Source organism: Streptomyces sp. NPDC107517, from assembly GCF_055582645.1.
Genome location: NZ_JBVJPM010000016.1, coordinates 56,979 through 170,984, shown reverse-complemented (window position 1 = coordinate 170,984; position 114,006 = coordinate 56,979). Strand labels below are relative to the sequence as shown.

Annotated in this window: 96 protein-coding genes and 3 pseudogenes (1 of these 99 cut by a window edge); 54 read left to right on the top strand and 45 right to left on the bottom strand. The window is 70.0% G+C overall.

Annotated features, from left to right (window positions below; translation table 11 throughout):
* The first annotated feature begins 228 nt into the window (after positions 1-228).
* The 3 genes from ACZ67T_RS31265 (at position 229) to ACZ67T_RS31255 (ending at position 2,403) form a co-directional block, all read left to right on the top strand.
* Positions 229-375 (top strand): hypothetical protein, encoded by a 147-nt coding sequence (locus ACZ67T_RS31265; RefSeq protein ID WP_469988378.1) that lies wholly within the window; start codon positions 229-231, stop codon positions 373-375.
* Complete coding sequence (locus ACZ67T_RS31260; protein ID WP_469988347.1) at positions 372-845, top strand: hypothetical protein; 474 nt, start codon at positions 372-374, stop codon at positions 843-845. The genes ACZ67T_RS31265 and ACZ67T_RS31260 overlap by 4 nt, the downstream gene beginning before the upstream one ends.
* 133 nt (positions 846-978) lie before the next feature.
* Positions 979-2,403, top strand: a complete 1,425-nt coding sequence (locus ACZ67T_RS31255; RefSeq protein ID WP_469988346.1) for an MFS transporter — start codon at positions 979-981, stop codon at positions 2,401-2,403.
* A gap of 137 nt (positions 2,404-2,540) precedes the next feature.
* Here the strand turns inward: ACZ67T_RS31255 and ACZ67T_RS31250 are convergent, their stop codons facing one another.
* The 3 genes from ACZ67T_RS31250 to ACZ67T_RS31240 all read right to left on the bottom strand — a co-directional run bounded on the left by ACZ67T_RS31250 (position 2,541) and on the right by ACZ67T_RS31240 (position 5,097).
* Positions 2,541-3,032, bottom strand: coding sequence for a nucleotidyltransferase domain-containing protein (locus ACZ67T_RS31250; protein ID WP_469988345.1), 492 nt, complete (start codon positions 3,030-3,032; stop codon positions 2,541-2,543).
* A 216-nt stretch (positions 3,033-3,248) separates the two neighbouring features.
* A complete protein-coding gene (locus tag ACZ67T_RS31245) occupies positions 3,249-3,722 on the bottom strand; it encodes a hypothetical protein (protein ID WP_469988344.1) in 474 nt (157 codons plus the stop codon).
* Positions 3,723-4,485: 763 nt separating this feature from the next.
* The gene (locus ACZ67T_RS31240; RefSeq protein WP_469988343.1) at positions 4,486-5,097 is read right to left on the bottom strand and encodes a helix-turn-helix domain-containing protein; all 612 of its coding nucleotides are present in this window, start codon (positions 5,095-5,097) and stop codon (positions 4,486-4,488) included.
* A 492-nt stretch (positions 5,098-5,589) separates the two neighbouring features.
* Between ACZ67T_RS31240 and ACZ67T_RS31235 the strand changes: the two genes are divergently transcribed.
* A complete protein-coding gene (locus ACZ67T_RS31235; protein WP_469988342.1) occupies positions 5,590-6,075 on the top strand; it encodes a nucleoside deaminase in 486 nt (161 codons plus the stop codon).
* A gap of 142 nt (positions 6,076-6,217) precedes the next feature.
* On the opposite strand, the gene ACZ67T_RS31230 is transcribed toward ACZ67T_RS31235, so the two are convergent.
* Positions 6,218-7,117: a bifunctional helix-turn-helix transcriptional regulator/GNAT family N-acetyltransferase gene (locus ACZ67T_RS31230; protein WP_469988341.1), complete on the bottom strand. Its 900-nt coding sequence runs from the start codon at positions 7,115-7,117 to the stop codon at positions 6,218-6,220.
* A gap of 184 nt (positions 7,118-7,301) precedes the next feature.
* On the opposite strand from ACZ67T_RS31230, the pseudogene ACZ67T_RS31225 reads away from it, so the two are divergent.
* Positions 7,302-7,520, top strand: a pseudogene (locus ACZ67T_RS31225) (maleylpyruvate isomerase family mycothiol-dependent enzyme); the annotation flags it as partial.
* Positions 7,521-7,666: 146 nt separating this feature from the next.
* On the opposite strand, the gene ACZ67T_RS31220 reads toward ACZ67T_RS31225, so the two are convergent.
* The 3 genes from ACZ67T_RS31220 to ACZ67T_RS31210 all read right to left on the bottom strand — a co-directional run bounded on the left by ACZ67T_RS31220 (position 7,667) and on the right by ACZ67T_RS31210 (position 13,659).
* Positions 7,667-8,050: a hypothetical protein gene (locus tag ACZ67T_RS31220; protein ID WP_469988377.1), complete on the bottom strand. Its 384-nt coding sequence runs from the start codon at positions 8,048-8,050 to the stop codon at positions 7,667-7,669.
* A gap of 110 nt (positions 8,051-8,160) precedes the next feature.
* Complete coding sequence (locus ACZ67T_RS31215) at positions 8,161-12,435, bottom strand: S8 family serine peptidase (RefSeq protein ID WP_469988340.1); 4,275 nt, start codon at positions 12,433-12,435, stop codon at positions 8,161-8,163.
* Positions 12,436-12,801: 366 nt separating this feature from the next.
* Positions 12,802-13,659 (bottom strand): AraC family transcriptional regulator, encoded by an 858-nt coding sequence (locus tag ACZ67T_RS31210; protein ID WP_469988339.1) that lies wholly within the window; start codon positions 13,657-13,659, stop codon positions 12,802-12,804.
* 170 nt (positions 13,660-13,829) lie between these two features.
* On the opposite strand from ACZ67T_RS31210, the gene ACZ67T_RS31205 reads away from it, so the two are divergent.
* From ACZ67T_RS31205 to ACZ67T_RS31165, 9 genes are all read left to right on the top strand, one after another.
* Positions 13,830-14,672, top strand: coding sequence for a phytanoyl-CoA dioxygenase family protein (locus ACZ67T_RS31205; RefSeq protein WP_469988338.1), 843 nt, complete (start codon positions 13,830-13,832; stop codon positions 14,670-14,672).
* 166 nt (positions 14,673-14,838) lie between these two features.
* Positions 14,839-15,894, top strand: a complete 1,056-nt coding sequence (locus tag ACZ67T_RS31200; RefSeq protein WP_469988337.1) for a LacI family DNA-binding transcriptional regulator — start codon at positions 14,839-14,841, stop codon at positions 15,892-15,894.
* A 154-nt stretch (positions 15,895-16,048) separates the two neighbouring features.
* The gene (locus ACZ67T_RS31195) at positions 16,049-17,290 is read left to right on the top strand and encodes an extracellular solute-binding protein (protein ID WP_469988336.1); all 1,242 of its coding nucleotides are present in this window, start codon (positions 16,049-16,051) and stop codon (positions 17,288-17,290) included.
* A gap of 4 nt (positions 17,291-17,294) precedes the next feature.
* Complete coding sequence (locus ACZ67T_RS31190) at positions 17,295-18,281, top strand: carbohydrate ABC transporter permease (RefSeq protein ID WP_469988335.1); 987 nt, start codon at positions 17,295-17,297, stop codon at positions 18,279-18,281.
* Positions 18,278-19,165: a carbohydrate ABC transporter permease gene (locus ACZ67T_RS31185; protein ID WP_469988334.1), complete on the top strand. Its 888-nt coding sequence runs from the start codon at positions 18,278-18,280 to the stop codon at positions 19,163-19,165. Before ACZ67T_RS31190 ends, ACZ67T_RS31185 begins: the two co-directional genes overlap by 4 nt.
* Before the next feature lie 100 nt (positions 19,166-19,265).
* The gene (locus ACZ67T_RS31180) at positions 19,266-20,021 is read left to right on the top strand and encodes a hypothetical protein (protein WP_469988333.1); all 756 of its coding nucleotides are present in this window, start codon (positions 19,266-19,268) and stop codon (positions 20,019-20,021) included.
* A 29-nt stretch (positions 20,022-20,050) separates the two neighbouring features.
* Positions 20,051-21,439: a glucoamylase family protein gene (locus ACZ67T_RS31175; protein WP_469988332.1), complete on the top strand. Its 1,389-nt coding sequence runs from the start codon at positions 20,051-20,053 to the stop codon at positions 21,437-21,439.
* Positions 21,436-22,890 (top strand): sulfatase family protein, encoded by a 1,455-nt coding sequence (locus ACZ67T_RS31170; protein WP_469988331.1) that lies wholly within the window; start codon positions 21,436-21,438, stop codon positions 22,888-22,890. The genes ACZ67T_RS31175 and ACZ67T_RS31170 overlap by 4 nt, the downstream gene beginning before the upstream one ends.
* Positions 22,887-25,439, top strand: a complete 2,553-nt coding sequence (locus ACZ67T_RS31165) for a beta-galactosidase (RefSeq protein ID WP_469988330.1) — start codon at positions 22,887-22,889, stop codon at positions 25,437-25,439. Before ACZ67T_RS31170 ends, ACZ67T_RS31165 begins: the two co-directional genes overlap by 4 nt.
* Before the next feature lie 59 nt (positions 25,440-25,498).
* Here the strand turns inward: ACZ67T_RS31165 and ACZ67T_RS31160 are convergent, their stop codons facing one another.
* Positions 25,499-27,082 carry an alpha-amylase family glycosyl hydrolase gene (locus tag ACZ67T_RS31160; protein WP_469988329.1) on the bottom strand — a complete coding sequence of 528 codons (1,584 nt, stop codon included), beginning with the start codon at positions 27,080-27,082 and terminating at the stop codon, positions 25,499-25,501.
* On the bottom strand, positions 27,079-27,933 hold the full coding sequence (locus ACZ67T_RS31155; RefSeq protein ID WP_469988328.1) for an endonuclease/exonuclease/phosphatase family protein: 855 nt from the start codon (positions 27,931-27,933) through the stop codon (positions 27,079-27,081). The genes ACZ67T_RS31160 and ACZ67T_RS31155 overlap by 4 nt, the downstream gene beginning before the upstream one ends.
* A gap of 107 nt (positions 27,934-28,040) precedes the next feature.
* On the opposite strand from ACZ67T_RS31155, the gene ACZ67T_RS31150 reads away from it, so the two are divergent.
* Complete coding sequence (locus ACZ67T_RS31150) at positions 28,041-30,197, top strand: glycoside hydrolase family 3 N-terminal domain-containing protein (protein ID WP_469988327.1); 2,157 nt, start codon at positions 28,041-28,043, stop codon at positions 30,195-30,197.
* Between the two features lie 102 nt (positions 30,198-30,299).
* Here ACZ67T_RS31150 and ACZ67T_RS31145 read toward each other — a convergent pair whose 3' ends face one another.
* From ACZ67T_RS31145 to ACZ67T_RS31135, 3 genes are all read right to left on the bottom strand, one after another.
* Positions 30,300-31,529, bottom strand: coding sequence for a MalY/PatB family protein (locus ACZ67T_RS31145; RefSeq protein WP_469988326.1), 1,230 nt, complete (start codon positions 31,527-31,529; stop codon positions 30,300-30,302).
* Between the two features lie 114 nt (positions 31,530-31,643).
* On the bottom strand, positions 31,644-33,167 hold the full coding sequence (locus tag ACZ67T_RS31140) for a glycoside hydrolase family 3 protein (protein ID WP_469988325.1): 1,524 nt from the start codon (positions 33,165-33,167) through the stop codon (positions 31,644-31,646).
* Positions 33,168-33,197: 30 nt separating this feature from the next.
* A complete protein-coding gene (locus ACZ67T_RS31135) occupies positions 33,198-34,016 on the bottom strand; it encodes a GNAT family N-acetyltransferase (protein ID WP_469988324.1) in 819 nt (272 codons plus the stop codon).
* A gap of 236 nt (positions 34,017-34,252) precedes the next feature.
* Between ACZ67T_RS31135 and ACZ67T_RS31130 the strand changes: the two genes are divergently transcribed.
* Together ACZ67T_RS31130 and ACZ67T_RS31125 are read left to right on the top strand one after the other, a co-directional pair.
* On the top strand, positions 34,253-35,335 hold the full coding sequence (locus tag ACZ67T_RS31130) for a serine hydrolase domain-containing protein (protein WP_469988323.1): 1,083 nt from the start codon (positions 34,253-34,255) through the stop codon (positions 35,333-35,335).
* A gap of 112 nt (positions 35,336-35,447) precedes the next feature.
* Positions 35,448-36,389, top strand: a complete 942-nt coding sequence (locus ACZ67T_RS31125) for a MurR/RpiR family transcriptional regulator (RefSeq protein WP_469988322.1) — start codon at positions 35,448-35,450, stop codon at positions 36,387-36,389.
* Between the two features lie 56 nt (positions 36,390-36,445).
* On the opposite strand, the gene ACZ67T_RS31120 is transcribed toward ACZ67T_RS31125, so the two are convergent.
* On the bottom strand, positions 36,446-37,354 hold the full coding sequence (locus ACZ67T_RS31120; protein ID WP_469988321.1) for an N-acetylmuramic acid 6-phosphate etherase: 909 nt from the start codon (positions 37,352-37,354) through the stop codon (positions 36,446-36,448).
* Between the two features lie 283 nt (positions 37,355-37,637).
* Here ACZ67T_RS31120 and ACZ67T_RS31115 point away from each other — a divergent pair, with 283 nt between their 5' ends.
* The 5 genes from ACZ67T_RS31115 (at position 37,638) to ACZ67T_RS31095 (ending at position 43,523) form a co-directional block, all read left to right on the top strand.
* Positions 37,638-39,464 (top strand): ABC transporter substrate-binding protein, encoded by a 1,827-nt coding sequence (locus ACZ67T_RS31115; protein ID WP_469988320.1) that lies wholly within the window; start codon positions 37,638-37,640, stop codon positions 39,462-39,464.
* A 97-nt stretch (positions 39,465-39,561) separates the two neighbouring features.
* Positions 39,562-40,560, top strand: coding sequence for an ABC transporter permease (locus tag ACZ67T_RS31110; protein WP_469988319.1), 999 nt, complete (start codon positions 39,562-39,564; stop codon positions 40,558-40,560).
* Between the two features lie 4 nt (positions 40,561-40,564).
* On the top strand, positions 40,565-41,473 hold the full coding sequence (locus ACZ67T_RS31105; protein ID WP_469988318.1) for an ABC transporter permease: 909 nt from the start codon (positions 40,565-40,567) through the stop codon (positions 41,471-41,473).
* Positions 41,473-42,510 carry an ABC transporter ATP-binding protein gene (locus tag ACZ67T_RS31100; RefSeq protein WP_469988317.1) on the top strand — a complete coding sequence of 346 codons (1,038 nt, stop codon included), beginning with the start codon at positions 41,473-41,475 and terminating at the stop codon, positions 42,508-42,510. Before ACZ67T_RS31105 ends, ACZ67T_RS31100 begins: the two co-directional genes overlap by 1 nt.
* Entirely contained in the window at positions 42,507-43,523 is a 1,017-nt protein-coding gene (locus ACZ67T_RS31095; RefSeq protein ID WP_469988316.1) for an ABC transporter ATP-binding protein, read from the top strand. The genes ACZ67T_RS31100 and ACZ67T_RS31095 overlap by 4 nt, the downstream gene beginning before the upstream one ends.
* Positions 43,524-43,609: 86 nt before the next feature.
* Here the strand turns inward: ACZ67T_RS31095 and ACZ67T_RS31090 are convergent, their stop codons facing one another.
* The 5 genes from ACZ67T_RS31090 to vdcB all read right to left on the bottom strand — a co-directional run bounded on the left by ACZ67T_RS31090 (position 43,610) and on the right by vdcB (position 49,113).
* Entirely contained in the window at positions 43,610-44,737 is a 1,128-nt protein-coding gene (locus ACZ67T_RS31090) for a C40 family peptidase (RefSeq protein WP_469988315.1), read from the bottom strand.
* Between the two features lie 37 nt (positions 44,738-44,774).
* The gene (locus ACZ67T_RS31085; protein ID WP_469988314.1) at positions 44,775-46,532 is read right to left on the bottom strand and encodes a glycoside hydrolase domain-containing protein; all 1,758 of its coding nucleotides are present in this window, start codon (positions 46,530-46,532) and stop codon (positions 44,775-44,777) included.
* 227 nt (positions 46,533-46,759) lie between these two features.
* A complete protein-coding gene (locus tag ACZ67T_RS31080; protein ID WP_469988313.1) occupies positions 46,760-46,999 on the bottom strand; it encodes a non-oxidative hydroxyarylic acid decarboxylases subunit D in 240 nt (79 codons plus the stop codon).
* A gap of 31 nt (positions 47,000-47,030) precedes the next feature.
* On the bottom strand, positions 47,031-48,458 hold the full coding sequence (gene vdcC / locus ACZ67T_RS31075; RefSeq protein ID WP_469988312.1) for a non-oxidative vanillic acid decarboxylases subunit C: 1,428 nt from the start codon (positions 48,456-48,458) through the stop codon (positions 47,031-47,033).
* Positions 48,459-48,507: 49 nt separating this feature from the next.
* Positions 48,508-49,113, bottom strand: a complete 606-nt coding sequence (vdcB, locus tag ACZ67T_RS31070) for a non-oxidative vanillic acid decarboxylases subunit B (RefSeq protein WP_469988311.1) — start codon at positions 49,111-49,113, stop codon at positions 48,508-48,510.
* 84 nt (positions 49,114-49,197) lie between these two features.
* Here vdcB and ACZ67T_RS31065 point away from each other — a divergent pair, with 84 nt between their 5' ends.
* The 9 genes and pseudogenes from ACZ67T_RS31065 (at position 49,198) to ACZ67T_RS31025 (ending at position 59,845) form a co-directional block, all read left to right on the top strand.
* On the top strand, positions 49,198-50,082 hold the full coding sequence (locus tag ACZ67T_RS31065) for a helix-turn-helix domain-containing protein (RefSeq protein WP_469988310.1): 885 nt from the start codon (positions 49,198-49,200) through the stop codon (positions 50,080-50,082).
* A 249-nt stretch (positions 50,083-50,331) separates the two neighbouring features.
* Positions 50,332-51,351, top strand: coding sequence for a LacI family DNA-binding transcriptional regulator (locus ACZ67T_RS31060; RefSeq protein ID WP_469988309.1), 1,020 nt, complete (start codon positions 50,332-50,334; stop codon positions 51,349-51,351).
* 107 nt (positions 51,352-51,458) lie between these two features.
* Positions 51,459-52,751, top strand: a complete 1,293-nt coding sequence (locus tag ACZ67T_RS31055; protein ID WP_469988308.1) for an extracellular solute-binding protein — start codon at positions 51,459-51,461, stop codon at positions 52,749-52,751.
* Positions 52,748-53,692 (top strand): carbohydrate ABC transporter permease, encoded by a 945-nt coding sequence (locus ACZ67T_RS31050; RefSeq protein ID WP_469988307.1) that lies wholly within the window; start codon positions 52,748-52,750, stop codon positions 53,690-53,692. The genes ACZ67T_RS31055 and ACZ67T_RS31050 overlap by 4 nt, the downstream gene beginning before the upstream one ends.
* A gap of 1 nt (position 53,693) precedes the next feature.
* Positions 53,694-54,548, top strand: a complete 855-nt coding sequence (locus ACZ67T_RS31045) for a carbohydrate ABC transporter permease (protein ID WP_469988306.1) — start codon at positions 53,694-53,696, stop codon at positions 54,546-54,548.
* A 7-nt stretch (positions 54,549-54,555) separates the two neighbouring features.
* Positions 54,556-55,626, top strand: a complete 1,071-nt coding sequence (locus tag ACZ67T_RS31040; protein WP_469988305.1) for a glycoside hydrolase family 130 protein — start codon at positions 54,556-54,558, stop codon at positions 55,624-55,626.
* The gene (locus ACZ67T_RS31035) at positions 55,623-56,852 is read left to right on the top strand and encodes a Gfo/Idh/MocA family protein (protein WP_469988304.1); all 1,230 of its coding nucleotides are present in this window, start codon (positions 55,623-55,625) and stop codon (positions 56,850-56,852) included. The genes ACZ67T_RS31040 and ACZ67T_RS31035 overlap by 4 nt, the downstream gene beginning before the upstream one ends.
* Positions 56,849-58,147: pseudogene (locus ACZ67T_RS31030) on the top strand (glycoside hydrolase family 13 protein); the annotation flags it as partial. The gene ACZ67T_RS31035 and the pseudogene ACZ67T_RS31030, both read left to right, overlap by 4 nt.
* Before the next feature lie 306 nt (positions 58,148-58,453).
* Entirely contained in the window at positions 58,454-59,845 is a 1,392-nt protein-coding gene (locus ACZ67T_RS31025) for a phosphomannomutase/phosphoglucomutase (protein ID WP_469988374.1), read from the top strand.
* Between the two features lie 122 nt (positions 59,846-59,967).
* Here ACZ67T_RS31025 and ACZ67T_RS31020 read toward each other — a convergent pair whose 3' ends face one another.
* The 8 genes from ACZ67T_RS31020 to benA form a co-directional block, all read right to left on the bottom strand.
* Positions 59,968-60,321 (bottom strand): VOC family protein, encoded by a 354-nt coding sequence (locus ACZ67T_RS31020; RefSeq protein WP_469988303.1) that lies wholly within the window; start codon positions 60,319-60,321, stop codon positions 59,968-59,970.
* A gap of 462 nt (positions 60,322-60,783) precedes the next feature.
* On the bottom strand, positions 60,784-61,851 hold the full coding sequence (locus ACZ67T_RS31015) for a maleylacetate reductase (RefSeq protein ID WP_469988302.1): 1,068 nt from the start codon (positions 61,849-61,851) through the stop codon (positions 60,784-60,786).
* Between the two features lie 56 nt (positions 61,852-61,907).
* Positions 61,908-62,780, bottom strand: a complete 873-nt coding sequence (locus ACZ67T_RS31010; RefSeq protein WP_469988301.1) for a dioxygenase family protein — start codon at positions 62,778-62,780, stop codon at positions 61,908-61,910.
* Positions 62,781-63,141: 361 nt separating this feature from the next.
* Positions 63,142-66,108: a helix-turn-helix transcriptional regulator gene (locus ACZ67T_RS31005; RefSeq protein WP_469988300.1), complete on the bottom strand. Its 2,967-nt coding sequence runs from the start codon at positions 66,106-66,108 to the stop codon at positions 63,142-63,144.
* A gap of 50 nt (positions 66,109-66,158) precedes the next feature.
* The gene (locus ACZ67T_RS31000; RefSeq protein WP_469988299.1) at positions 66,159-66,953 is read right to left on the bottom strand and encodes a 1,6-dihydroxycyclohexa-2,4-diene-1-carboxylate dehydrogenase; all 795 of its coding nucleotides are present in this window, start codon (positions 66,951-66,953) and stop codon (positions 66,159-66,161) included.
* Entirely contained in the window at positions 66,950-67,996 is a 1,047-nt protein-coding gene (gene benC / locus ACZ67T_RS30995; RefSeq protein WP_469988298.1) for a benzoate 1,2-dioxygenase electron transfer component BenC, read from the bottom strand. Before benC ends, ACZ67T_RS31000 begins: the two co-directional genes overlap by 4 nt.
* Before the next feature lie 61 nt (positions 67,997-68,057).
* Positions 68,058-68,606, bottom strand: coding sequence for a benzoate 1,2-dioxygenase small subunit (benB, locus tag ACZ67T_RS30990; protein WP_469988297.1), 549 nt, complete (start codon positions 68,604-68,606; stop codon positions 68,058-68,060).
* Positions 68,603-69,994, bottom strand: coding sequence for a benzoate 1,2-dioxygenase large subunit (gene benA, locus ACZ67T_RS30985; protein ID WP_469988296.1), 1,392 nt, complete (start codon positions 69,992-69,994; stop codon positions 68,603-68,605). Before benA ends, benB begins: the two co-directional genes overlap by 4 nt.
* A 333-nt stretch (positions 69,995-70,327) precedes the next feature.
* Between benA and ACZ67T_RS30980 the strand changes: the two genes are divergently transcribed.
* From ACZ67T_RS30980 to ACZ67T_RS30940, 9 genes are all read left to right on the top strand, one after another.
* The gene (locus ACZ67T_RS30980) at positions 70,328-71,284 is read left to right on the top strand and encodes a LysR family transcriptional regulator (RefSeq protein WP_469988295.1); all 957 of its coding nucleotides are present in this window, start codon (positions 70,328-70,330) and stop codon (positions 71,282-71,284) included.
* Positions 71,281-72,384: a mandelate racemase/muconate lactonizing enzyme family protein gene (locus tag ACZ67T_RS30975; protein ID WP_469988294.1), complete on the top strand. Its 1,104-nt coding sequence runs from the start codon at positions 71,281-71,283 to the stop codon at positions 72,382-72,384. Before ACZ67T_RS30980 ends, ACZ67T_RS30975 begins: the two co-directional genes overlap by 4 nt.
* Before the next feature lie 53 nt (positions 72,385-72,437).
* Positions 72,438-73,298, top strand: coding sequence for a catechol 1,2-dioxygenase (gene catA / locus ACZ67T_RS30970; RefSeq protein WP_469988293.1), 861 nt, complete (start codon positions 72,438-72,440; stop codon positions 73,296-73,298).
* A gap of 68 nt (positions 73,299-73,366) precedes the next feature.
* On the top strand, positions 73,367-73,663 hold the full coding sequence (gene catC, locus ACZ67T_RS30965) for a muconolactone Delta-isomerase (protein WP_376612187.1): 297 nt from the start codon (positions 73,367-73,369) through the stop codon (positions 73,661-73,663).
* Complete coding sequence (locus tag ACZ67T_RS30960) at positions 73,663-74,445, top strand: CoA transferase subunit A (protein WP_469988292.1); 783 nt, start codon at positions 73,663-73,665, stop codon at positions 74,443-74,445. The genes catC and ACZ67T_RS30960 overlap by 1 nt, the downstream gene beginning before the upstream one ends.
* A gap of 1 nt (position 74,446) precedes the next feature.
* Positions 74,447-75,091 (top strand): CoA transferase subunit B, encoded by a 645-nt coding sequence (locus tag ACZ67T_RS30955; protein ID WP_469988291.1) that lies wholly within the window; start codon positions 74,447-74,449, stop codon positions 75,089-75,091.
* 111 nt (positions 75,092-75,202) lie between these two features.
* Entirely contained in the window at positions 75,203-76,057 is an 855-nt protein-coding gene (locus ACZ67T_RS30950; protein ID WP_469988290.1) for an alpha/beta fold hydrolase, read from the top strand.
* A gap of 394 nt (positions 76,058-76,451) precedes the next feature.
* Positions 76,452-78,242 (top strand): multicopper oxidase family protein, encoded by a 1,791-nt coding sequence (locus ACZ67T_RS30945; RefSeq protein WP_469988289.1) that lies wholly within the window; start codon positions 76,452-76,454, stop codon positions 78,240-78,242.
* A gap of 189 nt (positions 78,243-78,431) precedes the next feature.
* Positions 78,432-79,544 carry an ABC transporter substrate-binding protein gene (locus ACZ67T_RS30940; RefSeq protein WP_469988288.1) on the top strand — a complete coding sequence of 371 codons (1,113 nt, stop codon included), beginning with the start codon at positions 78,432-78,434 and terminating at the stop codon, positions 79,542-79,544.
* A 421-nt stretch (positions 79,545-79,965) separates the two neighbouring features.
* On the opposite strand, the gene ACZ67T_RS30935 is transcribed toward ACZ67T_RS30940, so the two are convergent.
* Positions 79,966-80,745 carry a DUF72 domain-containing protein gene (locus tag ACZ67T_RS30935; RefSeq protein WP_469988287.1) on the bottom strand — a complete coding sequence of 260 codons (780 nt, stop codon included), beginning with the start codon at positions 80,743-80,745 and terminating at the stop codon, positions 79,966-79,968.
* A gap of 128 nt (positions 80,746-80,873) precedes the next feature.
* Here ACZ67T_RS30935 and ACZ67T_RS30930 point away from each other — a divergent pair, with 128 nt between their 5' ends.
* Positions 80,874-81,176, top strand: a complete 303-nt coding sequence (locus ACZ67T_RS30930) for a DUF1876 domain-containing protein (protein ID WP_469988286.1) — start codon at positions 80,874-80,876, stop codon at positions 81,174-81,176.
* 488 nt (positions 81,177-81,664) lie between these two features.
* Here the strand turns inward: ACZ67T_RS30930 and ACZ67T_RS30925 are convergent, their stop codons facing one another.
* Complete coding sequence (locus ACZ67T_RS30925; RefSeq protein ID WP_469988285.1) at positions 81,665-82,714, bottom strand: Lrp/AsnC family transcriptional regulator; 1,050 nt, start codon at positions 82,712-82,714, stop codon at positions 81,665-81,667.
* Between the two features lie 117 nt (positions 82,715-82,831).
* Here ACZ67T_RS30925 and ACZ67T_RS30920 point away from each other — a divergent pair, with 117 nt between their 5' ends.
* A complete protein-coding gene (locus ACZ67T_RS30920; protein WP_469988284.1) occupies positions 82,832-84,124 on the top strand; it encodes an MFS transporter in 1,293 nt (430 codons plus the stop codon).
* The gene (locus tag ACZ67T_RS30915; RefSeq protein ID WP_469988283.1) at positions 84,121-85,407 is read left to right on the top strand and encodes an amidohydrolase; all 1,287 of its coding nucleotides are present in this window, start codon (positions 84,121-84,123) and stop codon (positions 85,405-85,407) included. Before ACZ67T_RS30920 ends, ACZ67T_RS30915 begins: the two co-directional genes overlap by 4 nt.
* 231 nt (positions 85,408-85,638) lie before the next feature.
* Here ACZ67T_RS30915 and ACZ67T_RS30910 read toward each other — a convergent pair whose 3' ends face one another.
* The 3 genes from ACZ67T_RS30910 to ACZ67T_RS30900 form a co-directional block, all read right to left on the bottom strand.
* A complete protein-coding gene (locus tag ACZ67T_RS30910) occupies positions 85,639-86,889 on the bottom strand; it encodes an MFS transporter (protein WP_469988282.1) in 1,251 nt (416 codons plus the stop codon).
* Positions 86,890-87,022: 133 nt separating this feature from the next.
* Positions 87,023-88,306, bottom strand: coding sequence for a low temperature requirement protein A (locus tag ACZ67T_RS30905; RefSeq protein ID WP_469988281.1), 1,284 nt, complete (start codon positions 88,304-88,306; stop codon positions 87,023-87,025).
* Positions 88,307-88,432: 126 nt separating this feature from the next.
* Positions 88,433-89,458, bottom strand: a complete 1,026-nt coding sequence (locus ACZ67T_RS30900) for a chitinase (RefSeq protein WP_469988280.1) — start codon at positions 89,456-89,458, stop codon at positions 88,433-88,435.
* A gap of 594 nt (positions 89,459-90,052) precedes the next feature.
* Here ACZ67T_RS30900 and ACZ67T_RS30895 point away from each other — a divergent pair.
* From ACZ67T_RS30895 to ACZ67T_RS30885, 3 genes are all read left to right on the top strand, one after another.
* Positions 90,053-92,419, top strand: coding sequence for a glycosyltransferase (locus tag ACZ67T_RS30895; protein ID WP_469988279.1), 2,367 nt, complete (start codon positions 90,053-90,055; stop codon positions 92,417-92,419).
* Between the two features lie 122 nt (positions 92,420-92,541).
* A complete protein-coding gene (locus ACZ67T_RS30890; RefSeq protein ID WP_469988278.1) occupies positions 92,542-93,630 on the top strand; it encodes an acyltransferase family protein in 1,089 nt (362 codons plus the stop codon).
* Between the two features lie 281 nt (positions 93,631-93,911).
* Positions 93,912-94,736, top strand: coding sequence for a class I SAM-dependent methyltransferase (locus tag ACZ67T_RS30885; protein WP_469988277.1), 825 nt, complete (start codon positions 93,912-93,914; stop codon positions 94,734-94,736).
* A gap of 214 nt (positions 94,737-94,950) precedes the next feature.
* On the opposite strand, the gene ACZ67T_RS30880 is transcribed toward ACZ67T_RS30885, so the two are convergent.
* On the bottom strand, positions 94,951-95,526 hold the full coding sequence (locus ACZ67T_RS30880) for a TetR/AcrR family transcriptional regulator (protein ID WP_469988276.1): 576 nt from the start codon (positions 95,524-95,526) through the stop codon (positions 94,951-94,953).
* Positions 95,527-95,747: 221 nt separating this feature from the next.
* Between ACZ67T_RS30880 and ACZ67T_RS30875 the strand changes: the two genes are divergently transcribed.
* Positions 95,748-96,896, top strand: coding sequence for an FAD-dependent oxidoreductase (locus ACZ67T_RS30875; protein WP_469988275.1), 1,149 nt, complete (start codon positions 95,748-95,750; stop codon positions 96,894-96,896).
* Positions 96,897-96,982: 86 nt separating this feature from the next.
* Here ACZ67T_RS30875 and merB read toward each other — a convergent pair whose 3' ends face one another.
* Positions 96,983-97,960 carry an organomercurial lyase gene (gene merB, locus ACZ67T_RS30870; protein ID WP_469988274.1) on the bottom strand — a complete coding sequence of 326 codons (978 nt, stop codon included), beginning with the start codon at positions 97,958-97,960 and terminating at the stop codon, positions 96,983-96,985.
* Positions 97,961-98,047: 87 nt separating this feature from the next.
* Between merB and ACZ67T_RS30865 the strand changes: the two are divergent.
* Positions 98,048-98,116: pseudogene (locus ACZ67T_RS30865) on the top strand (hypothetical protein); the annotation flags it as partial.
* A gap of 35 nt (positions 98,117-98,151) precedes the next feature.
* Here the strand turns inward: ACZ67T_RS30865 and ACZ67T_RS30860 are convergent.
* Together ACZ67T_RS30860 and ACZ67T_RS30855 are read right to left on the bottom strand one after the other, a co-directional pair.
* Positions 98,152-99,024 (bottom strand): alpha/beta hydrolase, encoded by an 873-nt coding sequence (locus tag ACZ67T_RS30860; protein WP_469988273.1) that lies wholly within the window; start codon positions 99,022-99,024, stop codon positions 98,152-98,154.
* A gap of 112 nt (positions 99,025-99,136) precedes the next feature.
* Positions 99,137-100,207, bottom strand: a complete 1,071-nt coding sequence (locus ACZ67T_RS30855) for an ArsR/SmtB family transcription factor (RefSeq protein ID WP_469988272.1) — start codon at positions 100,205-100,207, stop codon at positions 99,137-99,139.
* A 118-nt stretch (positions 100,208-100,325) separates the two neighbouring features.
* Between ACZ67T_RS30855 and ACZ67T_RS30850 the strand changes: the two genes are divergently transcribed.
* The 3 genes from ACZ67T_RS30850 to ACZ67T_RS30840 are packed head-to-tail and all read left to right on the top strand — an operon-like array spanning position 100,326 to position 103,444.
* Positions 100,326-101,372, top strand: coding sequence for a Bug family tripartite tricarboxylate transporter substrate binding protein (locus ACZ67T_RS30850; RefSeq protein ID WP_469988271.1), 1,047 nt, complete (start codon positions 100,326-100,328; stop codon positions 101,370-101,372).
* Positions 101,369-101,881 carry a tripartite tricarboxylate transporter TctB family protein gene (locus ACZ67T_RS30845; protein ID WP_469988270.1) on the top strand — a complete coding sequence of 171 codons (513 nt, stop codon included), beginning with the start codon at positions 101,369-101,371 and terminating at the stop codon, positions 101,879-101,881. The genes ACZ67T_RS30850 and ACZ67T_RS30845 overlap by 4 nt, the downstream gene beginning before the upstream one ends.
* Before the next feature lie 3 nt (positions 101,882-101,884).
* The gene (locus ACZ67T_RS30840; RefSeq protein WP_469988269.1) at positions 101,885-103,444 is read left to right on the top strand and encodes a tripartite tricarboxylate transporter permease; all 1,560 of its coding nucleotides are present in this window, start codon (positions 101,885-101,887) and stop codon (positions 103,442-103,444) included.
* Positions 103,445-103,675: 231 nt separating this feature from the next.
* Here ACZ67T_RS30840 and ACZ67T_RS30835 read toward each other — a convergent pair whose 3' ends face one another.
* Together ACZ67T_RS30835 and ACZ67T_RS30830 are read right to left on the bottom strand one after the other, a co-directional pair.
* Positions 103,676-104,005 (bottom strand): branched-chain amino acid transporter permease, encoded by a 330-nt coding sequence (locus tag ACZ67T_RS30835; RefSeq protein WP_469988268.1) that lies wholly within the window; start codon positions 104,003-104,005, stop codon positions 103,676-103,678.
* A complete protein-coding gene (locus ACZ67T_RS30830) occupies positions 103,998-104,642 on the bottom strand; it encodes an AzlC family ABC transporter permease (protein ID WP_469988373.1) in 645 nt (214 codons plus the stop codon). The genes ACZ67T_RS30835 and ACZ67T_RS30830 overlap by 8 nt, the downstream gene beginning before the upstream one ends.
* 218 nt (positions 104,643-104,860) lie before the next feature.
* Between ACZ67T_RS30830 and ACZ67T_RS30825 the strand changes: the two genes are divergently transcribed.
* Positions 104,861-105,307 carry an Lrp/AsnC family transcriptional regulator gene (locus tag ACZ67T_RS30825; protein WP_469988267.1) on the top strand — a complete coding sequence of 149 codons (447 nt, stop codon included), beginning with the start codon at positions 104,861-104,863 and terminating at the stop codon, positions 105,305-105,307.
* Here the strand turns inward: ACZ67T_RS30825 and ACZ67T_RS30820 are convergent.
* Positions 105,291-105,806 (bottom strand): GNAT family N-acetyltransferase, encoded by a 516-nt coding sequence (locus ACZ67T_RS30820; RefSeq protein WP_469988266.1) that lies wholly within the window; start codon positions 105,804-105,806, stop codon positions 105,291-105,293. The two genes, ACZ67T_RS30825 and ACZ67T_RS30820, sit on opposite strands and share 17 nt — an antisense overlap.
* Before the next feature lie 59 nt (positions 105,807-105,865).
* On the opposite strand from ACZ67T_RS30820, the gene ACZ67T_RS30815 reads away from it, so the two are divergent.
* Positions 105,866-106,444 carry a TetR/AcrR family transcriptional regulator gene (locus ACZ67T_RS30815; RefSeq protein ID WP_469988265.1) on the top strand — a complete coding sequence of 193 codons (579 nt, stop codon included), beginning with the start codon at positions 105,866-105,868 and terminating at the stop codon, positions 106,442-106,444.
* Between the two features lie 176 nt (positions 106,445-106,620).
* Here ACZ67T_RS30815 and ACZ67T_RS30810 read toward each other — a convergent pair whose 3' ends face one another.
* Complete coding sequence (locus ACZ67T_RS30810) at positions 106,621-107,823, bottom strand: erythromycin esterase family protein (RefSeq protein ID WP_469988264.1); 1,203 nt, start codon at positions 107,821-107,823, stop codon at positions 106,621-106,623.
* Positions 107,824-107,891: 68 nt separating this feature from the next.
* On the opposite strand from ACZ67T_RS30810, the gene ACZ67T_RS30805 reads away from it, so the two are divergent.
* A complete protein-coding gene (locus ACZ67T_RS30805; RefSeq protein ID WP_469988263.1) occupies positions 107,892-108,641 on the top strand; it encodes a TioE family transcriptional regulator in 750 nt (249 codons plus the stop codon).
* Positions 108,642-108,808: 167 nt separating this feature from the next.
* Here ACZ67T_RS30805 and ACZ67T_RS30800 read toward each other — a convergent pair whose 3' ends face one another.
* From ACZ67T_RS30800 to hutU, 6 genes are all read right to left on the bottom strand, one after another.
* Positions 108,809-109,174 carry an iron chaperone gene (locus ACZ67T_RS30800; protein ID WP_469988262.1) on the bottom strand — a complete coding sequence of 122 codons (366 nt, stop codon included), beginning with the start codon at positions 109,172-109,174 and terminating at the stop codon, positions 108,809-108,811.
* A 110-nt stretch (positions 109,175-109,284) separates the two neighbouring features.
* On the bottom strand, positions 109,285-110,181 hold the full coding sequence (locus ACZ67T_RS30795) for a hypothetical protein (RefSeq protein WP_469988261.1): 897 nt from the start codon (positions 110,179-110,181) through the stop codon (positions 109,285-109,287).
* 73 nt (positions 110,182-110,254) lie between these two features.
* A complete protein-coding gene (locus ACZ67T_RS30790; RefSeq protein WP_469988260.1) occupies positions 110,255-110,449 on the bottom strand; it encodes a hypothetical protein in 195 nt (64 codons plus the stop codon).
* A 269-nt stretch (positions 110,450-110,718) separates the two neighbouring features.
* On the bottom strand, positions 110,719-111,603 hold the full coding sequence (locus ACZ67T_RS30785) for an alpha/beta fold hydrolase (protein WP_469988259.1): 885 nt from the start codon (positions 111,601-111,603) through the stop codon (positions 110,719-110,721).
* 156 nt (positions 111,604-111,759) lie between these two features.
* Positions 111,760-112,755 (bottom strand): formimidoylglutamase, encoded by a 996-nt coding sequence (gene hutG / locus ACZ67T_RS30780; protein WP_469988258.1) that lies wholly within the window; start codon positions 112,753-112,755, stop codon positions 111,760-111,762.
* Positions 112,752-114,006: the 3' portion of a urocanate hydratase gene (gene hutU, locus ACZ67T_RS30775; protein ID WP_469988257.1), read on the bottom strand. 425 nt of this gene lie beyond the right edge of the window; only the last 1,255 of its 1,680 coding nucleotides appear in the window; its start codon lies off the right edge, out of view; the stop codon is at positions 112,752-112,754. Before hutU ends, hutG begins: the two co-directional genes overlap by 4 nt.

Here is a 114,006-nt window from a genome sequence, read left to right as displayed (position 1 = left end):
CACATCGCCTACGGATCGCCGACCGCCGCGACGGATGCCGACACCCCGCCGACAGACGGCCGGTCCGCCGACCGAGGGTTGCGTACTGCCGACTCGGATTCAGATGCGGAGTCGGACCTACCCACCGTGAAGACGCAGGTGTGTCGTGGCACGGTCGTTGTCACTGACACGCATCGCGACTTCGAAATCGGCTGGCCCAGTTACCCATCGGCGAGCCAGAATCATCCCGTGACGCGCCAAGCCCACGAGGAAGTCGAACTCCACCAGTCCGTAACCGAGTTGGCGGCCGAGACCGGCGGGATGCGGCGGTTCTCCTCGAAGATCCTGCCACCGTGGTGCCGCAAGTCGCCGAAGGGGGCCGAGGTACTGCCATGAGTCATCACGACGCCCGGCAGGAGGAGGAACCCCCGGAGCACCTGCGCTTCTGGACTTATCTGAGGGAGTTTGAGCAGGTCACGGAGGCCGACGAGGTCGGACTGGTCAGCGAGGTACTCACCGACCCGGACGAGACGATGGCCCAGTCCGCCGTCCTGCGACATCTGGACAGCCGAGCCGCCGACCTTCACTCCGGACCCGCCTACGAGTCCTGGGCCGCGAAGATGACCCGGGCCACGGCCCGCTACCCGTTCCTGACCGGGCGCCTTCACGAATGGTCTCTCTTCCGGGCCGTCACGCTCAGGCAGCCGTGGCGTCCGGATGCTTTGCTCGACTCATCTGACTGGCTCCAGCGCAAAACGGCCGAAGCGTCGAACGCCGCCGCCCTGGAAGTCCTCGCCGACCGAGGTCGCACCAAGCGCATCCGCAACGCCGCCCGCGCCAATCTGAAGCAGCAGAGTCAAGGCTGATCGCAGTCCCCAGGTGTGTGACACACCCAAGGTCTGGAACATTACTCGCCGTTCGATGCGGGCGGCGGTCCGCAAGAGCGTGACACGGCGCGGGTCTGCCGAGGGAAGCGTGTTCCTGATCTACGGTGCTGGCATGGTGCGTGCCGGTGGTTCCCAGCCCCATGGACCGGACAGGTCTGCGGCTTCGGCCCGCTCCCTGGCCCCGCTGCTCGCTGTCTGCACGGGCTACTTCATGGTCATCCTGGACGTGACCGTCATCAACGTCGCCGTTCCGGTGATGGGGCGGGAACTGTCGGCATCGCTGACAGGCATTCAGTGGATCACCAACAGCTACACCCTGATCTTCGCCGGCCTCCTGCTCACCGGCGGCGCGCTGGGAGACCGGTTGGGCAACCGCCAGATCTTCTGCACCGGTGTACTGGTGTTCACCGTCGCCTCTGCCGGCTGCGGACTGGCCCCGAGCACTGGGACTCTGATCGCCGCCCGCCTGCTGGAAGGCTCAGGCGCGGCACTGATCGTGCCCGCCTCCCTCGCTCTCCTCCAACAGGCGTATCCCTCCCCCGTCGAGCGTTCCCGGGCCTTCGGCCTGTGGGGCTCCATGGCAGGTATCGCCGCCTCGGCCGGGCCCCTCCTGGGCGGCCTCCTCGTCACGACCGTGGGCTGGCGCTGGGTGTTCTTCATCAATCTTCCCGTCGGATGCGTCTGCCTGCTGCTCACGCTGCGCCGCGTGCCCCCTTCGGCCCGACGCGCGGACCGCCCCGTGGACTGGCCGGCCCAGTGCGCGATCATCGCGATGGTGGCTCTGCTGACCGCCGTACTCAACGAGGCCGGACGACGCGGCTGGACGGACCCACTGATCCTGACCGGGGCCGGCCTGTGCCTGCTGGCAGCAGCCGCTTTCGTGCTGCGGGAGCACCTGGCCCGCACCCCCGTGCTGCCCCTGCGGCTGCTGCGCTCCCGCGCGATGAGCGGAGGAGCGATGATCGGCCTGCTGTTCAACTTCGCCTTCTACGGGATGATCTTCACCGCCAGCCTGTACTTCCAGCATCAGCGCGGCCTGACCGCGCTGCGCACCGGGTTCGCCCTTTTCCCGGCAGTGGCCATGACGATGTTCGCCTCTGTCCTGTCCGGACGGCTGGCACGCCGTACCGGACACCGCCCCCTTGTGGTCACCGGCTTGCTTCTTGGAGCGGCCGGCCTGGCCGGCTGGGCCGCGGCCGGAGCGAACCCGGCCTACGCACTGCTCGTGGCGCCGATGATGGCCGCGGGCTTCGGTACGTCCTTCGCCCTCACCGGGTCAACGGCCACCGTGATGGCGGCCGCCCCTGACAAGTACTCCGGCACCGCCTCCGCCCTGTTCAACACCACCCGGCAGGTCGGCAGTGCCACAGGCGTCGCGCTGGGAGGCTCCCTGCTGGCCGCCACGGCCAACTTCACCACCGGGCTGCGGACCAGCATGGCCGTCGGTGCGGCCGCTTACCTGACGGCCGCCGCCCTTGCGCTCTTCTGCATCCCGCGGAAAGCACCCGGCCACGAACCCGGCCACGCCACCGACTGAATGGCGGCGGGGCGACGAGCCAAGGCATGGCAGGTACGCCGATGGGCCGGCCGGAGTGGAAAAGCCACCCCGCGCGTCAAACACCCGCCGGCCCCGCCGCAAAGCGACGCCACACGGCCCCGACCCGACGCGCCGCATCAGAAGTGCGTGGTGATTCCGAAGGCGCGGCGCAGTTGTGCCATGTCGTGCCGATCGCGTTCCGACGGTTCGTATCCCTGGTGGAAGTAGACCTGCTGCTCGGCGGACAAGCACGGGACGGACATTCCCTTGATGGTGCCGGTCACGAAACACGAGAAGGGATAGGTGAAAGGGCGCTGCGGTTCAGGTGATGCCTGCACTGCCGAGCCGTCGTCGGAAAAGGCCAGCGGGTGAAGGTCGATCTCCCGTCCGTCCGCAGCTGTCATGACGAATCGGATGGGCCTCCCATCCACACTCTCCACGAAGCCCGCCTCAGCAAGTGCCCCCAGGGCGGCGGCTTCCTGGTCTCGCCGGTGCATCAAGTCCAGGTCGCGGTGCTCTCGGGTCTGCTCGCCGAGCAGGGCATCGATTCCCCACCCTCCACCGATCCAGGCGTCAACGTTCGCCCGTCGCAAAAGAGTTAGAACGCACAGCACGTCCTCAGCTGTCATCACCCGACGCAGATTAGAAGCATCCGCCTGTGGCAGCGAATGAATTCCATGTCCCCTGCTGCGTTGTGGACAGCACACCAAGGGCTCACCCGGCGTGTGCGACCGTTACCCCCGCGGATGCCGCACTCGCGCTGTGTGGGCGGGTTCGGAAGTGAGGCGGTGTGCGGCCCCGGCACTGGACCGGGGCCGCACACCGCTCTCTCGGAAGGCAGACGGTCACCGTCCGCCGCCACCGCCTCCGCCGTAGCCGCCGCCACCGCCACCGCCGTAGCCGCCGCCACCGCCGCCGCCGTAGCCACCGCCACCGCCGCCGTAGCCACCGCCGCCGTAACCACCGTGGTCACCGCCGCCGTAACCACCGCCGCCGTAACCGCCGTAGCCGCCGTAGCCGCCATAGCCGCCGTAGCCGCCGTAGCCGTAGTTGTTGTAACCACGACCGTAGCCGTAGTTGTTGTAACCGCGGCCGTAGCCGTAGTTGTTGTAGTAGCCGCGGTTATAGCGGCAGTCGTTGTGCCGCCAGCTCCAGTTCCAGCCCCAGCCACGGTTGTAGCAGTCGTTGTAGCGGGAGTGGGTTTGGATCGTCCCCGTGTTGGCCGAGGCCGTCCCCGCTGTGCCGATCGCGGCGCCACCCGCCATCAGAACTCCGGTGGCGGTCACCGCGAAGAGGCGCTTCACGCGAAGTGCTCGCATGAGAATTTTCTCCCTTCCATCGTCTCGCGCACCCGAACGCGAGATGGATGGCCGCGCACGCCAGAAGGATCCGGGCGCACGGTCGAAATGTCACCGCTCTGGAAATTGAAAGACACGCCGTGGCCATTCACCAGCCGTGCCGGCCGTGTACGGCTCCACGCACGAACCCCGCAGCAACAGTCGTGCTGTCCACCGCGAGAAGACTTCGCCGAAGTGGCGCGTCCCGGGTTGCGGTCTCAGTCATAAACGCTACTCCGTATCCGCTCCACGTCATCTTGAGCGGGCATTCATCTCGGCGCCGGACTCGGTCGACCGGCTCGACCGAGCGCCTCACGGCGGGCAAATCTGCTGGTGACACAGCCTTCGGACCACCCACCTGATGTTCCGGCCGCAACCGCGGCACAACCTCACGCGGGCGGGCCTGAAGCGAACGGACTGCCCCGACCGGGGCAACCGTTGCCGTCCTCGCGGAGCCCGGGGGCACCGCTTCCCCGCCAACCCTGACCTGCAGCAGTGACCCAGGAAATGCGCGCGCTTCCAGTCGGTCACCGAACCCCGCGTCAAGGGTCGCCGTGCTCGTCGCCGCCGTGGCGACGCCGGCTGCCGCGCGGCCGGCCACGGCGGTGAACCGAGCGCGGTGAGCACTTCCGCGTCCAGGTCAGAGGCGCCGTCCTGATCACCGGTGTCGGCGGCATTCTGCTGGGCGGGTGTGTGGGCGGCCGTGTGCGCGGGTGTACAGCGCAACTTCTGCCGAGGCACGAGCTCAGGAGCAGGGGCCACCCGGTTCGAAGTCGCCGCCGGCGCCTTTGCTGCCGCTGTCACGCTGGTGGCCGCGGCGGGCGTCGCGGTCGAAGATGCCCAGGATTTCGCAGGGGCCGCCCTCGGCGCCGATGGCGTGCGGGAGCATGGTGGGAAACTCGGCGGCCTGGTTGGTCTCGACGCGGAACCTGCGGTGGCCCAGCATGAGGATCGCGGTGCCGGACAGGACGACGAGCCATTCCCGGCCGGGGTGCGCGCGCATGCGTGAGGGGTTGTCCGGCGGTGGTTCGGTCATGCGCTGGCGCACGACGCTCATGCCCGGATCGCCCTTGACGGGCCAGCGCATCATGCCGTGGGCCGCGTCGATCACGGGACTCGTGATGACGTCGTCGGAGGCGTTCTCCACGAGCTGGTCGAGAGATGTGTCCAGAGCGCGGGCGAGGGTGACCAGCTGATCCAGGGCGAGGCGGCGCTGGCCGTTCTCGATGCGGGAGAGCGTTGACTGGCTGACGTTGGCGCGGGTGGCCAGTTCCTCCAGGGACCAGCCCTGTGCCACGCGCAGGGCGCGGATCCGTTTGCGTACGAGACTGTCCAGCTCGCCGTCGCTTTGCGTCATAGGCAAAATTCTATGCTCTTCATGCAAGTGAGGTTTACGTTCTCTCACGAGGTGCCCCGGAAAGCCCGGCGGCACGCCCGAGCGAAGGGGTGCGAGGACATGGCCGTGAAGGCTTCCGTGTACGCAACCGACGCACCGCCCCAGGGACTGTCGACATCGCGGCATCGGCTGCGGTGCCGCCGGCTCGAACGGTGCCCAGTGCAGCGACCGCGCATCGGAAGCGGACCGCCTCGGAGGCTTCCCCCGCGGGTTGCCCGCGCCCAACCATGCCCAGAATTACCCTTGATGACAGAACGTCAGGGGTCGTCACCCGACGGGACCTGACGTCTTCGACCGGCTCTGCCCACGTCGCCGGCGACTGGCAGCGGGCCTGCCGCTCGGTGGCCCATCGCACCGCCGCAGACCCGCCGAGTACCGCACCGGTGCGGGACTCCGCCCGAGGCCTGTGTGAGCATGGCGTGCGCATCTGTTTCGAGCGCCGGAGGGGCTTTGATGGACACCCACGACATGGACCATTTGCGCCGGTGCGTCGAGTTGGCCGCCGAAGCGCTGGAAGCCGGGGACGAGCCGTTCGGCTCGGTGCTTGTGGACGGCGCCGGAGCCGTCCGCGCCGAGGACCGCAACCGGGTGGCCGACGGCGACGCCACCCTCCACCCCGAGTTCGAACTCGCCCGCTGGGCGGCAGCGAACCTCTCACCCCAGGAGCGGGCCGCCGCCACCGTCTACACCTCCGGTGAGCACTGCCCGATGTGCTCGGCCGCACACGCCTGGGTCGGGCTGGGCCGCATCGTGTACGTGGCCTCTGCGGCCCAGTTGTCCGGGTGGCTCGCCGACTGGGGCCGCCCCCAGGCGCCCGTGCGCAGCCTGACCATCCAGGAGGTCGCTCCCTCGGTCGAGGTCGAGGGGCCGGTCGACGAACTCGTACCCGCGGTCAACGAGTTGCACCGGCGCCTCGCACTACGGGCATCCAACGCCTGACCGACCGCCTCTGCCGTCTCGGCGGCCCGGCACGCGCCGGGGCCCACCCGCACCAGCCGGTGTAACCCGGAGGCGCCGTTGCGACGAGCACCCCCCGCTCCGGGCCGAGCTCTCCGAGTGGTCAACCGGTCCGTCGAAGCACTCATCCCGACCGTGCTGTCGTGATCCGCTTCTCGAACCAATGGTGCGCGTACGGCTCGTCGTTGAAGGCCGCGACTTCCTGGAATCCACAGGAGTGGTACAGGCCGATCGCGGCCGTGAGCGCCTTGTTGGTGTCCAGGCGCAGTACGTCGCAGCCGTTCCGGGCGGCCCGCGCCTCCAGCTCCGCCAGGAACCGGCGGCCGAGACCGAGGCCGCGGGTGCGGGGATCGACCCACATGCGTTTGATCTCGGCCGGGGCGCCGGGCGGCAGCTTCAGACCGGCGCAGCCGACAGGCTCGCCGTGGAGCCGGGCCACCAGGAACAGGCCGTGCGGTGGGCGGAGTTCACCCGCGTCGGGCAGCAGGCTCCGCGCGGGATCGAATCCGGTCTCGAAGCGTTCCCGCATCTCCGCGAAGTAGGACCGCAGGCAGTGCTGGGCGTCCGGGCGTTCCGGATCAACCACGTCCAGCGTGACCGTCGCGGCCGTCAGGAGCCGGTCGACCTCGGCCATCGCGGCGACGAGCCGGGCGCGCTGGTCGGCATTGAGCGGCTCCAGGAGAGAGCCGGCCAACTCGTCGCTACGCCGGTCGAGCACGGCGAATTCCGCGCGGCCCGCATCGGTGAGACGTACGGTGCGCACGCGCCTGTCCCCGGGCTGCGGCTCCACCGTCACGAGGCCGTCCGTCTCCAAGGAGCGCAGCAGCCGGCTGACGTATCCGGAGTCGAGCCCGAGGCGCTCGCGCAGCCACCGTACGTCCCGGCCCTGTACGCCGATCTCCCAGAGCAGCCGCGCCTCGGCGACAGGCCGGTCGAGGCCCAGGTAGTGGTCGTGAAGCACGCCCACACGTTCGGTGACCGTGCGGTTGAACCGCCGCACCCCGTCGATCTGCGTCGCATCCATATCTCTGACTTTAGTCAGCTAATCACGGTCGGGTCAGCCGGAGGTTCCAGGCTTCGTGCGCCGGCCGGGCCGCCCACCAATGGCTGCTCGTCACGGAACGTGTGCCCCGCTCGCCTGACGATGGGTTCCCGTAGTCCCCGAAGTCCTACCTGGCAGATTCCGCGCCTATGTAAGAGGAGAAGCCGTGCCGGACGATGTCTGGGCAAGGGTGCACGCCGAGCGTGAGGCGCTGATCGACGACCTCTCGCACCTCAGTGACGATCAGTGGCGGAAGCCGTCGCTCTGTGACGGGTGGACCGTGCACGACGTGCTCGCCCATCTGATCGACACGGCCCGCACGACTCGCCTCGGCTTCGTGAAAGACCTGGCCCTGGCGGTTGCTCCTTGCCGGGCTGACGGACACGGCGGTCGCCGGGCAGGTGCAGCTGTCGGCGCGGAACGCACAGCGCCGCCTGCAGGCCCTGATGACGCGGGCCGAAGCGACCACGCGCCTTCAACTGGGCTGGTACGCCCGGCATCACGACTGGGTGTGATGCCGGGCGCACGGTCTCACTTCTTCAGTGCGACCGCCCCGATCACCTCCTGCTCGACCGTCAGCCCGCCCGGCGCCCCGGCCGAGGCGCGCAGCGACACCGACCCCGCGGGCCCCGGCACGTCGAGCACCGTCGTCCGGCGGCCGTCGCCGATCCGCTTGAACTTCGCTTCCTGCCACGTCTTCCCGTCGTCGTAGGAGACCTGCAACGCCGCCGACGCGGCGGCAGTCCTGCCGTCGTACGTCGCCGAGCGCAGGCCCAGTTCGAGACGGTGGCCCGCCCTGGCCTGTCCCTGCAGATCGGTGTCGACGTCGAAGGAGACGTTCAGGAGCGGCAGATCGGCACGCCCCGTGCAGTTGGGCCGCGGGCGCAGCGGTGATCGCTGGCGAATTCCCGCCATGACGAGAACCGGATGTTCGGAGACTGTCGGCGGACGTCGAACGGCCCGCCTCTCCGGCACGAATGCCGGAGAGGCGGGCCGCTGTCGGTCGCGGTCGCGTCCGTCCGTCGTCAGACGGCCGGCAGCTTGGCCACCACGATCTTCGTCGAGCCCTGCGCCGTGATGTCGGTCGCGTAGAACGCCACCTCACCGCGGTTGTTGACGGCGATGCCCTCGGTGGGCACCCAGTGGTTGCGGTCCACCATCGCGCCGAGGTCGTACATCCGGCCCTGCGGGTCCCACACCACGGCCGTGGTGGCGTCGGGCTCGAGTTCGGCGGTGCCGACGATCCAGCCGTCGTCGTTCACCTTCAGCGCCTTGGCGCTGAACCCGAAGTCGGGCAGCCGCGTCATGGTGCCGCCCGGCTTCAGGACGAACGCGTCGTCGCCGCTGGTGCCGACGATCTCACCGGAGGAGTTGACCGACTCGGCCGTGCTGTCGACCATGCCGGGCAGTGTTCCCAGGTCACTGATCGTGCCGTCCGCGCTCCACTTGACGGCGCGGCGCCTGCCGTCCTTGGAGGAGTGGCCGACGGCGACACCGGCGTCGTTGATGGCGATCGGCTCGGTCAGCGTGCGGGAGTCGGTCAGGTGCGGCAGCTTGCGGAAGCCGTCCTTCGCGGACCAAGTGAAGGCGTCGTTGACTTGCAGGTTGCCGCCGGTCGCCGGGTTCTTGATGTACCCGGTGGCGTTGCCGACGACCGTGCCCGCGTCGTTGACGGCGAAGCCCCGGTCGTAGCTGTACGTCTCCCAGTCGGGCAGCGGCAGCGTGGTGAGCTTGCCGTCCGCGTCCCACACGCCGGCACGGGTGCCGCCCTCCGTAAGGGTCACCTGGCCGGTGCCCCACGTCCCCGAGCCGCTCTGCCCCAAGACGTATCCGCTGCGCAGGCCGGTGTTGTCGAGGAGGGTGACGCCGTGCTCGGCGTCCCAGCGCATCGGCCGGGTGGCGCCGGACACCTGCTGGGAGCCCACAATGTGACCCTGGTCGTCCATGCCGAACGCGACGGCGGGGCCGAACGACGCCGTGACGTCGGCCGTCGGCTGGGTGACCTTGCCGAGCAGCACGTCCGCGCTGCCCAGCGGTGTACCGGCGTCGCTCGCCAGCGAGAAGCGGCCGACGAGACGCCTGCCCGAAGGGGGCGCGGTCTCGGCGACGAGCCGCCCGGCGACCTTCAGCGACCGGCCGGAGGCCAGCTTCACCGGCTTGTCGTCGTCCACCGTCACCGCGCCCAGCGACTTCGAGAACATCGTGTCCTGGATGTCGAACGCGGTGGAACCGGACGGCACATCGGTGCCCGCGATGTACAGGAAGTAGAAGCCGGGCTTCGGGTCCTTCACGGTCAGCGACTCACGGAAGCCGCCGTTGGTGGAGGAGGCGACGAGCGCGCCGGACTGGGCGATCAGGTACAGGTCGAGGTCGGCGTCCGGGTCGGAGGCGTTGCCCATCGACACCTCGAGACGGGTCGCGTCGCGCGGCACCGTGATCTGCTTGCCCGTCATCGACTGGTCGGTGACGGTCGGGTGGGCCTGTGACAGTGCGCCCAGGGCGCCGCCCGTGGCGTGCGCGGTCACCGGCGCGAACCGGTTGACGGCGGTGAACGCCTTCTCGGTGGGCGCATGGACGGCGGCCTCGTCGATCACCGACGACGCGGGGTCGAACGTGGCCCCCAGCACGGTGGCGGTCAGGCGGTACGGGTTCTCCTGGACCGGCGACGTGCGCCGTGACTCCACCTCGAACTCCCAGACGCCGGGCATCGGTTGCTCGTACGTGCGCGAGTTCGCGTTGCAGTCCGCGGGGTCGGAGAAGTGTGTGTAGCAACGGCTGACCGCGCTGTCCTCCACGGGCATGCCCTGCGGGTCGACAGCGAGGAAGCGGGTCTGGCTGTCGCCCTCGACGCCGCTCAGGTCGACCTTGAGCGCCGCCGCGCCCTCGGGCACCGTGACGAACACCGACCGCGTCGCGTTGCGCGCGACCCGCCCCTGGCCGGAGACCGAGTACGACGGCTTCGCCGGGTCTGCGCCGGCCACGACGGTCACCGGGACGAACCGGTCGACACCGGGTGTTGCCGGGTCGTCGACGCGCAGCAGCGCCGAGTGGGCGCCGGCCGACTTGGCGTGCGCCCGCACGGTGACCGTGGCGGCCTTGCCGTCGTTGAGCCCCACCGACTTGGGCGCACTGAACGTCCCGTCGTTGCCCACCCACGACAGCTCGGCGCGGCCACTGCCCGGGCCGGTGCGGGTCAGCTGGACGTCGTAGTTCTTGACCCGGTCGACCTGCTGGCCGCCGTCGCTCGCCGCGCACCGGTTGTACACACCGGTGCCGGACTTCGGGGTGGCGAGCATCCCGGCGAGCGCACCACAGACGGGGGCCCGCACGGTGTACGCGGTCGGGTCGACGCGCTTCGCGAGCAGCTTCCACGCCGCCGGAACGGAGACGAGACCCGCGCCCTGTGCGTACGCGGGCTGGTCGTCGAGGAACGTCGCCGAGCTCATCAGCGCGGTGCGCACCGCGGCGGGCGTCACCTTCGTGCCGGTGGCGGAGGCGGCCGACAGCAGCAGCGCGACGTCACCCGTCACCTGCGGCGACGCCATCGACGTACCGTTGAACATGCCATATCCCGCAGGAAGTTCGTAGCCTGCCTCCGGGACGCCCTCGCCCGGCATCCACGTCGGTATGGACGACACCGCGGCACCCGGGGCGACGATTTCCGGCTTCATGCCGCCGTCCTCACGCGGTCCGCGCGCCGAGAACGGGAACAGGGACTGACGCGCCGTCACCCGCGAGCCGTAGTCGGCCCACCAGGTGTCCTTGCTGACGGACGCGCCCACCGCGAGCACCTTGTCGGACACGGCAGGGTCGGCGACGGTGTTCATCCCCGGACCGTCGTTGCCCGCCGACGACACGATCTGGACGCCGTAGTCGTCGATGAGCCGGTTGTAGAGCACGGCCCGGACGTTGTTGCCGTCGTTGAGCGCGGGCAGGCCGCCGATCGACAGGTTGACGACGTCGACGTGCTGGTTCACGACGGCGTCGATCATGCCCTCAGCGAGGGCGTAGGACGTACAGCCCGAGGCGAACAGGCAGACACGCTCGGAGACGATCTGCGCGCCCGGCGCGGCACCGTTCATGCGGCCGCCGAACAGGCCGTTGCCGGCCGTGATCCCGGCGACGTGCGTGGCGTGCGAGCCGGCGACGATGCCTATGTTCACGAAGTCGGCGCTCTTGCCGACGCTGGTGCCGCCGCGGGCCGACAGGTCCACGTCGTCCCGGTACTCGACGGTGAACGGCATGGACTCGGCGACGGCTGTGTCCGGATCGTCCTCACCGAAGGAGGCGAACCTTCCGCTCTTCGCGTACGGCTCGACGACGTCGCCGTCACCGAAGGTGCGGTCGAGGTCGGCGTCGACCCAGATCCTGTGATCCGACTTGCGGTACAGGACGCCGAAGCTGTCCTTGTAGTCGCCGTCCCGGTTGATGTCGCCCCGCAGCTCACTGCTGTAGGTGGTGTCCTCGTCGAAGATCTGGAACTCGTAGGTGCCGTCGGCAGCCTTGTAGTCCACACCGCCGTAGCGGAATGTCCCGCCGACCGCGGTGACGTTGTGGCTCATCTGGAGCCACGTCGGGTCCGCGTCGGTCACCGGGTCGGTCGCCGTCACCCAGTTCTTGATCTTCGCGCTGCCGGTCGAGGTCTTCTGCAGCGCAGGATGTGCGCCGTCGACACCGGTGTCGAGGATGCCGACCGTCACCCCTCGGCCGTCCCAGGCGGGGTGCGCGGCGGCGAAGTCGGTGGCGCCGGTCTCGCCGGTGGGCAGATAGGGGTTGTCGGCGGGGGTGTTCTCGCCGGGAGCGGCCGGGGTGATTCCGGTGCTCGCCCGGGACTTCTCGTCGGCTGCGGTGACCGGCGACGGATCGGGAATCCTGAACGTCTCGTTGAGGTCGACGGCGCGCACCGAGGACAGGCCGGCGAGGGCGGTGACCTTGCCCGTCGGCAGGGTGGCGCGTACGTAGCCCAGACGGTCGGAGAACTCACCCACCCGGCCGCCGAGTTGGGTCACCTTCTCACGCAGGGCCTCGGTGTCTCCCTGGGCGGTGGCGACCAGCACGGTGACCGACTTCGCCTTCTTGCTCTCGGCCTTCTGCAACAGCGTGCGGTCGTGCGAACCGAGCTTGTCGTGGCGGGACTTGAGTGCCTTCTTGGGGCTGTCGGCCACACCCGTCCCCAACGGGTGGGGCACGGTGGCCGCTTGGGCCGGCAGTGCCGACAGACCCATCAGGGAACCGGTCATGGCGGCCGCAAGCACTGAGGCGGTCAACCCGCGTCTGCGGCGGGTCAGTTGACGGGGCATACAGATGTCCTTCCCAGGGTGCACATGTGTCCCCCGGGTCTACCAGCCGGACGCACCCGGCGCAGCAATGCGTGGTGACGGCTTCTCGCCACGTCGCTAAGCCGCCACTCCTCGTGGGGCGACGCCGACGGCCGTAGGCCCTGGCACCTGCGACCGGAGGTGTGCCGGACGGGATGGCGGCCCGACTGATCGCCGGCCGGGTATGACCGCAGAAGGGTCCATCACACCAATGGGACCTGGGCCTGTCTGTCGGATGGGAGCGGTACCCAGAACACGACTGGTGTCCCAGCCCGAAAACCGGAGTACCGGCCGGAACCGTGGATCTTGAGGCGCCGGACCACGGCACGCGGGCGGCGCCGCCCCGGCTCACCTGGGCATGTGGGCTGCCCGGTACTCGCTCGGCCGCATGCGTCGGAGCTCCAGGAAGCGGCGGTTGAAGTTGGAGAGGTTCTGATATCCGCTGCGCGCCGCCACCTCCGTGACGGGCAGCTCGGTTGTCGCCAGCAGTCGGCAAGCGGTCTCGGTACGCAGCTGGTTGACGTAGTCGGTGAGGGTGCGGCCCATGGTGCGACGGAAGAAGCGGCTGAACGAGGTCGGCGCCATGTGCGCGATCGCGGCGATCTCGACGAGCTCGACCGGCCGGGTGTGCGCCCGCTGCAGGTGGCGGCAGACGTCGTCGACGCGTCGGCGCGCCTCGGTGTCGGGCGCGGGTGCGTACCCCGGCCTGGTCAACGGGGTGGCTTCGTCGGCCCGGTGGGCGAGACGGCACAGGACATCGAGCAGGGCGACCGTGGCCGCCGCGCTGTCGTGCAGTTCCGGCAGGCCGATGAGCCGCGTGCGCACGACGTCCGGGGTCCGGGTGAACAGGAGGCCGCGAGCGGATCGCTCCAGCAGTGTGCGCACTGCGCGGAATTGCGGCAGGGCGAAGAAGTCGGGACCGAGGAAGTCGTAGCGGAACTGGGCGACGGCGGCCTCGGCGACGCGGTCGGGGTGCGGCCGGGAGACGAAGGTGTGGGGCACGTCGGGGCCGATGAACATCAGGTCCCCGGGTGCGTACGGCTCGACGGTGGTACCCACGTAGCGCGTGCCTGATCCCTCGGTCATCAGCACGAGTTCGTACTCGGCGTGATAGTGCCAGCCGAAGTCGAAGGCGCTCTCGCGCCGGATGAAGCATGTGAAGGTGGTGTCTTCCGGGAGGCTCCATTGTTCCTGGCGCGGTTTCACGGCGGGCAGGCTAGCGCAGGCGGGGGCTCGCCGCTTGCGGGGCAACCGAGTACCGGAACAGGGCATTGGTGGCGTAGCCCCCGCAGGCATCCGCTGCGACCGTGGAGACCTGCCTCCCGCGGGACCAGCCGGGACCAGCACCACATCGATACAGCGAGGAGAAGTCCGCCATGACCGTGAGGACCGTTACGACGACGTCGGCGATGCCGGAGCTCGACCGCCCCTACGACGGCCTGGCCTCGACCGCCGTGGCGGACTTCAACCGGGACGGCTTCGTGCATCTGCGGAACGTGCTCACACCCGAGACGATCGCCGCGTACGAGCCGACGGTCACCTCGGAGGTGATCCGGCTCAACACCCAGAACCTGCCGCTGGCGGAGCGTGACACCTACGGCAAGGCGTTCCTCCAGGTGACAAATCTTTGGGAACACAGCGGGAAGGTGCAGGAGTTGGTGTTCTCCCGGCGTCTCGCACGCATCGCCGCCGAACTGCTCGGTGTGCACGCGGTGCGGCTCTACCACGACCAGGCGCTGTACAAGGAGCCGTCCGGCGGCATCACACCCTGGCACGCCGATCAGTACTACTGGCCGCTGTCCTCCGACCGCTGCCTGACCGTGTGGCTGCCGCTGCAGGAAACCCCCATGGAGATGGGCCCGCTCGCCTTCGCCCGCGGCAGCCACCACTTCGCGTACGGCCGTGACCTGCCCATTTCCGATGAGTCCGAGGCCCGCCTCAAGGAGATCGTCACGGAGCAGAACTTCGAGGACGTCACGGAGCCGTTCGCGCTCGGCGACGCGAGCTTCCACCGCGGATGGACCTTCCACCACGCGGGGCCGAACCGGGCCGACGTCCCGCGCCGTGTCATGACGGTGATCTACATGGACGCCGACATCCGCGTCGCCGAGCCCACGAACGACCATCAGGCCGCCGACCGTGGCTGGATGCCCGGCACCAGGATCGGCCAGGTCCCGGACACCCATCTCAACCCCGTGCTGTACGACGCGCGCCACTGACAGCACCGCGCCCATGCGCCGAGAGATCACCGGCCGCCACCGCCCGACACCTGGTATCTTGCCCCGGCACCCGCCCCGACCGTAGGCTGAATGCGCTTTCAGGAACGATGGCGGGCAGCCGGGCACACGACGCGGTGCGGGGCGAAGGGCGAGGCGAGACAGCAAGATGACCACTCCCACGGTGTATGACGTCGCCGAACAGGCCGGCGTCTCCATCGCGACCGTGTCGCGCGTCTACCGCAGCCCCGACGCGGTCCGGGCGGCGACCCGCGACAAGGTCCTGGCCGCGGCGCGCGCACTCGGTTATGTGCCGAGCGGCAGCGCTCGCGGGCTCGCCAGCCGGGCGACCGGGGTCCTGGGACTCTGCTTCCCCGACTTCCACGACACCGAGGCGGAGCACGCCCCCGGCGCCGAGGACGCCGAGCTGGTTCTCTACTCCGACCAGGTCATCCGCGGCATGGAGCGCGCGGCGCGGCGCCATGGCTACGCGCTGCTGATCTCGGCCGCGCACGCCGACCAGGCCGGCCGGCAACTGGCCGAGGTGGCGGGGCGCGTGGACGGCCTGGCCGTGCTCGCGCAGTCGCTGACCGAGGAGGACCTCGATGTCGTGGGGCGCCGGCAGCCCGTCGTCCTGCTGGCCGGCGAGCGGCACACCGGCTACGACCATGTCGAAGTGGCCAACTTCGACGGCCAGTTGGAGCTGACGCGGCATCTGATCGTCGACCACGGACTGCGCCGTCTGGCCTTTGCCGGCGGCCCGGCGGACTCGCCGGACGGCGAGGCCCGCTTCCGCGGCTACCAGGCCGCCCACCTGGAGGCCGGACTGCCGCTGCCGCAGGCGCCCGACACCAGAGGCGACCTCACCCAGGCCGCGGGCCGCAAGGCGGCGCTGGAGCTACTGGACCGGGACGAGCCCGTACCCGACGGACTGGTCTTCGCCAACGACCAGATGGCGGTGGGCGCGCTGCACGCCCTGGAGGCGCGCGGGGTCTCCGTCCCGGACGACATCGCCGTGACCGGCTTCGACGGGATCCCGCTGAGTCGTCTGGTGCGGCCGACGCTGACGACCGTACGACAGCCCACCGGCCACCTGGGCGAGGTGGCGGTGGAGCTGCTGATCGCCCGGCTCCACGAGCGCGACCGGGCGGCCGAGCTGCGCGTGCTGCCGGTGACGGTGACCCGACGAACGAGCTGCGGTTGCGCACCGGAAAGCACCGTTTGAGGCCGGGTAACAGCCCTTTGTCAGCTCCGCGTTCACTGATGTCCGCACGTTTACGGAAGCGTTACCTCCAGACCTCTTGAGTCGGTCCGCCCAGTACTACAAGGTCATGTATGCGCTTACGTACAGCGCTTACATGAATGTGTTGGAGGGCCCCATGACACGCACCAAGTCCGTCAGCGTCGCCGCGACCGTGATGGTGACAGCGCTCGCCCTGACCTCCTGCGGAAGCGGTGGGGGCGCGCAGGTGGCAGCGGACAAGAAGCAAACGCTCACGGTGTGGGCCATGGGCGAGGAGGGCACCCGCCTCAAGGCGGTCACCGACGAGTTCACCAAGGAGCACCCGAACATCACCGTCAAGGTGACCCCGGTGGGCTGGGACGTCGTGCACCAGAAGCTGGTGTCGGCCATCGCCGGCAAGAAGCTGCCGGACGTGGCACAGATGGGCTCCACGATGATGGGCGAGTTCATCGCCCTGGACGCCCTGGAGCCGGTGGACGCCAAGACGTTCAAGAAGTCCGACTTCTTCCCCGCCACCTGGGACAGCAATGTCAAGGACGGGACCGCGTACGGCGTTCCCTGGTACGCCGACACCCGCGCGCTCTACTACCGCACCGACCTCGCCGAGAAGGCCGGGATCGACAAGGCCCCCACCACGTGGAAGGACCAGCAGGCCCTTGCCACCGCCTACAAGAAGGCGGGCGCCGAGTGGGGCACGGACCTGCAGCCCAGCAGCTCCGGTGCCTGGCAGAGCTGGGTGCAGTACCTGTACTCGGCCGGTGGCGAGCTGATCGGCAAGGACGGCAAGCCGGCCCTCGACTCCCCTGCGGCGATCCGTGCGTTCACCGAGTGGGCCGGCTACTTCAAGAAGGGCCTGGCCAAGAAGACCTTCACGCCCGGGTACGACGTCACCAAGGACTTCGCCTCCGGCAAGCGGCCGATGTTCCAGAACGGTCCATGGATGGTGCGCAACATCTCCGACCAGCAGCCGCAGCTCAAGGACAAGTACAAGGTCGTGCCCGTCCCCGCGGACAAGACCTCGACCTCCTGGGTCGGCGGCGCCTCCCTGGTCACGTTCAAGGACAGCGCGCACAAGGCGGCGGCCGAGGAGCTGACCAAGTTCCTCACCACGCCCAAGACGCAGGCCAAGTGGTACGAGGCGGACAAGGCGCTGCCGGCCGTCAAGGCCGCCTGGGACGAGCCCGCCCTCCAGAACGGCGGCGAGTCGCTCGCCACCTTCAAGTCCTCGCTCGACACGGCGAAGGCCATCCCGCCGCTGGAGAAGTGGAACGAGTTCGCCGCGGCCGTCGAGGGCGCCCTGGCGAAGATCTCGCAGGGTGCGGACCCGGCGGCGACCGCGAAGGCGCTGCAGAAGACGGCCGCGGGGCTGGTGGGCTGACCCCATGAGCACCACCACCGCACAGGCCGGTGCGCCGGGTGCCGGGCAGGACGCAGTGGTGCCGAAGGCCCAGGGGGACGGCGCCGGGCCCGCCCGGCGCCGTCGGGACCGGCTGTCCCGCCACAATCTGGCCGGCTGGCTGTTCTCCACACCGTTCCTGGTGCTGTTCCTCACCTTCATGGCGTTCCCGATCGTGGCCACGCTGTTGATGAGCTTCACCGACTTCGGCCTGCGCAACGTCACTGATCCGCTGTCGGCGCAGTTCGTGGGTCTGGACAACTACACGAAGCTGTTCCAGGACGACAAGTTCGTCACGGCGCTGTTCAACACGGCCTACTTCGTGGTGCTCGGCGTGCCGCTCACCATCGGCAGCGGCCTGGCCGCCGCGGTGCTGCTCAACTCGGGAATCGACCGGCTGCGCACCTTCTTCCGGGTCGGTTTCTACGCACCGGTCGTCACGGCCATCGTGGCGGTCGCCGTGATCTGGCGCTTCGTCCTCGATCCCAGTGAGGGCCTGATCGCGGGCCTCGGTCACCAACTCGGCTTCCAGACACCGGACTTCCTCGGCTCCGAGACCTTCGCGATGCCCTCGCTGATCGTGATGGCCGTGTGGCGGAACATGGGTTCGGCGATGGTGCTATTCCTCGCCGGCCTGCAGGCCATTCCGTCGGAGGTGCGGGAGGCGGCGCGGATCGACGGCGCCGGGATCTTCCAGGAGTTCCGAAGGATCACGGTGCCGCTGCTGCGGCCCACCATGCTCTATGTCGCCGTCATGACCACGATCGGCTTCCTCAACGTCTTCGAGGAGCCGTTCGTGATGACCGACGGCGGCCCGTCGGACAGCACCCTGACGATCTCGCTGCACATGTACCGCGAGGGCTTCGACTTCTTCCACATGGGTTACGCCAGCGCCATGGCGTACGTCCTGTTCGTGATCGTCCTTGCGATCACCACGCTCCAGCTCCGTCTCCTGAAGGACAAGACGTCATGAGCACGACTGAGACCCGGGCTCCGCTCACGGCCCCGGCGACGAAGCCGCGGCGGGATCCGGCCGCCCGGGCCCGTCGGACACTCGTGTACGTCCTGCTCACCCTCGGGCTGATCGTGACGGTCGCGCCGTTCCTGTGGATGGCGCTGTCGTCCTTCAAGACGCAGCGGGAGCTGGGCGCGAGTCCGCCGGTGTGGCTGCCGACCGAGTGGACCCTGGAGAACTTCCGGGAACTGCTCGACCGGATGGACGTGGGGCAGGCGTTCTTCAACTCCCTGCTCGTCGCCGTGTTCGTGACCGTCTGCAATCTGCTGTTCTGCTCGATGCTCGGCTACGCGCTGGCGAAGCTGAACTTCGTCGGGAAGCGGCCGATCTTCGGTGTCGTGCTCGGCGCCCTGATGGTGCCCGGCAACCTCATGCTGCTGCCCATGTTCGTGATGATGAGCGCGATGGGGCTGATCGACAGTTACGCCGCCCTGATCCTGCCGTTCGCGGCCGGTGCCTTCGGTGTCTTCCTGATGCGGCAGTTCATCCAGGCCATCCCGGACGAGCTGCTCGAGGCGGCGCGGATGGACGGGGCCCGCGAGTGGTTCATCTTCTGGCGGATCGTGCTGCCGCTGGTCAAGCCGGCCCTGGCGACGCTGTCGATCTTCGTGTTCCTCGGCTCGTGGAACAACTTCCTGTGGCCGCTGGTCGCCACCAACGACCCGGGCAAGTACACGCTGCCGGTCGCCCTCGCCACCTTCGCCACGGACCCGACCCAGGCCGACGGTTCCAACGGCGTCCTGATGGCAGGCGCCTTCCTCGTGGTGCTGCCGGTGCTGCTCGTCTTCGTCCTGCTCCAGCGCTTCTTCACTCAGGGCATCGCCACCGCCGGGCTGAAGTAGCCCTTCCCTCCGGCCGGTTCCCGTCCCACGCCACGGGGACGGGAACCGGTGAATCCGTACGCCATGAATGTATGCGCATCCATTCGAGAGGCGGACCACCATGCCACCGAGGAACGCCGCACGACACGCCCCGGACCGGCCCACGGCCGTGGCCGTCACCGTGCCACCCCCCACCGGATTGCGTGCCGAGGACGGCACCGGTCATGTGTTCCTGACGTGGGATCCGGTGCCGGGGGCCCGTGGCTACCTCGTGCACCGTTCGCCGTTCGCGGACGGCCCCTACGAGCCCCTGACCGGGCAGCCCCTCCCCCGTCCCCCGTACGCCGACACCCGGGCCGAACCCGGTCGCGGCCACTGGTACAAGGTCGCGGCCCTGACCGACGACGGCCCCGGACCGCTCACCCCGACGCCCGTCCCCGGGTGCGTCAAGGCCCGGGGCATCGCCCTCGCGACCGTGACCGTCACGGTCGACGCCACCGGCGCCGTACCGCCGCACGTCACCGGCGACGGCGCCCAGGCCCTGGTCAACGCCGTGGCGAGGCACACGGAAGACTGCTCGCACGTGTACGTCGTGGTGTGGAACACGGCCGCCGACCGCCCCGGTGTGCCGCCGGGTTCGCCGGCGCTGGACCGCACGGCCGTTGTACGGCTGACCGGCCTCGCCGCAGACACCTCGTACGCCGTCTCACTGCACCGCGCGGACACCACCGAGGCCGAAGCGACTCGCGACGCACTCACCGACACGCTGCCCCACGCGCAACTCCCCCCGCTCACGACAGCACCGGACGGCACCGCCTCCCTCTCACTCGACGTCCCGCTGCCGGGCCTGCGCTCGCTCCATCTGTCCCGTATCTGACCACCCCCACATCAATGGAAAGAGACCGGATGAAACGCCGCACCTTCCTCACCACCGCTGCGGGCGCCTCCACCGCCCTCGCTCTCGGCACCGCCACCACGGCCGCCGGCACCGACACGGACGCCCTGCTGCGCCGCTGGTTCCGCGACACGTATCGCTCCATCGAGGCCCTGACCACGGACTTCGGTCTGGCCGCGGACACCATGGACGTCACCGCGAGCACACTCACGCCGTCCGTCAACACCTCACCGACCAACATCGGTTGCGGCCTGTGGGCGACGGTCGCGGCCGGCGGACTCGGAGTCATCGACGCCACGACGATGCACCGCCGCCTCGCCCGCACCGTGAGCGCCGTGGAGCGGCTGGAGCGCGCCCACGGTTTCTGGTTCAACTGGTACGACGCCTACACCGGCGAGACTCTCACGACATGGCCGGGCAGCGGCGACCCGGTGGACCCGTTCCTGTCGTCCGTCGACAACGCGTGGCTGGTCACGGGCCTGAGGATCGCCGCCGACGCCGAACCGGAGCTGCGCCCGCGCGTGGCACGGCTGCTCGCGGACGCCGACTGGTCGTTCTACTACACGCCGTACGACGCCGCGGACCCGGCATCGGGCCCCGGGCAGCTCCACGGCGGCTACTCCACGGCCACCGAGTCCTTCACCTCCCACTGGTACGGCACGCTCAACACCGAGCCACGCATGGCCAGTTACCTCGGCATCGCCGACGGCTCGCTGCCCGGCGAGCACTACTGGCACACCTTCCGCACCCTGGAGCCCGGCGCCGATCAGGAACAACAGCCCCAAGGCCAGTGGGTGACGGTCGACGGAGTGCGGCTGTGGCGCGGGCACTACACCTACCGGGGCCGCAAGATCGTCCCCTCCTGGGGCGGGTCGATGTTCGAGGCGCTGATGGTGCCGCTGTTCGTACCGGAGGCGGCGTGGTCGCCGGGCGCGTGGGGGCTCAACCACCGGCGCTACGTACGCAGTCAGATCGAGCACGGGATGGTCGAGGAGGCGTACGGCTACTGGGGCTTCTCCCCTGCCGACGTCCCGGCGGGCGGCTATGCCACGTACGGCGTGGACGCCATCGGCATGGCGGTCGACGGCTACGCCTCCGGGGGCGTGGTCACTCCGCACGCATCCTTCCTCGCGATGCCGTTCGCACGCGACGAGGCGGTCACCAACCTGCTGCGCATCGCCCAGGACTTCGGAGCGTACGAGGACGGCCTGGGCTTCCGTGACTCGGTCGACGCGAACACCGGCCGGGTCAGCGACCACGTGCTCACGCTGGACCAGGGAATGATCGCGGCGGCGCTGGCCCAGGTGCTCAAGCCGGGACTGCTGCAAGACCCGTTCCGCACCGGAGGGTTCGCACGGCGCGTGCGGCCGCTGCTGGCGAAGGAGGATTTCGGGATATGACGGAGACGAGACACGGACAGGGCCGCCCTTTCCGGCGCCCCAACATCATCGTGATGATGACCGATGACCACGCAGTGCCCGCCATCGGCGCGTACGGCAGTGTCATCAACCGGACCCCGGCGGTGGACCGGCTCGCGGCCGAAGGCATGCGGTTCGACAACGCCTTCTGTACGAACTCGATCTGCTCGCCCGCCCGCGCGACGCTGCTCACCGGCGCGTACAGCCATGTGCACGGCATGACGACGCTGGAGCAGCGGGGGCAGAAGTTCGATGCGCGTCAGCCGTCGTTCCCCGAGATGCTGCAGGCGGCGGGCTATCAGACGGCGATCATTGGCAAGTGGCATCTGGGGCACGGCGGGGTCAGTGACCCGTGCGGCTTCGACCACTGGGAGGTCCTGCCGGAGCACGGGCAGTACCACGACCCCACGTTCGTCACCGCCGACGGTGAGCGCAAGTACGTCGGCTACGTCACCGACATCATCACCGACCTGGCACTGAACTGGCTGGACAAGCGGGACCCCGACCGGCCGTTCGCGCTGCTGATCCAGCACAAGGCACCGCATCGCGCCTTCGAGTCGGCCGAGCGCCATCGTCACCTGTACGAGCACGAGGAGATTCCGGCCCCGGCCACGCTCCACGACGACTACGCGAACCGGGCGGACGCGGCGGCCGAAGCACGGATGCGGATGTCCGATCTGCTGCCGCAGGACCTCAAGACGCCGGTGCCCGAAGGGCTGTCGGAGCGTGAGGAGCGGGAGTGGCGCTACCAGCGCTACATCAAGGAGTACCTGCGGGTCATCGCGGGGCTCGACGAGAACGTGGGCCGGGTCCTGCACTACCTCGACGTCAGCGGGCTGACCGACGACACCGCGGTCGCGTACACCTCCGACCACGGTTTCTATCTGGGTGAACACGGCTGGTTCGACAAGCGGTTCATGTATGAGCCGTCGCTGCGCATCCCGTTGGTCGTGCGCTGGCCGGGGGTGGTGCGGCCGGGGTCGTCGTGCGACGAGCTGGTGGCGAACGTCGACTACGCGCAGACGATTCTCGACCTCGCCGACGTACCCGCGCACGAGCGGATGCAGGGCAGCAGTCTGCTGCCGCTGCTGCGCGGCGAGCGGCCGGACGACTGGCGTGACGCGGTCTACTACCGCTACTTCGAGCACCTGGACGTGTGCCATGGCGTGCAGGCCAATTACGGGATCCGCACCCGGACGCACAAGCTGATCCATTATCCGGGCCACGGTTCGGGGCAGGTCGGGGCGTCGCCGGAGACCCGGACGCCGCAGTGGGAGCTGTTCGATCTGGAGCGGGATCCGGACGAGCTGCACAACCGGTACGACGACCCCGAGTACGCGCAGGTCGTCGAGGACCTCACGGCGCGGCTCACCGCGCTGCAACTGCGCTACCTGGACACACCGGAGCACGTGAGCACCGAGGAGCCTCGATGACACAGCAGTCGGTGCCGGCCGCCGCCGGCTTCGCTCCACGGCGCCGAACCGTCCTGGGCGGCCTGGGCGCCGGGGCTGCCCTGGCGGCCGCCCCCGGGTCGCTGAACTCCGCGGCGGCGGCCGTGAAGACCCAGTCTCCGGGCGATGGGTCCGCCGCCTCCGTCACCTACCGCGACAAGCAGTTCCTCATCGACGGCGAACCGGCTGTCGTCCTCGCCGGTGAGATCCACTACTTCCGCCTCAAGCGCGCGGACTGGCAGTCCCGGCTCGACAAGGCGAAGGAAGCGGGACTCAACGCGATCGCCACGTACATCCCCTGGATGTGGCACGAGACCGCGGACGGCTCGATCGACGTCACCGGCCGGACGAGGCCCGAGCGCGACCTGGGCGCCTTCCTCGACCTGTGCCGGGAGAACGGCTTCCATGTCATCGCCAGGCCCGGCCCGTTCACCATGGCCGAACTGAAGGGCGAGGGCGTCCCGCAGCGGGTGCGCACGGACCACCCGGAGATCGTGCCGACAGGCTGGAACGGCGACAAGGCCACCACGGCCGCCGTCGACTATCTGGCACCCGCGTACCTCAAGGAGGCCAGGCGCTGGTACGACGCGGTGATGCCGGTCATCGCCGAGCGCCTGCACCGCAAGGGCAGGCCCGGCGTGATCGCCTGCCAGCTCGACAACGAGATCGGCATGCTGCCGTGGGTCAGCAACGGGCCCGTCCTGACCGACCGTTGTCTGCGGAACTTCAACGCCTGGCTGGACGAGACGTACGGGAAGGATCTGGCGGAGCGCTATCCCTTCGCAGGCGGCAGCGCCGCCGAGCGTGACGCCGCGATCCGCTCCCCGAAGGACGGCTACGCACCCGCCCTCATGCACGATCTGGGGACGTACATGCGCGGTGCGATCGCCGACTACGCGGCACGGCTGCGCTCGTACGCGGAGGCGGGCGGGGTTCGCGGCATCCCGTTCCTGATCAACATCCACGGGACGGGCGGCGGCAGCGCCGAGAACTTCCCGATCGGTGTCAGCCAGTTGATGGAGTCCTACGCGGGCAAGCCCGGGATGATCTCCGGCGCTGACTTCTACCTCGGCGATCTGACCCTCGGCAATGTGACGGACCTGTATCTGGTCAATGCGTTCATGGACGCGGTCAACGACAGTGATCAGCCGTTGACGGCCCTGGAGTTCGACGCAGGGCACGCCGACTACGGGGACGACCTGAGCAATGAGACAGGGCGTGGGGCGGTCGGGCTCAAGACGCGGCTCTGTGTCGCCCAGGGCGCGAAGATGATCAACTACTACCTCTTCGCCGGCGGCTTCAACCCGAAGCTCGACAAGCCGGTCGGCGACGGCAACGACCGCATCGGCATCACCGGCGAACGCCATGGCTTCGCCGCGCCCGTCGACCCCGAGGGCAGGCCCGGCGTCAGCTTCGCCCCCACGAAGGAGACAGCGCAGGCCGTCCGCGGGCTGGCCGCGGCGCTGGCGCCGATGAAGGCGGAGTACGACGACGTGGTGCTCGGCTTCGTGCCCGACCACTACCTCACCGAGTACCGGCCGCCGGACAGCGATGCTGTGCGGGCCCTGGTCGACGATGTGACGGGCACCCGTGGCTTCGGGCCGCGTGGCGCCCTGTCGCGGGCCATGCTGCTCGGCGGCTTCCGGTACCGGAGCGTCAGCCTTCAGGCCGGCGACCTGGATCCGGCCGAGCAGCCGGTCCTCGCCCTTGCCACGGGTCAGTACCTGGCGCGCGAGGTGCAGGAGCGTCTCGTGCGGTACTTGCGGGCGGGCGGGCGGTTGCTGTTGTCGGGGCAGGTGCCGGGCAAGGACATGACGGGCGCCCCCTGCACGGTTCTGCGGGACGCGCTGGGCCTGACGCCGGGCAGGACCCTCACGGACGCGAACCAGTTCTGGCTGTCCGTCACCGCACACGGGTGGGCGGCGCCGCGGGCCGAGATCCGGGTGCCCAAGGCCCAGTTGTGCTCGGCGAGCCGGGGCGAGACGGTGCTGCGTGAGGTGTCCACGGGGGACGGCTGCGGCTTCGACATCCCTGTGGGCAAGGGGCGGGCGGTCGTGATCACTACGGCGTACCGTTGCGACCTCGACTTCTGGCTCAGCGCCTTCAAGGTTCTGGGCGCGGTACCCGCGATCAGTCACAGCTCGACCGACGCGGGCGTGTTCATGCTCACCACGAAGGACGAGGGCGGCGGCCGGCTGCTGCATGCCTTCAACGTCACCTCCGGCTACGCCGAGTCCTGCACGGTCTCCGAAAAGGGCAAGGCCCTGTTCGGTGGAGAGCGGCTGCACCTGGAGGGGGCGAGCGCGGCGATGCTGCCGCTGGGCCTCACGGCTGGCGGGCTGCGCATCGCGTACGCGACCGCCGAGATCACCGGGATCGCGGACGGCGGGGTCACCTTCCGCGCACTGGGCGGCGAGGCGGTCGTGGCCGTCGAGGGCCGGGCGCGGTGCGAGGGCGCCAAGTCCTCTTACGAGGGCGGGCGCACGATCCTGCGCGTACGCCGCGCAGAGTTCACGGTCCGCAAGGGCTGACGCCGGTGACGCAGGAGGGGCCGCACCGCCCGAGGGCGGTGCGGCCCCTCTGTTGTGGACTACAGCTCGAAGATCCCGTAGCCGAAGCCCTCCGCGCTGATCCGGCCCCCGCTCACCTTGACGCCGGACACCTCCACCGGGGTGACGGTGTCCTTCGGCGCGGCTGCGTCCGCGTGTTCGCTGCGCGGATTGACGACGACGAGGTAGCGGCCGCCGCGGATGTAGGCCAGCGGGTATCCGTCGTGCAGGACTTCGGTGCTTCCGTCGGGGCCGAGTTCCGGAGTGGCTCGACGCAGGGCGATGAGGCGTCGGACCAGGTTCAGAAGGGACTCGGGGTCGGCCTGTTGGGCAGCGACCGTGGGCCGGTCGGCGTCGGGGTCGACGGGCAGGTAGAGGCGGTCGGCCGGGGCGGTGGAGAAGCCCGCGTTGGAAGTGTCGTCCCACTGCATGGGGGTGCGTGAGCCGGCCCGGTTGTAGCGGGGGCCGAGGCGGCTGCCCTCGTGGTCGGGCAGGCCGGGGACGTAGCGCATGCCGATCTCGTCGCCGTAGTAGATCGCGGGCAGCGTGGGCCACGTGAGCTGGAACGCGAAGGCGGCGGGCAGCTGCTCGGCGGTGCGGGGCCCGCAGGCCAGGCGGGAGAAGTCGTGGTTGGCGGTGGGCAGGGCGATGAAACCGGCGTCGCCGATGGCGTCGCGGGCCGCGCGCCAGCCGTCGAGGAAGGTCCGGGGGGAGCCTTCGCCCGAGGCGTCGAAGTACGGGGCTTGCGGCGCCCAGGGCTCACTGACCGTGCCCGCGAAGTTGTTCCACAGGGAGCGCAGGTACAGGCCGTCGTTCTCGGAGCCGAACTGCAGGAAGAAGTCGGCGTGGAAGCCGGCCGGGACGGAGGTCGCCGGGTCGCCCCATTCGGACAGGAGTGCCGCGTGCGGGTGCGCGGTGTCGAGCCAGCCGCGCAGCTCCCGCCACAGTTTGGCGGTTTCGACGTGGCCGGGGTCGTCCTTGATCAGCGATGCGGCCATGTCCACGCGGAAGCCGGACAGGCCGAGGGAGAGCCAGTGGTCCATGATGTCGCGCAGGGCGCGGCGGTTGGCGCGGGGTCCTTCGGCGTCGACGGGCAGGCGCCAGGGCTCGTCGGCGTTCGTGCGGGCGTGGCCGAAGTTGAGGGCGGGCTGCGACTCGAAGAAGTTGGGCTGGTAGAAGCCGGAACGGGTGCCGGGCGAGGCGACGAAGCCCGGCGGCGCCGTCTCGGTGTCGGCCCAGATGTAGCGCTGGTCGGCGGGGTCGGCGGCCGATGCCTTGAACCAGGCGTGTTCGTCGGAGGTGTGACCGGCGACCAGGTCGAGCAGGACGCGGATACCGCGGCGCCGGGCGGCGTCGACGAGGTTGGCCAGGTCGTCGTTGGTGCCGTAGCGCGGGGCGACGGTGAGGTAGTCGCTGACGTCGTAGCCCGCGTCCCGGAACGGCGAGGCGAAGCACGGGTTGAACCAGACGGTGTTCACGCCGAGCCAGGCGAGGTGGTCCAGTTTGGCCTCGGCACCGGCGAAGTCGCCGATGCCGTCGCCGTCGGAGTCGGCGAAGGACTGCGGATAGATCTGGTACAGGACGGCGTCGGCGAGCCACTCGGTGGCGGGGCGGCGAGAGGTCATGGCGTGGGGTCCTCCGAGGACGGTCGGGGTGGTGCGGTGTGCAGAACTGCCTCGATCGGCAGGTGGTCGCTGGGGAAGCGGCCGCTGGGCGCGAAGGTGTTGGCGTGTGCCGAGCGGACCCGGACGCCTCGCGAGACGAGAATCCAGTCGATGCGCTCGCCGTCAGGGACCGGGGGCGTGTAGTCGTGGAAGGTGCCCAGGTCCGGGCCGCGTTCCTCGGCCGCGTCCCAGGCGTCCACGAGTCCCGCGCCCGCGAGCAGGCGGACGTACGGCGAACTGTCCGGTCCCGCAGGGGTGTTGAAGTCGCCGGTGACGATGGTCGGGATGCCGGGTGCGAGCGCGCTCAGCCGCTCGGCGAGCAGGGCCGCGGAGCGCTCGCGGGCGCGGGCGCTCGCATGGTCGAAGTGGGTGTTGGCGGCGTGCAGCTCGCCGCCCGTGGCCAGGTCTCGGAAGTGGGCCCAGGTGACCATGCGGGGGCAGCCGCCGCCCCAGGTGTTGGAGGCCGGGATGTCCGGTGTGCCGGAGAGCCAGAAGTTCCCGTGTGTCAGGGGGGCCAGGCGCCTACGGTCGTAGAAGATGGCCATGAACTCGCCGCCGTCACCGCCCTCCCGGCCCTCTCCGATCCAGCCGTAGTCGTCACCGTACTCGCCCAGGGCCCCCTCGACATCGTGCACTTGGTGCCGCAGGCCCTCCTGGGTGCCGATGAGGTGGGGACGCCGACGGCGCAGCAGCTCGGCGACCGTCTGTCTGCGCTCGGGCCAGGTGTGGGGCGGGTTGTCCCAGTGGACCTGCAGGTTGAAACTCATGACGTGCAGTCCGTCCCCGGCCGTCGGAATCCCGAGGTCGGCCATCAGAAACCTCCACCCCACTTGTATGCGCTTCCTGAATGCGCTTACATGACTGGCGCACACGTTAACTTCGCATGGGCGATGCGGCAATAGAGCGGTGAGGGGCTCGCATGCTTCGAGGATATGAGGACCAGGTCAAGGGGCTTCTCGACCGGATGACCACCGCGGAGAAACTGGGTCAGCTGCAACAGCTGACCTGGACCGGTGACACGGGTCCCGGCGGCGGCCAGACCGCGCACATCGAAACGGCGGCGCGCGCCGGTCTGCTCGGCTCGGTGCTCAACATCCATGGTGCGGCGCACACCAACGCCCTGCAGCGGATGGCCGTCGAGGAGTCCCGGCTCGGCATCCCGCTGCTGTTCGGCCTCGACGTCATCCACGGCTTCTGGACCACGTTCCCGATCCCGCTGGCCCAGGCGGCCTCCTTCGACCCGGACGTGGCCCGCCGCGACGCCGAGGTGTCGGCGGCGGAGACCCGATCGAACGGTGTGCACTGGACGTTCTCTCCGATGATGGACGTCACCCACGAGCCGCGCTGGGGCCGCATCGCGGAGGGCTGCGGCGAGGATCCGTACGTGAACGCCGCCTTCGCGGTGGCCAAGGTCCGCGGCTACCAGGGGGGCGACGGCGGCGGCGAGTTGGCGGACACGAAGCGCATCGCTGCGTGCGCCAAGCACTTCGTCGCCTACGGCGGGGCGGAGGGCGGTCGCGACTACAACACGGTCGATGTCTCCGAGCAGCGGCTGCGCAACCACTATCTGCCGCCCTTCAAGGCCGCCGTGGACGCGGGCGTGGCCACGGTGATGGCCGCGTTCAACACGGTCGCGGGGGTACCGGCGCACGGCAATCCGCACACGATGAACACGATCCTCAAGGAGGAGTGGGGCTTCGACGGCTTCGTCGTGAGCGACTACACGGGTGTCGAGGAACTCATCGCGCACGGCTTCGCCGAGGACGGTGCCGACGCGGCACGCCTCGCCTTCAACGCCGGGCTCGACATGGAGATGGTCTCCACCAACGTGACCGAGCACGGCGAGCGGCTCGTGGCCGACGGCCTGATCGGCGAGACCCGCCTCGACGACGCGGTCACGCGCATCCTGCGCCTCAAGTTCGCCCTCGGCCTGTTCGACCAGCCGTACACCGACGAGCCCGCCGAGATCACCGGTCCGACGCCGGCCGCACGGGAAGCGGCGCGAGCCGCCGGCGCCCGGTCGATGGTGCTGCTCAAGAACGACGACGGGGTCCTCCCCCTCGCGCGCACCACACCCTCGATCGCGGTTGTCGGCCCGCTCGCGAACTCCACTGATCTGCACGGCACTTGGGCCGGGCCCGGCGGCTACCACCTCCCGTCCGTGAGCATCCTGGACGCGGTGCGCACGGCGGCGCCCGGCGCCCGCGTCACCCACGCCGATGACGACATCACGGCCGCGGTCGCCGCGGCGCGGGAGGCCGAGGTCACGGTCGTCGTGGTCGGCGAACCCCCCGCGCTGAGCGGCGAGGCGTCCGTGCGCAGCGACATCGGGCTGCCCGGCGGGCAGGAGGAACTGATCGCCGCCGTCGCCGCGACGGGCAAGCCGTACGCCGTGGTTCTCCTCAACGGCAGGCCCCTGACGATCGGCGCCTGGCTGGACACCGCACCCGCGGTCCTCGAGGCCTGGCACCCGGGCATCGAGGCGGGGCACGCCGTGGCGGACGTGCTGTTCGGCACGGTCAACCCCGGCGGCAAGCTGCCCGTGTCCTTCCCCCGGGCGGTGGGCCAGATTCCGGTCTACTACAACCACGAGAACACCGGCCGCCCCGCGCATGTCCCCGGCGCCGACCCGAAGTTCGTCTCCAAGTACCTGGACCTGGACGAGACCCCGCAGCTCCCGTTCGGGCACGGCCTGAGCTACACGACGTTCACCACCGGCGCCCCGGAGCTGCGGCGCGCCGAGATCACCCGCGACGAGCTGACGGCGGGCGAGACGCTCGAGGTCACGGTGACGGTCACCAACACCGGCGACCGCGTCGGCGACGAGGTCGTCCAGCTCTACATCCACGACGTCGCGGCGAGCATCGCCCAGCCGGTGCGCCGGCTGCGCGGCTTCGAGCGCGTGACGCTGGAGCCGGGCGAGAGCACCACGGTCCGCTTCCGGCTCGGCGCCGATGACCTCGGCTTCTGGACGAACGACCCGGCAGGGACGTACGTCGTGGAGCGGGGCCGCGTCGACGTCTACGCGGGGACGAGCTCGACGGCGGAGGCACGCGGCACGCTGCGCGTTCTCTGACGGACCGTACGGCCTTCCCGCCGGCGCCGCGGCCGACCTCTCACAGGTGGCCGCGGCGCCGGCCCATGTGGTGACCGCCCCGCGCCGCGAGGCGTCGACGTGTCAGGGGGCCTGGAGGCCGGACACCGCGGCGGCCATGCGGTCCACCGCTTCACGAAGGATCGCCGAAGAGGTGGCGTAGTTGACCCGTACGAACCCGGCACCCCCGCTGCCGAACGCGTGCCCCGAGCTCAACGCGACGCGCGCCTGGTCGAGGAACAGCTTGGCGGGGCCGGCGATGTCACTGACCACCGGAGTGGCAGTGGTCAGCGAGGTCGTAGGGAGGCCGAGGGCGCGGCAGTCGAGCCAGGCGAGATAGGTCGCCTCCGGCCGCATCAGGGCGAGCCCGGGAAGTCGCTCGGCGACGAGTTCGGCGAGCAGCGCCCGGTTCGCATCGAGACCACTCAGCAGCGCGTCCAGCCAGCGCCGTCCCTCCTCGAAGGCAGCGGTGTGGGCGAGGACGCCGACGTGGCTGGGTCCATGGCTGACCTCCTCCGGAAGCCGGTGCAGGTCGTCGACGGCGTTCGGTCCGGCCACCAGCAGTGCTGCCTTCAGGCCGGCGAGATTCCAGGCCTTCGACGCGGAGTGCAGGGCGAACGCGTCCCCGGCGCCGGGGACGGTCAGGTAGGGGACGAACTCGGCACCGGGCAGCACCAGGGGTGCGTGAATCTCGTCGGAGACGACTCGCACTCCGAAGGACTTGGCCAGAGCAGCGACCGCGATGAGCTCGGCCCTGGTGTGCACGGTTCCGGTGGGGTTGTGGGGGTTGGCCAGCAGGAGCACGGTCCGTGCCGAGACGCGCTGGGCCGAGGCGAACGATGACCTGAGCGTCTCCATGTCGAGTCGGCCACCGGGGCCGAGCGGTGCTTCGATCACCCTCCTGCCGGAGTGGGTGACGAAGGCGTAGAACGGCGGGTAGACGGGCGGGCACACCACCACGGCATCGCCCGAGGACGTGATCAGCCGCAGCGCCTCGACGATGCCCATCATCACGTCGGGGACGATCTCGGTCCGCTCGGCCTCCAGGTCCCGCCAGCCCCAGCGGTCCGCGGCGAAGGACTGCAGGGCACGGGCGTAGGCACGGCCACTGGGATAACCGGTGTCGCCCGCCGCGATGGCCTCGTGCAGCCGGGCCGCGACCGGCTGGGCGAGCGGCACGTCCATCTCGGCCACCCAGAGGGGCAGGACGTCGGCCGGAAAAGTGGTCCACTTCATGCTGGTCCGGGCCCGCAGCTGGTCGATCGTCAGCTGTTCGAGCGGGTTCCTGATCGACGGATCCGTGTCGGATGGCATGGTCGCGATGCTAGCCACGACCCGAGGTCGGGTCGATGACGGCGCGATGTCCGCGGATGGCCCCGCTGGAGTGTCAGCTCCCTGACACGTCCCAGTCGCCGTGCCGTCGGCCGATCAGACGCAGGGCAGCGTCCATCCGGCGAGGGCCTCCGCGGCGGCCTGTCCGCAGACCCGGGCGGCTCCGTGTGTGTCGATGCGGACCGCCCCGTCCAAGCCGGGTCGTGGGACGCCGAGTTCCACGACGATCGCGTCAGGACGGCGGGTGAGCAGCGCGCGCAGCCAGTCACCCACGGCGGGGCGGCGGTGTGCGTCGCGAACGGCGATGACCAGGGGCCGGCCGGCGGCCTGGGCCACGATCGACTGGGTCCGGGCCGCGTCGTACGGGGCGGCTGCGGGCAGGGCGACACGCACCGTCCCGGGCAGGAGCGAGGCGAGGGCGGGGCCCAGGCCCCACGGAACGCCGTCTCCTTGGACGACGGTGCCCGGGATGCCGAACTCGACCAGGACCGGGGCTGTCTCCAGGGGCAGTACGGGTGCGTCGGCCGGGGTGAGGCGAAGGGCACGGCGGGCGGCCGCCAGTCCCAGCTCCCGGTCCGGCGGCGCGATGGTGGCGGTCTTGGCCAGGTCGCGTTGCCAGGCGGTGAAGTCGGCCGTGCGGTGGGCGGCTTCGGCCAGCCGGTCCTCCGGGAGTTCGCCGCGCTCCACCGCCTGCGCGACGGCGGTGCGCAGGGCGGTGAACTCGGCCTCTCCCGATGTGTTGCCGAGGCAGACGAGGTCCACGCCCGCGGCCAGCGCGCGGACGGCGGCTCCGGTCAGTCCGTAGCGGGCACGGACGGCCCTCATTTCGACGGCGTCGCTCACGACGAGTCCGTCGAATCCCAGCTCTTCACGGAGCAGTCCCGTGACCAGGCGCGGGCTCACGGTGGCGGGGTGTTCGGCGTCGTGGGCGGGGATGAGGAGGTGAGCGGTCATCACCGCACGGGCGCCGGCGGCCAGGGCGGCGTGGAACGGCGGCAGGGCCAGTTCGGCGATCCTCTCGGCGTCCATGGTGACGACGGGCAGGTCGGTGTGGGAGTCCTTGTCGGTGTCTCCATGGCCCGGGAAGTGCTTCGCGCACGCGGCGGTTCCCGCACTGTGCAGTCCGCGGATCCAGGCGGCGGTGTGCCGGGCGGCCAGTGCCGGGTCCGCGCCGAAGGACCGGGTGCCGATGACCGGGTTGTCGGGGTTGGAGTTGACGTCGGCGTCGGGTGCGTAGTCGAGGTCGATGCCGACGGCGCGCAGCTCGGCGCCGATCGAACGGGCGACGGCAGTGGTCACCGCGGTGTCGTCGATGGTGCCGAGGGCGAGGTTGCCCGGGTAGGAAGAACCGGTCGTCGCTTCGAGGCGGGTGATGTCGCCGCCTTCCTCGTCGACGGCGATCAGTACGTCGGGGTTCTCGGCGCGCAGGGCGTCGGTGAGCGCGGCGGTCTGCGCGCGATCACGGATGTTGGGGCCGAAGAGAAGGAGCGAGCGCAGCCCGTCGCCGAGCCGGCGGCGGATCCAGTCGGGGGCGGCGGTGCCGTGGAAGCCGGGCTGCAGCACCTGGTCGGCGAGGGTCAGCAGCAAGCTGGAGGGCTGGCCGGTGCGGACGGACGGCATGACGGATCCTCTCGGGTCTGGTCGTGGGGCTCAGTTGTCTTTGGAGTACGTCCAAAAGACCCGGCCGAGCCGCGCTTCCACACCGCGTGCGTAGAAGTGGACGGGTCCGGTCCAGCCGATCTCGGCCTCGTCGAGCCCGGACGCGAGCTGGTCGGCGAGGCAGCGCCTCAGCAGTACGGTTCCGACCCCCATGCCGCGCAGGGCGGCGTCGGTGCCCATCGGGCCGAACCAGGAACGGCGGTTGACGCCGTGACAGGCGAACCCCACGTAGGCGACTCCGTCGGCACCCTCGCGGACGGCGACATGACCGCGCGGCGGATCATAGGCGAGGGCGCGTGCGGCCTCACCGTCCCAGGTGCCGCCCCACCGGGTCATCCACGCGAGGAACGGCTTCTCGTCCTGCGCGGTGAGCCGGCGGATCTGCACTCCGGCTGCGGCCAGACGCGCTTCGTCGGCAGCGGTGTCCAGCGGCGCGGTGCGCAGGTCGACGCTCATGTTGAGGCCTTCGCGCCCGCGGGTGTAGCCACTGGACTCGGCGAGGCAGACGGCTCGCGTGTAGCGGATGTCGATGCCGGGCCAGGCGTAGTACGGCGGTCTGCCGCGCAGCATCAACCGGGTGGCACCGGCAGTGGTGATGAGTTCCTCGGCGCCGGAGAGCAGGGTCCGTCCGATGCCCCGGCTCTGCGCTTGGGGGTGCACTGCGATCAGGTCGATGTGGCCGGTGGCGGGGGTGTCTGCGGTAGCCGGTCCCAGCGTGCCGAGGACGAGGCCCACGGGTTGCCCGTCGGCCTCGGCCAGGAGCCGGAACTCGGGGCGGGACGCGGCCTGGGTCCACAGAAGGTCGAGCACGTCCGCGGCGTCCTGATCGTGAACGAGCGCTGCCTGGACAAGCGTTCGCAGCGCCGGAAGGTCGCTCTCGGTTGCGGTTCTGATGGAGTGAGGGGTCGTCATCGCTGCTCACCTCGGAGGTCGGTGGAGACGCGCATGTAAATCAATAACATTTGAGTTCGTTGTTGCGGCGAAAAATTACCAGCGGGATGATCGGCCTGTCAGCCCCCCGTACCCCACCGGAAGGCAGGACCATGATGTCCGTCCCTGAAGACGTCGCAGATCTCACCGCTCCGTCCGACCTCGTACGGCGTGCGGTGGAGGACGGTACGGTGCCCGGCGCCGTCCTGATCACGGGGCGAGGCGCCGCGGGTGAGGTGCACACCTCTTCCTACGGCGTCACCGCCTCTGGACCTTCGGGCCGTCCGGTCACGGCCGACACCGTCTTCGACCTGGCCTCGCTGACGAAGGTGGTGGCCACCCTGCCGGCCGTGCTGCGGCTCGCCGACCGCGGAGACCTGGGCCTGGACGACCCTGTCCGCCGTCACCTGCCCGACTTCCAGGGGAGCGGCAAGGACAAGGTGACGGTTCGCCATCTGCTGTCGCACACCTCGGGGCTGCCCCCGCACCGGGACTTCTGGCAGCTTCCCGGCGACCCGGCCGACCGTCTGGCCGCCGTGCTGCGCGAGCCCCTCGAACATCCGCCGGGCAGGGCCGTGCACTACTCCGACCTGGGGTTCATCCTGCTCGGTGAGATCGTCGCCCGAGTCGCCGACGCGCCGCTCGACAGCGTCGTACGGGACCTGGTGCTCGACCCGCTCGGCATGGGAACCGTCCGCTACCTGCCGCCCTCCGAGTGGCGTGCGCACACAGCCGCGACCGAGGCCGGACCGGACGGCGAGCCCAAGCGGGGCGTCGTCCACGACGAGAACGCCGAGAGTCTGGGAGGTGTCGCCGGACACGCGGGCCTGTTCGGCACCGCACCCGGCCTCGCCCACTACCTGAGAGCCTGCTGGCTCTCCGAGGAATCGGTGCTCTCCCGCCGGATGCGCACCGAGGCGCTGGACCTGCAGACCCGCGGCCTGAACGGCGCCCGGGGACTGGGCTGGACGCTGCCCGGAGACGCCTGGGATCACATGTCCCCCCACTGGCCCTCGTCCGGCGCCGGGCACACCGGTTTCACCGGAACCAGCCTCGCACTCGACCCGGTCAGCGGCATCTGGGTGGTGCTGCTCACCAACGCCGTGCATTACGGGCGCGGCGCGCGGGCGAAGTCATTGCGCCGCGTGGTCCACGCGGCCGTCGCCCGCACCGACTCTGCTCTTTCTCACGGCAGTTGACCGCCATGTCGCCCCCGTCGCACCAGCCGTGCATGCCACGGACGAACCCGACTCCGACAGGCGAATCCCTCGGCCCGCTCCCCGTCCCCCACCGAAACCGTAGGATTCCCACATGACTGCTTCACGTCACCGCAACCACGTACGAGGCGACACCCTTCGTCGTGTCCCGAGCGCGGAACGCACCGCACCGGCACAGTCCGTGCTCGTGCAGATCCGTGCGCTGTTGCCCTCGTTGCCACCGTCGGAGCAGCGTGTCGCCGAGGCGGCGATCGCCGATCCGGTGGGAGTGGCCGGGCGGACCATCAGCGAACTCGCCGCGGAGTGCCGGACGTCCGAGACGACGGTCATCCGGTTCTGCCGGGCCGTGGGCCTCAAGGGGTACCCCGATCTGCGGATCGCGCTGGCCACGGCCGCGGGGAGCAAGGACGGCGCTCGGGTCTGGTCGAGTGCCGGCAGCGAGATCGAGCCCGACGACTCCTTGGCCAACGTGGTGAGCAAGCTGGGGTTCGCCGACGCCCGGGCGGTGGAGGAGACCATCGCCCAGATCGACCTGGACGTCCTGGAGCGGGCCATCGAGGCGGTCGTCAGCGCAAGCGCCCTGGACCTGTACGGGGTCGGTGCGAGCGCGCTGATCGCGCTGGACCTCCAGCAGAAGCTGCACCGCATCGGGCACCGCGCGACCGCGTGGCCGGACCGGGACGGCGCCGTCACGTCGGCGGCCCTGCTCGGCCGGGGCGACCTGGCGATCGGCATCTCGCACACCGGCGAGTCGGCCGACACCGTGACGGCCATGCGGGAGGCATCGGACAACGGTGCCACCACCATCGCGATCACCAACTTCCCGCGCTCCGAGATCGCCCAGGTCGCCGATCACGTGCTCGTCACCGCGGCGCGCGAGACCACCTTCAGGACCGGTGCGATGTCCAGCCGGATCGCCGCGCTGACGCTGGTGGACTGCCTGTTCGTCGGCGTGGCCCAGCACAACAGCAGCCGCACGACGCGCGCGTTGGAGCGCACGTACAGCGCGGTGCACCGGCGGCGCTCGAAGGGGTGAACGGGACATTCCCGCCGGGCCTGCCCGGCGGGAATGTCCGGGGTGACGCGCGGGCCTCAGCCCAGGAGACGCAGCGCCGTACGGACGCGACCGTCACTGTCCGCCAACGCCGCTCGTGCCTGCTGCGGTGAGCACGGGGCGAGCAGGCCGACCAGCGCGGTCTTCAGTTCCCCGCCCGAGGCGGCCAGCGCGGCGGCGCACGTCTCCTCGTCCAGTCCGGTGGCCTCCACCAGGATGGTGATGAGGCGACCGCGCAACTTGCCGTTGGTGGCGGTCACATCGACCATCAGGTTCGAGTACGTCCGGCCCAGGGCGACCATCACCATCGTGGACAGGCTGTTGAGGACCAGCTTGTGGGCGGTGGCCGCCTTGAGCCGGGTGGATCCCGCGATGGCCTCGGGTCCGGTGTCCACGCCCAGGTGAACATCCACCTCGTCGGCGAGTTCCGCCGCGGGGTTGGCACTGACCAGAGCGGTGAAGGCACCCGCCGCCCGGGCGGCGCGCAGGGCCCCGCCGACATAGGGCGTGCGGCCGCTGGCGGCCACGCCGATCGCGACGTCCCCGGAGCCCACCGGCGCCGCATCGCTCGCGCCGGCGTCCGCGCTGTCCTCCACGCCCTCGACGGGTTCGACCAACGCACGGGTCCCGCCCGCGTGATGGGCCACGACGATGCCGGGCAGCATGCCGAACGTCGGGATCAGCTCGGCCGCGTCCATCACGGCGAGCCGGCCCGACGTCCCCGCGCCGAAGTAGTGCAACCGGCCGCCCGCCCGGATCCGCTGTGCCGTCTCGTCGACCAGCCGCGCCAGGTCGGGCAGCACGGCGGCGACGGCCTGGGCCGGGATCCGGTCCTCGGCGTTGAGCAGGCGCAACGCCTCCAGAGTGGGGATGTCGTCGATCTCACGGGTGCGGGGATTGCGGGTCTCTGTAGGAGCGTTGACACGTTCGGCGTGCGGCGGGCGCATCGTGGAGTCCTCTCGGTCAGCGAGCGGGGGATCAGCGCGGCGCAACTTTGCCACAAGGGTTGCCGGTTGTACGTAACTTTTTCACGTAAGCGTCTCGCGTATCACCCATCAGCCTCTGTCACCGCTCCACGCAGCCCGTCAGCCTGGGGCCGATGGCGGGAAGTTACGAACTGGATTCGGCCAACGCAAATTATTGACATGCCCACAGGGTCGCTCCTACGGTCTGCTCACCCTCAGGACCCTTCTTCCGCCGTGTTCTGTCATTCGATCGGAGACCACACGTATGGTCCGGTTCAAGCACTTCGTCGCAGCCTCCGCCGCACTGGCGACGCTCGGATCGCTCGCCGCTTGCGCGCCGGACTCCGGTGCCAAGAACGGCGCCAGGGGCGGTGTCTTCACCACGGTCGACGCCAACAACCCGATCACGCCCGGCGCGCCGATGAACCCGTACAACGCCAACGGCAACAGCTTCGTCAGCTTCAACACGATGCGCCTCGGCTGGGACAAGAAGAACCCGCTCAACCCCAACGACAACTTCCCCGGCCTGGCCAAGAGCTGGGAGATGAAGGGCGACTCACTGATCGTCCACCTCCAGGACGGCGCGAAGTGGTCCGACGGCACCCCGGTGACCCTCGACGACCTCAAGCTGTCGATGGCCCTCGGCTACACCCAGAGCACCGCCGCGGTCGGAGCCCGTGGTCTCACCGAGGGTCTCAACGTGTCCTCGGTGGAGTCGGCCGGTGACGGGGCCTTCGAGTTCAAGCAGGCTCCCGGCACCAAGAACCTGACCTTCACCAAGCAGGTCCTCGGCCAGGTCATCGTCAACGCCAAGGTCTACGGCCACCTGGTCCCCGCCGACATGTGGGACATCATCCACGCGAGCCAGCAGGTCGATCCGGCGAAGGCGAAGGACGCCGATGCCGCGGCCGCCAAGCTGACCGGGGTCGGCAAGCAGGTCTCGGCCTTCGCCCCCCAGAAGGACATCTCGGCGGGCCCGTTCGTGGTGCGCAAGCTCAACCCCGGCTCGGTCATCCTCGACAAGAACAAGAACTTCTACGCCGCCAAGAAGGTAGGCCCCAGCCAGGTCGTCGTCCGCCACTACTCGGGCAACGAGCAGATCTGGGGCTTCATGAAGAACGGCGAGCTGGACGCCGCGCCGTTCACCGCCATCCCCGAGAACGTGCTCAAGCAGATCGAGGGCAAGGGCTACCAGCGCACCGAGAGCGTCAGCTACGTCCAGGCGTCGCTGGCCTTCAACCAGAGCCGTGCCCCGTACGACAAGAAGGAGGTGCGCCAGGGGCTGGCGTACCTCCTGGACCGCGCGGCCGCCACCAAGGTGGGCCAGCCGGTGGGCGGCCAGACCGCCGCCGCGCCGACCGGCATGGTCGACCAGATGACCCAGGCCTGGCTGACCAAGGACCAGTCCTCCGCTCTGGAGCCCTACGCCCACGACGCGGCCAAGGCCGAGGCGCTGTTCAAGAAGGCCGGCCTGACCAAGAAGGGCGGCAAGTGGTACCTGGCCAACGGCAAGCAGTGGAAGATGACGCTGCAGACCGTCAACGGCTTCAGTGACTGGATCTCCGCCTCCACCGTCATCGCCAACCAGCTCACCTCCGCCGGCATCGACACCAAGCCGCAGCTGTCCGCCGACTTCGGCAAGTACCAGGAGGACATGGCCGCGGAGAAGTTCGACGTCGGCTGGTGGCTCACCGCCGTCGGTTCCACCGCGCGCGGCGACTTCCAGCGCCTGTACGGCGAGTCCGACGGGTTCACCGCCAACGGTGACAAGGCCTCCCACACGGACAAGAAGGGCTCGGGCAACTGGATGCACGGCCCGGTCAACGTCACCGTGGGCGGCAAGCGCGTCAACCCCGGGAACCTGACCGCCCAGCTGGCCGGCCTGGACAACGAATCGGCCAAGCCGATCATCAACCAGCTCGCCCAGGTCACCACGCAGGAAGTTCCGGTCATCCCGATCTGGGACTACACCAACGTGAAGTTCTACAACGAGAAGCACTTCACGAACTTCCCCAAGAACGGGCAGGACGACCTGCTGGGCAACTTCCCCGGCGTGTGGATGGCGCAGGGCTACATCCAGCCCAAGAAGTAGGCGATCCCAGCCGATCGGACAGGGCGGCAGCCGCACAGCCGCCGCCCTGTCCGCCTGTGTCATCCCACTACCGCAACACACACCCGGAAAGGAGGTGATGAACGTGAAGGGACTCGTCCGCGCCGTCCTGACCAAGCTGGCCGGTGGCGCGGTGATGGTCTGGGTCGTGGCCTCGTTCACGTTCTTCCTCGTCCACGCGCTGCCGGGCAGCCCCGGCAAAGTGGCCTACGAGGGCTACCTCAGCCAGGGCATGTCCCCCGACGAGGCCATGGCCAAGGTCGCCGTGATCTACGGCTACACCTCGCAGGACCCCCTGGCCACCCAGTACGTGAACTACCTGTCCGACCTGCTGCACGGCAACCTCGGCCTCTCGATCTCCTACAGCGGCGTGCCGGTGTCCCAGGTGATCGGCAACGCCCTGCCGTGGACACTGATCCCCATCCTCAGCGGCCTGGTGATCAGCTTCGCCATCGGCATCACCGCGGGTGTGGTGGCGGCCGTCAAGCGCTCCTCGCGCTGGGGCGGCGCACTCAGCCTGTCCGCCTCGCTGATCGCCGGCATCCCGTCCTTCGTGCTCGCGATCCTGCTCACCACCGTCTTCCACACCCAGCTGGGCTGGCTGCCGTACGGCGAGACCAACGACCCCTGGGTGGACTCCGGCTGGAGCGCCGCGTACATCGGCTCCGTCGCCTACTACGCGATCCTGCCCGTCGCCACCTACGTACTCATCTCCTACGGCGGCTGGATGCTCTCGATGCGCTCCTCGGTCGCCTCCGTACTCGGCGACGACTTCATCCTCGCCTCCGAACTGCGCGGCATCACCCCCCGCACACGGCTGCGCTACATCGGCCGCAACGCCATCCTGCCGCTGTTCACCACCCTGGCGATCGCCTGCGGCTATCTCTTCGGCGGCGCGATTCTGATCGAGAACGCCTTCAACTACCCGGGCCTGGGACGTCTGTTGCTGCAGAGCATCGGATCCCGCGACTACCCGCTGATGACCGGCGCGTTCCTCATCATCACCATCGCCGTCGTACTCGCCAACATCATCGCGGACCTGCTCTACTCCGTGATCGACCCCCGAGTGAGGCGCTGAGACGATGACCACCGCACCTCTCACCGCCGAACCGCGCCCCGCCCACGTCACACCGCGCCGCCGCTACTGGACCGGCATCCGGCGGGTGCTCACCCGTAAACCGGGCCGGGTCGCCGGTCTGGTCATCCTGGTGTTCTTCACCCTGATGGGCATCTTCGGCCCGATGCTCTACTCCGACAACCTCGCCGTCGACCCGAACGCGGTCTACGCGCCGCCGAGCTCCGAGCACTGGCTGGGTACCGACTTCGCCGGGTCCGACGTCTTCCAGGCCCTGGTCGTCGGCTCCCGCTACGTCCTGTTGACCTGCGCGATCGCCGGACTGTTCGCCGTCGGCATCGGTACCGCCGTAGGTCTGCTGGCCGGCTTCCACCGCGGGGTGGCCGACTCGCTGCTGATGCGCGCCACCGACTTCATCCTCACCATCCCGGGCCTCCCGGTACTGGTCGTGCTCTCCAGCGTGTGGGCCTTCGGCAGTCCGCTGGAGATGGGCCTCGTACTCGGCATCGTCGGCTGGGGCGGCATCGCCCGCGCCGTGCGCTCCCAGACGCTCAGTCTGCGCGAGCGCGGCTTCCTCGAAGCCGCACGGAGCCTGGGCCTGCCCAACCGTCACATCCTCGTCAAGGAACTCCTGCCCAACCTCGCCCCGTACGTGGCGATGAACCTGCTGCTGGCCATCGTCAGCTTCGTCGAGGCGCAGGTCGGCCTGTTCTTCCTGGGCATCGTGCCGTTCACGTCCACCAACTGGGGCGTGATGATCAACCAGGCGGTGTTCTCGGGCGGCGCGCTGCAGAGCCCGGAGGCGCTGATGTACCTCCTCGCCCCGCTGGTCTGCATCCTGCTGCTCATCACCGGCGTCGTGCTGTTCCTCGATGCGATCGACGAGCTGTTCAACCCGCGTTTGAGGGAGCGCTGATGACGCACAACACCACCACGGCGACCGCCGAGGCTGAGGTCCGGGTGCGCGACCTGACGGTCCACTACCGCATCGAAGGCACCGAGTACCCGGCCATCGCGGGCGTCACGCTCGACCTGCCCCGCGGCCGGATCACCGGCCTCGTCGGCGAGTCCGGCTCCGGCAAGTCGACGCTCGCCCTCGCCCTGATGAACGCCATCTCCGAGCCGGGCCGGGTGAGCGGCGGCACCGTCCACGTCGACGGAGTGGGCGAGGTCACCGCTCTCTCCGCCAAGCAGCTGCGCGCCGTACGCGGCTCAGCACTCGGCTACGTGTTCCAGGCGTCCCAGAACTCCATGAACCCGCTGCGCACCATCGGCCAGCAGGTCCTGGACCTCGGCCGCTCCCACGACGTCAACGACCTGCCCGCCCTCCTCCACCGCGCTCGCGAACTGGCCGAGCGCATGGGCCTGGACGGCAAGCGCGTCCTCGACTCCTACCAGCACGAGCTCTCCGGCGGCATGCGCCAGCGCCTGGGCATCGTCTTCGCGCTCGTCCTCAACGCGAAGGTCCTCATCCTCGACGAGCCGACCACGGCCCTGGACGTGCTCTCCCAGGCCGCCGTGCTGAAGATCATTCGCGAGGTGCACGAGGAGAACCACCTCAGCACCCTGATCGTCACCCATGACATGGGAGTCGTATCGGAGATCGCGGACAACCTCGCCGTGATGTACGGCGGCCGCATCGTCGAACACGGCCCGGCACTGGAACTGCTGCGCGCTCCCTCCCACCCGTACACGCAAGCGCTCATCCGTGCCACGGCCCGGATCACCGGGGACCTCGCGAGCGCCCGGGCGCTGCCCGGCCGGCCGCCGGACCTCACCACCATCCCGAAGACGGGCTGTGTGTTCCGCGAGCGCTGCGCGTTCGCCACGGACGTGTGCACCGACTCGGAACCGCAGCTGGAAGAGTTCCTGCCCGGCCACCGCCGGGCGTGCCATGCCGACGTGGCTCTCGTCCGCTCATCCCCCGCCACCCCGAAGGGAGACGCGTCGTGATCGAGGCACGCGGGCTCACCCGCACCTACCGCACCCGCGGCGCCTTCACCGGAGAGCGCACCGTCCACGCCCTGCGCGCGGTGGACTTCACCCTGCCCAAGGGCGGAGCCGTCTCCTTCATCGGTGAGTCCGGCTGCGGCAAGACCACACTGGGCAAGATCCTCACCGGGATCGAGACGTTCGACGGCGGCGAACTCCTCATCGACGGAACAGAGGTGTCGAAACTCCCGCCGCGCAAACGGGCCCCGTACTTCCGCCGCATCCAGATGATCCACCAGGATCCGTACTCCGCCCTCAACCCCACCCGCACCATCGACCAGATCCTCGGCGACCCCCTGCGGATGCGCGCGAAATTGACCGGTGCCGCGTCCTCGGAGGTCCGCGGGCGGGCCGCGGAGCTGCTGGAACTGGTCGGCCTGGAACCCGACGGCGTCCTGCCCAAGTACCCTCACCAGCTGTCCGGCGGCCAGCGCCAGCGCGTCGTCATCGCCCGCGCGCTGACCGTGGACCCGGAAGTGCTCATCGCCGACGAAGCCGTGTCGATGATCGATGTGTCCTTGCGGCTCGGCATCCTCGGGCTGCTGCACGATCTGCGCACCCGGCTGGGGATCTCCCTGGTCTTCATCACCCATGACGTGGCCACCGCGCGCTACATAGGCGCCGGGGGCGAACTGCACGTCATCTACCGGGGCCAGGTCATCGAGCGGGGGCCGACCGACGACATCATCCAGGCGCCCGTGCACCCCTACACCCAGTGTCTGCTGTCCGCCGTCCCCATCATGCGCGGACGGGAGGAGCCCGGCCCCGACCGGCTGGAGCCTCTCGCCCCGCTGGACGAGAAGGTACAGACGGACGGCTGCCTCTTCGCTCCTCGCTGCCCCTTCGCCGACGAGCGGTGCACCGCCGCCCGGCCGGTCCTCGAACAGCTCGGGGACGCGGGGCGGCACCACGCCTGCTTCCACCCCACACCACGACGCGTGGTCGGTGTGGAGATCCAGCCGGCGGGCGTCTGACGACGTCCCGGTCGGACGGGCGCCCCATGCGGCTGCCGGAGCCCCCTGTCGGGGCTCCGGCAGCCGTTCCGTTCACGCGCCGGCGGTCAGCCCGCCTTGTGCGGCGCCGGACCGGCCAGTGAGTCGGCAAGGGCCGCCGAGGTGACACCGGTGACGTGGTAGTAGCCGAGCAGGTCGCTGTGCGAGGCGACGGTGTCCTGCCGCACGTAGGTTCCGGTGTGCGAAGCATTGAGCATCAGCCCGTTGCCGATGTAGACGCCGACGTGATGCACCGTCGACGCCGAACCACCGAAGTACACCAGGTCGCCCGGGATCGCGTTGGCCGCGCTGACCTGCGCCAGTTTCGGGTTGACCACCTGGTCGCGTGTGGTCTGGCCGATGTCGCCGGCTCCGGCGCGCCAGTACAGCCACCGCGTGAAGCCCGAGCAGTCCAGGCCCACTTCCTTGTCCGCCGGGCACGGCTGGATCGACCCGCTGTAGTCGTCACAGATGCCGATCGACGGGCCGAACGAGAAGGCGCCGTCCTCATGGCCGCCGCCCCAGACGTACTGGATGTTCTGGCCGGTGGCCTGCTGCGCGTAGTCGACGACCGCGGCGTAGCGTCCCGAGCCCAGGTCGGCCGGCTGCTGCGGCGCCGGATCGCCGTAGAGCTTGGCCTTGGTCGGCGGATCCACCAGGCCGGTGGCCGCCAGCCCGTGCGACGTCTGGTAGTTGGTCACCGCGGTGACGGTGGCGGAGCCCAGATCATGGTCCACGGTCAGACCGGCCCCGTTGGCGTTGAGCTTGTTCTGCAGCTCGGTGACGCAGCCGTCGTTCTCACCCGTCTCCAGCTGCACGGGGCAGCGCAGTGAGCGCAGGTCGATCGGCACGGCCGGGTCCTCGTAGTACAGCGCGGACTTGGTGGCGGGCCCGACAAGGCCGTCCGCGGTGAGCCCCTGAGAGGTCTGGTACGCCTTGACCGCCGTGGTGGTGGCCGCTCCGAAGTCGCCGTCGACCGTCAGCGAGGCGCCGTGGGCGTTCAGCAGCGTCTGGAGCTCCGTCACACATCCGCTCACCTGCCCCTGCTGAACGGTGTTGGGACAGTCGGACGAGACCAGAATGATGCGGGCGGGCGCGGTCGCCGCGGCCGCGGGCACGAGGGTGCCCAGCGCGAGCAGTCCCGCCGCCAGGACAACCCCCAGGCCGCGGACGGCGCGGTGACGTCTGTAGTACACAGGCACGGTTCTCCCTTGGTTCGTCGTGGACCGGGGGCTACTTGCCGGCCTGGAGGGCCGACCAGGTGGCGTTCCCGACGATTCCGTCGGAGGTGAGACCCTGGGCGGTCTGGTACGCCTTGACGGCGGACGTGGTCGCGGCGCCGAAGTCGCCGTCGATGGCGAGGCTCTGTCCGCGGGCCGCGATCAGCGCCCGCTGCAGCCGCTTGACGTCGGTGCCGGTGGACCCGGACTGAAGAGTCGGCTTGGTGCCGGCCGACAGCAGCGCGGTCCAGGTGTGGGAGTCCACCGTGCCGGTGACCGGGAGGGACACGGCGCTCTGGAACGACTGCACCGCGGTCGTGGTGCCCGAGCCGAACGCGCCGTCCACCGCGCCGCTGTAGCGTCCCTGACGCAGCAGCAGACACTGCGCCGCGCTGACCAGGCCGCCGGAGGAGCCGGCCGAGATCGACGTGTACTGCGAGAAGTCGAGGTTCGCGGAGCAGGATCCGGCGAACGGCCCCGTGTCCACGTCCAGGTAGTCCCGGTCGATGTTGATGGTCACGCCGCCCCAGGTCTCGTCGGTGTCCCCGGAGAGCTGGTGGATGCGCTGGTGGTCGGCCCAGTACGCGTCGGGCACATAGGGTGTGGCGTCGGTGTCGGCGGCGCCGTTCCAGCGGGCGAACCAGATGTGGTCGGGCATCGTGTACGTACCGGCCGTGTACTCCCCGGCCAGGTCGACCATCCCGGACGCGGCGGACGAGTAGACGCCGGACAGATAGCCGCCCGCGTGCAGTTCCTCGGTCCACGCGCTGAGGAACGTCATCACCGCGTCACTGCATGCGGTGTTGGTCTGGTCGTAGGCCTCCATGTCGTTGTAGAGCACACTGCCCCCGGGAAGCCCCAGCGCCGCGGCGGCGGCCATGGACTCCTGAGCCTCGCTGCGTCCCTGACCGGCGGCGGTGGACAGGGTGTACGACACCTTGTGGCTGAAGCTGTTGCACGGCGCCTGCAGACCCACGTGGATGGGGATGATGTGCCAGCCCGCCGACGTCTGGGTCTGCACCCACGACGCCGTCAGGTTCGGCTGGTCGCACGCCGCGCTGATACCGCTGATGTACACGCCGACGGCCCGGAAGGGCGAGGCGGACCAGGCGGACATCTGCGAGGAGGAGGGTGCGGCGCAGGGGTCGAAGCCGAGCCCCGTGTACGTACCCGGCTGCGCCGCCACGGCTGCCGCCGCCGAGGTCGTCGCCCGGCCGGCTTCGGCTGTGCCCGGCGTCGCGGCCGTCGCCTTCGCGTCTCCGTCCAGACGGGCACTGTCCAGAATGCCTTGCACGGTGGCCTCGTGAGCGCCTACGGAGGCGGTCACGAGCACTCCTGCGGCGGGTACCGCCTCACGTATGCGCCCGGGGGACTCTCTTTTCGTCCTGTCGGCAGAGGCCGTCGCGGAGCCCTTGGGCGCGATGCGCGTCGAAGTGTCCATCTTCTTACGGCTCTTGGCGTCGAGCGGTTCGATGACCAACGCCTCGGTGCGGCCGACGATGCCGGACGGGCACGTGGCCTGACCGGCGTCGGAGGGATGGCCGACATACACCGCGTGCCGGTCGAGGCGCACGCAGGTGTCGGGGTTCGCGGTCAGGTCCACGACCGGCCAACTTGCGGGCACGCGTACGTGATAGCCGCGGTACGAGACGTCCTTGGCCGCGGCGGGCGACGCGGCGGCGGCCACGGCAGAGGTGCCCAGCGCGGCCAGGACGGCCAGAACGGTGGTTGCGCCGCGCAGTCGGGCACGCGAGGAACGGAGCGGTGTCATGGCACTCCAGATTCAGTCTCTGGGTTGGACAGGACTGTGCGCCTTCGGCCCGGTCAGCGGATGGGCCCAACACCGTTGGTGTGCCTGCCGTGACGGGGCAGGCGAAAGGTAGCGCGTCAATGAGTTCCGTTGCACTACCTACTACCGAATATTTTCTACGTTCCTTGCGCGAGACGGATTGTGCGCGAGAGATCAACTACGGGTATATGAGAAGAAGTTGGGCAACGTCACTTGAGCAGTGGCGGCACCGCAGGCACCTCGATCGCGTTCTCGACGTCCGCCTCCGTCAGCTTGAAGGTGTCGGGATAGGCGTCTCGCCGAGTGCGGCGGGCGGGTTCGATGGTGCGCCAGGTGTAGAGGCAGCGCCCGCACTGGACCACGTCCCACACGCCCGGGACGGGGGACGTGGCAAGCAGGGAGATCTCCTCAAAGGCGCAGCGAGGGCATTCAACAGGCAGGTGATTCACAGGAGTTGTCCTTTCGGCGAGGGTGGGCGGGTCAGCCGCGGGCCGCGATGAGGCGCTGCAGGCGGGCGGCCCACTCGGCCGTCTCGGGCAGGTCCTTGGCCGGGGTGGAGAAGTTGCCGCGGACGTCCGGGGCGACCGGCGTCGTCGCATCGATGATCATCTTGCTGGTGATCCCGGCGGGCTGCGCGGCGGGCGCCAGTTCCAGGACCGACAGGTTGGGGATGACGACGACGTCGTCCTTCGGGTTGACCTTGGCGGACATCGCCCACATGACCTGCGGCAGATTGAACGGGTCCACGTCCTCGTCGACGAGGATCACCTGGGCCACGTAGCCGAGCCCGTGGGGCGTCGTCATGGCACGCATGCCGACGGCCTTGGCGAAGCCGCCGTACCGCTTGGCCGTGGAGATGATCACCATCAGGCCGTGCGTGTACATCGCGTTGACGGCCTGCACCTCGGGGAACTCGGCGCGCAGCTGCTTGAGCAGCGGCACGCACGTGTTGGGTCCGACGAGATAGTCGCACTCGGTCCACGGCATGCCGAGGTAGAGCGACTCGAAGACCGGGTTCGTGCGGTACGAGACGCGGTCCACGCGGATGACGGGCATGCGGCGACCGCCCGAGTAGTGACCGGTGAACTCGCCGAAGGGGCCTTCTATCTGCCGCTTGCGGGACTCGATGACGCCTTCGATGACGACCTCGCTCCCCCAGGGCACGTCGAAGCCGGTTCGCGGCGCGGTGGCGATCGGCGCGGGCGCGCCGCGCAGGGCGCCCGCCATCTCGTACTCACTCTGGTCGTACGCCATCGGCATCCCGGCCACGATCGCCATCACGGGGTCGTTGCCGAGGGTGATGGCGATCGGCAGGTCCTCGCCCTTCTCCTCGGCCTTGCGCAGATGCTGGGCCACGTCGTGCATGGGCACGGGCTGGAAGGCGAGCCGGTTGGTGCCGATGACCTGGATGCGGTACGTGCCGACGTTCTGCTTGCCGAAGTCGTCCGGGTCCTCCGGGTCGCGGGAGACGACCGCGGCCTTGTCGAGATAGAAGCCACCGTCTCCGTCGTTGAGGCGGAAGAGGGGGAGCACCGAGAACAGGTCGACGTCCTCGCCCTCCCGGGTGTTCGCACGCCAGGGGGCGTCCTCGCGGCGCTCGGGCGCGACAGGGAAGGCGTCCCAGCGCCGCGCGAACTCCTCCACCTGCTCCTTGACCGGCGTGTTCTTCGGCAGCCCGAGCGCGAGCGCGTGGTTGGCCCAGGAGCCGTGCACGTTCATGGCGATCCGGGCGTCGGTGAAGCCCTTGACGTTGTCGAAGTGGAGGGCGGGGGCGTTCTCGCCGATGCGGCCCGTCGCGTTGGCGGCGGCCGCGAGATCCGGCTCGGGCAGCACCTCGTCGGTGATGCGCAGCAGCTGCCCCTCCTTCTCCAAGGTGTCGAGGAAGCTGCGCAGGTCGTCAAAGGCCATGGTGAATTCCTTTACGGGGCAGGGGACTTCAGTTACGGGGCAGGGGACTTCAGGCGGCTTCGTCGCCGAAGGACCGGGAAGCGGCACGGGCGGCGCGCATCCCGGCCCAGCGCCGGGCGGCGGGCGCGGGCAGGTCGAACTGGTCGAGGATGCGGGCCACCACGTGGTCGACGATGTCGTCGACGGTCTGCGGGTTGTTGTAGAAGGCGGGCATGGGCGGCACCAGTTGCACACCCATGCGGGCGAGTTCGAGCATGTTCTGGAGGTGGATCTCGCTCAGCGGTGTCTCGCGCGGTACGAGGACGAGCCTGCGTCGCTCCTTGAGAACCACGTCGGCGGCCCGGGCGACGAGGCCCTCGGCGTACCCGGTCCTGATCCCGGCGAGCGTCTTCATGGAGCACGGCACGATCACCATGCCGTCGGTGCGGAACGAGCCGGAGGAGATGGTGGCGCCCTGGTCCTCGGGATGGTGCGTGACGTCCGCGAGGGCGGACACCTCGGCCACGGACAGGCCCGTCTCCAGCTCGATGGTGGTGCGTGCCCAGCGGGACAGGACGAGATGCGTCTCCACGCCCGGCAACGCCTGCAGATTCTCCAGCAGACGGACACCGAACGGGGCACCCGTCGCCCCGGTCATTCCCACGACCAACCGCATAGGACCACCTCAAACACGTCGCTGACCTGTGCTTTCACGCTACGGAGCGATCTGGGCGCGGCAGCGGTACCCTCGGGACCATCGATGGGGAAAAACGGACACCCTGCAGGGCGCCCCGATGTCAGGGACCTGGAGTACACCCCGGCCGTGGGCGCACCGGCCGGAGTCGAGGTGATGGAACTCGCCGACCTGCTCGAACGCTCGCGGCGCCACGGCAATGACCCGTACGCGCCCCTGCGCCCCGCCTTCCACCAGCTGATCGGCGCCCGCGAACGGCCTCTTCGCATGTGGGTCGACTTCGTCGAGCACGAGCTGCGGCCCGGGTCGTGGCTGTGGATCCGGCCGGGTCAGGTGCAGCGGTTCGGCCCCGACCTGGTGGCCGCGGACGGGGTGATCGTGCTGTTCCAGCCCGGCTTCCTGCCGCCGGCGACCGTTTCGGCGGCACACATGGATCCGCCGTACGAGCAGCGCCCGTCGGTCCTCGTGGGCCCGGACGCGGAAGGCGTTCGCCGGGCGCTCGACCATCTCGTGTACGAGTACGGGGCGATGGCCTCGCTCCCCCTCCTCGCACACACCGAAGTGCTCCGCGCGCTGCTGTCCGTGCTCGTGGTGCGGCTCGCCCAGGCGCGCGGCCCGGCGCCGCGGCCGACCGCCGCGTCGAAGACGTTCCGTCGCTTTCACGCGGCCGTCGAGCGTGACCACGCGGTGACCCGGTGCGTCGAGGACTACGCGGCCGCTCTCGGCTACAGCCCGCGCACCCTGACCAGGGCCACGCTCGCCGCGACGGGACGTACGGCCAAGCAGTACGTCGACGACCGGGTCCTTCTGGAGGCCAAACGCCTGCTGTGGCACAGCGGCCTGACCGCGAAGGAGGTCGCCGTCCGGCTCGGGTTCACGGACGCGAGCGACTTCACGAAGTTCTTCCGGCTGCGGACGGGCACGACGCCGGGAACGTTCCGCGGAAAGTAGACCGGCAACGGACGCCCGGGCGACGACGCCCGCCGGAACAGGTCCCGCCCCCGGAGGCGCGAGAGTCCGGAAGAACGACACAGATCACAGCCACTGACCTCTTGACCTCCGACGTTCAAACCGGTTTAGTCGGCGTCGTTCAGCCACTCAAACCGGTTTAAGAACCGGTTGCGGACCGTCGTTCCGTGTCGGCTGGACAGCTCGTCGCGCTCCGGCTCGTCCAAGGCCGCACCCAGGGAGTCCCGCACCATGGCACGCAAGCCCACCATCGCGGATGTCGCACACCGTGCGGGCGTCTCGCGCGCCACCGTCTCCTTCGCGCTCAACGACCGGCCCGGCATCGCGGCGGAAACCAAGGCCCGCGTTCTCGCGGCCGCCGCCGACCTCGGCTGGACGCCGAGTCACCAGGCACGCGGCCTCTCGCTGGGCAAGGCCGGAGCTTTCGGCCTGGTCCTGGCCCGTGAGTCCGAGCAGATCGGGGCGGACCCGTTCTTCCCCGCGTTCATCGCCGGCGTCGAAGCCGTCATAGGGCGGCGTGGCGACGGACTCATGGTGCATGTGACCACTTACGAGCAGGAGCAGGGGGTGTACGAGCGCCTTGCCGCACAGCGGCAGGTGGACGGTGTCTTCCTGACCGACCTGCGCCGCGACGACCCGCGTCCCCCGCTCATGCGCGAACTCGGTCTGCCCGCCGTCGTGGTGGGCCAGCCCGAGTGGGGCGGTGGTCTGACGGCGGTGAGCCTGGACGACGAACCCGCCTACGCCGACGCGATCCGCCGGCTCGCGGACCTCGGACACCGGCGCATCGCCCACGTCGAAGGCCCCCAGGAACTGCGGCACGCCCACCGGCGCCGGACGGCCTGGGAGCAGACCCTGCGCACGCTCGGTCTGCCCGAAGGACCGGTGCTGCCCGGCGGGTTCAGCCCCGAGGGCGGCGCACGGGCCACGCGGGAACTGCTCACGCTCCCCGAACCCCCGACCGCGATCGTCTACGGCAACGATCTTGCCGCGATGGCCGGGCTCTCGGTCGCCCAGGAACTGGGCGTCCGCGTCCCCGACCAGCTGTCGGTGGTCGGCTATGACGACGCCCCCCTGACCCGATACAGCTACCCGCCGCTCGCGTCCGCCCGCGCGGACGCCCGCGGCTGGGGAGAGGCGGCGGCCCGCGCCCTGGACGAAGTGATCGTCCTCGGCACCGCGGCGCACGTAGAGCTGCCGCCCGCCCAGTACGTGCCCCGCGCGTCGATCGGGCCCGCGCCCCGCGGGTGACGCGGGGACCGCAACCCACACGCAGGGACCAAGCACCGGTCGCGCTGGCGCCGACCGGAAATTCCGCTCGGCGACGAGGCCGCGCGTGAACAGTTCGGAGATCAATCATGCTGAGGAGAACGGCGTACGCGCTGCTCGTGCTCGCACTCGCGGGCACGGCGACAGCCTGCGGCCGGTCGGCTCCGGATCCGGCCGCCGCCGCTGACGCGCGCGGTCCGATCACGGTCTGGCTTTCCAACAACGCGCAAGAGGTCCAGTGGGGCAAGGCCATGGTCGCCTCGTGGAACGAGCGCCATCCCGACCAGCACGTGACAGCGCAGCAGATCCCGGCCGGCAAGACGTCCGAGGAGGCCATCAGCGCTTCGATCATCGCGGGGACGACGGCGTGTCTCGCCTTCAACACCTCGCCCGCGGCGGTGCCCACGTTCCAGAAGCAGAACGGGCTCGTGTCCCTCAGTGACTTCCCGGACGGCGAGAAGTACATCACCGACCGCGGTGGCGCCCTCACGGACCAGTACCGGTCGACGGACGGCAAGTTCTACCAGCTGCCCTGGAAGAGCAACCCCGTCATGATCCTCTACAACAAGAAGCTCTTCGCAAAGGCCGGTCTGGATCCGGAGCACCCGAAGCTCGCGACGTACGAGGAGTTCCTGGACACGTCGCGCAAGCTCGTGCACAGCGGAGCCGCGAAGGCGGCGATCTGGCCGTCTCCCAGCAGCGACTTCTTCCAGCCCTGGTACGACTTCTACCCGGCCTTCGCCGCGCAGAGCGGCGGCAAGCAGCTGATCGAGGACGGCAAGCCGCAGTTCGACTCGTCCGCGGGCCGCCAGGTCGCGGCGTTCTGGCGCACGCTCTACGCCGAGAAGCTGGCCCCGCAGGAGGCCTACCCGGGCGATTCGCTCAACGACGGCAAGGCCGCGATGGCCACGGTCGGTCCCTGGGCGATCGCCGCGTACAAGAACAGCGTGGACATCGGAGTCGCGCCGGTGCCGACCGCGGACGGCGGCTCGGACAAGCACTCCTTCAGCGACGAGAAGTCGGCGGCGATGTTCAGCTCCTGCAAGAACCGGGCCACGGCCTGGGACGTGCTCAAGTTCGCGAGCTCCGCCGGCCAGGACGGGAAGTTCCTCGAGACGACCGGGCAGATGCCGATGCGCGAGCACCTGACCGAGAAGTACGCCGGCTACTTCAAGGCGCACCCGACGTACAAGGCCTTCGCCGACCAGGCGGAGCGCGTCGTCGAGGTGCCCAATGTGCCGGGCTCCATCGACATCTGGCAGACCTTCCGCGACGAGTGGACGAAGTCGGTCGTCTTCGGCCGGGAATCCACGCCGGCCGGCCTGCGCAACGCCTCGTCCGAGATCACCGACCTGCTGAACGAGTACGGGGACCCGTCATGAGCGTGAATCTCCAGTCAGCGCCCGCCGCCGTGAGGGACAACGCTCCCACCCGGCGAGAGGGCCCGCGCAAGGCCCGTGGCCTGTCCCGTGTCGGCGCCCTGTTCGTGTCGCCGTACGTGCTGTTCCTCGTGGTGGTCTTCGCCGTCCCGCTCGGCTACACGGTGTGGATCTCCTTCCACCGCTTCTACTTCACGGCTCCGGGCACCGATGTCGACTCGCCCTGGGTGGGCCTGTCGAACTACAAGGACGTCTTCACCGACCCCGTCGTCGGTCAGGCGTTCCTCAACATCCTGATCTTCCTGGTCATCAACGTGCCGCTCACGGTCGGCCTCTCGCTGGTCCTCGCCACGGCACTGAACGCGAAGATACGGGGCCGCGCGTTCTTCCGCGCCGCGTTCTACCTCCCGTACGTGACCGCGAGCGTCGCGCTGGTCGCGGTGTGGCAGTTCCTGTTCGGCTCGGACGGGTTCGTCAACCACCTGCTGGGCTCGCACGCTCCCGACCCGTCGTGGCTGGTGAACTCGCACCTCGCGATGCCGATGATCGCCGTCTTCGTGACCTGGAAACAGCTCGGCTTCTTCGTGATGCTGTACCTGGCTTCGCTGCAGAACGTCGGCAAGGAGCTGTACGAGGCGTCCGCCATGGACGGCGCGGGCCGCGTACGGCAGTTCTTCTCGGTGACCGTGCCCGGTGTGCGCCCGGCGACGACGCTCGTCGTGATCTACGCGATCATCACCGGCGCCAACCTGTTCAGCGAGCCCTACCTGCTGACCGGGGGCGGCGGTCCCGACCACGCCTCCACCTCGCCGGTGCTGCTGATGTACCAGAAGGGCATCGAGCAGGGGCACCCCGACTTCGCGGCCGCGCTCGGCGTCGTCCTCGTCGCGTTCGTCATGGTCGTCTCGCTCACCGCCCGCAAGCTCACCGAGAGGGGCAACTGACATGAGTGCCACCGCTCAGGCACCCGCCCGCCGCTTCGGCGGCAGGGCCGTGCGCTACACGCTGCTGTCGCTCGGCGCCGTCGCCTTCCTGTTCCCCTTCTACTACATGGTCGTCGGCTCGCTGCGCGGGACGACGGTCGGTGATCTGTCCGCCGCGGTCCCGTCCGGGCTGACCGGCGCCAACTACACGGCCGTCAACGGCGCGATCTCCCTGGGCCGATCCCTGCTCAACTCGGGGATCATGACCATCGGCGTCCTGGTCTGCACGCTCGTCTTCGGCGTGCTCGCCGGATACGCGCTCGCCCAACTGCGCTTCCGGGGCAAGGGCGCGGTCTTCGCCGCACTGCTCCTCGTACAGATGATCCCGTTCCAGCTGCTCACCCTGCCGTTGTACGTGCTCGTCGTCCGGGACTACGGGCTCGGCGACAACTACCTCGGCATGATCCTGCCGTTCGCGATCAACTCGACGGCCGTCTTCCTCTTCCGCCAGTTCTTCTCCCAGATGCCGCAGTCCCTCTTCGAGGCGGCGCGGATCGACGGGGCGAGCGAGCTGCGGATCCTGTGGCAGATCGCGCTGCCGATGGCCCGCCCGGCGGTGCTGACCGCGCTGCTGCTGACGTTCATCGGGCCGTGGAACGAGTTCCTGTGGCCGTTCCTCGTCACCAAGAACGCCGACATGCAGCCGCTGGCCGTGTCCCTCGCCAGCTTCCTCTCCAACCTCCAGGGCACGGTCGCCAACCCGGCCGGTGCCCTGCTGGCCGGCGCGTGTGTGCTGGCCGTCCCCGCGGTGGTCCTGTTCCTCCTGTTCCAGCGCCACTTCACCTCTACCGACATCGACTCCGGAGTAAAGGGCTAATCCCGCAATGAGCAACACCACCGCCATCCCCTACCGTCTCGTGCGCAAGGGCGTCGTCATGTCCCCCCTGGCCGGTGAGGCGAACGAGGTCGAGGGCGTACTGAACCCCGCCTCCGGGCGCACCCCGGACGGCAAGCTGCACCTCCTGCCGCGTCTGGTCTCCGAGGGCAACGTCTCCCGCGTCGGCCTCGCCGAGGTCACCTTCGACGAAGCGGGCGTCCCGGCCGGGGTCGAGCGCCGCGGCGTCGTCCTCTCTCCCGACGAGGGCTGGGAGCGCGGCAAGAACAACGCCGGCGTCGAGGACCCCCGCATCACCTGGGTCCCCTCCCTCGGCAAGCACGTCATGAGTTACGTCGCCTACGGCCCGCTCGGCCCGAAGCCGGCACTCGCCGTCTCCGAGAACCTCACCGACTGGACCCGTCTCGGCCCGATCCAGTTCCAGTACCAGGCCGACCTGGACACCGACCTCAACCTGTTCCCGAACAAGGACGTCGTCCACTTCCCCGAGCCCGTCCCGGGCCCGGACGGCGAGATGGCGTACGCGATGCTGCACCGCCCGATGTGGGACCTGGGCTGGTTCCGTCCGGGCGAGGGCGTGCACCTGCCCGCCGGTGTCACCGACGAGCGTCCCGGCATCTGGATCTCGTACGTCCCGGTCGCCGAGGTCGAGGCCGACATCCGCGCCCTGACCCGCCCGCGCGACCACCGTCTGCTGGCCCTGTCCGAGTTCCCGTGGGAGTCCCTGAAGATCGGCGGCGGCCCGGCCCCGATCCGCGTTCCCGAGGGCTGGCTGCTCATCCACCACGGTGTCTCCGGATCCATCGAGGACCCGTGGGCGCAGAACCAGAAGGTGTCGTACGCCGCCGGCGCGATGATCCTCGACCCGGCCGACCCGTCGAAGGTCCTCGCGCGCTCCGACAAGCCGCTGATGGCCCCGGAGACCGAGGAGGAGCTGTCGGGCACCGTCCCGAACGTCGTCTTCCCGACCGCGATCGAGGAGATCGACGGCGAGCTGTACGTCTTCTACGGCATGGCCGACGCGCACATCGGCGTCGCCCTCCTGGAGCGCACGGCATGACCGGCGGCGCCCTCGCACCTCTCGGTATCGGCCTGGTCGGCTGTGGCGGGTTCGCCGAGTTCGTCCTGGACGCGATCGCGGGCCTGCCGGGCCTGCGTCTCGCGGCCGTCGCCGACCCCTCGCGCGAACGCGCCGAGCGGCTCGGCCTGCGGCACGGCGTCCCGGCGCTCGCCTCTCTCGACGAGCTCCTCGAACGCGACGACGTGGCGGCCGTGCTGATCGCCACGCCGCCCGCGACCCATGCCGCGATGGCCATCACCGCGCTGCGTGCGGGGCGCCATGTCTTCTGCGAGAAGCCTCTCGCCACCACGACCGAGGACGCCTCGGCGGTCGCCCGCGCGGCGCGGCGCGCCGGGCGCGTCCTGGTCGTGGACCACGTGCTGCGCTACAACCCGCTGCTGCGGGCCGTGCAGCACCTCACCGAGCGGGGGCTGCTCGCGCCCCCGCGCCGGTTCCTGTTCGAGAACGACGCCTCCGACGAGGACCTCGGCCCCGACCACTGGTTCTGGGACCCGGCGCACAGCGGCGGCATCTTCGTCGAGCACGGCGTCCACTTCTTCGACGCCGCGCGCACACTGCTGGGCTCGGACCCGGTCAGCGTGCGGGCGACCGCCGTGGCCCGGCCCAAAGGCCCTGTCGACATGGTCAGCGCCGACGTCGTCCACCCCGGTGGCGTCCTCGCCTCCCACCTCCACTCCTTCACGCACGCCCACCGCGCCGAGCGCCAGCTCATGCGTCTGGACCACGGGTTCGCCGAGACACGGATCAGCGGCTGGATCCCCGTACGGGCGGAGATATCGGCGTGGACCGACGAGGCGGGCGCCGGGCAGTGGGAGCAACTGCCCGACCAGCTGGGCACGTTGCTGTCCGTCGACGGCTTCCGGCCGCACGGCGAGGAGCGGATCACCGTCCGAGTCGAACGGGGCGCCGGCTCCGCCGCCCCGGCGCGCGGGCGCGGCGAGCAGCGCACGGTCCCGCACCACGTGACCGCCGTCCTCGACCTGGGCGGCGAGGTCCGCAAGCCGTACGTGTACGCGCAGAGCGTGCGTGCCGCGATGGCCGATCTCGTTCGGGCCGTCCGTGAAGACACGTCGCCCGTCGCGGACGCCGTGAGCGGTCTCGCCGCGGTCGCGGTTGCCGAGGCGGCCACCATCGCCGCCTCCACCGGCACCGAACAGCACGTGCCCTCCCCCGACCTGGCCGTCGCCGAGGAAGCCTCCGCATGAGCTGGTGGCAGGACATGGTCTGCTACGAGGTCTACCCACGTGCCTTCGCCGACTCGGACGGCGACGGGATCGGTGACCTGCCGGGCCTGACCGACCGCCTTGAGCACATCAAGGATCTGGGCGCGGACGCCGTGTGGTGCACCCCGTTCTACCCGTCACCGCTGGCCGACGGCGGCTACGACATCGCGGATCACACCGGTGTGGCCGCGGACCTGGGAACGGACGACGACGCCACCCGACTGACCGTCCGCGCACACGAGTTGGGCCTCAAATTCATCATCGACGTGGTGCCCAACCACACCTCCGACCAGCATCCCTGGTTCCAGGAGGCTCTTGACGCGGGGCCCGGTTCGGCGGAGCGGGAGATGTACCTGTTCCGGCCCGGCCGGGGCGCGGACGGCGAACTGCCGCCCAACGACTGGCAGTCGGCGTTCGGCGGCCCCGCCTGGACCCGGGTCACGGACGGCGAGTGGTACTGCCACCTCCACGCCGCCGAGCAGCCCGACCTCAACTGGCGCAACCCCAAGGTGCAGGGCGCCTTCACCGAAGTACTGCGGTACTGGCTGGACCGCGGCGTGGACGGCTTCCGCGTGGACGTCGCCCACGCCCTGTTCAAGGCGGAAGGGCTGCCCGACGCGGGCCCCGGCCAGCACACCGATCCGCTGCACAACCATCTGATGCCGTACTACGACCAGGAGGAGCTGCACCCGCTCTACCGCCAGTGGCGCGCGCTGCTCGACACCCATCCCGCCCCTGCCGGCGCGGTGGCGCCCCAGGACCGGGTGATGGTCGCCGAGTCCGCCGTCTTCGACCCGGCCCGCCTCAGCCGCTACATCCGGCCCGACGAGATGCACCAGGCTTTCAACTTCGCCTTCCTGGAGGCGCCTTGGGAGGCGGCAGAGCTGCGCCGGGTCGTCGACGGCTCCTTCGCCGTGCCGGGCAGCGCGGTCACCTGGCTGCTCTCCAGCCACGACGCGGTCCGCCCGGTCACCCGGTACGGCTCCCTGGCGCGCGCCCGTGCGGCCGCCCTCCTGATGCTGGCCCTGCCCGGCTCCGCGTACCTCTTTCAGGGCGAGGAGCTGGGACTGCCGCAGGCCGACGTGCCCCTCGACCGCATCCTGGACCCGCTGTGGGAACGCTCGGGCCACACGGAGCGCGGGCGTGACGGCGCGCGTGTGCCGCTGCCGTGGACCGATGAGCACGCACCGTACGGATTCAGCACCGCGGCGCCCGAGCGAACCTGGCTGCCTCAGCCGGACGACTGGTCGCGCCTGACCGTCGCCGCACAGCAGCAGGACCCCGAATCGACGCTCGCGCTGTACCGTGCGGCACTGCGGATCCGCCGCACCCATCCGGCACCGGACCCGGCGTCCCCGCCGACCTGGCTGTCCGCACCCGACGCCCCCTACCTCGCCTTCCGCCGCGGCGCACTGGTCTGCCTGGTCAACCTGGGCGCCGAGCCCCTGCGCCTCACCTCTCTTGCTCTGCCCGGCCGACCGGTGCTCGGCAGCGGACCGTTCGACGGCGACACGTTGCCGCCCGACACCGCGCTGTGGCTCCTCGACCCGACCGCCCCGCCCATCTCGCCGAAAGCGACACCGATGACACGCGCGACTGACGCGACGCACCGCACCGACCTGTCCGGACTCGTCAAGGCGTACGACGTGCGGGGCGTGGTCCCCGACCAGTGGGACGAGACGACGGCCGAGCTCTTCGGCGCCGCGTTCGTCCAGGTCACCGGAGCGGACGCGATCGTGACGGGCCATGACATGCGCCCCTCCTCCCCCGGCCTGGCCCGCGCCTTCGCCCGCGGCGCGACCGCGCAGGGCGCCGACGTCACCGAGATCGGCCTGTGCTCGACGGACCAGCTGTACTACGCCTCCGGCTCCTTCGGCCTGCCCGGCGCGATGTTCACGGCCTCGCACAACCCGGCCCAGTACAACGGCATCAAGCTGTGCCGCGCGGGCGCCGAGCCCGTCGGCCAGGACACGGGCCTCGCCGAGATCCGCACCCTGGTCGAACTGTGGACGGACAACGGCGCGCCGGCGACGGCCGATCGGACGGCCACCGTCACCACCAGGGACACGCTCGCCGACTACGCGACGTACCTGCACTCCCTCGTGGACCTGTCGGCGATCCGCCCGCTGAAGGTCGTGGTCGACGCCGGCAACGGCATGGGCGGGCACACCGTGCCGACGGTCCTCGCCGGTCTGCCGCTGGATGTCGTCCCGATGTACTTCGAGCTGGACGGTACGTTCCCCAACCACGAGGCCAATCCGCTGGACCCCGCCAACATCGTCGACCTGCAGGCACGCGTGCGCGCCGAGGGCGCCGACATCGGCCTCGCCTTCGACGGCGACGCGGACCGCTGCTTCGTCGTCGACGAGAACGGCGACCCGGTCTCGCCCTCCGCCGTCACCGCACTGGTCGCCTCGCGGGAACTGGCGCGGCACCCCGGGGCCACCGTCATCCACAACCTCATCACCTCCCGCACGGTGCCGGAGGTGATCCGCGAGGCGGGCGGCACACCGGTCCGCACCCGCGTCGGCCACTCCTTCATCAAACGGGAAATGGCCCGCGCGGGCGCCGTCTTCGGCGGCGAGCACTCCGCCCACTACTACTTCCGCGACTTCTGGAACGCCGACACCGGCATGCTCGCGGCCCTCCACGTCCTCGCCGCCCTGGGCACACAGAGCGCCCCCCTGTCCGACCTGACCAGCAGCTTCGAGCGCTACGCCGCCTCTGGTGAGATCAACTCCGCCGTCGGCGACGCGAGCTCACGCACCGCAGCGGTGCGGGCTGCGTGGGCCAACCGCCCGGGCGTCACGGTCGACGAACTCGACGGCCTGACCGTCAGCGGAACCGACTGGTGGTTCAACGTCCGCCCCGCGAACACGGAACCGCTGCTGCGACTCAACGTCGAGGCCCCGACCGAGCCGGCCATGCGCGCCCTCCGTGACGAGGTGCTGGCGACGATCCGCGCCCAAGGATGAACGGGTGAACGGACAGGGCGGCCCTGGCACGGATACGGGACGGGGCCGGTGGCCTTCCCGGCTGAGCACGCCTCGACAAATCAGTGGTCCACCGGCACGTCACCGCCTGGGTGAGGACGCCGTCAAGCGGGCTGCCACAGCTCCACTCGATTGCCCTCAGGATCGGTGACCCAGCCGAACCGACCGACACCCTCCATGTCCTGCGTTTCCTCGGCCACATCCGCACCCTTGGCGCGCAACTGCGCGAGCATCGCGTCCAGATCGCGGACCCGGAAGTTGAGCATGGTCTGCTGGGCGCGGGACCCGAAATAGTCGGTCCCGGACTCGAACGTCGCGAACACCGTCGGCCCGGCTCCCTGACGCCACAGGCCGTGCTCATCCGCGTCCAGGCCCAGGCAATCGCGATACCACGCGCTCAAGGCCGTCGGGTCGTCGGCCCGCATGAAGTACCCGCCGATTCCAAGCACACGTTCCATGCCGCCATCTTGCCAGGGCGGCGACCGGGCGGGCGTACACCACACCATCGCCCCTTCACCCCCGGACAGGGCTTGCCTCTGATCCCCCGGGCCTTCACGGGGCGTTGTGCACGACCTGTGCCAACTCCCCGGCGGACTCGGGCGTGAGGCGGTAAAACTTGCGCAGAGCGCGGCAGGTGTCATGGGTCCACAGGACGGTGAAGACGTCAGGCATGCGGTGATCCTACGAACGGGGACTGACAAGACCCTCCGGAGCCCCCGGCGGTCGACCCATGACGATCGTCACTCGGTCCGGTGACGTCCGGGGACATGGAAATGCGGAGTAACGGCATAAGAATTTGGCTTTTTTCGGATACGTTCCGGATTGAGTGAGCAGGGGAGATTTTCATCGAAGTGCCCCATCCCCATTCGAGAGTCGGAAACTCACGGACATTCAGGGGCGCCTGTATGTCCTGACCGCGGTCACACACCCACCGTCACGGGATCCGCACCGTCCCACGCCGCGCGCAGCAACCGTCGTACGCCGTCCGGCGTGACCGGACGCGGATTGTCCGCCGGGGCCGCCTCCAGGATCGCGGGCACCGCGTCGTCGATGTCCGGCTCGGCGAGGCCGTAGTCCCGCAATGCCGTCGGCGCGTCCACGGCCCGGCGCAGCCGCTGCAGCCCCTCGAGCGCCGATCCCGTACCGAGGGCCTGCGCAATCCTGCGCTCGGCGTGCGGTGCGGCGGAGGCGTTGAAGGCGAGGACGTACGGCAGGACGACGGCGTGCGTCTGGGCGTGCGGCAGGTCGTAGCGGCCGCCGAGCACATGGCAGATCTTGTGGTGCAGGCCCGACCCCGCCGACGAGAACGCGACCGCCGACAGGTACGCCCCGTACAACATCTGCTCGCGCCCCTCGATGGCGGAGGGGTCGGTGACGACTGGAGGCAGTCCGGCAGCGAGCGCGCGGATACCCTCCCCGGCCAGTGCCTGGTCGACCGGGTCGGTGCGCGGTGCCCACATCGAATCGACGCAGTGGGCAAGGGCGTTGAGGCCGGAGGCGACGCTCATGGGTACGGGAAGCGTGCGGGTGAGCGTCGCGTCGTAGACGATCGCGCGCGGCAGGACGCGGGCGTCCACGCCCGTCGTCTTGCGGCCGCCCTCGGTGAGCCCCCAGACGCTGGTCGCCTCCGACCCCGCATATGTGGTCGGGACGGCCACGATCGGCAGCCCCGACGTGAGCGCGACGGCCTTGGCCAGGCCGGTCGTCGAGCCGCCGCCGACGCAGACCAGCACGTCCGCATCGTGCCGGGCCGCTGCCGCCCGAGCCCGTTCGGCCGTGGCGAGTGGGACGTGCATCGCCACGTCGTCGTGGTGCACGACCACCGGGGTGTCGGCGATGACGGCCTTGGCCCGTTCGGCTTCGCGGGCCGTCGCGATGACCATCACGCGGGCGCCACCGAGCCGTTCGACCTCGGCGCGCACGGCCGCGCGTGCGTCCCCGGAGGCGAAGTGGACGCGCTGCGGAAGTGTCTCGTGCTCGAATCGCATGGGTCGTTCTCCTTCTTGCTCCGACTCCTGCTCCGGTTCCTGCTCCGACGGGCGCGTCACGCGCGCCGCAGCACGATGTCGAAGCGGACGCGGGTCCAGCTCAGGTCGGTGAGGGTGCGGCCGTCGGGTGCCGGGGTGCCGGGTGCCTGCCGGTCGAACCTCTTGACGAGCGAGTCCTTGACGCCGAACACGGCGTCCCGCGCGAGTAGTTGGTCGCCTTCGACGAAGATATGGGTGATCACGGCGCGCTGTCCGGGGGCGGTCGCCTTGAAGTGCAGGTGGGAGGCGCGCAGCGGGGAGCGTCCGGTCTTGTCCAGGAGTTCACCGACCGGCCCGTCGTGCGGAATCGGGTACGGCGTGGGGGTGAGACCCCAGAACGCGAAACGTCCCTGGTCATCGGTGAAGAGATGCCCCCGGCCCGCCGTGCGGTCCGGCCCGTGCTGCACGTCGTAGAGACCGTCCTCGTCGGCTTCCCATACGTCGAGCCGGGCTCCGGCGACCGGCTTCCCGTCCGTGTCGGTGACGGTGCCCTCGACCCAGCAGGGCTCTCCCGGGGCTCCCCCCGCCAGGTCGCCGCCGAGGGGAATCTCCGGGGAGCCGTCCACGAAGAACGGCCCGACCACCGTCGCCTCGGTCGCGCTCCCGGCGGCCTCATGGTTGACGTTGATGGTCTGCATGGAGGCCCCGAGCACATCGGACAGGAGCACGAACTCCTGGCGCCGGTCGGTGGTGATGTGCCCGGCCGCGGTGAGGAAGTCGACGGCCTGCCGCCACTCCTCCTCCGTCAGTCGCACGTCACGGATGAACCCGTGCAGGTGCCTGACCAGTGACTGCATCAGTTCCTTGAGGCGCGGGTCCGGGGTGTCACGGAACGACGCCAGGACCGTATCGATCAACTCGTCCTCCACCTGGCGCTGTTGCTCCGCCACGACGGTGCGGCCTGCGGAACCCCCTTCGGAATGACCTTCGTGTCCGGATGCGGAACGGCCGTAGGGATGACCGTCGGGGTAGCCTGCGGGGTGTCCCGCGGGATCTGCTGCGTTCTGCGGCGCGGACATGGAGCGGCTCCTCCTGCTCGTTCGGCGTTGCTTCGTTCACACGGTGGCAGACTGCTCGGCGTCGGCAGAGAACATTCCACCGGAAGCCGTGGACGCCAACCCGAGCTCAGCCCCTCGGCTTCGGCGGGTCCGAGAGCGGCGTCGGCAATCCGGTGCATTCCATGGGGAGTTGACTGCACTGCAGGGGATTTCCTGTCCTCGGTTGCCTACGACGCGTCGCAGGTGGGTGCCCTCAGGCCTCGTCGCGCCGAAGCGCCGCCAGCTCCCCGCGCGAGCGGATGCCGAGTTTCGTGTAGATGTGCGTCAGGTGGTACTGCACTGTCTTGACGGAGATGAACAGTTCGGCCGCTGCCTCGCGGTTGGTCACGCCGCGGGCGACGAGTTCGGCGACGTGCTGTTCCTGCGGTGTGAGGCGGCTGAAGTCGGCGGTGGTGCGGTCGGTGAGCTGGCCGGTGACGCCGCCCGCCTTGAGTTCGCGGTCGCAGCGCTCGACGTACGCGGCGGCGCCGAGGGCAGCGAACCCGTCCCGGGCCCGCCGCAGCACGGTGTCGGCGTCTCGGCGTTTGCCGACGCGGCGCAGGGTCTGGCCGTAGGCGAAGTTGACGCGGGCCCGGTCGTACGGCATCGGTAGCGGTTCCAGCGCCGCCAGGGCCCGTTCGAAGTGCTCGCGGGCCTCGTCGATGTCGCCCCGGGCCGCCGCGATCCGGCCGCGCGGGTAGCCGAGCCTGCCGCGCGTGGAGCGGTGGCCGCGCTCGGCGGCGCGGGCTTCGAGCGGGGTGAGGAAGGCATCGGCCTCGTCGGTGCGGTGGCACATCACCAGGGCGTTGGCGTAGACGTCGTGCCACGGCCACATGCCGGGCTCGTCGACGGCGTCGCGTGACGCGAGGCGGGTGACGGGGGTGAGCGCCTCCACCACCTGCTCGTAGTCGGCACGGATCTCGGCGAGGTGGGCGCGGGCGAGGCACGCGGGGATGAGCATCATCGCGTAGTGACGGCGGTCGGCCGCGGCATTCCTGACGTGCTGCTCGGCGCGGACCCGGTCGCCGCGCAGGGCGTGGATCTGGGCGCCCGTCCAGTGAATGAGCGGACGCAGCAGTTCCATGCGGGCCGCGGCGGCGCGGCCCGCGGCCCGGTCGACCGTCTCCAGGGCCTCGTCCCAGTCTCCGAGAGTGAAGCGGGTACGGGCGAGCCAGGCCTGCGCCCACAGCGAGATGCGGGTGGAGCCCTTGCGGTACTCGGTGGGCACGGCGCTCTCCAGGTCGTGCCAGGCGCCGTACAGGTCGTCCTGGGACAGGGCCAGCCAGCCGCGGCACATCCGGACGCGCTGACGCTGCGCGCTGTCGGCGACCTCGCCGACCAGCCGGTCGACGCCCTCCAGGGCCTCGGTCACCCGACCCTGGCCGAGATACCCGAGGCCGAGAATGGCACGGGTCTCCACGACGGCAGGCGAGCTCTTCGGGGCGAGTTCGAGGGCGGTCCCCGCCCAGCGCACGAGGTCGTCGGCACGCCAGTCGGCGAGGGCGTGCAGGACCTGGCGCTGGCAGATCAGTGCGGCGGTCTCCGGATCCCGCCCCGCGTCGACCCTGTGCCAGGCAGCGTCCAGGAGGCGCTGGGTCTCGGCCGGGCGTCCGCCCAGCAGGGTCAGGTAGCCGAGCACGGCGTCCCGCAGGGCACCGGACGGGAAGCTCTCCAGGACGGCCGAGAAGCTCTGTGCACGCGGCAGGTCGCCCGCTCCGACCAGGGCGTCGACGGCCCGCAGCAGCCGGGCCTGCCGGCCGCCGGAGGACGGGCTGAGGTCGGCGGCCAGGAGCAGGGCCCGCGCGCAGGACGACCAGGCGCCGACGGCGGCTCGCCCCGCGGCGTGCGCCTCCAGGTCGGAAGCCAGTTCCTCGTTGGCGAGCGGTGGCTCGGCGGCGGCCCGATGGCGCAGCCGCTGCCCCTCGTCCTCGACCAACTCGGCCGCACTGGCGTGGAGTTGGGCGCGTTCGCCCGGGCCGAGCGAGTGGTAGACGGCCGCCGCGGTGAGGTGGTCACGGAAGGCGACGCGGCCCGCGCCCGGGCCCACGGGCGGGCTGAGCAGGCCCGCGCGGCACGCCTTGTCGAGTGCGTCCAGCGGCTCGGTGAGCGCGGCCAGGTGGGCCGCGTCCGCGAAGCGCGCGGGGCTGCCGAGGACGGCGCACGCCTCGGCGAGCCGCCGCGCCTCGTCGGCGCAGGCGCTAAGGCGGCGCTGAACGTCCGCTGCCCGGTCGCGCGGGACGGGCAGCACGGTCGGCGGGTCGGACCAGGTCTCGCGCGGCGCCTCACGCAGCAGGGCGGTGATGTCTCCGGCGACGCCGGCCGTGTGGAGGCACAGCTCCTGCGCGGCGGTGGGTGACAGGTCGACGCCGTGGAACGCGGCCAGGCGTCGCACGTCGTGCGGCTGCAGCGGTTCGAGGTGGACGACGTCGCCCGGGAACTCCGCGAGGAACCGCGCCGTGTCCGCCTCGGCCACCGCGTCGTCGTCGACCAGGTGCACGGCGAGCACGGGCACGTCCGTCATCAGCCGCAGCGCGGACGCGAGGCCCCGCAGGGAGGCGGCGTCGGCCCACTGGGTGTCCTCCACGACGATGAGCGCACAACGTCCACCGGTCCGGCGGCTGACCAGGGCCGACGCCAGCCGCTCGGCGAAGAGCAGGGGATCGGCCGCTCCAGGCGACTCGGCCTGCGGCACTCCCCGAGGGACAGTGTCCGGTTCGCCGCCCTGGAGCTCCGTCGAGCCCTCCCCACCCATCCGAAGCGACCCAGCCACCCCCTCGGCCCCGCCCTCCTCACGGGCGGAGACCGGAGAGTCGGCCCCTTCCGACGGCTCGGCCCGGGCCACGCCCTGCCCACCGGCGTTCGTGGCCCCGTGCGGCCTCGGACGCGACACCGCCCGCTCCACGCTCCGCACCAGCTGACCCGCCACCCCGCCGGCCCGGTCCGCCTCCCAGCGCAGACCGCGCACGCGCACCGTCAGAGCCTCCGGGTGCGCGGCGGCGAAGCGCTCGACCAGCGTCCGCTTGCCGCTGCCCCGGGGGCCACGCAGGAGGAGGGCCGCCGGGCCGCCCTCGGCGACGGCCGTGTACGCGGACTCCAGCTCGGCCCGTTCACGCTCCCGGCCCACCGCGTCGGCGGGTCCGTCCGGGCCTTCGGGGTGTGTCCGGTCGTCGCGGCTGTGCATGTGGCGGACGCTACGCGACGCTCCGGCGCCGCCACCAGCGGGCACCGGCGTCACCCCAGGTCGCCGCCCGCCACCGGGAGGACCGTTCCGGTGATGTACGACGCCTCGTCGGAGGCGAGGAACGTGATCGCCGCCGCCTGCTCGGCCAGCGTGCCGTAGCGCTTCATCAGTGATGATTCGACCGTCTGGTCGACGATCTGCTGGTACCAGTCCCGTTCCTGCTCGTCTCCCGCCGCCGGGCCGCGTGCGACGCGGCGCGGCGGCGCCTCGGTGCCGCCCGGCGCGGTGGCGACGACGCGCACTCCGTAAGGTGCCGCCTCCAGGGCCAGCGCGGCGGTGAGGGCGTTGACGCCGCCCTTGGCCGCCGCGTAGGGCACACGGTTGACGCCTCGGGTGGCGACCGACGAGACGTTCACGATGGTGCCGGAGCGCTGGGCGAACAGATGCGGCAGGACGGCACGGCAGGTCCACAGGGTCGGGAAGAGGGAGCGGCGGATCTCGGTCTCGATCTCCTGCGGGGTGTAGTGCTCGAAGGGTTTGGCCCAGATGGTGCCGCCGACGTTGTTGACGAGGACATCGATCCGGCCGAGCCGGTCGAGTCCCTGGGCGACGGCCGTCTCGGCGCCCGCGTACTCCTCCAGGTCGGCGACGACGGACTCGGCCTCGCCGCCGGCCTCGGTGATCTCGCCCGCCACCTCGTGGACGAGTTCCGCACGGTCGACGAGGACGACGTGGGCGGACTCGGCGGCGAGGCGGCGGGCCACGGCCTCGCCGATGCCCTGGGCCGCGCCGGTCACGACGGCGGTCCGCCCCGCGAACCGGCCCGCGTACACCTGGCCACTCATCGGCCCGCCCCCACCAGGTCGGCCGCCGCGACGGCGGGCGTGAACTTCTCGTAGTGGAAGTGCGCGGGCTCCACGCCGAGTGCGTCGATGTGGGCGCGCACGGCCTCGACCATCGCGGGCGGCCCGCACAGATACACGTCGCAGTCACCGCCATGGAGTTCGTCGGCGCCGAACAGTGCTGTCACGTAGCCCTTGTTGGCGGCCGTGCTCGCCTCGTCGGCGACGCAGTGGTCGAAGGTGAAACCGGGCAGGACGGCCGCGTAGTCGGCAAGGGTTTCGAGGTGGACGAGGTCCTGGTCGGTGGTGACTCCGTACAGCAGGTGCACGGGGTGTGCGGGCGGGGAACCCGCCGCGGCCATCGACTCCAGCATGGACAGGAGCGGGGCGAGGCCGGTTCCGCCCGCCAACAGCAGTGCGGGGCGGCCGAGTTCGCGCAGGAAGAAGCCGCCCATGGGACCCGTGAAGGTCACCCGGTCACCGGCCTGCGCCCGTTCGGTCAGATACGTCGACATGGCACCGCCCTCGACCACGCGCACCAGGAAGGAGACCTGTTCTTGGCCTGGTCCCGTGCTGAAGGAGTACGCGCGGCTCTCGCCGTCCGTGCCGGGCACGCCGACATTGACGTACTGGCCGGGCAGGAAACCGAGGGCGGCCCGGTCGTCGACGGCGAGGGTGATGCCGACGGTCGTCGGCGAGTGCCGGTCGACGGCCGTCACGGTCGCGGTGTGCGTGACCGGACCCGTCTTGCAGGCGGCCGACGTCGTCGGGATGCGCAGCACGAGATCACTGTGCGGGGTCATCTGGCACGGCAGGCAGTAGCCGCGCGCCGCCTCGTCGTCGGTGAGCGCCTCGTCGATGTAGTCGCCGCCGTCGTAACTGCCGGACTCGCAGTACGACTTGCAGGTGCCGCAGGCGCCGTCGCGGCAGTCGAGCGGGATGTTGATGCGGGCCTTGTAGGAGGCGTCGGCGACGGTCTCGGCCGGTTCACAGGCGATGAACCGGGTGGTGCCGTCCTCGAAGCCCAAGGCGACCTGGTAGCCCATGTACGTTCTCGATTCGGGGAGTTGACTGACGGGTTGCGGAGCCGGTTCGGCCGGGTGCCACTCAGAGGTGGTAGATGTCGACCACGTGGTGGATGAAGTCGTTCTTGAGGACGACCTTCTTGCGGCGGATGACCGGCTCGGGGCCCGACAGGTCGAGCGTGTAGTACGAGGTGCCGAAGTACGTGTCGGTGTGCTGGTAGCGGTAGTAGAGCGTGAACCAGTTGAAGCGCAGGTCGAGCAGTTCGCCGTCCGCACCGCCACGGCCGGTGATCTCCACGTTGCTGATGTTGTGGCCGGTGCGCGGCTCGGGCAGGCTCGTGGCGCTGGAGCGGTCGGTGCGGATGCGGAAGACCCGGTCCTCCAGACCGGCCCGGTTCGCGTAGTAGATCAGGGAGATCTCGGTCTGCGGGTCGCGGGTGAGTTCGTCGTCGTCGGCCCAGGCCGGCATCCAGAACTCGGCGTCGGGGTGGTAGCACTCCAGCCATCGCTCGAACTCGCGGTCGTCCAGATACCGGGCCTCCCGGTACAGGAACTGTCGTACGGATTCGAGGAGTTGGACCTCGGCAGCCTGTGTCGCCGCGCTCCCGCCCGGCACGGTGGTCGTCGTCATCGTGCGTCGCCCTCCCGCTCAGTACGCGTCGCCCCGGCCAGCTCGTCCTCGGCGGCGAGCGCCGCGTTCATGGTGTCCAGCCAGTAGCCGTGCTGGACGGGGTAGAGGCCCTCGTCCTCGGTGCGGACTCCGCTCGCGATCGGGTCGATGCCGAGCTTGCGGGCCTCGTCGTCGGGTCCGTCGATCCAGTGGGCGGCGCCACGGCTGAGGTCGTTCCAGGGGGCGGCGGTGGCCTGGTACGTCTTCTGGCAGGAGCGGAACTCCTCCAGGTCGTCGGGGGTGGCCATCCCGGTCGCGTTGAAGAAGTCCTCGTACTGGCGGATGCGGTTCGCGCGGGCCTCGACGCTCTCGCCCTTGGGCGCGATGCAGTAGATGGTGACCTCGGTGCGGTCCACGGACAGCGGCCTCAAGTGCCGGATCTGCGAGCTGAACTGGTCCATCAGGTAGACGTTCGGATACAGGCACAGATTGCGTGACACGCCGATCATCCAGTCGGCGCGGGCCTGGCCGTACTTCTCGACGAGTTCGTCGCGCCGCTCGTTCAGGGGGCGGTTGGCGGGATCGAGCCACTCGGTCCACAACAGCAGGTGCCCATGGTCGAAGGAGTAGAAGCCGCCGCGCTGCTTGGACCAGCCGCCCGCGTCCATGTTCCTGGTGTCGTTCTTCGATTCGCCGGAGGTGCGCCGCGCGGTGGTGGCCGCGTAGTTCCAGTGGGTGGCGGAGACGTGGTAGCCGTCGGCGCCGTTCTCGGCCTGGAGCTTCCAGTTCCCGTCGTAGGTGTACGTCGAGGAGCCGCGCAGCACCTCCAGGCCTTCCGGGGACTGGTCGACGATCATGTCGATGACCTTGGCGGCGTCACCGAGGTGGTCCACGAGCGGCTTGACGTCCGGGTTGAGGCTGCCGAAGAGGAATCCGCGGTAGTTCTCGAAGCGGGCCACCTTCGTCAGGTCGTGCGAGCCGTCCTTGTTGAACTGCTCGGGATAACCGGCGTCCCGCGGGTCCTTGACCTTGAGGAGCTTCCCGGCGTTGTTGAACGTCCAGCCGTGGAAGGGGCAGCTGAAGGTGGTCCGGTTGTCGGTCTTGCGGCGGCACAGCATCGCGCCGCGGTGGCTGCACGCGTTGATCAGCGCGGTGAGTTCGCCGTTCTTGGTGCGGGAGACGACGACCGGCTGGCGGCCCATGTAGGTGGTGAAGTAGTCGCCGATCTCCGGGATCTGGCTCTCGTGCGCGAGATAGATCCAGTTCCCCTCGAAGACGTACTTCATCTCCAGTTCGAAGAGCTGCTCGTCTGTGAAGGCGCTGCGACGCAGGCGGTACACCCCGTTTCCGGGATCCTCCACGAGTGCCTCGCTCAGCACACTGCGGGCCGCTGCCCAGGTTTCGGTCATGGCTCCTCCTGATGCCCGGCGAGGTGCCGCCCGCCGGCACGGCTCATCGGGTGCTCAGCACCATGGCAGGGCCCGGGGCGTGCCACCCCGGACATTTGCCCAGTCCCCACCCAGGGTGCTTTTCATATGCAGCAAATATGGATCATGCTGAATTCGGTATTTGTGCCATCTGAATGACGGCTCCTACGCTGTGCTGCATCGACGAAGGCACGGGCGCCCCAAGACCCCTGGCCTGGTGTCGTCAGCGCTGTCGGCGCACTCCGCGTTGTCTGCGTATCCGCCTTGTCCGCACGTCCGCGTCGCCTGCGTGTCCCTTCGTTTGTGGAGGCCCTCATGGAACTGCGCCATCTCCGGTACTTCGCCGCCGTCGCGGAGACCCGGCACTTCGGGCGGGCCGCCGAGCGGCTGCGCATGGCGCAGCCGCCGCTCTCCCAGGCGATCCGGCAGCTGGAGGCGGAACTGGGGGTCGCGCTGTTCCACCGCACCACCCGCCAGGTCGGCCTGACCGGTGCGGGCGAGGTGTTCCACACCGACGTCGTGCGCATCCTGCGCTCCGTCGACGAGGCGGCCGCCCGGGCCCGGCGGTTCGCGCAGGGCGCCGAGGGCATCCTGCGGATCGGCCTGACCGGCTCGGCCGGCTACCGGCATCTGCCGGAGCTCGCCCGGATCGTCAAGCGCGAGCTGCCCGGAGTGGCCCTGGAGGTCCACACCGAGATGTTCACTCCGGCCCAGGAGGAGGCGCTCTCCGAGTCGCGCCTGGACATCGGGGTGTTGCGGCCGCCGGTCAGGGGCGAGGGCATCACCTGCCGCGACATCGCGCAGGAGCCGCTCGTCCTGGTGCTGCCGGAGGACCACTGGCTCGCCGAGTCACCCGAGGTGCCCCTGGAGCGGCTGCGCGGCGAGGACTTCATCATGTACGCCGCCACGTCCCGCTCCATCGTCAGCGACGCGGTGATCAGCAGCTGTCTGACCGCGGGCTTCCATCCGCACACCGCCCACGAGGTGACGGAGACGTCCACGGCTCTCGCTCTCGTCGCCGCGGGTCTGGGGGTGGCGCTGCTGCCCGACTCGGTGCGGTCCGTCAACCGGGACGGGGTCGTGTTCCGGCCGGTCCCGGACGCCGAGCGGGTCCGCCTCGCCCTCGCCTGGCGCACGGGCGACACCTCACCGCTGCTCGCGGCCGTCCTCGCGGCCCTCACGGCGGCCGACGCCTTCCCCGCCGGCGACGCTGCCCCGGACGTCACCGCCCCCAGCCGGGCCGGTGCACAGAATCACAGAGGAACCACGTGAAGATCACCGCAGTGGAGGCGATCCCCTTCGCCATCCCCTACCGAAAGCCGCTGAAGTTCGCCAGCGGCGAGGTGCACACCGCCGAGCACGTCCTGGTACGGGTGCACACCGACGCCGGCCTCACCGGCACGGCCGAGGCACCGCCCCGGCCCTTCACCTACGGCGAGACCCAGCAGTCCATCGTCGCCGTGATCCGGCAGATCTTCGAGCCGCAGCTGCTCGGTATGGCGCCCACCCGGCGCGAGGCCGTGCACGCCAAGCTGAACCGGACCGTCGGGAACCCGACGGCGAAGGCCGCCGTCGACATGGCACTGTGGGACATCGTCGGCCAGGCCGCCGGCCTGCCCGTCACCGAACTCCTCGGCGGATACGGCGAGTTCATGGCCGTGTCGCACATGCTCGGCTTCGCACCCCCGGCCCAGATGGTCGAAGAGGCGCAGCAGGTCCGCGACACCTACGGCATCACGACGTTCAAGGTGAAGGTCGGCCGGCGCCCCTACCGGCTCGACGTCGAGGTCTGCAGGGCGCTGCGCGAGGCGTTCGGCGACGGCGTCGAGCTGTACGTCGACGGCAACCGCGGCTGGACCGCCTCCGAGTCGGCCCGCGCCCTGCGCGCCATGGACGACCTCGACCTCACCCTGGCCGAGGAACTGTGCCCGGCCGACGACGTGCTCGGCAGGCGCTGGCTCGTCGAACGCTGCCCGGTCCCCTTCGTCGCCGACGAGAGCGCCACCCGCCCCGGCGAGGTCACGCGTGAACTCCTCGGCGGCTCGGCCACCGCCATCAGCATCAAGACGGCCCGCACCGGCTTCAGCCACTCCCAGCGCGTGCTGTTCGAGTGCGAGGGCCTCGGCGTCGAAGTGGTGATGGGCAATCAGATCGACGGTCAGATCGGCTCGTTGTGCTCGGTCGCCTTCGGCGCGGCCTTCGAGGCCACCTCGCGCCGCGCGGGCGAGCTCTCCAACTACCTCGACATGAGCGACGACCTGCTCGCCGAGCCCCTGCAGATCCGCGACGGCACACTGCGGGTGCGCGAGGGCGCGGGCCTGGGCATCGAACTCGACCCCGAGAAGCTGACCCGCTACCGCCAGGACAGCTGAACTCCCGTTCCACACCTGCGACTTGTCACACCCCTACCGATCGGAGCCGCATCATGAGCACGTTCACCGAAGCCGAGCAGGAGCAGGCCACCGCCGCCGCGTCCGGGAACGCCGCCACCGCCGCGTTCGCCCAGAAGGCCCGCTCCGGCGCGTCCAGCAGCCAGGAGCGTGTCGACACCCTCGCCTCGGAACTCATCACGTCCGTCCACGACATCATCCGCCGCCACAAGGTCACCTACGCCGAGTACGACGCCCTCAAGGCATGGCTGATCCAGGTCGGCCAGGACGGCGAGTGGCCGCTCTTCCTCGACGTGTGGATCGAGCACGTCGTCGAGGAGGTCGCCAACGAGAGCCGCGAGGGTTCCAAGGGCACCATCGAGGGCCCCTACTACGTGCCGGACTCCCCGGAGCTGCCGGCCGAGGCGACCCTCCCGATGCGCCCGGACGAGAAGGGCACACCCCTCCTGTTCCAGGGCCAGGTCACCTCGGTCGACGGCACTCCCCTGCCCGGCGCGACGATCGAGATGTGGCACGCCGACGACGACGGCTTCTACTCGCAGTACGCCCCCGGTCTGCCCGAGTGGAACCTGCGCGGCACCGTCGCCGCCGACGACCAGGGCAACTTCAGGATCCACACGATCGAGCCGGCCCCCTACCAGATCCCCACCGACGGCGCCTGCGGCAACCTCATCTCCGCCGCCGGCTGGCACGCCTGGCGCCCGGCCCATCTGCACCTGAAGGTCGCCGCCGAGGGCCACCACCTCATCACCACGCAGCTCTACTTCAAGGGCGGCAACCATGTGGAGGACGACATCGCGCAGGCCGTCAAGCCGGAACTCGTCCTCGACCCCTCCCCGGCCGGGACCGGTAAGGGCAACGAAGTGACGTACGACTTCGTGCTCGACCGCGCCTGACGCGCCCCGCCCCGGGGGCCCGGCCTCCGGGGCGCGCCCGCCCCACCTCGTAACTCAAGGAGCCCGCCGTGCTGTTCGCCGTGAAGATGGACGTCCGCATACCCAACGATCTCGACCCCGACGTCCGCGCGGACACGATCGCCCGCGAGAAGGCGTACTCGCAGGAACTCCAGCGCAAGGGCGTCTGGCCGCACATCTGGCGCTGCGTGGGCCAGTACTCCAACCTCAGCGTCTTCGACGTCCGGGACAACGACGAGCTGCACGACATCCTGTGGGGCCTGCCGCTGTTCCCGTACATGGAGATCGAGGTCACCCCGCTGGCGCTGCACCCGTCGGACATCGCCGCGACGGGCGAGGCCGCCTGATGGACAAGGTGGTCGCGTCGGCCGGGCAGGCCGTCGCCGATGTCGGGGACCGTGCGTCCCTGGCGGTGGGCGGTTTCGGACTGAGCGGAGTGCCGAATGTACTGATCAAGGCGCTGCATGAGCAGCGCACCACCGGTCTGTCCGTGGTGTCCAACAACTGCGGCGCGATGGACTCCGGCCTCGCCGTCCTGCTCGCGGCGGGCCGGATCGCCCGGGTCACCGGCTCCTACATCGGCGCCAACAAGGAGTTCGCCCGCCAGTACCTGGCCGGCGAGATCGAGGTCGAGATGATCCCGCAAGGCACGCTCGCGGAGCGGCTGCGCGCGGGCGGCGCCGGAATCCCGGCGTTCTACACCCCGGCCGGGGTGGGCACCCAGGTCGCGGACGGCGGTCTGCCCTGGCGCTACGACGGCACCGGCGGCGTCGCACTCGCCTCCCCGCCCAAGGAGGTGCGCGTCTTCGACGGTGTCGAGTACGTGCTGGAGCGGGGCATTCGCACCGACTTCGCGCTGGTCCGCGCCGCGAAGGGCGACCGACACGGGAACCTCGTGTTCAACAAGTCCACCCGCAACTTCAACCCCCTCGCCGCGATGGCCGGACGCGTCACGATCGCCGAGGTGGAGGAGCTGGTGGAGCCCGGCGTCCTCGACCCGGACCAGGTGCATCTGCCGGGCATCTTCGTACAGCGCGTGGTCGAGCTGAGCCCGGCGCAGGCCGTCGACAAGGGCATCGAGCGGCGCACGATCTCCGCGCCTGCGGCACGAGGAACGGTGAGCAACTGACATGGCCTGGACACGCGAACAGATGGCCGCACGTGCCGCCCGTGAACTGCGCGACGGGCAGTACGTCAACCTCGGCATCGGCCTGCCGACGCTGATCCCGAACCATCTTCCGGCGGGCGTGGAGGTGATCCTGGAGTCCGAGAACGGCATCCTGGGCACCGGCCCCTACCCGGCCGACGACGAGGTCGACCCCGACCTGATCAACGCCGGCAAGGAGACCGTCACGGTCCTGCCCGGCGCCTCGTACTTCGACTCGGCGCTCTCCTTCGGCATGATCCGCGGTGGCCACATCGACGTCGCCGTCCTCGGCGCGATGCAGGTCTCCGCGACGGGGGACCTGGCCAACTGGGCCGTCCCCGGCAAGATGATCACCGGGATCGGCGGAGCCATGGACCTCGTCCACGGCGCCCGCACCGTGCTGGTCACCATGACCCACACGGCCAAGGACGGCTCGCCGAAGCTGGTCGACGCCTGCACGCTCCCCCTCACCGGCAAGGGCTGCGTCGACCGAATCATCACCGACCTGGCGGTCCTCGACATCACTGAAGACGGGGTGCACCTGGTGGAGTTGGCGCCGGACGTGACGGTGGACGAGGTCGTCGCCAAGACCGGCGCCAGGATCCACATCCCGGAGGTGGTCCGGTGAGCCGCCTGGCGGGCGTCCGCATCGTCGACGGGGTCCGCACCCCGATCGGCTGATGTCCCTCCTGAGAACGTCTCCGCACAGCCCTCCTCGAACAGCACTCAGGGATTCCGCGTGGCTCAGCCTCATCTCCTGCACCATGTACTCGACGGTCCGCCCGGCGCTCCCCCGCTCGTCCTCGGCCCGTCGCTCGGCACGTCCCTGCACGTGTGGAGTCCACAACTGGCCACTCTCGTGCGGTCACACCGCGTTCTGCGCTGGGACCTTCCGGGGCACGGGTGTTCGCGTGCGGACCTCCTTCCACACGACGGCACGGCGAGCGTCGCCGCATTGGCGACACAGGTGTTGCGGCTCGCGGACGCGCAGGGCTGGGAGTCGTTCGCGTACGCCGGTATCTCGCTGGGCGGCGCGGTCGGGGCCCATCTCGCGGTCCACCACCCGGAACGTGTCAGCTCGCTGGGACTGCTCTGCTCCTCCGCCCACTTCGGGCCACCGGAGCCTTGGCAGGAGCGTGCCGCCCTCGTGCGGCGCTATGACATCGGGCCGGTGCTGGAGACCAGCGCGGGCCGCTGGTTCGGCGATCCGAGGACTGCCGAAACCCCTCTCGGGCGTGCTCTGTTGCGGGACCTCGCCGAAACCGATCCGGTCGGCTACGCAGCCTGCTGCGACGCACTCGGCGCCTACGACCTGCGCCCCGACCTGGCCCGCATCGCCGCTCCCACTCTCGTCGTCGGCGGCTCTCTCGACATCGCCACCCCTCTCGATCACGCCCGGGAACTCGTGGACGGGATCGCCGATGCGACCCTGCGGGCATTCGCCGTCGGGCATCTCGCGGTCGAGCGGCCCGAGGCTGTCGGCGCGGCGCTGAGCACGCATCTCCGTGCGACCGGCTCCCGGCACGGGCACATGGACATCGGCATGCCCGAGGTATCAGATTCCGCCGGTGTCCCGAAAGGGCCGCAGTATTGAATGGGAAAAACTGAGGCGACCGACGCATGGAAAAAGGCGATGAATTGGACCAACAGCCCCCCTCTCAGCCGAATGTGACGGACCAGCAGAATGGTCAGCACATCAGCTCAGGGGCGGTAATAATTCGATTCCAATCCCGATACCTTCCGAATTCCTGCCGAGATCGGCTCAACGAGTGGCTTTCTCGGTCCGGACCGACACGCTCCGGCAACGTTCCGAACCAGCCCTGTATCAATTCATCGTCACGCGAGGCGACGAAAGGCTGGAGACAATGGTTGGGCGACGGAGATTCCTCATGGCCGGTGCCATGGGCGGTGCGGCCTTGCTTCCACGGGGTGCGGCCGGGCAGGCGTCCGCATCGGACGGTCACGGTCACGGCCACGGGTCAGCGGACATGCCGATTCCGCACACCCCCAAGCTGAGGAAGTTCGTCGACCCGCTGCCCATCCCGATGGAAGCCGTCTCGGATCCTTCCGCCTATCCGGGCGCCGACTTCTACGACATCACGATGCGGCCGGGCTCGTGGCGCTTCCACCGGGATCTCGGGCCGGCCAAGGTGTGGGGCTACTGGGCCGCGAACCCGCACGACCCTCACAGGCCGATCGGGATGGGATATCTGGGGCCGACCCTCAACGTGACCCGGGACCATCCGACGGTCGTCAAGTACCGCAACCACCTGCCGACCACCCACCTGTTCCAGTTCGTGATCGACAAAATTCGCAACGGGGACCCCCAGCTCACCCCGACCCCTCCGCCGCCCTACAAGCCGATGCAGCCGTTCCCCGAGAACGTCAACGTGTGGAACGTCGTACATCAGCACGGCGGTTTCACGGCGCCGCAGTCCGACGGCATGCCGCTCCAGTCGTTCAGCCCGGACGGCATCCACGCCGAGTCCTACACCACCCTGGACCCGCGGCACGTCGAACCCAACGAGGCGATCTGCGGCTACACCAACCACGACCGTTCCTGCATGCTCTGGTATCACGACCACGGCATGGGGATGACCAGTGTCAACCTCTACGCGGGCCTTGCCGGTCTCTACTTCATCCGCGACCCCGCCGACGATCGGCTCGGACTGCCGCAAGGCGAGTTCGAGGTCCCCCTCATCCTGCAGGACAGGACCTTCCACCGGGACGGCTCGCTCGCCTACACCATGACCTTGCAGCAGGGCGAGGACACCCCGGTCGTCAACGGGAAGGCATACCCCTTCCTGGCGGTCGAGAAGCGACGCTACCGGCTGCGCGTTCTCAACGCTTCGAACGAGCGCTTCTGGCGGCTGCGGTTCGACGTCCCCGAGGACGTACTGCCCCAGCCCGTCCTGCCGTTCTGGCTGATCGGCACCGATGGCGGCCTCCGCGACCCGTTGCGCATGCTCAGCTTCCTGATCTCACCGGCCGAGCGGTACGACCTGATCGTCGACTTCAGCCAGCTGCCCATGGGCACGAAGGTCACGCTGACGAACTTCAACGCGCCCGTGCACTACCCCGGCGGCGACGGACCGGAAATCTCGGAAGTCATGGAATTCCATGTCATCAAACCGTTGTCCGGAGGCGGAGACAGGACAACGCCGCCCCTGGAGCTCGAGCTGCTGAAATCCGAGCCCATCGAGGTGAAGGCGAACACGCGCCGACGGGAATGGGTCCTCTATCAGCACCAGATCTTCGGCACCATGACGTTCAACGCGGTGCCGTTCATGGAGCCGTCCGAGGACTTCATCGAGGCGGGCTCGACCGAGATCTGGGAGTACATCAATCCCAACCACGACGCCCACCCGATGCATGTCCACCTGGTCAACTTCCAGGTGCTGAACAGGCAGCCGATCGACGCGGCCGGCTACCAGGACCAATACGAAACGTGGATCGCCGGCGGCCGCAGACCGGAGGACCTGCCTGTGTTGGCGAACTACTTCACCGGTCCGCCGATTCCGCCGGACCCGGACGAAGCACTGTCCCGCAAGGACACAGTCAAGTCCTATCCGGAAACGGTGACCAGAATCGTCATCAATGAATTCGACCCGCCGACGGAAAAGATCGCGGGGCTGGCCGGCAGCGGCACCAAGTTGCCGGCGACGTACGTCCACCACTGCCACATCCTCGAACACGAAGACGACGACCTGATGCGCCCGTGGACGATCGTCGCCCACGACGACCAAGGCGCGAACGACACGGCCGGCTCGGGCCACTGACGGATCGCTCGACCGACGCTCGCCGCCCCGGGCCCGGACCGCGGGGCGGCGAGCACGTCGTTGGTGGTCGCGCACTCAACGGGGCGCCGAAGGTGCCCCGGCTCGGCTACTCTCGGCGCAACTGACGTGCACTGTGCGATCCGATCCGGACGAAGTGCCACCGGATCGTCGCTCAGGGGGCGCCAACTCATGAATACGCCGGCATCACCGCCTGGAGTGGAGCAGACCGACGGATCAGCCGTCCGGATCGGCGCTCTCGTTCCGCTGACTCGGCCCGGCTGGGTCGAGGCAGGCCAACACCTCCTCGCCGGACTCGAGTTGGCCGTTCGCGAAGTCAATGACGGCGGCGGAATCGCCGGAAAGCCTCTCGAACTGGTGGTCCGAGACACGGCCGCTGATCCGCAGAAGGCCGCGGCGGCAGTGGACGAACTGACTCGCATGGGCGTGGCGGCATTGGCGGGCGAGTATCACAGCGTCGTCGCCCGCACTGCTGCTGCCAGGGCCGACGCCCTCGGCATGCCCTACCTCTGCTCGTCAGCGGTACTCGACGCGCTCACCGACCAGCCGACGCAATGGGTCGCGCGCCTCGCTCCGGCGCAGTCCCACGGGTGGCAGATATACGCGGACTTCCTCCTCGGCGCGGGCCACAGCCGAATCGCCGTAGCAGCCCAGCCGAGTGTCTACTGGGCATCCGGCGCCCGCATTCTGCGGGACAACCTCGCTCAACGCGGCGGCACCGTCATCGAACTCGACATGCGCGAGCTCGAACCCGCGGCGCTGTGCGACGCACTCGTCGAGAATCACGCGACAGCCCTGCTTCTTCTGGTCGGCCATCCGGAACCGGCCGTGTCGATCGTCAAGTCCGTACGCCAGGACGAGCGCCTCGCCGAGATGCTGATCGGTGCTCCGGCGGGACAACCGGAGTGCGCGGAATGGGCGAAGCTGCTGGGAGACGACGGCGCCGGGATCCCGTTCCTGCGCTACCTGCCGGAGCACCTCAGCCCACTCGGTGCACGCGTCGACACGGCACTCCGTGAGCGGCTGGGCGAAGCGCCCTCCTTCGTGGCCTTCGAGGGCTTCGACACGATCGCCGTCCTCGCCGATGTGCTGCGTGCGCACGGCCCGGACCGTTCGCGCATCTCCGAATCCTGGCCGCGCGTCGCGGTCGAAGGCACCCGCGGGCAGATCAAGTTCTCCCGCACGCCTGGCATCGGCGTGTGGCAATGGGCCTGGGCGCCGGTCCAAGTGGTGGACCGGGATCCGGCGGAACCCGATCGCTTTCGGATCCTCCACGCAGGCTGACTGAGCATGGAGGACGGTTGAGGACCGGCGAACTCACGGACGCCGGCCCCGGGCACCTGCAACGGCACCCGCTCCACCGCACTGAACCCGGTCGCCCGCAGACACACCTCGTAGGCCTCGCGGCGCGCGAGGGCCAGGACAACGGGGCAGCGGGTGCGGGACCTCGATGCGGACGCGGCCCGGCGGCCGACGATCGTCCCCGTCAAGGCTGGAGCCGTGCACCGGCAGACTCCGCGAACTGTGCGTCACGCCCGTCCGGACCCTGCAGATACGGCTTCGGAGGGCCTCGGCGAAGGCCTGCCAGTGGCTTCAGGACCGCCCGGGCCGGATCAGTCGCGGCTTCGGCCTGCGCATCGCGTACGACATGGACGGCATCCTCACCCTCGGCCTCGACGGGCGGCCCGTCCAAAACGGCGCCCGGTCAGCACAAGCCCGTGAGGGACGAGGGCGTCCGGCTCACCGTCCGGCCCAGCGTGGCCGCGGCCCGGGCGAACTTCGCAGCGTCGACGACGGCCGCAGCGCCCAGGTCGTTGTTGAAGTACACGTACACGTCGTCCCGGTCCGGCCAGGCGTCGGCGATGCGTCCGGCCCAGGACTTCAACGCCTGCCGGCCATAACGGGGCGGCGGCTGGGCGATGCCGCCGTGGAAGCGCACGTACCCCCAGGACGCGGTACGCCACAGCGGCGTCACCGGCAGTGATCCCCGATCCGCCCAGCACAGCGCGCTGCCGTGCCGCTCAAGTACCGCCCGAAGCTCCCGCCCCGCGTCCCACCACGAGCTGTGCCGCAGTTCAACGGCCACCCGGACCGTGCTGGAAAAGCAGCTCAGGCACGCGTCCAGCGCCCCGAGGTCCTCCCGGAGGTGGGGCGGCAATTGCAGCAGTACGGGCCCCATGCGGTCACCAAGGCCCTCGGCCCTCTCCAGCAGACGGTGCACCGGCTCCTCGGGGTCGCGCAGCCGCTTCATATGGGTCAGATAGCGGCTGGCCTTGACCGCCATGACGAACCCCTCAGGCGTCCGCTCCCGCCAGGACCCGAAGATCTCCTTCGTCGGAAGCCGGTAGAAGGCGTTGTTGTTCTCGACGGTCGCGAACCGCCGGGCGTACTCCTCCAGCCACAGCCGCTGCGGCAGGCCGGTCGGGTAGAGAGCGCCGCGCCAGTCCTCGTACTGCCACCCCGAGGTTCCGACGAGCATGGGCATGCACGACCCCTACCCGCGAGAAATGGGTATATCCATACCGGAACGGGATGGAATCGCCGGATGAGCCGGCGCGGAGGGATTCTGGAAACTGCTGGGATCAGGGGGACCGGAGCCTGAGGAGGCACGTCATGACACACGCCGATGAGTGGAAGGTCGGTGTCTACCTGACCGAGGAGGACGGCGTCACGAGAGCCCGGGCGGTGCTCGGCGACGGCAAGTCGCAGATGGTCGGACGAGGCAAGGCGCGCTGCAATCCCCAGGACGTGGACATCCCCGCGATAGGGGACGAGCTCGCGGCGAGCCGGGCGATGCGCGACCTGGCCGGTCAGCTGATGCAGGCCGCCGACCGGGACATGGCGGCAGTGGGCGCCCTGCCCGATCCGCCACGCACGGCCTATGGCTGGCCGGACGACGTGGGCCTGACCAGGTAGGCGGCCTCGCCGCCACGGCTGAGCGTCGCAGCCTTCCGGCACACACGATCCCTCGGCACCGACAACGAGGACGCGGGCTTCGCGGCCCTGCACGACGTGGCCCCGCTCAGCGCCCTGCACGGGATGTTCGCCGGGGCCGCGCACGCCGGGCCGAGGTCCTGGGCGACCACCGCGTCCGCACCGACGCGTCCTACGACAAGGTGCCGCAGCGCATCCTCGACGGCGGCCCGATACCTACCTCGGGTGCAGGCGCTCAGTCCGGTGGAGCGCAGCTTCGTCCTGATCCGCAAGAGGACCTCGACCCCGCGTCGCTCGCCCCGCTGCCGGCCGGCTCGTCGCGACGGCCCCGGCAGTTCACCAGACCGCCGGCCATCTGCGGAGGTTCTGACGGACGTAATCGACCTGCTGGTGCGCTGACCAGCCACGTACTGCCACAGAAGCGACCGTGCCGGTCGCAGTCCTCAACGGGACGCTGTGGACCGGCACTTTCACACCACGCTCTGGAACCCCAGCGCCACGTGCCCCACCGCGCGCCCGTCCTCCCCCAGGACGCGGCCCATGCGCTTGGCGGTGCGCAGGGTGACGGTGCGGTCCTTGACGGTCAGATGGGGGAACCGCTCGTCGAGCAGTGACTCCAGGGCCGTGATGCCGTCGAGCCCGCGCAGCCACACCGAGAAGAGCAGGTTGCACGAGCCGGTCACGGAGGCGCACAGCCGGATCTGCGGAAGTCGCGCCAACGCGCCGCCGGTGGCGTCGAGTTCACCGTGCGGCACGACAGCCCGGTACGTGGCGATGCCGGGCCATCCGGCCGGCTGCTGGGCGAGATCGCAGCGCACCAGGATGTCGCGGTCGCGCAGCTCACGGGTGAGGCGGCGGCGCACGGTGGACTCGCTCAGGCCGGTGCGCGCGGCGAGTTCGGCCCAGCCGACGCGGCCGTCGGCGCCGAGGGCCTCCAGGAGCCGGCGGTCGACGTCGCCGCGGGACACGTGTGTGTACGGGCCGCCGCCGGGACCGACGGCCGAGCGGGGCGCGGCGAGCCGGGCGCGACCCGCCGGCTCCAGGGCCCGCACCTTCCAGCCGCTGCCCTCCTGGTAGATCCGCACGCCGAGCCGGGTGCGGGTCGACCGCACGCCCGGGAGCATCCCGAGGTCCGTGCCGATGCGGCGGCCGAGCGCGGGCAGGTCTTCGGCGACGACGGTCAGGAACAGGTCGAAGTCACCGACGACGTGCTCGATGCTGGCCACCCACGGCAGGGCGGTGAGCCGCTCGCTCAGCTCGGCGAGGCGCCTCGGCCGGCAGGTGACCTCCACGTAGCCGACGGTCGCGGTGGCGGGCCCGGCGTACGCCGTTACCCAGGCCAGGCCCGCCCGCTCCAGGCGCGCCCAGCGGCGGGCCGCGGTGGTGGCATCGACACCGACGGCCGGACCGATCCGGGACCAAGGGGCGCGCGGATCGGTCTGCAGGGCGTCGACGAGCGCGAGGTCGGTCTCCTCGAAGGTCGAGATCCCCTCAAGAGTCCCGACGGAATCCGGATCCACAGCCGCAGCTCTGCCCTTTTCCTGCATTTCGGATCCCGTTCCGTACGGCGGCCGGATTCTTTCCCCACTTCCGAGCCGCTCCACCGCCATCGCACGCCCACTCTAGAAGGAGTGCCCGTGGCTCCACCGCCCCCGTCCCCGTCCCGCAGCAGCGAGCGCCTCGACCGAGGCGCGAAGATCACTGTCGCACTGCTCTTCGGTGCCTGGCTGATCGACTATGTCGACCGGCTCGTCATCAATCTCGCGCTCCCCTCGATCGGCAAGGAGTTCGACCTCAGCCGGGCGGAGCAGGGACTCGCTGTCTCCGCGTTCTTCCTCGCATATGCGGCGTGCCAGATTCCCGGCGGGATGCTCGCCGACCGGTTCGGTGCCCGGCGGGTGACCTGTTGGGCGCTGCTGATCTGGTCGGCGTTCACGGCACTGACCGGGTTCGCCGGGTCGTTCGCGATCCTGCTGGTGGTGAGGTTCCTGTTCGGGGCTGCTGAGGGAATCTTCCCCGGCGCCTCGATGAAGGCGATCACCGAGCGGACCACGCCGGGGCAGCGGATGGGCGCCAACGGCGTCGTGCAGTCCGCCAACGCGGTCGGCGCGGTCGTCGCGCCGCTGGTCGCCGCTCCTCTCATCACACACTTCGGCTGGCGCTCGGCGTTCTTCACGGTCGCCGGTGTCGGCGTGTTCGTGTACGCGGCGGTCCGGCTGTGGCTGCCCGAGCCGCTCGCACGGGACGACGGGCGTGCCGCCCCGGCCGTGGGCACCCGCGCCCGCATCGTGCTGCGCTCCCCCGCCATGTGGGGCTTCGCCGCGATGTTCTTCGGCTACGACATCATCGTGTGGGGCCTGAACACGTGGGTGCCGTCCTACCTGAGCCAGGAGCGGGGCATCTCGCTGACCTCCGCCGGGGCACTCGCCGTCATCCCGGCGGCCGCCGCAGCCGGGGCCGTGATCATCGGCGGGCGGCTCGCCGACCGGCTCCAGGGCCATCACCGCAAGATCGTGGTGCCGTCGATGAGCGTGGCCGCCGTCGCCCTGATCCTGATGGCCACCGCGTCGAGCACGGTCGCGTTCATTTCGTGGATGACCCTGGCCACCGCCTCCGCGTCCCTGTCGTACATGCCGGTCTACGCGGTGCCTCTGCGCAGCCTGCCTGTCGAACTCACCGGCGCGGGCGCCGGGTTGATCACCTTCGGCGGCCAGTTCGCCGGCGTGATCGCGCCGACCGCGATGGGCCTGCTCGCGGACCGGATGGGGTTCGGTGCCGCCTTCGGCTTCCTGGTGCTCGGCGCCGTCCTGGCCGGCGTCGTCGCGATCGTCACTCCGCAGGACACCGGCGCCTTCCGCCGGTCGCTGCGGCTGCCCGAGCCCGCCGACGGCATCCCCACCCCCCGCCCCGTAGAAAGCGAGAAGGCATGACCACCCACACCCCCGTCTCCCTCACCGACGGCCTCGACGCGCTGCTGCCCGCTCTGCGTGAGCTGTACCAGGACCTGCACGCCCACCCGGAACTCTCGCTCCAGGAGACCCGCACGGCCGCCGTCGCGGCGGCCCGGCTGCGCGAGCAGTCCGGCTGGGAAGTCACCGAGAGCGTCGGCGGCACCGGCGTCGTCGGCGTGCTGCGCAACGGCGAAGGCCCGACCGTGCTGCTGCGCGCCGACATGGACGGCCTGCCGGTCCTGGAGGCGACGGGCCTGCCGTACGCGTCCGTGGACCGCGCCATCGACCGCGACGGCAACGACGTCCCCACGATGCACGCCTGCGGCCACGACATGCACGTCACCTGCCTGCTCGGCGTGACCGCGCTGCTCGCGCAGCACCGAGGCGCCTGGCGCGGCACTGTCGTCGCCGTGTTCCAGCCCGCCGAGGAGACTGCCGAGGGCGCGCGGAACATGCTCGACGACGGCTTCGCGGAGCGGTTCCCGAAGCCCGATGTCTGCCTCGGCCAGCATGTGGGCCCGTTCCCCACGGGCGTCGCGGTGACCCGCCCCGGGCCGCTCATGGCGGCGTCCGACAGTTACCGGGTGCGCCTGTTCGGCCGCGGCGGGCACGGCTCGTCGCCCGAGTCGACGGTGGACCCGGTGGTGATGGCGGCGGCCGTGGTGCTGCGCCTTCAGACCGTCGTCTCGCGTGAGGTCGGCGCCTCGCAAGCGGCTGTCGTGACGGTGGGCTCGATCCACGCCGGCACGAAGGAGAACATCATCCCGGACGAGGCGGAGCTGAAGCTCAACATCCGCTCCGTGGACCCCGTCGTACGCGAGAAGGTTCTTGCCGCCGTGCGCCGCATAGTGCAGGCCGAGGCGGCGGCGTCGGGCGCGCCCAAGGAGCCGGAGATCACCTCGCTGAACTCCTTCCCCCTCACGGTGAACACCGCGGACGCCACCGCCACCACGATCGACGGGCTGCGTGACGTCCTCGGCGAACAGGCCGTGCTGATCCTCCCGCAGCCGATCAACGGCAGCGAGGACTTCGGTCTGTTCGGCACCGAGCTGGGTGCGCCGTCGGTGTTCTGGCACTTCGGCGGCGCCGACCGGGCCGCGTTCGAGGGGCTCGACCCCGCGGCCCTCGCGACGCGCGGACTCCCGGCGGAACTCCCCATGAACCACTCGCCGCAGTACGCGCCGCTCCAGGACCCGACGATCGAGCTGGGCGTACGGGCTCTGCTGGGCGCCGCCCGCACCTGGCTCGCCGACGGGGAGTAAGAACGAGCCGGTGCTGACCGGCCACAGGTGACGGGCGGGCGCGCCCTCACCTGTGGCCGATCCACCTGCCTCGCCCCGCACGCGGCACGCCGCCCACCCGCACGCACAGGCTCGGCAGGCCACGATCGTCGCCGGAAGTCCTCTCCACCGTGTCCGGGACGCCGTACCGGCACATGACAGCGCCTTCGTCGACGAACGAGCAGACGCGAGACGGCCCCGGGCCCTTCCCGGTCACGTGCGGGCCCCTGCCGGGAAGTCGAGTTCGTCGGTGGTGCGGGCCCCGCGGGTACGGGACACCGTCAGCGCGAGCGCCTGGGCGACTGCTCCGGACAGTCCGATCCACAGGGCGAAGCGATAGCTGACCTGGTCGGCGAGTACTCCACCGAGCGGTGCCCCCACGGCCACCATTCCCCAGTTCATCGAGCGGATCGTCGCGTTCATGCGCCCGCGCAGCCGGTCGGGTGTCACCGCTTGCCGATAGCTCATCTCCACCGGGCTCTCGATGCCGATGGCCATGGACACGATGAAGAAGGCGAACGAAACGGAGGCCAGCGCCCACGGTCCGCGTCCGGCCAGGACCAGGGGCAGCCATCCGATCGCGGCGACCAGGCGGAAGACGATCAGAGTGGGGCCGACGTCCAGCCTGCCGGCCACACGTGCGGAGAGCGCGCCACCGAGCACCGCTCCGACACTCGCGAAGGCGTAGGTGGCCGCCAGGCCGAATTCGCCGATCTTGAGCTCGTTCAGGGCGAAGACCACGAAGACGGTGCTGACCATGCTGTTGAAGAGCAGCATCGCGTGTGAGGTCAGGGCGATGGATGCCAGCGTGCGATGCCGGTAGACCCATGCCACCCCCTCGCGCAGCTCGCTGCCGAGGCTGCGCCGCGCGCCGCGATCGGGGACGGGGTCGGGTGCCTTCACCGAGGCGAGCAACAAGGCCGACATCAGATAGGTGACGGCGTCCACCAGCACGGCCAGCGGCGCCCCCATGACTTTGATCAGTACCCCGCCGATCAGTGGGCCGGTCGAGCCGGCCACCGCGCTTGCCTGCTCCACACGGGCGTATCCCGCGTTGAGCAGTTCTTTGGGTACCAGCTGTGGCACGTACGACTGGTTCGCCGCGTCGAACAGCAGTGACAGCACCCCGAACGCGAAGACGAACAAGCACAGCGTGGGGATGGTGAGCCGGTCCAGCGCATACAGCACGGGTATCGCGCCGAGCAGGATCGCCCTTCCGAGGTCCGTGCCGACCATCATCGGCTTGCGTCGGCGACGGTCCACCACCACCCCGGCCACGAGTCCGAAGAGCAGATACGGGACCCAGCGGGCGGCGTTGACGATGCCGACCTCAGTGGCGGACGCGCTCAGCACCACGGCGGTGAGGATCTGCAGGGCCAGCCCCGTGACCTGAGAACCGAAGGCGGATACCGCCGAGGCGGTCCAGAAGCGTACGTACCCAGGTACTTCCACCAGGCGCGGCATGGCTGGACAGTACCAGTGGGGAATCACCGGCAGACCGAGCCGGACTCGTGGGACGCCGGAAGGGGCGAAGTCCGACGGGCGGGCCACCGGGGCCTGCAGCAGCGCCCATCGCCCCTGTGTCCGCGCGCAGTTGTCACTGGTGCTGCGGGTCGAGTCCTTCCAGCATCCGGCGCTGGTGGCGGTAGCCGATCGACTCGTAGCCGACCACGGTCACGAAGGGGGCCAGCATCACGATGAGGAGGCACACCGCCATGGCCACGCCGGCCGCGGACAGGAGCACCGCCGCGAGCAGTACCGCCAGCGTGAGCGAGATCAGCAGCACGTGGAACGGGTCGGCCGTGGACAGCAGCAGCGTGTGGAGGAGATACACCATGAGCAGGTAGAGGCCGACCGGCACGGCCAGGGACAGCACCACGGCGACGTCACTGATCTCCGAGTGGTGCTCCAGGTGCAGGCCCGCCACGTGGAGGCCGGCTCCGGCGCCGGCCACCCCGGCGAAGAGCGGGATGTGCCCGTAGCCGAAGAGATATCCGCGGCTGCGGCGGTGTACGAGGATGTCGCCGAACGGGGTGGAGAAATACACCCACCACATGCCGAAGGTCAGCCCGACGCCGGCGACGACCACGGCGATCGCGTTGCCGCTCCAATGGGTTCCGTCCACCCCGCCGAGAAGCTCGCCCGAGGACGCGACGGTCCCGACGACGCCCTCCCCGAGGACGATGATGGCGAACAGGCCGTACCGCTCCGCGACATGGTGAGGGTGCCACGGAGTTCCGCCCGCAGCGCCCTGGGTGAGGAGAGGCAATGTCAGTTCGAGCGCACCGAGGACGATGAAGGCGACGAACACCGCGTTGAGCGGCAGATGCGTGAACCCGACGACGACCCAGCCGACTTGGACGATCACCGTCCAGCGGATGTTCGCCATGCCGACGTCCCGGAATGTGGGGGACTCCCGGGCGGCACGCCACCACTGCAGCACCATCGCGATCCGCATCACGACATACCCGAGCACCATCACCCTCAGGTCGAGGTGTTCGCCCTCGTCGACCGAGTGGAACATTGCGGGCAGGCCGAGCGAGAACACGACGACGCCGATCATCTGCACCATCGTCAGCGCGCGGTAGAGCCAGTCGTCCGTGCCGAACGCCGACGCGAACCAGCTGAAGCTGATCCACGCGACGCTGATCGCGAACATCGCCAGCACGAACGCGGTGACCGCCTCTCCGGGATGCCCCTCGGCGACCATCTCGGCGAATTGGGAGGAGGCGGTTCCTACCGCGACCACAAACGTCAGGTCGAACAACAGCTCCAGCGGTGAAGAGACCCGTCCTGGTTCTTGGGGATCGCGGCCTGTCATCGGCACCCGACTGTGCGCCAGATTGCCGTCGGCACCTTGAGGGTGGGGAGAGTCGCTCATGCGGAGCATGATGCCGCATGGGTGCCGTCGAACCGAGTGATGCGGAACAGGCGCCCGAGGTGCCGTCGGTCACGGGTTCGGTCCCGAAGAAGGCATGGGCGCCACCCCTGTCCCGAACGCGTCGCCTCAGCCGGACAGAGCCTTGCCGAAGGCTCCCGAACTCTGCTGCACACCACTGCAGTTGGTGAGTGCGTCGTCCGACGAGGTGTCGGCAGAGGAGCACTGCTGGTCGCGGAACGTGGACCACATGGAGACCCACGCAAGCTCCTTCGACTCCGCGAAGGCACGCAGTTGGGCGGCATCGGAAAGGGTGAACGTCTCCTTGGCGATGTCGTTCGTGCCGAGCATCGGCGTCACGGCGAGTCCGCGCCACGCGTTCCTGTCCGACAGCCCGAAAATGTCGGCGAGTTGGGCGTGGGCCGCCTTGGCCGACGTAATGGCGTAGTCGCCCATGTCGCCGGTGTAGGACGTGCCGTAGTTCATCGTCATGATGTTGACGCTGGACACCTTGACGCCTTGGTCGTTGGCCGACTCCAGGAGCGCCACGCCGTCCGCGTCCAGCCCCGAGGGCATCACGGGAAGTGTGAAGGACACGTCGAGGTCGGTGCGCTTCTTCTGGAGCAGGGCGATCGCCTTCGAGCGCAGAGTCACCGAGTCGGAGTCCTTCAGCGCGTCACCCTCGATGTCGAAGTCGGCCCGGGTGGCGCCCGCGGCGTCGAGCGTGGCGGCGTAGGCGTCGGCCAGAGCGGACGCGCTGCCGCACGTCTCGGCCAGTTCCTTGCCGGACGCCCCGCCGAAGGAGACCCGCACGGTCGCGCCGGACGACTCGAGTGCCGAGATCCGCTTCTTCACCGTCGCGTCGCTGACGGCCTCGGTGCCGTTCCACGTGGGCGTGCAGGAGCTGCCGTCCGCGATCGTGAAGGCCAGGTTGTACGTGGAGGGAGACCCGGCCGCGTCCAGGTCCGAAGCGTCCGTGGCGCTGACGTAGGGCGCGAACGGGCTGGATGACGAGGGTGCGCTCGCGGCCTGCGAGGGCGCAGCGTGCGGTGACACGTCGGTCGAGCCCGGGCTCCCCGACGAGCACCCCGCACAGGTCACTGCCGCCACCAGCGACACGATCGCGGCGGCCGGCCGCCCCAGAACATTCCTCATCACGCATGCACCCGTTTCTTGTCGATCTCGTCCCGGAACTGAAACACGGAACCCTGTGATCCGGGTGTCATCAGGAGAATCACAGCGAACTCAGGGCCTTCTCAGGGTGCGCACAGGAATGCCTGGGATTGGCCACATGAAGATCCCTTAGCGTCCCGAGAATGCATTTCGATTCCTCCGTCGAAAAACGTGCCAGTGGGCGCGGAAGCCACCGCAAACGTGGAAATGGGGCCGATGAAGGCCCCGTATTCGTCGACAGTTCCGGACGGCGGGCCAAGCTGCTGCGCAGGTTCGGCCTTGCCGTGGTCCTCGCCTGCCTGGGCTACGCGGTCGTCCTCGGCCTGTCGTTCATGGGGTGGGGTGTGTCCGTGAGCACGACAGACCTGCTGCCCTTCGGCGGTGCGGGTGGTGGAGGTGGCGTCGCCGGCACCGGTAGTGGTCCGGCCGGCTCCGGGTACGGCGCCCCGGGCGGCGCCGGTCAGCAGCAGGGAACACCTCCGGCCACTCTTCCCTCCGTCCGCCCCAGCTCGTCAGTGGCCGCCCCCTCGGCATCCGCCACCGCAGACGCCCACTGACGCGCAGGTAAGGGAAAACATGACCAGCAACACCTCCTCGCGGCGCCGTCGCCGCGCCGCTCCCTCCCGCTTCGAGCGGGCCGGGCGTCGAGCCGCCGCTCTGCAGCGGCCACGCGTCGTCCTCGCGCTCGTTCTCGTTCTCGGACTCGTCAGCGTGATGCTGCTCGACGGATATCTGCGGGCCGAGGTCCTGGGCGACCACCGCGTCCGCACCGACGCGGCCTACGACAAGGTGCCGCAGCGCATCCTCGACGGCGGCCCGATTCTGACCTCGACCAACGGTTCCATGCGGACGCAGTCCGTTCCGAAGAAGACCATCGTGCTCACCTTCGACGACGGTCCCGACGCCACGTACACCGAGAAGGTCCTCAAGATCCTCGCGGACAACGATGTGAAGGGCACGTTCTTCCTCGTGGGTTCCATGATCGCCCGGCACCCCGGCATCGTGAAGGACATGGTCGAGCAGGGGAACGAGGTCGGCCTGCACACCTTCACCCACGTCGACCTCTCCTATCAGAGCGACGCCCGTGTCAAGCGTGAGCTCACGCAGACCCAGCTGGCCCTCGCGGGCGCGGCCGGCATCACCACGAAGCTGGTGCGCGCGCCCTACTCGTCCGAGACCGCCGCGATCGACAACTACAGCTGGCCGGTCTACAAGAAGCTCGGCGCCATGGGCTACACCAGCGTCTTCGTCGACACCGACAGCGACGACTGGAAGAAGCCGGGCGTCTCGAAGATCGTCCAGTGGGCGACGCCGAAGAAGAGCAAAGGCGCGTCGGTGCTCTTCCACGACGCCGGCGGCAACCGTGACCAGACGCTCAAGGCTCTGCCCGAATACATCAAGAAGATGAAGGCGAAGGGCTACACCTTCACCACGGTCAGCGGCGCCATGGCCAGGACGGGGGCGCGGGGAGGCTCCGCGCAGAACGGATCCGCGCAGGACAGCGGCGCACAGGCCGGCGGGACGCAGGGTGCGGGCGCTCAGCCCGGTGGAGCGCAGGGGTCCGGTCAGGCACCGGGTGGCGCGGCGCGACAGGGGACCCCTCCCTCCGCCGGCACGAACGCTCCGGGCGGCGCCCGCAACGCCGACCAGGCCGCCCACTCCAAAGCCACCGGCACCACCCTCTACGAGGGCAAGGCGCTCATCGTGGCGGTCGCGATCGCCGAGTGGACCGTGCCGACGCTGGCCGTCTTCCTCGCGGTCGTCGGAGTCGCGGTCATGGCGCGATTCGCGATGATGCTGGTCCTCGCGCGGCGCCACTACAGGCAGCGCAACAAGCGCCGGTTCAGCTGGGGGCCGCCCGTCACCAGGCCGGTCAGCGTGATCGTGCCCGCGTACAACGAGAAGGAGTGCATCGCCAACACCCTCAACTCCCTCGCGCAGAGCACGCATCCCATCGAGATCATCGTCGTGGACGACGGCTCCACCGACGGCACGAAGGAGATCGCCGAGTCCCTTGGCCTGCCCAACGTGCGAGTGATCCGTCAGGAGAACGCAGGCAAGCCCGCGGCGCTCAACAACGGGGTGCGCAACGCCAGTTACGACATCGTCGTGATGATGGACGGCGACACGGTCTTCGAGCCGGACACCGTCCGCCGGCTCGTGCAGCCTTTCGCCGCCCCGGACATCGGCGCGGTCGCGGGCAACGCCAAGGTCGGCAACCGCAACACGGTCATCGGTGCCTGGCAGCACATCGAGTACGTGATGGGCTTCAACCTGGACCGCCGCATGTACGACCTGCTGCGCTGCATGCCCACCATCCCCGGGGCGATCGGAGCCTTCCGGCGCCAGGCCGTCCTCGAGGTCGGCGGCATGAGCGAGGACACCCTCGCGGAGGACACCGACATCACCATCGCGATGCACCGCGCCGGATGGCGTGTGGTGTACCAGGAGCATGCGCGGGCCTGGACGGAGGCGCCGGCCTCGCTCAAGCAGCTGTGGAGCCAGCGCTACCGTTGGTCGTACGGCACCATGCAGGCGCTGTGGAAGCACCGCAAGTCCCTCGTGGACAAGGGGCCTTCGGGTCGCTTCGGACGGGTGGGCATGCCTCTCGTGGTGCTGTTCCAGATCGTCACGCCGGTCTTCGCGCCGCTGATCGACCTCTTCACCGTGTACTCGATGATCTTCGTCGACTTCAAGGCGTCCCTGCTCGCCTGGCTCGCCGTGCTCGGCATCCAACTCGTGTGCGCCGCCTACGCGTTCCGCCTCGACGGAGAGAAGTACCGCTATCTGTGGATGCTCCCCCTCCAGCAGATCGCGTACCGCCAGATGATGTACCTGGTCCTCATCCACTCCTCCATCACCGCCCTCACGGGCGGCCGGCTGCGCTGGCAGAAGCTCAAGCGCACCGGCGAGGTCGGGACGCCGACGGGGGTGGGGCGGTGACCTCGCAGACACAGGGGAATCGCCACAGAGCCGCTCGGCGAACGCGCGGCACGCCCGACAAGGCTGAAACACCGCAAACGCCGGGAACGCAGGGCCTTGATCAGGACACCACACCTCTGCGTGTGATCGAGCCGGGCGACGGAGAATCCGCCGCGCCCGAGCGCTCGGCGGGCCGGGCGGGCGGCCGTGACCGGTACTTCGACACGCTGCGCGCCCTCGCGCTGATACGCGTCGTGGCCTACCACACGTTCGGCTGGATGTGGGCGGGCCTCGTCTTCCCCTCCATGGGCGTCATGTTCGCGCTCGCCGGGTCACTGATGGCCAAGTCCCTTGAACGGCCGGCTCTTTCGGTGATCAGAAGCCGGATACGACGGCTGCTGCCGCCCTTCTGGCTCTGGGGAATCTTCGTCGTCCTCGCGATGCTGCTGCACGGCTGGATGCCGGGATGGCAGGTCGTGTACTGGGTGGTGCCCCTCGGCGACCCGCCGGGCAACAGCTGGGGCATGCAGGCCTGGGAGATCCTCTGGTATCTGCGCGCCTACCTGTGGTTCGTGCTCCTGTCACCGCTGCTCCTGAAGGTGTTCCGGCTGGCGCCGGTGGCGGTGCTGCTCGCTTCGCTCGCGCCGATCCTGGTGCTCCAGTTCGTGTGGCAGCCGCCGGACAGCCGGTTCGGCAGCGGTCTTCTCGACTTCGCCACGTTCCTGTTCTGCTGGCTCGTCGGATTCGCGCACCGTGAGGGCGTCCTGGCCCGTCTGCGTCCGGGACCCGTCGTCGTGCTGTCCGTCGCGGCGCTTGCCTACGGTGCCTGGTATGCCCTCACCCACCAGGCGGAGTACGGGAGCTACGACCTGGACGACATCCCGCTCGCGCAGGCTTTCTGGTCGGCCGGGTTCGTGACGCTGCTGATGTACTCGAAGGCGTACTTCAGGGTCGACTTCGCGTGGCTTGCGCGCTTCGAACGGCTCGACCGGACGGTGTCGGTCTTCAACGCGCGGGCGATGACGATCTACCTGTGGCACGAGATCGCACTGATCCTCGCGGTTCCGCTGATCGACCAGTTCTGGAACGTGCCCGCATTCGCGACGTACCTGCCGCTGGAGAGCCAGTGGTTCATGTTCGGTGTCGGCTGGGTGCTGATCGCCGCGGCGATCCCGCTGGTGGGCTGGGTGGAGGACGTGGCGGCGAAGCGACGGCCCCGGCTGCTGCCCTGAGGTGGTCGGTCGCCGGAAGCACACCTTGAGCTGTGCTTCCGGCGACACCGGCGCGACTCCAAGTCGTCCGGTAGCGGCCCGGCGCGCCTCGGCAGCGCCGGCGGCCGCCGGTAGAAGATCGGTGGGGCGGCGACCTCGGGAGGGACCGCCGCCCCACCGACTCACAGATGAAGAGGTCCGGCCTTGCAACTGCTCTACGACCCGCCGTTCCGGCCCCCGGCCGACCGGGCGCTGGTACTCATCGATGACGACGCCCACGGCGTCCCGGCCACGGCCGCGACGTGACCGCCACTCCGCACGGAGACGTGCCGGGCGGCGATCGCTATGGCGAGGCCGTCTTCCGTCCTGAGCAGGCCGGTGAGGCCGAGCGCATCGACTTCGGCGCCCTCGCCTACGACGACATCACCATGGCGCGGCTGCGGGAACTCGGCGTCGGCCCGGGGTGGCACTGCCTCGACGTGGGCGCAGGCACGGGCACGGTTTCGCGCCGGCTGCTGGAGGAGGCCGGGGTGGCACGTGTGCTCGCCGTGGACCGCGACACACGTTTCCTCGACGCACGGCTCGTGCCCGGGCTCGACGTGCTGGAAGCCGACGTCACAGCCCCGGACTTCGTCCCCGGCCGCTTCCGGCTCGTCCACGCGCGCTTCGTGCTGATGCACCTGCCCGAACGCGAGCGCCTGATCACGGCCTTGGCCGCACTCGTCGCGCCGGGCGGTGTGCTGGTACTCAGTGACGCGGTCGACCTGACGAGTGACCGGACGCCTGACACGCCGTACACCGTGATCATGCGCGCGATGTGGCAGGGGCTGCGAGCCACCATCGGCACCGATGTCTCCTGGGTTCCGTCGTACCCGCAGCTGCTGCGCGGAGCGGGGCTCGTGTCCGTGGCTGCCGAGATCCACGTGCCGCCGCTGCTGCCGGCCAGCCCCATCAGCCGCTTCTGGGCGGACACATGGGAACGCAGCAGGGCGGCGATGCTCGCCACCGACCTGATCGATGACGCGGCGGTCGACGCGGCGGTCCGGTATCTGAACTCCGACGAATGCGCCGCACTGTCGGCCGGCATGCTCACCGCCTGGGGGTGGAAAACCGCGGAGGGCCCTTGACGTCCGGACCGACGCCGGGCAGTGAGCAACCCGCCGATCTCAGCCGGCGAGAAGGCGCGTCGACAAGCCAAGGTGCGATGAGGGCGTCGGGCGGCACGTCGAATCCGAGCAGGTCGATTGCCGGTAGAACCTCAAGCCCGAGTGGGGTCGCAGCGTTCATGGGCGACTGCTTCAAGCCCTGGCTGAGCAACTGACGGACACCTACGGCCGCGAATCATGGTGCTTTCCAGCCGTGTTCAAGGAGGTCGAAGGCCACGTCGATCGCTCGCTCCCGATCGTCGGGTCCGTCGGCGAGGGCCGAGGCTTCCAGGGCGAAGCGCGCGAGCGCGGTGCAGCGCAGGTCATCGACGCCGGTCTCGTCGGCGATGGCGCGCGCGAGAGCGCCTTGGTGGCGGATCCACATTCGGTGCGCGTACTCGCTCAACGCGGGCGTGTTCCGTACGAGTTCGACGAAGGAGCCGAAGCGCGGGTCGCCGGAGTTCCCGGCACCGATGCGCGTCCGCTTGATGTGCGCGCACAGCGCCTGCGGAACGGACTGCCCGGGTGCGCGGTCGCGTACGGCGGCGACCAGGTGGGCTTCCTGGTCGGCTTCCTCGTCGAAGACCAGGGCCTCCTTACTGGGGAAGTGCTTGAGCAGCGTCGTGGTCGACACGTCCGCCGCTTCGGCGATGTCCCGGAGTGTCACCTGGTCGTAGCCGTGTTCCAGGAACAGGCTCAGGGCCGCCTCCGCCAGGGACTGACGGGTGGCGGCCTTCTTCCGCTCTCGGCGGCCGACGGGTTGTTCAGTCATGCTTGGATCATACCTTAAGTTGCCTGACATAATTAGTTGTGTCGTTGCACTTTTTTAGCGAGTGTGCTTTTTTGATTGAGGCCGCCGGTACCGCGACGGCCCCGGCCGGCTTCGCGTACCCCCTGACGTACCTCCCGACGTAGCTCCTGTCTGGGGCGAAGGCGCCGTCCGCCCGCCATGCCACGGATTTCACCCACCGATCGAGATCACCGGAGCGCCCCATGAGCACCCACACCCCACGCATCGCGATCATCGGCGCCGGACCCGGCGGCCTCACCTGCGCCCGCATCCTCCAGCGGCGCGGCATAGAGGCGACCGTCTACGACGCGGACATCTCCCGCACCGCCCGAGACCAGGGCGGCACCCTCGACATGCACCCCGAATCGGGCCAACACGCCCTGCGCGCAGCCGACTTGTGGGACGACTTCCGGAAGCTGGCGCGGCCCGAGGGACAACAGCTGCGCCTGGTCAGCCGCGACGGCCGCATCCTCTTCGAAGCCGCTCCGCCGCAGGGCGACACCCCGGACGGCAACCCCGAGATCGACCGGGGTCAGTTGCGCGGCATCCTGCTCGATTCCCTCGCCCCGGACACCGTCCAGTGGGGGCACAAGCTGGAGAAGGGCGAGCCGCTCGGAGACGGCACTCACCGCCTGCACTTCACGAACGGCACCACCGTCGAGACCGACCTGGTCACCGGCGCCGACGGCGCCTGGTCACGCGTACGGCCCCTGCTGTCCGACGCCGCGCCCGTCTACACCGGCGTCACGTTCGTCGAGACAGGCTTCGACGAGGCCGACAGCCGCCACCGTCACCTCGCCCGACTCACCGGCAGCGGCACGATGATGGCCCTCGACAACAACCTGGGCATCATCGCCCAGCGCAACAGCAGCGGCCACATCCGTACCTACCTGGGCATGCGCACCGACGAGAACTGGCACCAGCAGGCCGGCCTCGATCTGACCGAAACCCAGTCCGTGCGGGAGGCGCTGCTCAAGGAGTTCGCCGGCTGGAGCGACAGCCTGACCGGCTTCATCACCGACACCGACAGCGGCTACACGAACCGCCCGCTGTACGCCCTGCCGGTCCCCCACACCTGGCCCCACACCTCCGGCGTCACCCTCCTGGGCGACGCCGCCCACCTCATGTCCCCCTTCTCCGGCATGGGAGCCAACCTCGCCATGCGCGACGGCGCCGACCTCGCCCATGCCCTCTCCGTCCAGACCTCCATCGACGGTGCCATCACCGCGTACGAGAAGGTGATGGTGCTCCGCTCCGTGGAAGCGGCGGAAGGAGCCGCCGAAGGACTCGACAGCGCCTTCGCCCCCGACTCCGCGGACCAGACCCTCACCCACATGACGGCACACCACTGACATCTGCCCGCGAGAGCACCGCAATTCACCGTTCCGACAGGCCGGCCGGGATGCCGCCACGACCTGACCCCCGAGAGCAGTGCCGCTCATTCGCCCAGGAGCAGCGGTCCGAAAGTCCGGACCCCGATCTCCACGGCCTGCTCCTGGACGACGATCCGCCCCTTCACCTCGGGGTGTCGGCGCATCCACTGCTCGGCCGAGGCGCGGCCCGTGAAGAAGTTCAAGGCGTCGCAGCACACGGTGGCCGCCGCCCCCTCGCCGTCGCGGCGGCCGATGAACACCACCGCCTCGGCGGGCTTCCAACCCGCGGCGCCGCCAACGAAGTTGACGGTGACCGGGCGACTGTCGACCGGGTCGCTCGACAACACGGTCACGTCCTGGCCGAGCATCGCCGAGATGCCCAGGGCGTCGATCGCGCACATCGACCACACCGTCACCCCGGACGCCAGCCGTACCCGGTGCCGGGTCTCGACGGCCGAGAACGGGTAGGCGGCCCGGATGCGGCCCGCGCGGTCCAGTTGCAGGAAGTCCTCCCGGTCCAGCTCGGCGAGCACCTCACCCGCCGTGCGCCCGGCCGCGGCGGCCACCGGCTCCAGCTCACTCGCCCCGGGTGCCAGGCCCGTGGCCACGAAGTGCCGCAGCACCGCCTGATGCACCGCCAGCAACCCGCGTTCTGCGGGCGCCCGACGTCCACGGCCGGCCCGCCCGACCGGATCCAGGAGATCCGCCTCGCAGCGCTCCCGCCCGGCATCGGCCGCAGCCACGTCCGCCGCGGCGAACGCACGCCGCAGGTCTGTCACGCCGGGAGCCCCCTCGATGTGGCCGTCCCCGACTTCGTAGAGACGGCAGGACACGGTCGGCGCCGCGCCCGCGGCCGCGAATGGGTCGACGCCGTCGAGCAGAACGGTGGGCGAGCCCGTCATGCCCCATCGGGCGGCCTCGGCATCATCGCTGACCTCGATCAGCTCCACCTGCGCCGCACGCCCGTCGAGCGCCGCGCTGATCCGCTCGCGCACGACCGGCACGTTCGGGCAGTCCCGCACCGCCAGGACCGTGATCCTCATTCCGCTGCCCTCCCAGTTCAATGGCCTCGCATCGATTCGACCGTAGACCTTCCCGTCCGCTGGAAGGTCACGGCGTGGCGTGGAGGTATGCGCATGGGAGACCCGGCCTCCGCGAGCGGGGCCACGGCCGAGACCATCCGCTTCTACGAGCAGGCCGGGTTGCTGCCGGAGCCGCCCCGCACGTCGGGCGGCTACCGTGACGACGCGTCCGATGCGGCCCGCAGCACACGGGCGGCGAAAACCCGGACCTGCTCCAACACGCCCATGCCGTCGTGGCCGAGCCCGGGTACGACATCGAAGGCGACGTCGATCCCGTGGGCGCGGTAGTTGTCACGCAGTGCCGAGATGCGTTCGACGCGGGTGCGGCCGGCCTCGTCCGCTCCGTCCATCCAGTTGGAGTCGCCCGGGTTGTTGATCTCCCAGGTCTCGGTGTCCTCGGCGCCGATCACCATATGCACCGGGACGTCGCGCACTTGGTCCAGGTCGACGGGGGCGCCGAACCGTTCGGCGAACCCCTTGGTGCCCAGCCACCACTCCCGTTCCGGATCGATCAGCGTGACCCTGCCCGGGGCGCCGATGGAGACCCCGGCGAGCCGGTCCGGATGCAGCAGGAGGAACCGGTGAGCGAACTGGCCGCCGCCGGAGAAGCCGTGCAGCACGAACCGCGAGGTGTCGATGCGAACGCGCTCCGCGGCCTCGTCGACGATCGCGAGCAGCGCCAGGTCGAAGCGGATGCCCTGATGCGCGATGAACTTGAAGTTGTGGAGGTCGTCGGGGTCGTCGCCGAGCCCGGCGGGGAAGAGCGGGGCGAGCACGACGATGCCGTGCTCCTCGGCGAACTCGGCCATCGCGTCCCGGTACTGGGGCCCGGTGCGGCCGGTGCCGTGCTGCATCACCAGCAGGGGAAGCGGCCCGGCGGCCGTCTCGTGCGCGGACGGGACGTAGAGACAGTACGAGAGACGCTGGTCGTAGCGGGAGGCGAACTGTGTGGTGGCGCCGGTGACATAGAAGGCAGAGGTGGTCTTGGTTCGGGCGGTGGCGGTGACGGCAGAGCTGCTTGTCATGGGGCGTGGACCTCGATCTTCGTGGTGCGGTCCCGCTCACCCTCACCACGGGGAGGGGGCGGCTCAAGAAGATTGCCGCCCGTACGTCAATCTTCCCGGTACGAGGACGGGTTCATCGGTGCAGGGCCGCGAGCAGGTCGTGCCCCAGGGTGCGGACCGCCTCCTGGTCCAGCTGGTAGTGGACCTGGGCGCCGCGGCGGTGCGTGACCACCATCCCCGCCTCGCGCAGCCGTCGTAGGTGCCGGGACATCTGCGGGGGTGTCATCGCGTACTGCTCGGCCAGTTCGGTCGTGGTCATCGCCTCCCGCAGCAGGGTGCGGCACAGGTCGATCCGGAGCGGTTCCTGGAGAGCCCTGATGCGGTGCCGCACCAGGTCGAGGGAAGGCGGGCCCAAGCTGCCGGGTCCCCGCACCGGATACTGCACCACCACCGGAAAGCCCGGGTAGTGCTTGATCGCCAGATGCGGGTTGACGTGCAGGGACGGCGTCAGGAGGCAGTCCGTGCCGGCCAGCGGCACCCGTGCCTGGTACAGCTTCTCGAACTCGATCCGCGGCGGATCCGCCAGCAGCCGCGCGCTCGGGAACGAGGCGAGCACCGCCACCGCGTCGTTCCGGTGCTCCGCGAACCGGCCCCTGACCTCCGCCCGCAGCGGCCCGGCCAGCAGCTCCCACTCCGCGTCGAACCACTCCTCGCCCGCCGCGGTGAGGAACCCGGTGACCGTGTCGCGCAGCCCCTCCGGGTCGGACAGCAGCCGGGCGCCCAGCGTGAACCGCTCCTCGGCATGCTGGCGCAGCCGCGACAGGAACCGGTCCGGCTCCTCGAGCGGCGCCCCGGGGCGCGGCGAGTTCTTCCCGAGCAGCGCCTGTGCCGTCATCCCGGTGAACTGCTCCAGATCCAGGGCGGTGATGTCAGCGATCTCCTCCTCGAGGGAGCGCTCGACGCCCGCCGACATCGGCAGCAGATAGCGGGCCCGGAACGCGCTCCACAGCGGCGACAGCGCGGCGGCCCGGGCGAGAAGCGCGGGGTCGGCGTCCTGCCGTACCGCGTCCACCCAACGGCGACTGGCCGGATGGTGACCGGGTGTCTGCAGGGCGTGCAGACAGGCACAGAGTTCGGCGAGCGGGGAGAGCCGCGGAGCCACGGCACGGTCCGGATCAGGACCCGGTTCGATCACGACGGGCATCCGCCGACCCTCAAGGATTGATTGCTTAGTGTCAATCCCCTTGCTGCCACGACGCCGGGGCACGCAGGATCCCCCGACACCTACCCCGTACCCGCCCCCTCCGCTCTGGAGCTCATCCATGTCCCCGTTCGTTCCTGCCGGGCCGGTCCCCCGCCCGCCCGGCCCGCGCCGACTGGTGCTGTTCGCCCTGTTCGCCACCGCGCTCACGGCGGCCCTCGGCGGCTGCGCCTTCGGCCCGGTCGACTCCGGCGCCACCGTCGAGGACTACCCCGCCCGGGGACTGGCGATCCTCGCCCCCGGCAGTGTCGGCGGCGGCTTCGACTCCCGTGCCCGTGGCATCGGTTCGGCCCTGAACAAGTGTGGGATCACCGGTCAGGACATCACCGTGTCCAACGCCCCGGGAGCGGCCGGAACCATCGGTCTGGCACGGATGGCGGGCCGGGCCGACGACCCGTACCAGCTGATGACCATGGACACCGTCACCCTCCTCGGCGGTGAGATCCAGAACCACTCCCCGGTCTCTCTCACCCAGCTCACCCCGGTCGCCGGCCTCACCGTCTCGACCACCGCGATCGTCGTACCCGCCCGCTCCGCGTACCGTGACTTCGCCTCCCTGATGCGGGCCATGGCGAAGAACCCGCGCGGCACGAAGTGGGTCGGCGGGTCGCTCGGCGGCCCGGACCACATCACCGTCGCCTCGCTCGCCGATTCCGTGGGCGTGACCCCGGACAAGGTCACGTACGTGCCCACCGGCGGAGGGGGCGAGGTCCTCAACATGCTGCTCAGCGGTGTCGCCACAGCGGGGCTCTCCACGCTCTCCGAGATCCGCCCCCAGGTCGAGGCCGGCAAGCTGCGCATCCTCGCGGTCAGCGGCGGGGAGTCGCCGAAGGATCTCGGATCGCCTCCCACGCTGGAGCACCTCGGCTACGGCAAGGACACCGTGGACGCCATCGGCGGCGTGATGGCCCCGCCCGGGCTCAACCGCACGGAACAGCGCGCGGTCGTCGCACTCATCGACAGGATGCGCCACACCGACTGCTGGAAACGCACCCTGCGCGAGAACGACTGGAACGAGGTCTGGCTCCCCGGCAAGAAGTTCGGTGATCTGATTCACCGTCAGCGCGGCCAGGTCGGCGGCGTTCTGAAGGAGGTCGGGCTCGGATGACCGCCCCCGCACCCCTCCCCGACCACAGGCGTCCGCTCGCGCCCCGGATCACGGCTGTCGCCTTCCTCCTCGCCGGATTCGCCGTGCTGACCTTCGCCTTCACCATCCCCGACGCCACCCTCGCCGAAGGCACCGACGTCGGGCCGCGCGCCTTCCCCCTCCTGGTCGGCGTCGGGCTCACGGTCGTCGCCGCCCTCAACGCCGTGCAGTGCTTCCGTGGCACCGACCCCGCCCAGGACGACGCGGCCCGCGAGGAGGCCAGGGTCACCGAGTGGCGTCCGGTCGGCCTGCTGGTCGTCGCCCTCGCCGCGTACTGCCTGACCCTTGAGTTCTTCGGCTACTGGCAGACCAGCACAGTCCTGTTCGCTGTCGTCGCCCGTGTCCTCGGCAGCCGCCGCGCCGTGCGCGACGTGCTCGTCGGACTCGCCCTCGCCATGACCGCGTACCTGCTCTTCGACCGGCTCCTCGGCATCCATCTCCCGCCCGGCTACCTGCGATTGGCGTTCTGACCCATGGACGTGCTCTCCCACCTCGGCAACGGATTCGCCAACGCCTTCAGTCCGGTGCACCTGCTGCTCGCCTTCGCCGGCTGCCTGCTCGGGTCCCTGGTCGGTGTGCTGCCCGGACTCGGCCCCGCCACCACCGTCGCCCTGCTCCTGCCCGTCACCTACGTCGTCGACCCCGTCGGCGCGCTCGTGCTGTTCGCCGGGATCTACTACGGAGGCATGTACGGCGGATCGACCACCGCGATCCTCCTCAACGTGCCCGGCGAGACGGCCTCCGTTCCCACCACCCTCGAGGGCTTCCCGATGGCCCGTGCGGGCCGGGCCGGCGCGGCCCTCGCCACCGCCGCCATCGGCTCCTTCGTCGCCGGCACGGTCTCCACCGTCGGCATCACCTTCGCAGGCCCCGCCTTCTCCGCCATCGCCGAACACATACAGCCCGCCGAGTACTTCGCGGTCATGGTGCTCGCCTTCGCCACCGTCACCGCGGTCGTGGCCGAGGCCCCGCTGCGCGGATTGTGCAGTCTCTTCCTGGGGCTCGCCATCGGCCTGGTGGGCATCGACAGCCTCACCGGGCAGGCCCGCTACACCTTCGGTGTCCCCGAACTCTTCGACGGAATCGCCCTGGTGGCCGTCGCCGTCGGCCTCTTCGCCATCGCCGAGGCCCTGTACACCGCGGCCCGGCTGCGCCGGGCGCCCGACCCCGATCCGCTGCCGCTGCGCGGCCGCATCGGCATGACCCGCGACGACTGGCGACGCTCCTGGAAGCCCTGGCTGCGCGGCACCGCACTCGGCCTGCCCATCGGTGCGCTCCCGGCCGGCGGCGCGGAGATCCCCACGTTCCTCAGCTACAACCTGGAACGCCGACTCTCCAAGCACAAGCAGCAGTTCGGCAAGGGCGCCATCGAAGGCGTCGCCGGCCCGGAAGCGGCCAACAACGCCGCCTTCTCCGGTGTCCTGGTCCCGTTGCTCACCCTCGGCATCCCGACCTCGGCGACCGCTTCCATGCTGCTCATCGCCTTCCAGATGTACAACGTCCAGCCCGGACCGCAGCTCTTCGAGACCCAGCCGACGCTGGTATGGACGCTGATCGCCAGCCTCTACATAGGCAATGTGGTGCTGCTCGCCCTGAACCTGCCGATGATCCCGCTCTGGGTGAAGCTCCTGAAGATCGAACGCTCCCTGCTCACCGCCGGAATCCTGCTCTTCGCCGCGCTCGGCGTCTACGCCCTCGCCCAGAGCCCGTTCGACCTGGGCATCGCCCTCGCCTTCGGTGTCCTGGGCTTCCTGATGCGCCGCACCGGATACCCCGTGGCCCCTCTGGTCCTCGGCGCTGTCCTCGGCCCTCTGACCGAGACCCAGTTCCGCCGCGCCCTGACCCTCGCCGAGGGCGACTGGACCGTCTTCGTCACCCGGCCCCTCTCGGCAGCCATCCTTGTGCTGGCCGCACTCGCCCTGATCGGTCCGTTGTTGATGCGGCTCGTCCGCAGGCCCGCACCGGCTGACGGAGAGGCCGACGTGCCGGTGCCCGAAGGCAGCCACCATGCCGGCAATGCCGCGCCACGATGAATCCTGTCGCCCGCGACGAGCTCAGGCGCAGGGGTCGTAGGCAGTCACGACCGCGATGCCGAAGCCGATGAGTACGACGCCTGTGGTCCGCCCCGATGCTCTGCGGATCCGCGGCTTCTCCAGGGCCCTCTCCCTTCCTCGTACCTTCCGGGGAGACCCTGGTGAGGCCGACCTCGTGGCGGCCCCACGGGAACGGGCTCACCTCGGTCACCGAAGTCACCGGCCCACCGGTCAATGCGCGAAGACGGTGCTCGCGAGGATCACGTGGACCATGGTGCCGCCGAGAATGCTCAGCAGGGCGTTACGTCGCCACAGGTGCAGGCCGACGGTGACCGTCAGGGCTGCGAGTGGGGCGACGGCGCGTGACTCGTGCAAGGGGAGGTCACGCAGGCAGTAGGCAAGCAGGATGACCATGACGCCGGCCGGCATGCGGGTGCTGAGGTACCGGACGGTGGCGCTGGCGCGCATGGGGGCGAGGGCTGCGAAGGGCAGGGCTCGCAGGGCCCAGGTGATGGCGGTGGAGACGGCGACCGCGGCGAGCAGGTAGGGGGCGTCAGGCATGGCTGGTCCTCGTGCGGGCGGTGAGATGCCGGGCCAGGAGGCCGGCCGTGAAAAAGGCGAACGCGGCCGGGAGCATCTCGGCGGGGAAGAGAAGGCGGGCGGCAAGTGCGCTGAGCAGAGCCAGGACGGGCGTCGGCAGGTCATCATGCCGGTCGCGGATCGCGTCGAGGGCCAGGACGGCGAACAGGGCGGTCAGGGCGAAGTCCAGGCCGGTGACGCTGTCAGGGATGAGGGAGCCGAGCAGTCCGCCCGCGGTGGCGCCGCCGACCCAGTACAGCTGCATGAACAGCTGGAGCCACAGGATGCGTCGGCCCGACCAGGATCGGGCGTGTTCGCCGGTCGTCAGGGCGTACGCCTCGTCCGTCAGGGCGAAGGTGCTGTAGGTCTTCGCGAGGCGCCCGTTCACACGGTGCAACGGGAAGGAAAGCGTGTAGAAGACGTGGCGGATGTTGACCAGGAAGGCCGTCAGGGCGATGGTCCCCAGCGGAGCGACCGCGGCGACCAGGCCGACGAGCACGAATTCAAATGATCCGGCGTAGATGAGCGCCGTGAACGCGCTCGCCCACCACCACGCCAAGCCGGACTGGGTGACGACGACTCCGAACGCGACGCCGAGCGGCACCAGCCCCAGGCCCACGGAGGCGGAGTCCTTGAACGCGGCCGGCGCCTCGGCTTTCCGATGCGGAACCGGCAGCGATGAAGGGGACGGGGGCGCATCGGAGACCACGGTTCCGGTGGCAGGCCGAAAGGCGTCGTCGACAGCGGACGGAGGTATTCCCATGGGGAAATATTAGGACAGAAATGACCTAATATGGTTGCCGATAATGGCTCAGACATCGAGCAGGGAGCAATCAAATGCATGTCGATGCGATCGACCGTGAAATTTTGTTTCATCTGAGTCAGGACGGACGTCTCACCAACGTCGAACTCGCCAGACGAGTCGGCCTGACCCCGCCCCCGTGCCTGCGCCGGGTCAAGCGGCTGGAGGAGGCCGGCGTCATCAGCGGCTACCGGGCCGTCATCGACCCCGTAGCACTCGGCCGCGGGCTGGAAGTCCTCATCGACGTAGAGGTCAGCGCCACCGACCGCAAGACGTTCGAGGAGTTCGAGAAGACTGTCTCGTCCTACGAGGAAGTCATCGAGTTCCGGCGCTTGTTCGGCCGCCCCGACTACTTCATCCGCGTCGCCGTCGCCGACCACGCCGCCTACGAAGCCTTCCTCACCGGCAAGCTCAGCGGCCTGCCGTGCGTTCTCCGGCTCGAATCCCACCTCACCATGAAGAACGTCAAGACCAACCCCTGACGCCCTCCCGCAGGCTGCGCTGCCAGGTCTGCCCGACCAGGTCCTGACCGAAGCTGTGATGGGGCTCCTCGGCGACGAGTTCGAAGCCGTGCTTCTGGTAGATGCGCCGGGCCGAACCGAGCACGTCGTTGGTCCACAGGGTGATCGCCTCGTACCCGGCTTCCCGCGCGAAGCTCAGGCACTCCTCGACCAGGCCTGCTCCCAGGCCCAGGCCGCGCGCGCTCGGGTCGACGAGCAGCAGGCGCAGCTTCGCCGTCCGGTCGTCATGGCGGACGCAGAAGACGCAGCCGGCCCGCGCTCCGTCGACCTCGGCGATCCAGGCCGCCTGCGGACCCGGGTCCTTCCCCTCGGCGAAGTCGGTGACGATCCTGCTGACCAGCGCCTCGAAGCCGGTGTCCCAGCCGAACTCGCGGTCGTAGAACTCACCGTGCGCCATCACCACCCAGCCCAGGTCGCCGGGCCGGCCCAGCGGCCGGACAGTCACTTGACGCTCAGCCATGTCGACCCCTTCTCCCGTATCCCCACCCACTGAAACGACTGTTTCAGTAGACTAACGCGGTGAGCCGATCCGAACCAAACCCCTCCCCGCGACGGCAGGAACTGCTGGAAGCGGCCTACGCCCATGCCCTGCGCAGCGGCCTGGGCGAGCTGTCCCTGCGCCCGCTGGCCGAGGAGATCCACTCCAGCCCGCGCGTCCTGCTCTACCTGTTCGGCAGCAAGGACGGCCTGATCCGTGCCCTGCTCGCACGGGCCAGAGCCGACGAACTGGCGCACATGCGGCAGGTCGCAGAGTCACAGGACAGGGCGCAGGGTCTGCAGCCGGTCGCACGGGAGTTGTGGCGGTGGCTCTCCGACGAGGCCCACCGCGGGCTGCTGACGCTGTGGGTCGAGAGCTATGCCCGTTCCCTCATCGAACCCGACGGGCCCTGGGCCGGCTTCGCCCGCGACACGGTCGGCGACTGGCTGGCACTGCTCGCCGCCGGCCAGCCCGCCGCGCTACGTGACACCGAGGCCGCTCTCACCGAGCGCACCCTCGTCCTCGCGGTCCTGCGGGGCGCGATGCTGGACCTGCTCGCCACGGGCGAGAGCGCGCGCACCACCGCGGCGGTACATCACCAGCTGGCCGCTCTGGGGTGACTCGCGCCCGTCTCGATCACGCGGCTGCCCGCGGTGGCCTTGCCTCGGGGGCTACGTGGCCCGGGCACCGTCACCGACTGTGCGGCCAGGCCGGGTCCGGACCAGGTGTTCACGTCGCACGCGAACCGGCCGAACCGGCTCTTGGCGCCGCCGCCTCGATCGGGTCGTCGCGGGCGCTAGCTCCGCGGGACGTCCTTGACGAACACGATCCCGTCATATCCGGCCAGGTGTGCCGGGTCGAGTGGGGCGTAGCCGTAATAGGGGGACACCCGGGTGGCCGGCTGCGTTTCGCCGAGGGCCGTGGCCAGGCCGTGGGCGTCGACGACGCAGCGGTCCTCCGGAAGCGCGTGCAGGAGTCCTTCGACGGTGTCCGGGGGCGGGGTGTCCACTCCCTGATGCCGGAGCGTGCCGAGGGCCGTGGCCAGGAAGACGTACTCCTCGCCCAGTCGGGAGTTCACGAGCGCGCCGGCGCTCCACCACTCCAGCAGTCGGCCGCCCATTCGCATGCTGCTCTTGTCCCGCTGGAGATGGCCGTTGTGGGCGTGGATCAGTGCCGGGTCCCGTTCGGCGAGGGCGAGGAGGTTGGCGGCCATCATCGAATCCCGCAGACAGACCAGCCGCGTCATGCGGCTCGGTGAGGCGTCGGCCATCCAGAAGTGGTAGCGCAGCAGGCCTGTTGCCGTACGCCCGTACAGGCGCGCCCGGTCCCAGTCGTCCCGCGATGTCGCCGCGATCAGGTGCGGCGTCTGCTCGTCGAACAGCGCCGCCAGATCGTCGGCGAGCAGCCGCAGCTCCCTCGCCTCGGCCGACTGCCCCACGGACGCGGCCGGATCCATCATCGCCGCGGGGTTGGTCCACGGTTCGTCGGCGCCGAGCAGCCGGTCGAGTGCCTCCGCGGTGCAGGGAAGCAGGCCCGCGTCCACCCGGGCCGAAAGGTAGCCGTGAAGTGCGGTGAGGGCCTGCCGGGGGCTCGCGGCGCCGGTCATCTCCAGCGGGCCGTCGAACCCGGCGAAGCGGAGCCGCTCGGACTCGGGCCGAGCTTCGTTGTGGGCGCGCATCCAGCGTACGAGCTCGCGGTTGGCCGCGGACTCTCCGAAGCCGTGGCTGAATCCGTGCGCCATGACTGAGTCGAGGGTGCCCGCGCCCGTGGTGACGTAGTCGTCCACGATCAGGCCCATCATGCAGTCGCTCTCGATCGCGATGGTCCGGTAGCCCTCCTGCTCGACGAGTTGCCGAAAGAGCTCGTTGCGCATGTCGAGCAGAGCGTCCTCGCCGTGGGTGGGCTCCCCCAGGGCGAGCAGCCTCGGCCGGGACGGGAGCAGCGTCATGACGGCGGCCGCTTCGACAGCGTGGGCGGTGTCCTTGATGTCAGTGACCATGCCTTAAACGCTATCGTTGAACCTTCGGTTGAAACTTTTTCGCGGCACCGTCAGGATTCGGCAGGCTCATGGGCTCAGACCTTCAAAGCAGGGTGCGGCTCAGGCCGGTTGATCTGGCGCGCGAGCACGGCCTGTCGACCCAGGCGGTCAGAAACTACGAGGAGGCCGGCATCCTTCCGGCCGCCGGTCGCACACCTCACGGCTATCGCACCTACACCTCGCTGCACGCGGGAGCCCTGCGCGCGTTCCTCGCCCTGCTGCCCGGCCACGGTCACCAGAGGGCGACGTCGATCATGCGGGCGGTGAACGAGGACGCGGCCGAGGAGGCGTTCCGCCTCGTCGACGAGAGCCACGCCCAGCTCCTCGACGACCGCCGGACCCTCCAGGCCGTGGAGAACGCCCTTGCCGACCTGGAGTCCCCCACCGCGCCCGAGCCCGGTGAGGGGTCCGAGCCGGTCGCGGTGACCGGGGCCGGCGGCACGTTCATCGGGCCGCTGGCGGCCAAGCTCGGAATCCGGCCCGCGACCCTGCGCAAGTGGGAGGCCGCAGGGCTGGTGCACCCGCGGCGCGACCCGCGGACCGGGTACCGCGTCTACGACGACGCCGACGTACGGGACGCGCGGCTGGCCCATCAACTCAGGCGGGGCGGCTACCTGCTGGAGCAGATCGCCCCGCTGATCGCCCAGGTGCGGGCGGCCGGCGGCCTCGAGCCGCTGGAGGCGGCCCTGTACGCCTGGCGGGGCCGGCTGTCCGCACGCGGGCGGGCGATGCTCACCGGGGCCGCAGAGCTGGACGCTTACCTGCGCGAGCGAGGCTGAGCCTCCGGGCGACACCCGAGCGTTTCCGGTCAGCGTGCGACGCAACCTCGTCGACCACTTCGGCGGCCAGGACCTCACACAACTCACCGCCGCGCTTCAGCAGGTCGCGGACCTGCGAGGACGGAGCCGGCTGACGCCTGGCGTGCTTGCTGCGCCCGCCCCGGCCGTCAGCAGATCTTGCCCGACGCTGCCGCGGTAGCCCTCAACAGGTCTCGCACCAGGTCGAAGTCGATGCTCTCCGGCTTCCGGAAACGCAGGCAGCCCTTGCCCATGTCCTGCGCGGCCAGCCGCGCCGTGAACGCCTCCCGGACATCGGACCGCAGAAGATAGAACGAGATGTACTGCTTCTGGCTCGCGAAGGCGATCTCGGCAGCGCCGTCCCGCTGATATGCGGGCATTCCGTACGCCATGACCTCCTCGAACCCCTTGAGCTCCGTGCAGCACAGCTGCCGCAGCCTGGTCAGGGCTTCCCTGCGCCCCTCCACCACCTCGGCGAGATACCCGTCGACATCTTCCGCGCTGCTCTGCACCATGCGGTCGAGCGTACCCACCGGGACCCGGCCGCCGGTCCGCCCACAACTCGGCGGGCCGCACAAGGGGCGGGAAGCCGGGCTCGCACATGCCCTCCGCTTCCCGCCCCCTGTCATCCGCCGGACTTCCTGTGGCGGCGCCGACGCCAGTGCCACACCGCGCCGACCGCGACGGAGGCAGTGAACAGGAGGATGCCCACGACCGGCCAACTGCTGTCGGCGATCCGCACGCCCGTGACGAGGGTGGCCGCGACCAGGACGACCGGCACCAGAAGGGAGAGGAGAGTACGGGCGGCGCCGGCGATCGGGGCAGGGTCGAGGTGCGACCGCCGCCGGGAGACCAGCGCGGAATCGGTGAAGTAGAAGGCGGTGGCCCGGTCCGTCAACCGGGTGGTGGCCTGGTAGTACGACATCGCCATGTAGGGCAGCCAGACCAGGGGGGCGACGATGCCCACCACGAACACCAGACCCAGCAGAACCCATCGGCCTGCCTGCACCAGCCTGTGTGACCAGCCGGTGCGCTCGGACGCGGTGAGCAGTCCCAGCACCCGGGCCATGCGCAGGGTCAGGTGCCACAGCACGACGGGGTGCCGAAGCGCGGACCGATTGCCGGTGGAGGACCGTTCCCCGTGGCAGGCCGCGAGAGCCTCCCGGGCCCGGGCGGGGTTCTCGTGCACGCCCTGGAGGACCAGGAGCTCGGCGGCGCGGTCGTCGGCCGTGGGATCGCCGCCTCTCAGCGCGGCCAGCTCCAGGACCGTCAAGGCCTGCCTGAGCAACGCAGCGCAGAACGCGACAGGTACGAAAAGCAGGAACGGGCCACCGACGAAGGCACCCTCGGACACCGTGGCACGCCGCCCCCTGGCCGTCACCAGTGCGCGGAGACCTGCCGGATCCAGATCCGGGTGGTTCTTCCTGATACCGGCGACCGAGCGGGCGGCGGCCGGGCCGAGCCGCCGCACCGCGAAGGCAGCCAAGGTCTCCGGGAGGCACTCCGGATCGTCGAGCGCCATCCGGAGGAGCCACCGTACGGGCGACCGCCCCAAAGGGGTGTCAGGGAGTTCGGACCGCGAGCCTGCCACGGGGTCACCACGCTTCTGTGGCCGCGGTGGGGCCCGGCCGTAGCCGCGCTGTTCGCCGACGCGCCGCCCAGGCGGCGACGCAGGCCGGGGCCGCGTCGGCCGGCGCACTCGGAGAGGTCAGGGCGATGGTACGGGTGAAGGTGGTGACCATGAGGACCATGCGGGCGGTGAGCGAGCCCGAAACGGTCAGCTTGGCCACGCTCTTCCTCCAGCGATCAGCCGGCCCTGAGGCAGTTTGCATCAGTAAACGCCAGGGATCAAAAGGGAAACCTTGGATATGTCGTGATTGTTGCAGCCATCGACAGTTCAGTGCCGCAACGCCGTGCCCGTCCATCTGTGGCTCCGCCCCATCGCCCTGGTCGAGGCCCACATCGACCAGCCGAGCACCCGTCCCGTCGAAGACCAGTGGCCCCAGCGGCAACCTTGTAGGCAGAGGGAGTTGATGTCACCGGCAGTCAGTCCCCCGCACTACATCTCGGTGTGCGTGCGCACCGCGCCGATGATCTCGGGCCAGAGTTCGCGCGGCCGGTCGTGGCCCATGTCGGGGATCAGCAGGAGCTTCGCTCCGGGTACGAGTTCCGCGGTGCGTTCCCCTCCGCTCGGGGTGATCAGCGTGTCGTCCAAGCCGTGGATCACCAGAGTCGGTACCCGTAGGGTCCGGAGTGCCTCCGCACGCGAGCCGTCGAGGATCATCGCTCCGAGTTGACGTCCGACTCCGGCGGGATAGTACGCGCGGTCGTAGCTGCCGGCGGCCAGCTCACGCAGGAGTGCGGCGTCGCCGTATCGCCTGGAAGCCCAAACCAGTTCCCGGTCCGCCGCTGCGATGTAGCCCTCGCGGTCCGCCGGCTTCGGGCTCAGCAGTACCGCTTGGGCCTCCGGGACGGACTGGCCGTATTCGGGTTCGCCCGTCGAGGACATCATCGACGTCAGGGTGAGCACGCGGTCGGGCTCGGTGATCGCCATCTTCTGGGCGATCATTCCGCCCATCGACGTCCCGACCACATGAGCGCGTTCGATACCGAGCGCGGTGAGCAGGCCGAGGCCGTCCGCGGCCATGTCCGTCAGCGTGTACGGCACCATGGCGAGGGCGGAGGCAATGTCTCCCGAGCTCACGGCGGCGATGAACCGACCCATGTCGACGGGGTGCTCGTCGAACTTGGTGGACAGCCCGCAGTCGCGGTTGTCGTAGCGGATCACATAGAGGCCACGGTCGGCCAGCGCACGGCAGAAGTCCTCGTGCCAGGCGATCATCTGGGCGCCGAAGCCCATCACCAGCAGGACGGGCGGCTCGGCAGGATCACCGAACGTCTCGTAGGCAAGGGACATTCCGGGCGAGACTTCGACGAGTGGCATGACCTGATCTTCTCAGCCCCGGCAGTCGCGGCGCACGCGGATTGTCGGCCACCGCAGGTCGGCGGGGTCGGCGCCCGGCACCACCGGCCCGTGGCCGGGGGTGCCGGGCGCTCCCTCGGCCACCGGCCCAGCCCGTACGGTCGGTGATGTGTCTCGTCAGACCTGCGCAGTCCTCGCATGGTGTGCCGTCAGGATGCGGTGGATCAGGCGGGCGCCCGCTCGGGCGGTGCGGTGGTCCGTGTCGAGGTGCGGGTTGAGTTCCGCTACGTCGACCACGAGCGGCTTTCCGGCGGCGGCCACCTTGGCGCAGACGTGCTCGATGATCTCCATCTGCACTCCGTGGGCGGCCGGGGCGCTGACGCCGGGGGCCACCGCGGCCGGCAGTACATCGAGGTCGATGCTGAGGTGCAGGACGTCGTGGCTGTCGATGAACTCGTCGGCGAAGGCCTCGATCGCGGGCAGGTTCAGCACACCGCACTCGGTGTCCGGCAGATAGCGCACGCCGAGCCGGTCGGCGGTGCGGAACAGGTGCGCGGTGTTGCTCGGCCGGCTGACGCCGAGCACCCGGTAGTCGAGCCGGTGCCCGCGCCGCTCCTCGCTCCGCGCCATCTGAAGGAACGGTGTTCCCGAGCTCGCGCGTACGTCGTCACGGAGATCGAAGTGCGCGTCCAGGTTGAGCACTCCGATCCGTCCGCCGGCCTGGACAGCCTGGGTGGACACGAGGCCGAGATACGTGCCGTACGCCACCTCGTGACCGCCGCCGAGGACCACGACGGGAACACCCAGGTCGACGAGCGGGCCGACGACCTGCCCGAGGCGGTGCTGGCCCAACTCCAGTTCACCGTCGGTGACTTCGACGTCTCCGGCGTCGAGCGCGGTCAGCGGGGCGGGCAGGGCCATCGAGGCGAGGGCGGCGCGCAGTTCGCGCGGACCGTCCGCCGCGCCCTGGCGGCCCTTGTTGCGGCGTACCCCCTCGTCGCTGCGGAAGCCGACGAACGCCGCGTCCCACGGCCCCGTGCCGCCGGTGTCGGTGGCGCCCGCGCTGATCCCGTGGTGCCAGCGCAGGTGCTCGTCCCCGGGGCCGTCGTCCCGGCCGTGCCAGCGTTCGGGGGGCGCGTCCACGGCGAGTTCGATCGTGGTGACAGCGCTCACCGGGAGTCGTCTCCCTCGGCCATCGGGATGCGCACGCCGCGGTCACGTGCCACGGAGGCGGCGTGTTCGTAGCCGGCGTCGACGTGGCGGATGACGCCCATGCCGGGGTCGTTGGTGAGCACGCGCGACAGCTTCTGCGCGGCGAGTTCGGTGCCGTCGGCGATGCAGACCTGGCCCGCGTGGATGGAGCGGCCCATGCCGACTCCCCCTCCGTGGTGGATGGACACCCAGGAGGCGCCGGAGGAGGTGTTCACCAGGGCGTTGAGCAGCGGCCAGTCGGCGATGGCGTCGGAGCCGTCGAGCATCGACTCGGTCTCGCGGTAGGGCGAGGCGACGGAGCCGGAGTCGAGGTGGTCGCGGCCGATCGCCAGCGGGGCGGACAGCTCGCCACTCGCGACCATCTCGTTGAACTTGATGCCGGCGCGGTGGCGTTCGCCGTAGCCGAGCCAGCAGATACGCGCGGGCAGACCCTCGAACTCGACGCGCTCGGCGGCCATCTTGAGCCAGCGGTGCAGGTGCTCGTTCTCCGGGAAGAGCTCCATGATCGCGCGGTCGGTGGCCTCGATGTCCTTGGGGTCACCGGACAGGGCCGCCCAGCGGAAGGGGCCGAGCCCCTCTTCGAACAGCGGCCGGATGTGGGCCGGGACGAAGCCGGGGAAGTCGAAGGCGCGCTGGTAGCCGGCCTTGCGGGCCTCGTCCCGGATCGAGTTGCCGTAGTCGAAGACCTCGGCTCCGGCGTCGAGGAAGCCGACCATGGCCTCGACGTGGCGGGCCATCGACTCGCGGGAGCGACGGGTGAAGTCGGCGGGGTCCTTGCGCGCCTGCTCGTGCCACTCCTCGACGCTCACGCCGACGGGGAGATAGGCCAGCGGGTCGTGCGCGGAGGTCTGGTCGGTCACGATGTCGATGGGCGCGCCCGTTTCGAGGAGCTGGGGGAACACCTCGGCGGCGTTGCCGGTCAGGCCGATGGACAGCGGGCGGCGGGCCTCCTTGGCCTCGACGGCGAGGCTCAGCGCGTGGCCGAGGTCGTCGGCGGCGACGTCGAGGTAGCGGTGGGCGATGCGGCGCTCGATGCGGGTGGGGTCGACGTCGACGCAGATCGCGACGCCGTCGTTCATGGTCACCGCGAGGGGCTGGGCGCCGCCCATGCCGCCGAGTCCGGCGGTCAGGGTGATGGTGCCCGCGAGGGTGCCGTCGAACTTCTTGCGGGCGACGGCGCCGAAGGTCTCGTAGGTGCCCTGCAGAATGCCC

What these genes read in the sequence shown, in the direction of transcription:
- ACZ67T_RS31190 (WP_469988335.1), top strand. Translation starts at nt 17,295, where the DNA reads ATGAGCACCACCACCGCACAGGCCGGTGCGCCGGGTGCCGGGCAGGAC.
- ACZ67T_RS30840 (WP_469988269.1), top strand. Translation starts at nt 101,885, where the DNA reads ATGGACGTGCTCTCCCACCTCGGCAACGGATTCGCCAACGCCTTCAGT.
- ACZ67T_RS30960 (WP_469988292.1), top strand. Translation starts at nt 73,663, where the DNA reads ATGGACAAGGTGGTCGCGTCGGCCGGGCAGGCCGTCGCCGATGTCGGG.
- ACZ67T_RS31260 (WP_469988347.1), top strand. Translation starts at nt 372, where the DNA reads ATGAGTCATCACGACGCCCGGCAGGAGGAGGAACCCCCGGAGCACCTG.
- ACZ67T_RS31020 (WP_469988303.1), bottom strand. Translation starts at nt 60,321, where the DNA reads ATGGAACGTGTGCTTGGAATCGGCGGGTACTTCATGCGGGCCGACGAC.
- ACZ67T_RS31240 (WP_469988343.1), bottom strand. Translation starts at nt 5,097, where the DNA reads ATGACGCAAAGCGACGGCGAGCTGGACAGTCTCGTACGCAAACGGATC.
- ACZ67T_RS30805 (WP_469988263.1), top strand. Translation starts at nt 107,892, where the DNA reads ATGGGCTCAGACCTTCAAAGCAGGGTGCGGCTCAGGCCGGTTGATCTG.
- ACZ67T_RS30980 (WP_469988295.1), top strand. Translation starts at nt 70,328, where the DNA reads ATGGAACTGCGCCATCTCCGGTACTTCGCCGCCGTCGCGGAGACCCGG.
- ACZ67T_RS31255 (WP_469988346.1), top strand. Translation starts at nt 979, where the DNA reads ATGGTGCGTGCCGGTGGTTCCCAGCCCCATGGACCGGACAGGTCTGCG.
- ACZ67T_RS31035 (WP_469988304.1), top strand. Translation starts at nt 55,623, where the DNA reads ATGACCGGCGGCGCCCTCGCACCTCTCGGTATCGGCCTGGTCGGCTGT.
- ACZ67T_RS31220 (WP_469988377.1), bottom strand. Translation starts at nt 8,050, where the DNA reads ATGGCGGGAATTCGCCAGCGATCACCGCTGCGCCCGCGGCCCAACTGC.
- ACZ67T_RS30910 (WP_469988282.1), bottom strand. Translation starts at nt 86,889, where the DNA reads ATGCCGCGCCTGGTGGAAGTACCTGGGTACGTACGCTTCTGGACCGCC.
- ACZ67T_RS31125 (WP_469988322.1), top strand. Translation starts at nt 35,448, where the DNA reads ATGACTGCTTCACGTCACCGCAACCACGTACGAGGCGACACCCTTCGT.
- ACZ67T_RS31000 (WP_469988299.1), bottom strand. Translation starts at nt 66,953, where the DNA reads ATGAGTGGCCAGGTGTACGCGGGCCGGTTCGCGGGGCGGACCGCCGTC.
- ACZ67T_RS30845 (WP_469988270.1), top strand. Translation starts at nt 101,369, where the DNA reads ATGACCGCCCCCGCACCCCTCCCCGACCACAGGCGTCCGCTCGCGCCC.
- ACZ67T_RS31025 (WP_469988374.1), top strand. Translation starts at nt 58,454, where the DNA reads ATGACACGCGCGACTGACGCGACGCACCGCACCGACCTGTCCGGACTC.
- ACZ67T_RS31115 (WP_469988320.1), top strand. Translation starts at nt 37,638, where the DNA reads ATGGTCCGGTTCAAGCACTTCGTCGCAGCCTCCGCCGCACTGGCGACG.
- benA (WP_469988296.1), bottom strand. Translation starts at nt 69,994, where the DNA reads ATGACCGAAACCTGGGCAGCGGCCCGCAGTGTGCTGAGCGAGGCACTC.
- ACZ67T_RS31085 (WP_469988314.1), bottom strand. Translation starts at nt 46,532, where the DNA reads ATGACACCGCTCCGTTCCTCGCGTGCCCGACTGCGCGGCGCAACCACC.
- ACZ67T_RS31050 (WP_469988307.1), top strand. Translation starts at nt 52,748, where the DNA reads ATGAGCGTGAATCTCCAGTCAGCGCCCGCCGCCGTGAGGGACAACGCT.
- ACZ67T_RS30835 (WP_469988268.1), bottom strand. Translation starts at nt 104,005, where the DNA reads ATGCCTGACGCCCCCTACCTGCTCGCCGCGGTCGCCGTCTCCACCGCC.
- ACZ67T_RS30810 (WP_469988264.1), bottom strand. Translation starts at nt 107,823, where the DNA reads ATGGTCACTGACATCAAGGACACCGCCCACGCTGTCGAAGCGGCCGCC.
- ACZ67T_RS31250 (WP_469988345.1), bottom strand. Translation starts at nt 3,032, where the DNA reads ATGACAGCTGAGGACGTGCTGTGCGTTCTAACTCTTTTGCGACGGGCG.
- ACZ67T_RS30820 (WP_469988266.1), bottom strand. Translation starts at nt 105,806, where the DNA reads ATGGCTGAGCGTCAAGTGACTGTCCGGCCGCTGGGCCGGCCCGGCGAC.
- ACZ67T_RS31005 (WP_469988300.1), bottom strand. Translation starts at nt 66,108, where the DNA reads ATGCACAGCCGCGACGACCGGACACACCCCGAAGGCCCGGACGGACCC.
- benB (WP_469988297.1), bottom strand. Translation starts at nt 68,606, where the DNA reads ATGACGACGACCACCGTGCCGGGCGGGAGCGCGGCGACACAGGCTGCC.
- ACZ67T_RS30875 (WP_469988275.1), top strand. Translation starts at nt 95,748, where the DNA reads ATGAGCACCCACACCCCACGCATCGCGATCATCGGCGCCGGACCCGGC.
- benC (WP_469988298.1), bottom strand. Translation starts at nt 67,996, where the DNA reads ATGGGCTACCAGGTCGCCTTGGGCTTCGAGGACGGCACCACCCGGTTC.
- ACZ67T_RS31060 (WP_469988309.1), top strand. Translation starts at nt 50,332, where the DNA reads ATGGCACGCAAGCCCACCATCGCGGATGTCGCACACCGTGCGGGCGTC.
- ACZ67T_RS30880 (WP_469988276.1), bottom strand. Translation starts at nt 95,526, where the DNA reads ATGACTGAACAACCCGTCGGCCGCCGAGAGCGGAAGAAGGCCGCCACC.
- ACZ67T_RS31165 (WP_469988330.1), top strand. Translation starts at nt 22,887, where the DNA reads ATGACACAGCAGTCGGTGCCGGCCGCCGCCGGCTTCGCTCCACGGCGC.
- ACZ67T_RS31145 (WP_469988326.1), bottom strand. Translation starts at nt 31,529, where the DNA reads ATGCCATCCGACACGGATCCGTCGATCAGGAACCCGCTCGAACAGCTG.
- ACZ67T_RS31140 (WP_469988325.1), bottom strand. Translation starts at nt 33,167, where the DNA reads ATGCCGTCCGTCCGCACCGGCCAGCCCTCCAGCTTGCTGCTGACCCTC.
- ACZ67T_RS30850 (WP_469988271.1), top strand. Translation starts at nt 100,326, where the DNA reads ATGTCCCCGTTCGTTCCTGCCGGGCCGGTCCCCCGCCCGCCCGGCCCG.
- ACZ67T_RS30935 (WP_469988287.1), bottom strand. Translation starts at nt 80,745, where the DNA reads ATGCCCATGCTCGTCGGAACCTCGGGGTGGCAGTACGAGGACTGGCGC.
- ACZ67T_RS31015 (WP_469988302.1), bottom strand. Translation starts at nt 61,851, where the DNA reads ATGCGATTCGAGCACGAGACACTTCCGCAGCGCGTCCACTTCGCCTCC.
- ACZ67T_RS31150 (WP_469988327.1), top strand. Translation starts at nt 28,041, where the DNA reads ATGCTTCGAGGATATGAGGACCAGGTCAAGGGGCTTCTCGACCGGATG.
- ACZ67T_RS31155 (WP_469988328.1), bottom strand. Translation starts at nt 27,933, where the DNA reads ATGGCCGACCTCGGGATTCCGACGGCCGGGGACGGACTGCACGTCATG.
- ACZ67T_RS30915 (WP_469988283.1), top strand. Translation starts at nt 84,121, where the DNA reads ATGACCACCCACACCCCCGTCTCCCTCACCGACGGCCTCGACGCGCTG.
- ACZ67T_RS31180 (WP_469988333.1), top strand. Translation starts at nt 19,266, where the DNA reads ATGCCACCGAGGAACGCCGCACGACACGCCCCGGACCGGCCCACGGCC.
- ACZ67T_RS31130 (WP_469988323.1), top strand. Translation starts at nt 34,253, where the DNA reads ATGTCCGTCCCTGAAGACGTCGCAGATCTCACCGCTCCGTCCGACCTC.
- ACZ67T_RS31200 (WP_469988337.1), top strand. Translation starts at nt 14,839, where the DNA reads ATGACCACTCCCACGGTGTATGACGTCGCCGAACAGGCCGGCGTCTCC.
- ACZ67T_RS31185 (WP_469988334.1), top strand. Translation starts at nt 18,278, where the DNA reads ATGAGCACGACTGAGACCCGGGCTCCGCTCACGGCCCCGGCGACGAAG.
- ACZ67T_RS31235 (WP_469988342.1), top strand. Translation starts at nt 5,590, where the DNA reads ATGGACACCCACGACATGGACCATTTGCGCCGGTGCGTCGAGTTGGCC.
- ACZ67T_RS30860 (WP_469988273.1), bottom strand. Translation starts at nt 99,024, where the DNA reads ATGACAAGCAGCTCTGCCGTCACCGCCACCGCCCGAACCAAGACCACC.
- ACZ67T_RS30895 (WP_469988279.1), top strand. Translation starts at nt 90,053, where the DNA reads ATGACCAGCAACACCTCCTCGCGGCGCCGTCGCCGCGCCGCTCCCTCC.
- ACZ67T_RS31245 (WP_469988344.1), bottom strand. Translation starts at nt 3,722, where the DNA reads ATGCGAGCACTTCGCGTGAAGCGCCTCTTCGCGGTGACCGCCACCGGA.
- ACZ67T_RS30945 (WP_469988289.1), top strand. Translation starts at nt 76,452, where the DNA reads ATGCCGATTCCGCACACCCCCAAGCTGAGGAAGTTCGTCGACCCGCTG.
- ACZ67T_RS31110 (WP_469988319.1), top strand. Translation starts at nt 39,562, where the DNA reads ATGAACGTGAAGGGACTCGTCCGCGCCGTCCTGACCAAGCTGGCCGGT.
- ACZ67T_RS30795 (WP_469988261.1), bottom strand. Translation starts at nt 110,181, where the DNA reads ATGGCGCTCGACGATCCGGAGTGCCTCCCGGAGACCTTGGCTGCCTTC.
- vdcB (WP_469988311.1), bottom strand. Translation starts at nt 49,113, where the DNA reads ATGCGGTTGGTCGTGGGAATGACCGGGGCGACGGGTGCCCCGTTCGGT.
- ACZ67T_RS31065 (WP_469988310.1), top strand. Translation starts at nt 49,198, where the DNA reads ATGGGGAAAAACGGACACCCTGCAGGGCGCCCCGATGTCAGGGACCTG.
- ACZ67T_RS31105 (WP_469988318.1), top strand. Translation starts at nt 40,565, where the DNA reads ATGACCACCGCACCTCTCACCGCCGAACCGCGCCCCGCCCACGTCACA.
- ACZ67T_RS30900 (WP_469988280.1), bottom strand. Translation starts at nt 89,458, where the DNA reads ATGAGGAATGTTCTGGGGCGGCCGGCCGCCGCGATCGTGTCGCTGGTG.
- ACZ67T_RS31055 (WP_469988308.1), top strand. Translation starts at nt 51,459, where the DNA reads ATGCTGAGGAGAACGGCGTACGCGCTGCTCGTGCTCGCACTCGCGGGC.
- ACZ67T_RS30855 (WP_469988272.1), bottom strand. Translation starts at nt 100,207, where the DNA reads ATGCCCGTCGTGATCGAACCGGGTCCTGATCCGGACCGTGCCGTGGCT.
- ACZ67T_RS30905 (WP_469988281.1), bottom strand. Translation starts at nt 88,306, where the DNA reads ATGAGCGACTCTCCCCACCCTCAAGGTGCCGACGGCAATCTGGCGCAC.
- ACZ67T_RS31175 (WP_469988332.1), top strand. Translation starts at nt 20,051, where the DNA reads ATGAAACGCCGCACCTTCCTCACCACCGCTGCGGGCGCCTCCACCGCC.
- ACZ67T_RS31045 (WP_469988306.1), top strand. Translation starts at nt 53,694, where the DNA reads ATGAGTGCCACCGCTCAGGCACCCGCCCGCCGCTTCGGCGGCAGGGCC.
- ACZ67T_RS31195 (WP_469988336.1), top strand. Translation starts at nt 16,049, where the DNA reads ATGACACGCACCAAGTCCGTCAGCGTCGCCGCGACCGTGATGGTGACA.
- ACZ67T_RS30825 (WP_469988267.1), top strand. Translation starts at nt 104,861, where the DNA reads ATGCATGTCGATGCGATCGACCGTGAAATTTTGTTTCATCTGAGTCAG.
- ACZ67T_RS30785 (WP_469988259.1), bottom strand. Translation starts at nt 111,603, where the DNA reads ATGCCACTCGTCGAAGTCTCGCCCGGAATGTCCCTTGCCTACGAGACG.
- vdcC (WP_469988312.1), bottom strand. Translation starts at nt 48,458, where the DNA reads ATGGCCTTTGACGACCTGCGCAGCTTCCTCGACACCTTGGAGAAGGAG.
- ACZ67T_RS31160 (WP_469988329.1), bottom strand. Translation starts at nt 27,082, where the DNA reads ATGACCTCTCGCCGCCCCGCCACCGAGTGGCTCGCCGACGCCGTCCTG.
- ACZ67T_RS30955 (WP_469988291.1), top strand. Translation starts at nt 74,447, where the DNA reads ATGGCCTGGACACGCGAACAGATGGCCGCACGTGCCGCCCGTGAACTG.
- ACZ67T_RS31120 (WP_469988321.1), bottom strand. Translation starts at nt 37,354, where the DNA reads ATGCGCCCGCCGCACGCCGAACGTGTCAACGCTCCTACAGAGACCCGC.
- ACZ67T_RS31040 (WP_469988305.1), top strand. Translation starts at nt 54,556, where the DNA reads ATGAGCAACACCACCGCCATCCCCTACCGTCTCGTGCGCAAGGGCGTC.
- ACZ67T_RS31170 (WP_469988331.1), top strand. Translation starts at nt 21,436, where the DNA reads ATGACGGAGACGAGACACGGACAGGGCCGCCCTTTCCGGCGCCCCAAC.
- merB (WP_469988274.1), bottom strand. Translation starts at nt 97,960, where the DNA reads ATGAGGATCACGGTCCTGGCGGTGCGGGACTGCCCGAACGTGCCGGTC.
- ACZ67T_RS30940 (WP_469988288.1), top strand. Translation starts at nt 78,432, where the DNA reads ATGAATACGCCGGCATCACCGCCTGGAGTGGAGCAGACCGACGGATCA.
- ACZ67T_RS31205 (WP_469988338.1), top strand. Translation starts at nt 13,830, where the DNA reads ATGACCGTGAGGACCGTTACGACGACGTCGGCGATGCCGGAGCTCGAC.
- ACZ67T_RS31215 (WP_469988340.1), bottom strand. Translation starts at nt 12,435, where the DNA reads ATGCCCCGTCAACTGACCCGCCGCAGACGCGGGTTGACCGCCTCAGTG.
- ACZ67T_RS30930 (WP_469988286.1), top strand. Translation starts at nt 80,874, where the DNA reads ATGACACACGCCGATGAGTGGAAGGTCGGTGTCTACCTGACCGAGGAG.
- ACZ67T_RS31230 (WP_469988341.1), bottom strand. Translation starts at nt 7,117, where the DNA reads ATGGATGCGACGCAGATCGACGGGGTGCGGCGGTTCAACCGCACGGTC.
- catA (WP_469988293.1), top strand. Translation starts at nt 72,438, where the DNA reads ATGAGCACGTTCACCGAAGCCGAGCAGGAGCAGGCCACCGCCGCCGCG.
- ACZ67T_RS31100 (WP_469988317.1), top strand. Translation starts at nt 41,473, where the DNA reads ATGACGCACAACACCACCACGGCGACCGCCGAGGCTGAGGTCCGGGTG.
- ACZ67T_RS30800 (WP_469988262.1), bottom strand. Translation starts at nt 109,174, where the DNA reads ATGGTGCAGAGCAGCGCGGAAGATGTCGACGGGTATCTCGCCGAGGTG.